This window comes from Mycobacterium heidelbergense (assembly GCF_050205645.1).
GTDB lineage: Bacteria > Actinomycetota > Actinomycetes > Mycobacteriales > Mycobacteriaceae > Mycobacterium > Mycobacterium heidelbergense_A.
In genome coordinates, this window is the sequence record NZ_JBNMQT010000005.1 from 56,692 (window position 1) to 167,843 (window position 111,152).

The 111,152-nt window shown below is 67.1% G+C and carries 112 protein-coding genes, 1 pseudogene and 1 riboswitch (2 of these 114 only partly in view); of the genes and pseudogenes, 49 read left to right on the forward strand and 64 right to left on the reverse strand.

Annotation, left to right across the window (positions count from 1 at the left end):
- The 5 genes from ACQI5H_RS06940 to ACQI5H_RS06960 all read right to left on the reverse strand — a co-directional run.
- Positions 1-631, reverse strand: the 5' portion of a protein-coding gene (locus ACQI5H_RS06940; protein WP_427078662.1) for a zinc-binding dehydrogenase. 347 nt of this gene lie to the left of the window's left edge; the window shows 631 of its 978 coding nt (coding positions 1-631); its start codon is at positions 629-631; its stop codon lies beyond the left edge, outside the window.
- A 1-nt stretch (position 632) separates the two neighbouring features.
- Positions 633-1,844 (reverse strand): cytochrome P450, encoded by a 1,212-nt coding sequence (locus ACQI5H_RS06945; RefSeq protein WP_427078858.1) that lies wholly within the window; start codon positions 1,842-1,844, stop codon positions 633-635.
- 11 nt (positions 1,845-1,855) lie between these two features.
- The gene (locus ACQI5H_RS06950; protein WP_427078663.1) at positions 1,856-2,560 is read right to left on the reverse strand and encodes an NIPSNAP family protein; all 705 of its coding nucleotides are present in this window, start codon (positions 2,558-2,560) and stop codon (positions 1,856-1,858) included.
- Between the two features lie 24 nt (positions 2,561-2,584).
- Positions 2,585-3,157 carry a hypothetical protein gene (locus ACQI5H_RS06955; RefSeq protein WP_427078664.1) on the reverse strand — a complete coding sequence of 191 codons (573 nt, stop codon included), beginning with the start codon at positions 3,155-3,157 and terminating at the stop codon, positions 2,585-2,587.
- 134 nt (positions 3,158-3,291) lie between these two features.
- Positions 3,292-4,461, reverse strand: coding sequence for a CaiB/BaiF CoA transferase family protein (locus tag ACQI5H_RS06960; protein WP_427078665.1), 1,170 nt, complete (start codon positions 4,459-4,461; stop codon positions 3,292-3,294).
- Positions 4,462-4,527: 66 nt separating this feature from the next.
- Between ACQI5H_RS06960 and ACQI5H_RS06965 the strand changes: the two genes are divergently transcribed.
- A complete protein-coding gene (locus tag ACQI5H_RS06965; RefSeq protein ID WP_427078666.1) occupies positions 4,528-5,214 on the forward strand; it encodes a DUF427 domain-containing protein in 687 nt (228 codons plus the stop codon).
- On the opposite strand, the gene ACQI5H_RS06970 is transcribed toward ACQI5H_RS06965, so the two are convergent.
- The 3 genes from ACQI5H_RS06970 to ACQI5H_RS06980 are packed head-to-tail and all read right to left on the reverse strand — an operon-like array spanning position 5,198 to position 8,185.
- On the reverse strand, positions 5,198-6,349 hold the full coding sequence (locus ACQI5H_RS06970) for an acyl-CoA dehydrogenase family protein (protein WP_427078667.1): 1,152 nt from the start codon (positions 6,347-6,349) through the stop codon (positions 5,198-5,200). The two genes, ACQI5H_RS06965 and ACQI5H_RS06970, sit on opposite strands and share 17 nt — an antisense overlap.
- Entirely contained in the window at positions 6,350-7,270 is a 921-nt protein-coding gene (locus ACQI5H_RS06975; protein ID WP_427078668.1) for an LLM class F420-dependent oxidoreductase, read from the reverse strand.
- Between the two features lie 15 nt (positions 7,271-7,285).
- The gene (locus ACQI5H_RS06980) at positions 7,286-8,185 is read right to left on the reverse strand and encodes an acyl-CoA thioesterase (protein WP_427078669.1); all 900 of its coding nucleotides are present in this window, start codon (positions 8,183-8,185) and stop codon (positions 7,286-7,288) included.
- A 202-nt stretch (positions 8,186-8,387) separates the two neighbouring features.
- Between ACQI5H_RS06980 and ACQI5H_RS06985 the strand changes: the two genes are divergently transcribed.
- The 4 genes from ACQI5H_RS06985 to ACQI5H_RS07000 are packed head-to-tail and all read left to right on the forward strand — an operon-like array spanning position 8,388 to position 11,182.
- Positions 8,388-8,876: an SRPBCC family protein gene (locus ACQI5H_RS06985; protein WP_427078670.1), complete on the forward strand. Its 489-nt coding sequence runs from the start codon at positions 8,388-8,390 to the stop codon at positions 8,874-8,876.
- Between the two features lie 55 nt (positions 8,877-8,931).
- Entirely contained in the window at positions 8,932-9,759 is an 828-nt protein-coding gene (locus ACQI5H_RS06990; RefSeq protein ID WP_427078671.1) for an SMP-30/gluconolactonase/LRE family protein, read from the forward strand.
- 24 nt (positions 9,760-9,783) lie between these two features.
- The gene (locus tag ACQI5H_RS06995) at positions 9,784-10,614 is read left to right on the forward strand and encodes a thioesterase family protein (protein ID WP_427078672.1); all 831 of its coding nucleotides are present in this window, start codon (positions 9,784-9,786) and stop codon (positions 10,612-10,614) included.
- Between the two features lie 31 nt (positions 10,615-10,645).
- Entirely contained in the window at positions 10,646-11,182 is a 537-nt protein-coding gene (locus ACQI5H_RS07000; RefSeq protein WP_427078673.1) for a TetR/AcrR family transcriptional regulator, read from the forward strand.
- A 106-nt stretch (positions 11,183-11,288) separates the two neighbouring features.
- Here ACQI5H_RS07000 and ACQI5H_RS07005 read toward each other — a convergent pair whose 3' ends face one another.
- Together ACQI5H_RS07005 and ACQI5H_RS07010 are read right to left on the reverse strand one after the other, a co-directional pair.
- Entirely contained in the window at positions 11,289-12,626 is a 1,338-nt protein-coding gene (locus ACQI5H_RS07005) for an FAD-binding oxidoreductase (RefSeq protein ID WP_427078674.1), read from the reverse strand.
- 150 nt (positions 12,627-12,776) lie between these two features.
- Positions 12,777-13,700, reverse strand: coding sequence for a TauD/TfdA dioxygenase family protein (locus ACQI5H_RS07010; RefSeq protein WP_427078859.1), 924 nt, complete (start codon positions 13,698-13,700; stop codon positions 12,777-12,779).
- A 638-nt stretch (positions 13,701-14,338) separates the two neighbouring features.
- Between ACQI5H_RS07010 and ACQI5H_RS07015 the strand changes: the two genes are divergently transcribed.
- Both ACQI5H_RS07015 and ACQI5H_RS07020 read left to right on the forward strand, forming a co-directional pair.
- Positions 14,339-14,995, forward strand: a complete 657-nt coding sequence (locus ACQI5H_RS07015) for a hypothetical protein (RefSeq protein ID WP_427078675.1) — start codon at positions 14,339-14,341, stop codon at positions 14,993-14,995.
- Between the two features lie 18 nt (positions 14,996-15,013).
- Complete coding sequence (locus ACQI5H_RS07020; RefSeq protein WP_427078676.1) at positions 15,014-16,054, forward strand: hypothetical protein; 1,041 nt, start codon at positions 15,014-15,016, stop codon at positions 16,052-16,054.
- Between the two features lie 41 nt (positions 16,055-16,095).
- Here the strand turns inward: ACQI5H_RS07020 and ACQI5H_RS07025 are convergent, their stop codons facing one another.
- The 4 genes from ACQI5H_RS07025 to ACQI5H_RS07040 form a co-directional block, all read right to left on the reverse strand.
- The gene (locus ACQI5H_RS07025) at positions 16,096-18,054 is read right to left on the reverse strand and encodes an ABC transporter ATP-binding protein (protein ID WP_427078677.1); all 1,959 of its coding nucleotides are present in this window, start codon (positions 18,052-18,054) and stop codon (positions 16,096-16,098) included.
- 5 nt (positions 18,055-18,059) lie between these two features.
- Positions 18,060-19,814: an ABC transporter ATP-binding protein gene (locus ACQI5H_RS07030; RefSeq protein ID WP_427078678.1), complete on the reverse strand. Its 1,755-nt coding sequence runs from the start codon at positions 19,812-19,814 to the stop codon at positions 18,060-18,062.
- Positions 19,815-19,901: 87 nt separating this feature from the next.
- The gene (locus ACQI5H_RS07035; protein ID WP_427078679.1) at positions 19,902-21,275 is read right to left on the reverse strand and encodes a metallopeptidase TldD-related protein; all 1,374 of its coding nucleotides are present in this window, start codon (positions 21,273-21,275) and stop codon (positions 19,902-19,904) included.
- A complete protein-coding gene (locus tag ACQI5H_RS07040) occupies positions 21,272-22,792 on the reverse strand; it encodes a TldD/PmbA family protein (RefSeq protein ID WP_427078680.1) in 1,521 nt (506 codons plus the stop codon). Before ACQI5H_RS07040 ends, ACQI5H_RS07035 begins: the two co-directional genes overlap by 4 nt.
- A 194-nt stretch (positions 22,793-22,986) precedes the next feature.
- Between ACQI5H_RS07040 and ACQI5H_RS07045 the strand changes: the two genes are divergently transcribed.
- Together ACQI5H_RS07045 and ACQI5H_RS07050 are read left to right on the forward strand one after the other, a co-directional pair.
- Entirely contained in the window at positions 22,987-23,760 is a 774-nt protein-coding gene (locus tag ACQI5H_RS07045; RefSeq protein ID WP_427078681.1) for a sensor domain-containing protein, read from the forward strand.
- Between the two features lie 38 nt (positions 23,761-23,798).
- Positions 23,799-24,509, forward strand: coding sequence for a sensor domain-containing protein (locus ACQI5H_RS07050; RefSeq protein ID WP_427078682.1), 711 nt, complete (start codon positions 23,799-23,801; stop codon positions 24,507-24,509).
- Between the two features lie 115 nt (positions 24,510-24,624).
- Here the strand turns inward: ACQI5H_RS07050 and ACQI5H_RS07055 are convergent, their stop codons facing one another.
- Complete coding sequence (locus ACQI5H_RS07055; RefSeq protein WP_427078683.1) at positions 24,625-25,365, reverse strand: glucose 1-dehydrogenase; 741 nt, start codon at positions 25,363-25,365, stop codon at positions 24,625-24,627.
- A 16-nt stretch (positions 25,366-25,381) separates the two neighbouring features.
- Positions 25,382-26,482, reverse strand: coding sequence for a diacylglycerol kinase (locus ACQI5H_RS07060; RefSeq protein WP_427078684.1), 1,101 nt, complete (start codon positions 26,480-26,482; stop codon positions 25,382-25,384).
- Between the two features lie 178 nt (positions 26,483-26,660).
- Here ACQI5H_RS07060 and ACQI5H_RS07065 point away from each other — a divergent pair, with 178 nt between their 5' ends.
- Genes ACQI5H_RS07065 through ACQI5H_RS07085 form a run of 5 tightly spaced genes read left to right on the forward strand, consistent with a single transcriptional unit; the run spans position 26,661 to position 29,887 of the window.
- A complete protein-coding gene (locus ACQI5H_RS07065; protein WP_427078685.1) occupies positions 26,661-28,181 on the forward strand; it encodes a PE family protein in 1,521 nt (506 codons plus the stop codon).
- Positions 28,182-28,228: 47 nt separating this feature from the next.
- Entirely contained in the window at positions 28,229-28,792 is a 564-nt protein-coding gene (locus ACQI5H_RS07070) for a TIGR03086 family metal-binding protein (protein ID WP_427078686.1), read from the forward strand.
- Positions 28,789-29,103 carry an ArsR/SmtB family transcription factor gene (locus ACQI5H_RS07075; RefSeq protein ID WP_427078687.1) on the forward strand — a complete coding sequence of 105 codons (315 nt, stop codon included), beginning with the start codon at positions 28,789-28,791 and terminating at the stop codon, positions 29,101-29,103. Before ACQI5H_RS07070 ends, ACQI5H_RS07075 begins: the two co-directional genes overlap by 4 nt.
- On the forward strand, positions 29,100-29,567 hold the full coding sequence (locus ACQI5H_RS07080) for an SRPBCC family protein (protein ID WP_427078688.1): 468 nt from the start codon (positions 29,100-29,102) through the stop codon (positions 29,565-29,567). The genes ACQI5H_RS07075 and ACQI5H_RS07080 overlap by 4 nt, the downstream gene beginning before the upstream one ends.
- Complete coding sequence (locus tag ACQI5H_RS07085) at positions 29,564-29,887, forward strand: hypothetical protein (protein ID WP_427078689.1); 324 nt, start codon at positions 29,564-29,566, stop codon at positions 29,885-29,887. Before ACQI5H_RS07080 ends, ACQI5H_RS07085 begins: the two co-directional genes overlap by 4 nt.
- A 17-nt stretch (positions 29,888-29,904) precedes the next feature.
- On the opposite strand, the gene ACQI5H_RS07090 is transcribed toward ACQI5H_RS07085, so the two are convergent.
- On the reverse strand, positions 29,905-30,516 hold the full coding sequence (locus ACQI5H_RS07090; protein WP_427078690.1) for a TetR/AcrR family transcriptional regulator: 612 nt from the start codon (positions 30,514-30,516) through the stop codon (positions 29,905-29,907).
- Positions 30,517-30,592: 76 nt separating this feature from the next.
- Between ACQI5H_RS07090 and ACQI5H_RS07095 the strand changes: the two genes are divergently transcribed.
- The gene (locus ACQI5H_RS07095; RefSeq protein WP_427078860.1) at positions 30,593-31,117 is read left to right on the forward strand and encodes a peroxiredoxin-like family protein; all 525 of its coding nucleotides are present in this window, start codon (positions 30,593-30,595) and stop codon (positions 31,115-31,117) included.
- On the opposite strand, the gene ACQI5H_RS07100 is transcribed toward ACQI5H_RS07095, so the two are convergent.
- Positions 31,114-31,749, reverse strand: coding sequence for a TetR/AcrR family transcriptional regulator (locus ACQI5H_RS07100; protein ID WP_427078691.1), 636 nt, complete (start codon positions 31,747-31,749; stop codon positions 31,114-31,116). The genes ACQI5H_RS07095 and ACQI5H_RS07100 overlap by 4 nt on opposite strands.
- A gap of 182 nt (positions 31,750-31,931) precedes the next feature.
- Between ACQI5H_RS07100 and ACQI5H_RS07105 the strand changes: the two genes are divergently transcribed.
- Entirely contained in the window at positions 31,932-32,057 is a 126-nt protein-coding gene (locus ACQI5H_RS07105) for a hypothetical protein (RefSeq protein ID WP_139329499.1), read from the forward strand.
- A gap of 7 nt (positions 32,058-32,064) precedes the next feature.
- On the opposite strand, the gene ACQI5H_RS07110 is transcribed toward ACQI5H_RS07105, so the two are convergent.
- Genes ACQI5H_RS07110 through ACQI5H_RS07125 form a run of 4 tightly spaced genes read right to left on the reverse strand, consistent with a single transcriptional unit; the run spans position 32,065 to position 35,431 of the window.
- A complete protein-coding gene (locus ACQI5H_RS07110) occupies positions 32,065-33,489 on the reverse strand; it encodes an NAD(P)(+) transhydrogenase (Re/Si-specific) subunit beta (RefSeq protein ID WP_427078692.1) in 1,425 nt (474 codons plus the stop codon).
- Positions 33,486-33,815 carry an NAD(P) transhydrogenase subunit alpha gene (locus tag ACQI5H_RS07115; protein WP_427078693.1) on the reverse strand — a complete coding sequence of 110 codons (330 nt, stop codon included), beginning with the start codon at positions 33,813-33,815 and terminating at the stop codon, positions 33,486-33,488. Before ACQI5H_RS07115 ends, ACQI5H_RS07110 begins: the two co-directional genes overlap by 4 nt.
- Positions 33,816-34,907, reverse strand: a complete 1,092-nt coding sequence (locus tag ACQI5H_RS07120) for a Re/Si-specific NAD(P)(+) transhydrogenase subunit alpha (protein WP_427078694.1) — start codon at positions 34,905-34,907, stop codon at positions 33,816-33,818. It lies immediately after the preceding gene.
- A gap of 56 nt (positions 34,908-34,963) precedes the next feature.
- Positions 34,964-35,431 (reverse strand): DUF1348 family protein, encoded by a 468-nt coding sequence (locus ACQI5H_RS07125; RefSeq protein ID WP_427078695.1) that lies wholly within the window; start codon positions 35,429-35,431, stop codon positions 34,964-34,966.
- 138 nt (positions 35,432-35,569) lie between these two features.
- Here ACQI5H_RS07125 and ACQI5H_RS07130 point away from each other — a divergent pair, with 138 nt between their 5' ends.
- Both ACQI5H_RS07130 and ACQI5H_RS07135 read left to right on the forward strand, forming a co-directional pair.
- Positions 35,570-36,790, forward strand: coding sequence for an acyl-CoA dehydrogenase family protein (locus ACQI5H_RS07130; RefSeq protein WP_427078861.1), 1,221 nt, complete (start codon positions 35,570-35,572; stop codon positions 36,788-36,790).
- A complete protein-coding gene (locus ACQI5H_RS07135; protein ID WP_427078696.1) occupies positions 36,783-37,613 on the forward strand; it encodes a tyrosine-protein phosphatase in 831 nt (276 codons plus the stop codon). Before ACQI5H_RS07130 ends, ACQI5H_RS07135 begins: the two co-directional genes overlap by 8 nt.
- A 1-nt stretch (position 37,614) precedes the next feature.
- Here ACQI5H_RS07135 and ACQI5H_RS07140 read toward each other — a convergent pair whose 3' ends face one another.
- From ACQI5H_RS07140 to ACQI5H_RS07165, 6 genes are all read right to left on the reverse strand, one after another.
- The gene (locus ACQI5H_RS07140; RefSeq protein WP_427078697.1) at positions 37,615-38,475 is read right to left on the reverse strand and encodes an SDR family oxidoreductase; all 861 of its coding nucleotides are present in this window, start codon (positions 38,473-38,475) and stop codon (positions 37,615-37,617) included.
- A 56-nt stretch (positions 38,476-38,531) separates the two neighbouring features.
- A complete protein-coding gene (locus ACQI5H_RS07145; protein WP_427078862.1) occupies positions 38,532-39,962 on the reverse strand; it encodes an aldehyde dehydrogenase family protein in 1,431 nt (476 codons plus the stop codon).
- Positions 39,963-40,075: 113 nt separating this feature from the next.
- Positions 40,076-41,008 (reverse strand): class I SAM-dependent methyltransferase, encoded by a 933-nt coding sequence (locus ACQI5H_RS07150; protein ID WP_427078863.1) that lies wholly within the window; start codon positions 41,006-41,008, stop codon positions 40,076-40,078.
- Between the two features lie 40 nt (positions 41,009-41,048).
- Complete coding sequence (locus ACQI5H_RS07155; RefSeq protein ID WP_427078698.1) at positions 41,049-42,005, reverse strand: class I SAM-dependent methyltransferase; 957 nt, start codon at positions 42,003-42,005, stop codon at positions 41,049-41,051.
- An 82-nt stretch (positions 42,006-42,087) separates the two neighbouring features.
- Entirely contained in the window at positions 42,088-42,723 is a 636-nt protein-coding gene (locus ACQI5H_RS07160) for a TetR/AcrR family transcriptional regulator (RefSeq protein WP_427078699.1), read from the reverse strand.
- A complete protein-coding gene (locus tag ACQI5H_RS07165; RefSeq protein ID WP_427078700.1) occupies positions 42,671-43,708 on the reverse strand; it encodes a pirin family protein in 1,038 nt (345 codons plus the stop codon). Before ACQI5H_RS07165 ends, ACQI5H_RS07160 begins: the two co-directional genes overlap by 53 nt.
- A 96-nt stretch (positions 43,709-43,804) precedes the next feature.
- On the opposite strand from ACQI5H_RS07165, the gene ACQI5H_RS07170 reads away from it, so the two are divergent.
- Positions 43,805-45,253: a chloride channel protein gene (locus ACQI5H_RS07170; protein WP_427078701.1), complete on the forward strand. Its 1,449-nt coding sequence runs from the start codon at positions 43,805-43,807 to the stop codon at positions 45,251-45,253.
- 8 nt (positions 45,254-45,261) lie between these two features.
- Here ACQI5H_RS07170 and dps read toward each other — a convergent pair whose 3' ends face one another.
- Positions 45,262-45,810, reverse strand: coding sequence for a DNA starvation/stationary phase protection protein Dps (dps, locus tag ACQI5H_RS07175; protein ID WP_427078702.1), 549 nt, complete (start codon positions 45,808-45,810; stop codon positions 45,262-45,264).
- 68 nt (positions 45,811-45,878) lie between these two features.
- Entirely contained in the window at positions 45,879-46,790 is a 912-nt protein-coding gene (locus ACQI5H_RS07180) for a DNA-3-methyladenine glycosylase family protein (RefSeq protein ID WP_427078703.1), read from the reverse strand.
- Positions 46,791-46,873: 83 nt separating this feature from the next.
- Here ACQI5H_RS07180 and ACQI5H_RS07185 point away from each other — a divergent pair, with 83 nt between their 5' ends.
- Complete coding sequence (locus tag ACQI5H_RS07185) at positions 46,874-47,257, forward strand: nuclear transport factor 2 family protein (RefSeq protein ID WP_427078704.1); 384 nt, start codon at positions 46,874-46,876, stop codon at positions 47,255-47,257.
- 3 nt (positions 47,258-47,260) lie between these two features.
- On the opposite strand, the gene ACQI5H_RS07190 is transcribed toward ACQI5H_RS07185, so the two are convergent.
- The 4 genes from ACQI5H_RS07190 to ACQI5H_RS07205 form a co-directional block, all read right to left on the reverse strand.
- Positions 47,261-47,641 (reverse strand): DUF427 domain-containing protein, encoded by a 381-nt coding sequence (locus ACQI5H_RS07190; RefSeq protein ID WP_427078705.1) that lies wholly within the window; start codon positions 47,639-47,641, stop codon positions 47,261-47,263.
- A 64-nt stretch (positions 47,642-47,705) separates the two neighbouring features.
- The gene (locus ACQI5H_RS07195) at positions 47,706-48,488 is read right to left on the reverse strand and encodes a class I SAM-dependent methyltransferase (RefSeq protein ID WP_427078864.1); all 783 of its coding nucleotides are present in this window, start codon (positions 48,486-48,488) and stop codon (positions 47,706-47,708) included.
- 112 nt (positions 48,489-48,600) lie between these two features.
- Positions 48,601-49,614 carry an NAD-dependent epimerase/dehydratase family protein gene (locus ACQI5H_RS07200; RefSeq protein WP_427078706.1) on the reverse strand — a complete coding sequence of 338 codons (1,014 nt, stop codon included), beginning with the start codon at positions 49,612-49,614 and terminating at the stop codon, positions 48,601-48,603.
- Positions 49,611-50,117 (reverse strand): nuclear transport factor 2 family protein, encoded by a 507-nt coding sequence (locus ACQI5H_RS07205; RefSeq protein ID WP_427078707.1) that lies wholly within the window; start codon positions 50,115-50,117, stop codon positions 49,611-49,613. Before ACQI5H_RS07205 ends, ACQI5H_RS07200 begins: the two co-directional genes overlap by 4 nt.
- Before the next feature lie 90 nt (positions 50,118-50,207).
- Here ACQI5H_RS07205 and msrA point away from each other — a divergent pair, with 90 nt between their 5' ends.
- Positions 50,208-50,735 (forward strand): peptide-methionine (S)-S-oxide reductase MsrA, encoded by a 528-nt coding sequence (msrA, locus tag ACQI5H_RS07210; protein WP_427078708.1) that lies wholly within the window; start codon positions 50,208-50,210, stop codon positions 50,733-50,735.
- A 4-nt stretch (positions 50,736-50,739) separates the two neighbouring features.
- Here the strand turns inward: msrA and ACQI5H_RS07215 are convergent, their stop codons facing one another.
- Positions 50,740-52,065 (reverse strand): cytochrome P450, encoded by a 1,326-nt coding sequence (locus ACQI5H_RS07215; RefSeq protein WP_427078709.1) that lies wholly within the window; start codon positions 52,063-52,065, stop codon positions 50,740-50,742.
- 123 nt (positions 52,066-52,188) lie between these two features.
- Between ACQI5H_RS07215 and ACQI5H_RS07220 the strand changes: the two genes are divergently transcribed.
- Positions 52,189-52,806, forward strand: coding sequence for a TetR/AcrR family transcriptional regulator (locus ACQI5H_RS07220; RefSeq protein ID WP_427078710.1), 618 nt, complete (start codon positions 52,189-52,191; stop codon positions 52,804-52,806).
- Between the two features lie 9 nt (positions 52,807-52,815).
- A complete protein-coding gene (locus tag ACQI5H_RS07225) occupies positions 52,816-53,028 on the forward strand; it encodes a TOBE domain-containing protein (RefSeq protein ID WP_427078711.1) in 213 nt (70 codons plus the stop codon).
- Between the two features lie 28 nt (positions 53,029-53,056).
- Here ACQI5H_RS07225 and ACQI5H_RS07230 read toward each other — a convergent pair whose 3' ends face one another.
- Together ACQI5H_RS07230 and ACQI5H_RS07235 are read right to left on the reverse strand one after the other, a co-directional pair.
- Positions 53,057-53,959, reverse strand: coding sequence for an alpha/beta fold hydrolase (locus tag ACQI5H_RS07230; RefSeq protein WP_427078712.1), 903 nt, complete (start codon positions 53,957-53,959; stop codon positions 53,057-53,059).
- Between the two features lie 21 nt (positions 53,960-53,980).
- The gene (locus ACQI5H_RS07235; protein ID WP_427078865.1) at positions 53,981-55,219 is read right to left on the reverse strand and encodes a sulfotransferase family protein; all 1,239 of its coding nucleotides are present in this window, start codon (positions 55,217-55,219) and stop codon (positions 53,981-53,983) included.
- A gap of 43 nt (positions 55,220-55,262) precedes the next feature.
- Between ACQI5H_RS07235 and ACQI5H_RS07240 the strand changes: the two genes are divergently transcribed.
- Entirely contained in the window at positions 55,263-55,838 is a 576-nt protein-coding gene (locus tag ACQI5H_RS07240) for a TetR/AcrR family transcriptional regulator (RefSeq protein WP_427078713.1), read from the forward strand.
- Positions 55,835-56,941 (forward strand): DUF1214 domain-containing protein, encoded by a 1,107-nt coding sequence (locus ACQI5H_RS07245; protein ID WP_427078714.1) that lies wholly within the window; start codon positions 55,835-55,837, stop codon positions 56,939-56,941. The genes ACQI5H_RS07240 and ACQI5H_RS07245 overlap by 4 nt, the downstream gene beginning before the upstream one ends.
- Positions 56,942-56,948: 7 nt before the next feature.
- On the opposite strand, the gene ACQI5H_RS07250 is transcribed toward ACQI5H_RS07245, so the two are convergent.
- Both ACQI5H_RS07250 and ACQI5H_RS07255 read right to left on the reverse strand, forming a co-directional pair.
- On the reverse strand, positions 56,949-58,064 hold the full coding sequence (locus ACQI5H_RS07250; RefSeq protein WP_427078715.1) for a fatty acid desaturase family protein: 1,116 nt from the start codon (positions 58,062-58,064) through the stop codon (positions 56,949-56,951).
- Between the two features lie 10 nt (positions 58,065-58,074).
- Entirely contained in the window at positions 58,075-59,190 is a 1,116-nt protein-coding gene (locus tag ACQI5H_RS07255; protein WP_427078716.1) for a flavin reductase family protein, read from the reverse strand.
- A gap of 70 nt (positions 59,191-59,260) precedes the next feature.
- Here ACQI5H_RS07255 and ACQI5H_RS07260 point away from each other — a divergent pair, with 70 nt between their 5' ends.
- A complete protein-coding gene (locus ACQI5H_RS07260) occupies positions 59,261-59,935 on the forward strand; it encodes a TetR family transcriptional regulator (protein WP_427078717.1) in 675 nt (224 codons plus the stop codon).
- Positions 59,936-59,945: 10 nt separating this feature from the next.
- On the opposite strand, the gene ACQI5H_RS07265 is transcribed toward ACQI5H_RS07260, so the two are convergent.
- The gene (locus ACQI5H_RS07265; RefSeq protein WP_427078718.1) at positions 59,946-60,551 is read right to left on the reverse strand and encodes a GNAT family N-acetyltransferase; all 606 of its coding nucleotides are present in this window, start codon (positions 60,549-60,551) and stop codon (positions 59,946-59,948) included.
- Positions 60,552-60,602: 51 nt separating this feature from the next.
- On the opposite strand from ACQI5H_RS07265, the gene ACQI5H_RS07270 reads away from it, so the two are divergent.
- Positions 60,603-61,703 carry a F420-dependent hydroxymycolic acid dehydrogenase gene (locus ACQI5H_RS07270; protein ID WP_427078719.1) on the forward strand — a complete coding sequence of 367 codons (1,101 nt, stop codon included), beginning with the start codon at positions 60,603-60,605 and terminating at the stop codon, positions 61,701-61,703.
- 99 nt (positions 61,704-61,802) lie between these two features.
- Entirely contained in the window at positions 61,803-63,095 is a 1,293-nt protein-coding gene (locus tag ACQI5H_RS07275) for an acyl-CoA dehydrogenase family protein (protein ID WP_427078720.1), read from the forward strand.
- A gap of 113 nt (positions 63,096-63,208) precedes the next feature.
- Here the strand turns inward: ACQI5H_RS07275 and ACQI5H_RS07280 are convergent, their stop codons facing one another.
- Positions 63,209-63,664 carry a MaoC family dehydratase gene (locus tag ACQI5H_RS07280; protein WP_427078721.1) on the reverse strand — a complete coding sequence of 152 codons (456 nt, stop codon included), beginning with the start codon at positions 63,662-63,664 and terminating at the stop codon, positions 63,209-63,211.
- Positions 63,665-63,702: 38 nt separating this feature from the next.
- Between ACQI5H_RS07280 and ACQI5H_RS07285 the strand changes: the two genes are divergently transcribed.
- The 5 genes from ACQI5H_RS07285 (at position 63,703) to ag85C (ending at position 67,563) form a co-directional block, all read left to right on the forward strand.
- Positions 63,703-64,200 (forward strand): metallophosphoesterase family protein, encoded by a 498-nt coding sequence (locus ACQI5H_RS07285; protein ID WP_427078722.1) that lies wholly within the window; start codon positions 63,703-63,705, stop codon positions 64,198-64,200.
- 57 nt (positions 64,201-64,257) lie between these two features.
- Entirely contained in the window at positions 64,258-64,719 is a 462-nt protein-coding gene (locus tag ACQI5H_RS07290; RefSeq protein WP_427078723.1) for a MarR family winged helix-turn-helix transcriptional regulator, read from the forward strand.
- The gene (locus tag ACQI5H_RS07295) at positions 64,716-65,534 is read left to right on the forward strand and encodes an ATP-binding cassette domain-containing protein (RefSeq protein ID WP_427078724.1); all 819 of its coding nucleotides are present in this window, start codon (positions 64,716-64,718) and stop codon (positions 65,532-65,534) included. Before ACQI5H_RS07290 ends, ACQI5H_RS07295 begins: the two co-directional genes overlap by 4 nt.
- A complete protein-coding gene (locus ACQI5H_RS07300; RefSeq protein WP_427078725.1) occupies positions 65,524-66,348 on the forward strand; it encodes an ABC transporter permease in 825 nt (274 codons plus the stop codon). The genes ACQI5H_RS07295 and ACQI5H_RS07300 overlap by 11 nt, the downstream gene beginning before the upstream one ends.
- 222 nt (positions 66,349-66,570) lie before the next feature.
- Positions 66,571-67,563 (forward strand): diacylglycerol acyltransferase/mycolyltransferase Ag85C, encoded by a 993-nt coding sequence (ag85C, locus tag ACQI5H_RS07305; RefSeq protein ID WP_427078726.1) that lies wholly within the window; start codon positions 66,571-66,573, stop codon positions 67,561-67,563.
- Between the two features lie 67 nt (positions 67,564-67,630).
- On the opposite strand, the gene ACQI5H_RS07310 is transcribed toward ag85C, so the two are convergent.
- From ACQI5H_RS07310 to ACQI5H_RS07335, 6 genes and pseudogenes are all read right to left on the reverse strand, one after another.
- Complete coding sequence (locus ACQI5H_RS07310) at positions 67,631-68,323, reverse strand: YoaK family protein (protein WP_427078727.1); 693 nt, start codon at positions 68,321-68,323, stop codon at positions 67,631-67,633.
- A gap of 38 nt (positions 68,324-68,361) precedes the next feature.
- The gene (locus ACQI5H_RS07315; protein ID WP_427078728.1) at positions 68,362-69,711 is read right to left on the reverse strand and encodes a maltokinase N-terminal cap-like domain-containing protein; all 1,350 of its coding nucleotides are present in this window, start codon (positions 69,709-69,711) and stop codon (positions 68,362-68,364) included.
- A pseudogene (locus ACQI5H_RS07320) lies at positions 69,708-69,791 on the reverse strand (hypothetical protein); the annotation flags it as partial. The gene ACQI5H_RS07315 and the pseudogene ACQI5H_RS07320, both read right to left, overlap by 4 nt.
- A gap of 2 nt (positions 69,792-69,793) precedes the next feature.
- A complete protein-coding gene (gene treS / locus ACQI5H_RS07325; protein ID WP_427078729.1) occupies positions 69,794-71,566 on the reverse strand; it encodes a maltose alpha-D-glucosyltransferase in 1,773 nt (590 codons plus the stop codon).
- A 109-nt stretch (positions 71,567-71,675) separates the two neighbouring features.
- Positions 71,676-72,749: a S1C family serine protease gene (locus ACQI5H_RS07330; RefSeq protein WP_427078730.1), complete on the reverse strand. Its 1,074-nt coding sequence runs from the start codon at positions 72,747-72,749 to the stop codon at positions 71,676-71,678.
- A 144-nt stretch (positions 72,750-72,893) separates the two neighbouring features.
- The gene (locus ACQI5H_RS07335) at positions 72,894-73,346 is read right to left on the reverse strand and encodes a nuclear transport factor 2 family protein (protein ID WP_427078731.1); all 453 of its coding nucleotides are present in this window, start codon (positions 73,344-73,346) and stop codon (positions 72,894-72,896) included.
- A gap of 46 nt (positions 73,347-73,392) precedes the next feature.
- Between ACQI5H_RS07335 and ACQI5H_RS07340 the strand changes: the two genes are divergently transcribed.
- The 3 genes from ACQI5H_RS07340 to ACQI5H_RS07350 all read left to right on the forward strand — a co-directional run bounded on the left by ACQI5H_RS07340 (position 73,393) and on the right by ACQI5H_RS07350 (position 76,671).
- Positions 73,393-73,806, forward strand: a complete 414-nt coding sequence (locus ACQI5H_RS07340; protein ID WP_427078732.1) for a TIGR03668 family PPOX class F420-dependent oxidoreductase — start codon at positions 73,393-73,395, stop codon at positions 73,804-73,806.
- A 166-nt stretch (positions 73,807-73,972) separates the two neighbouring features.
- Positions 73,973-76,132, forward strand: a complete 2,160-nt coding sequence (locus tag ACQI5H_RS07345; RefSeq protein WP_427078733.1) for an elongation factor G-like protein EF-G2 — start codon at positions 73,973-73,975, stop codon at positions 76,130-76,132.
- A 5-nt stretch (positions 76,133-76,137) separates the two neighbouring features.
- Entirely contained in the window at positions 76,138-76,671 is a 534-nt protein-coding gene (locus ACQI5H_RS07350; RefSeq protein ID WP_427078734.1) for a DUF2231 domain-containing protein, read from the forward strand.
- Here the strand turns inward: ACQI5H_RS07350 and ACQI5H_RS07355 are convergent.
- On the reverse strand, positions 76,599-78,155 hold the full coding sequence (locus ACQI5H_RS07355; RefSeq protein WP_427078735.1) for a FadD7 family fatty acid--CoA ligase: 1,557 nt from the start codon (positions 78,153-78,155) through the stop codon (positions 76,599-76,601). The two genes, ACQI5H_RS07350 and ACQI5H_RS07355, sit on opposite strands and share 73 nt — an antisense overlap.
- Positions 78,156-78,351: 196 nt before the next feature.
- On the opposite strand from ACQI5H_RS07355, the gene oxc reads away from it, so the two are divergent.
- Positions 78,352-80,082 carry an oxalyl-CoA decarboxylase gene (oxc, locus tag ACQI5H_RS07360; RefSeq protein ID WP_427078736.1) on the forward strand — a complete coding sequence of 577 codons (1,731 nt, stop codon included), beginning with the start codon at positions 78,352-78,354 and terminating at the stop codon, positions 80,080-80,082.
- On the opposite strand, the gene ACQI5H_RS07365 is transcribed toward oxc, so the two are convergent.
- Positions 80,066-80,998, reverse strand: coding sequence for a LysR family transcriptional regulator (locus ACQI5H_RS07365; protein ID WP_427078866.1), 933 nt, complete (start codon positions 80,996-80,998; stop codon positions 80,066-80,068). The genes oxc and ACQI5H_RS07365 overlap by 17 nt on opposite strands.
- A 408-nt stretch (positions 80,999-81,406) precedes the next feature.
- On the opposite strand from ACQI5H_RS07365, the gene ACQI5H_RS07370 reads away from it, so the two are divergent.
- Positions 81,407-82,162, forward strand: coding sequence for a L,D-transpeptidase (locus ACQI5H_RS07370; protein ID WP_427078737.1), 756 nt, complete (start codon positions 81,407-81,409; stop codon positions 82,160-82,162).
- Between the two features lie 61 nt (positions 82,163-82,223).
- On the opposite strand, the gene ACQI5H_RS07375 is transcribed toward ACQI5H_RS07370, so the two are convergent.
- Positions 82,224-82,829: a hypothetical protein gene (locus tag ACQI5H_RS07375; RefSeq protein ID WP_427078738.1), complete on the reverse strand. Its 606-nt coding sequence runs from the start codon at positions 82,827-82,829 to the stop codon at positions 82,224-82,226.
- 135 nt (positions 82,830-82,964) lie between these two features.
- On the opposite strand from ACQI5H_RS07375, the gene ACQI5H_RS07380 reads away from it, so the two are divergent.
- Complete coding sequence (locus ACQI5H_RS07380) at positions 82,965-83,909, forward strand: NADP-dependent oxidoreductase (protein WP_427078739.1); 945 nt, start codon at positions 82,965-82,967, stop codon at positions 83,907-83,909.
- A gap of 31 nt (positions 83,910-83,940) precedes the next feature.
- Here ACQI5H_RS07380 and ACQI5H_RS07385 read toward each other — a convergent pair whose 3' ends face one another.
- Positions 83,941-84,150 (reverse strand): hypothetical protein, encoded by a 210-nt coding sequence (locus tag ACQI5H_RS07385; RefSeq protein WP_427078874.1) that lies wholly within the window; start codon positions 84,148-84,150, stop codon positions 83,941-83,943.
- 216 nt (positions 84,151-84,366) lie between these two features.
- Positions 84,367-84,539: riboswitch (M-box (ykoK) riboswitch) on the reverse strand.
- A gap of 66 nt (positions 84,540-84,605) precedes the next feature.
- Entirely contained in the window at positions 84,606-84,962 is a 357-nt protein-coding gene (locus tag ACQI5H_RS07390) for a hypothetical protein (RefSeq protein WP_427078740.1), read from the reverse strand.
- Between the two features lie 99 nt (positions 84,963-85,061).
- Here ACQI5H_RS07390 and ACQI5H_RS07395 point away from each other — a divergent pair, with 99 nt between their 5' ends.
- Positions 85,062-85,721: a class I SAM-dependent methyltransferase gene (locus ACQI5H_RS07395; RefSeq protein ID WP_427078741.1), complete on the forward strand. Its 660-nt coding sequence runs from the start codon at positions 85,062-85,064 to the stop codon at positions 85,719-85,721.
- 3 nt (positions 85,722-85,724) lie between these two features.
- Here the strand turns inward: ACQI5H_RS07395 and ACQI5H_RS07400 are convergent, their stop codons facing one another.
- From ACQI5H_RS07400 to ACQI5H_RS07430, 7 genes are all read right to left on the reverse strand, one after another.
- On the reverse strand, positions 85,725-87,818 hold the full coding sequence (locus tag ACQI5H_RS07400; protein ID WP_427078742.1) for an acyltransferase family protein: 2,094 nt from the start codon (positions 87,816-87,818) through the stop codon (positions 85,725-85,727).
- Positions 87,819-87,940: 122 nt separating this feature from the next.
- Positions 87,941-89,119 carry a CaiB/BaiF CoA transferase family protein gene (locus ACQI5H_RS07405; RefSeq protein ID WP_427078743.1) on the reverse strand — a complete coding sequence of 393 codons (1,179 nt, stop codon included), beginning with the start codon at positions 89,117-89,119 and terminating at the stop codon, positions 87,941-87,943.
- Positions 89,112-90,047: an SDR family NAD(P)-dependent oxidoreductase gene (locus ACQI5H_RS07410; protein ID WP_427078744.1), complete on the reverse strand. Its 936-nt coding sequence runs from the start codon at positions 90,045-90,047 to the stop codon at positions 89,112-89,114. The genes ACQI5H_RS07405 and ACQI5H_RS07410 overlap by 8 nt, the downstream gene beginning before the upstream one ends.
- The gene (locus ACQI5H_RS07415) at positions 90,047-91,900 is read right to left on the reverse strand and encodes a flavin-containing monooxygenase (protein ID WP_427078745.1); all 1,854 of its coding nucleotides are present in this window, start codon (positions 91,898-91,900) and stop codon (positions 90,047-90,049) included. The genes ACQI5H_RS07410 and ACQI5H_RS07415 overlap by 1 nt, the downstream gene beginning before the upstream one ends.
- Complete coding sequence (locus ACQI5H_RS07420) at positions 91,897-93,069, reverse strand: LLM class flavin-dependent oxidoreductase (RefSeq protein ID WP_427078746.1); 1,173 nt, start codon at positions 93,067-93,069, stop codon at positions 91,897-91,899. The genes ACQI5H_RS07415 and ACQI5H_RS07420 overlap by 4 nt, the downstream gene beginning before the upstream one ends.
- Positions 93,066-94,463 (reverse strand): aromatic ring-hydroxylating oxygenase subunit alpha, encoded by a 1,398-nt coding sequence (locus tag ACQI5H_RS07425; protein WP_427078747.1) that lies wholly within the window; start codon positions 94,461-94,463, stop codon positions 93,066-93,068. Before ACQI5H_RS07425 ends, ACQI5H_RS07420 begins: the two co-directional genes overlap by 4 nt.
- 19 nt (positions 94,464-94,482) lie before the next feature.
- Positions 94,483-95,346, reverse strand: coding sequence for an SDR family NAD(P)-dependent oxidoreductase (locus ACQI5H_RS07430; RefSeq protein ID WP_427078748.1), 864 nt, complete (start codon positions 95,344-95,346; stop codon positions 94,483-94,485).
- A 164-nt stretch (positions 95,347-95,510) separates the two neighbouring features.
- On the opposite strand from ACQI5H_RS07430, the gene ACQI5H_RS07435 reads away from it, so the two are divergent.
- Genes ACQI5H_RS07435 through ACQI5H_RS07450 form a run of 4 tightly spaced genes read left to right on the forward strand, consistent with a single transcriptional unit; the run spans position 95,511 to position 100,377 of the window.
- Positions 95,511-97,220, forward strand: coding sequence for an SMP-30/gluconolactonase/LRE family protein (locus ACQI5H_RS07435; RefSeq protein WP_427078867.1), 1,710 nt, complete (start codon positions 95,511-95,513; stop codon positions 97,218-97,220).
- Position 97,221: 1 nt separating this feature from the next.
- A complete protein-coding gene (locus tag ACQI5H_RS07440) occupies positions 97,222-97,971 on the forward strand; it encodes a GntR family transcriptional regulator (RefSeq protein ID WP_427078749.1) in 750 nt (249 codons plus the stop codon).
- A gap of 35 nt (positions 97,972-98,006) precedes the next feature.
- On the forward strand, positions 98,007-99,590 hold the full coding sequence (locus tag ACQI5H_RS07445) for an AMP-binding protein (protein WP_427078868.1): 1,584 nt from the start codon (positions 98,007-98,009) through the stop codon (positions 99,588-99,590).
- A 1-nt stretch (position 99,591) separates the two neighbouring features.
- Positions 99,592-100,377, forward strand: coding sequence for an SDR family NAD(P)-dependent oxidoreductase (locus ACQI5H_RS07450; protein WP_427078750.1), 786 nt, complete (start codon positions 99,592-99,594; stop codon positions 100,375-100,377).
- On the opposite strand, the gene ACQI5H_RS07455 is transcribed toward ACQI5H_RS07450, so the two are convergent.
- Positions 100,378-100,839 carry an SRPBCC family protein gene (locus ACQI5H_RS07455; protein ID WP_427078751.1) on the reverse strand — a complete coding sequence of 154 codons (462 nt, stop codon included), beginning with the start codon at positions 100,837-100,839 and terminating at the stop codon, positions 100,378-100,380.
- Between the two features lie 47 nt (positions 100,840-100,886).
- Here ACQI5H_RS07455 and ACQI5H_RS07460 point away from each other — a divergent pair, with 47 nt between their 5' ends.
- Positions 100,887-101,270, forward strand: coding sequence for a nuclear transport factor 2 family protein (locus tag ACQI5H_RS07460; protein ID WP_427078752.1), 384 nt, complete (start codon positions 100,887-100,889; stop codon positions 101,268-101,270).
- 54 nt (positions 101,271-101,324) lie between these two features.
- Positions 101,325-101,549, forward strand: a complete 225-nt coding sequence (locus ACQI5H_RS07465; protein WP_076061380.1) for a hypothetical protein — start codon at positions 101,325-101,327, stop codon at positions 101,547-101,549.
- A 93-nt stretch (positions 101,550-101,642) separates the two neighbouring features.
- Here the strand turns inward: ACQI5H_RS07465 and ACQI5H_RS07470 are convergent, their stop codons facing one another.
- Genes ACQI5H_RS07470 through ACQI5H_RS07480 form a run of 3 tightly spaced genes read right to left on the reverse strand, consistent with a single transcriptional unit; the run spans position 101,643 to position 103,954 of the window.
- Complete coding sequence (locus ACQI5H_RS07470; protein WP_427078753.1) at positions 101,643-102,377, reverse strand: DUF899 domain-containing protein; 735 nt, start codon at positions 102,375-102,377, stop codon at positions 101,643-101,645.
- A gap of 35 nt (positions 102,378-102,412) precedes the next feature.
- Positions 102,413-103,171, reverse strand: coding sequence for an SDR family oxidoreductase (locus tag ACQI5H_RS07475; protein WP_427078754.1), 759 nt, complete (start codon positions 103,169-103,171; stop codon positions 102,413-102,415).
- Positions 103,172-103,231: 60 nt separating this feature from the next.
- Positions 103,232-103,954 (reverse strand): SDR family NAD(P)-dependent oxidoreductase, encoded by a 723-nt coding sequence (locus ACQI5H_RS07480; protein WP_427078755.1) that lies wholly within the window; start codon positions 103,952-103,954, stop codon positions 103,232-103,234.
- A gap of 190 nt (positions 103,955-104,144) precedes the next feature.
- Here ACQI5H_RS07480 and ACQI5H_RS07485 point away from each other — a divergent pair, with 190 nt between their 5' ends.
- The 3 genes from ACQI5H_RS07485 to ACQI5H_RS07495 all read left to right on the forward strand — a co-directional run bounded on the left by ACQI5H_RS07485 (position 104,145) and on the right by ACQI5H_RS07495 (position 110,840).
- Positions 104,145-105,113: a sigma-70 family RNA polymerase sigma factor gene (locus ACQI5H_RS07485; RefSeq protein ID WP_427078756.1), complete on the forward strand. Its 969-nt coding sequence runs from the start codon at positions 104,145-104,147 to the stop codon at positions 105,111-105,113.
- Between the two features lie 100 nt (positions 105,114-105,213).
- On the forward strand, positions 105,214-110,061 hold the full coding sequence (locus tag ACQI5H_RS07490; protein WP_427078757.1) for an HAD-IC family P-type ATPase: 4,848 nt from the start codon (positions 105,214-105,216) through the stop codon (positions 110,059-110,061).
- Positions 110,058-110,840 (forward strand): esterase/lipase family protein, encoded by a 783-nt coding sequence (locus ACQI5H_RS07495; RefSeq protein WP_427078758.1) that lies wholly within the window; start codon positions 110,058-110,060, stop codon positions 110,838-110,840. Before ACQI5H_RS07490 ends, ACQI5H_RS07495 begins: the two co-directional genes overlap by 4 nt.
- A gap of 13 nt (positions 110,841-110,853) precedes the next feature.
- Here the strand turns inward: ACQI5H_RS07495 and ACQI5H_RS07500 are convergent, their stop codons facing one another.
- Positions 110,854-111,152 carry the final stretch of a DUF4383 domain-containing protein gene (locus tag ACQI5H_RS07500; protein WP_427078759.1) on the reverse strand. Its footprint extends 457 nt past the window's final position, so only the last 299 of its 756 coding nucleotides appear in the window; its start codon lies beyond the right edge, outside the window; it ends in the stop codon at positions 110,854-110,856.

Consider the following 111,152-nt stretch of genomic DNA (forward strand, 5'->3'; position numbering starts at 1 on the left):
CGGCCCGGTCCGCCGGCGCCAGCTGGCTCACCCAGCGGTCGCTGGTGGCGCGCACCCGGTCGTCGACGCCGAATGCCGTTGCGACGCCTTCGCGGTCGATCGGGTCGACCCCGGTGACGCGCCGGGCGCCGGTCGCCTTGGCGACATAGGAAAACAGCAGCCCGATCGAGCCCTGGCCGATGATCGCGACGTGCCGGCCGGACAGGTCGGGCAGTTGCTCGCAGGCATAGAGAACGCACGCCAGTGGTTGCAGACCGACCGCTTCCGCGGGGGTCAGCGCCGGGTCGTAGGGCGCCAGCCCGTTGCCGTCGGTGACGACGCGTTCCATCAGCCCGTCGAATCCGGATGCCCAGCCCACCACCAGATCGCCGGGGCGATGATCGGGATGCCTGCTGGCGATCACCTCGCCGGCGACCTCATGGATCGGGAATCCGTCCTTCTCCGCCGCGCTGGGCCCGTCGTCTCCGGGAAGCCGGCCCTGGGCGCCGCGGAAGGCCGGCAGGTCGCTGCCGCAGACGCCGGCGGCTAGGAACCGCAGCAGCACCTGGCCCTCGGCCAGCTGTTCGGGTGCCTTGTCGGGGATCGGCGCCCGCTCGAACACGTAGGGCGCGACGATCCGATAGGACCACACGTCAGACCTCCACGGGGATCTTGTTCCATCCCCATTGGAAGCTGGATGGCAGCCGGGTGGCGGCCTCGCTCTGGATTGCGTAGTCCGGCACCCGCCGCAGCCATTCGGTCAGCAGCACATCGATTTCCAGCCGGGCCAGGTGATAGCCGATGCAGAAGTGCTGACCGCGACCGAAGGCCAGCGAACGGCGGATGGGTCGGTTCCAGACGAACTCGTCGGGGTCTTCGTATTCGCGCTCGTCGCGGTTGGCCGACGCCAGCAGGGTGATGACGCGCTGGCCGGGCCGGATCGTCTGGTCGTGAATGCTGAAGGGCTTCCGCGCCGTTCGGGCGAACCACTGCGCCGGCGCGCAGAACCGGATCATCTCCTCGCGGGCGACCGGCACGTTGGCGTTCGCGTCGGCGCGCACCGCGGCCAATTGGTCGGGCCGCCGGCTGAGTTCCCACAGGCCGTGGGCGACGATCTTCGGCACGGTTTCGGTCCCACCGATGAAGATGCACAACATCTGCGTCGCGGCTTCGACGTCGGACAGGGCGCTGCCGTCGGGCAATCGGTAGCCGAGCAGGCCGTCAACGACGGGTAACGCGTCCCCGGACGGGTCGGCCCGGCGCCGCTGCACCGACGGTACGAGGTATTCCAGATAGTTCGGCCTGGCGTCGGCGACCTCGACCCCGACGCCGGGCTCGGCAAGGCTGCCGGCATTGACCGCGGCCAGCACCTGCGGCGCGAGATCGGTTGGTATACCCAGCAATTCGCACACGACCGAGGCCACCACGACGCCGCAGTAGTCCTGGGTCAGGTCGAACGAGCCCTGCGGCAGCAGCAGGTCGAGCCTTTCGTTGGCCAGCGCGCGGATCCGGTCGCCAAGCCCGGCGACCGCCCGGGGCCGCAGCGGCTGGGTATGGGCGCGGCGTATCTCGCCGTACAAGTCGGCGTCGAACACCGCGTGAAAGGGCAGCGGATGCAACGGCGGGTCACCGACCGGCCCTGCGTTGTGCTTGGCCAACACGGCGGCCGCGGGCAGCGTCCCTTCGGAGGCGACGAATGTCCCATCGTTGACTTCGAGGACCCGCCAGATGTCCTCGAAGCGGGACAGGGCGAAGGTATCCCACTGTGGCATGTAGTACACGGGATAGCGCTCGCGCAGGATTCGGTAGTACGGCAACGGGTTTGCCATCACCCACGCGTCGAATGGGTCGTAGGTGAAGTCCACTTGTGCGCCCGTCACTGCAGCGGCGAGGGCGGTAGGGCCTGCAGAATCGAATCTTCCCAGCCGTCGCGCAGCGCGGGCGCAACGCTCATCCAGGTGACGATCTCGGCCGGTGGGCTGTCCTTCCAGGACGGGTAGTGATTGGCGAAGCATTCCCAGCCGCCGTCGAGTGCCCAGTAGTGGATGACCTCGTTGTAGCGGAACGTCGTGGTGAACGAACCCAGCCAACGCTTTCCCGTGCGCTCCGACCATGGCACGTAGAGCCGCTCCAGCTCGCGGATGTAGTCGTCCTGGCGGCCCGGCTTGGTCTGCATGATCTCCTGAATCACCAGTGGCGCGGCGAAATTGGACTCTCTCAGCTGCGCCAGCGTTTTGTTGCTCGGTCCGGGATACATGATTCGCCCCTCCCCCGAGGCGCCGATGTCGGATAAAAACGCCGACCATTTTCCGGCCGCCGCCTCGTGGCTGCCGCCGCGTGCCTGCGCCGCCCCGATCCTGGCGTAGTCGGCGAAGGCGTCGATCTCCCACATGATCGTCACTTGCGGCCAGTGGCCGTTGTAAGGGGTGGATTCCCAGATCGCGAACAGCCGGGCGCCGAGTTCGGCCATCATCGGCTGGTAGGTGTCGGAGAAGACTTCGGTGAAGCGATCGCTGCGACCGGAGCCCAGCGAGATCGTCTCGTGTAGATAGAGCAGGGTGTGGCCGTAGTACTTCTTCATGGGCGAGTCATGGGTTAGTCGGCGCTAGTCGATCCGGATCAACTCTGAGTCGGCCCGCGAACACGTAGCGGTGTCACACAGCAGTGGCTCGGTGCGATCGACCGTGGCGCACGAAATCCCCGCGGCCGCAAGCGCGTAGCCCTTGAACGTCCGCGCCGCCGCGCTCAGTACGTGCTGCGCCCTCGTCGTCACGCGATTCACGCCCAGCGGCCAGCCGTCGCCCCACAGCGCGACTTCGGTCAAACCGTTGTCCAGCGACTTGAGCACGGTGTCGCGAACCCGCGCGTCGGCCGTGAATGCCTCGGCGCTGACGGCCAGGCCGTGGCTGGGCGAGCCCGTTCCCGCTAAGTGCGCGCCCAGTTCCGATGTCCGCACGCCGAGGATCCGCAGCGACCGGGAGTCGCAGCCCTCCGGCAGCAGCACGGTCACCTGCCATCCGGCCATCACCCGGTCGTAGAGCCAGCCCCCGGCCGATTGCACGACGTCGGCCGCGCTGGCCGCGACGACGTCCAGCCGATATCGCAGGCACTCACCGTCCGCCCGGGTTGTCCGCGCGGCACCGAGCCGGCTGCTCTCGCTGATGTAGGGAGTGACCATCAATCCGTTCCTCACCGCCGCACCGAAACTGTGCATCGGCGTTACCGCAACGCTCGTCCTGGGCTGTCGGCCGCCACGCGGCTCACCGGACAGCGTGACACTTCGGCGCAACTTTGTAAAGGTGCGACCGGCGGTCACACGCCGCGGCGGGCCTTGAGTTCGGCCAGAATTTCGTCGGTGTGCTGGCCGAGTTCCGGTGCCGCAGAACGCGGTGACCATGGCGTGCCATGGAAATCGGCCGGTGTCGCCACCATCGGCACGCTGGATTCTTTGTCCGGTACGTCGACGATGCCGCCGGCGGCATGGAACTGCTCGTCGGCGACGACGTCCTCGATGCTGTTGACCGGCGACCAGAAGAAATCGGGTTCTCCCGCGAAGATGTCCGCCCATTCGTCAAGCGGTTTGGTCGCGAAGATCTCGTCCAACTCGGCAATGAGCGCCGCCCCGTTGACGGCGCGGGCGCGGGCGTCGGCGAATCGGGGATCGTCGAGCCAGTCGGGGCGGCCGACGGCGCGACACAGCGGCGGCCAGTGCCGGTCGCCCTCGAGGCCGACGATCCAGAACCGGCGGCCATCGCCGGCGGTGTAGTTGTTCATGCACGGGTTGCCCATGGTTTCGCGTTGCCCGATGGCGATCGGCTGGCCGGTCAGCAGATAGGTGTTGATATCGAAGCTGACGGTGTAGGCGCCCTGGCGGTACAGCGAGGTGCTCACCAGCTGGCCGGTCCCGGTGCGTTCGCGGGACAGCAGCGCCGCGCAAATGGCCGCGGCCAGCGTCATGCCGGCCGAGTGGTCACCCATGCCGCCGCGCTGAAACGGCGGGGTGTCACCGGGCCGGGTGAGCAGGTGCGCCACGCCGGCGCGCGACCAAAACGCGGCGACGTCGTAGGCGGCGCGGTCGGCGTCGGGCCCGTCTTCGCCGTATCCGGTGATCAGGCCGTAAACAAGGCGGGGGTGTTGGGCTGACACCGACTCGAAGTCGAGGCCCAGCTTTCGCAACGCACCGGGGCGCACGTTGGTGACGAAAACGTCTGCGTCCGCGAGCAATTCGAATGCGATGCCGTGGCCCTCTTCGGTGGTGAGGTCTAGGACGATGCTGCGCTTGGAGCGGTTGTCCATTTCAAACGGCGGGTTGACCCCGAGGTCGCAGCCCAGCATCCGGCCGAACATGCGCCCGGGGTCGCCACGCGGGGGCTCGATCTTGATCACGTCGGCGCCCCAGTCGGCCAGGATGCCGCCGGCGGCCGGCCCGGCCACCCAGACCCCGAGTTCGACGACTTTGATGCCCGCTACCGGTCCTGCCATGGCTGCACACTAACGTTTGGGCGTCTCGGGGATCTTGACCCGAGCGCAGTAGGCGACAATGAATCCATGAGTCTGGTAGCCGGACGTGGTCCGCTCAGCGGCGATCCGGCCGGGCGGTTCTCGCCCGCGCTGCCCTCGGAGGTCGTCTTCGTCGAGCCGCACCCGCGGCGTGTCCAGGCCTTCAAAGACGGGCGCGCGGTGATCGACACCGAGCGGGCGCTGCTGGTGCACCGGCAGGGTAGTCCGCTCAGCTATGCGTTTCCGGCCGACGAGGTCGGCGACCTGCCCACCGAACCCGAGCCGGAGGCGGCGGGCTTCGTCCACGTGCCCTGGGACGCCGTCGACACCTGGCTGGAAGAGGGCCGCGAACTCGTCCACTACCCGCCGAATCCCTACCATCGGGTCGACTGCCGCCCGACGCGGCGCCGCCTGCGCGTCTCGGTCGCCGACACCGTGTTGGTGGACACCGACGACACGGTGATCCTGTTCGAGACGGCGCTCGAACCGCGCCTCTACGTCGATCCCTCGCACGTGCGCACCGATCTGCTGCGGCGCTCGGAGACGTCGAGCTATTGCAACTACAAGGGATTCGCGACGTATTGGTCCGCCGTCTCGGGCGACCAGGTCGTCGAGGACGTCGCCTGGAGCTACGCGGACCCGCCCCCGGAAAGCCTTCCCATCAAAGGGTTCCTGAGTTTCGACGCCGCCCGCGCCGACGTCGTCGCCGTGCTGCCACTCACCCCGGGTAGCTAGGCCGTCCCAGCTTGAGCTCGTGCTGGGCGATCATGTTGCGGAAGACCTCGAGGGTGCCACCGTAGATCCCGAGCGGCAGCGCGAGCCGGTAAAGGTGTTCCGCCGCGCCCTCGCCGATGCAACCGTGGGCATCGGCGGGCAACGCCGACGCCGTCCCCTCGATGTCCATCACATCGGCGGAGATGTCGCGCATCGTCTGGGCGACCGCGACGCGCCCGAACATGCCGGGCGTCGACAGCGCCGCCTCCACCCGCGCGACGCTGCGCCCAAGCCGGTACTTCACCGACTCGTCGGCCGCGGGCCCGACGATGCCCGCGACGGTGTCGACCACTTCGGCCATCACGTCGCCGTGAGCTCCCATCGCCGCAAGGTATTGCAGGCCATGCTCGTCGCGATCGACGAGGCCGTGCTCGGAATCCAGCGCGGCGCGCATCACCGTCCAGCCGCCGTTGACCTCACCGATCCGGTAGAGATCGTCGACGCGTACGTCGCTGTAGTAGACGATGTTGGTGCGATCGCCGTCCAGGGTGCGGATGCCCTGAATCTCGATGCCCGGTGAATCGAGCGGCACCAGAAACATGGTCAGATTTTTGTGTTTCGGCCCTTGCGGGTCGGTATTCGTGAGCAGAAAGACGTATCTGGCGTTCTGCGCGTTCGACGTAAACATCTTGGAACCGTTGATGATCCAGGTATCGTCGTCGCGCACCGCGCGGGTTTTGCAGGTGGCGACATCGGAGCCGCCCTCGGGCTCCGTGTAGCCCAGACAGAGGCGAATCTCGCCCGACAGCACACCGGGTACGACTTTGCCCGCGAGTTCGGGCGCGCCGAATTGCTGCACGAGCCGCGCGACGACGGAGGTGGTGCCCCAGTGATACCAGGGCGTGTGCGCCCGGGCGATCTCCAGGTGAAAGATGCGCCGGCGAACCGCGCTGAATCCGCCCTCGGACTCGAGCTTCCAATCCGAGGCCAGATAGCCGGCTTCGCCCAGCACCAAATGCACTTGCTCGTCGAAGTTTTCGCCGAACTCCCGCTGGCGGCGGAGCACGTCGTCGGTGACGTGCTTGGTGATGAAGGCCCGGGTCTCCTCGAGAAAGGCTTGATCCTCGGCGCTGAGTTCGACGTGTGAGAAGTCCATTTACATCGCGTCGATCACCCGAGCGCGGAACCGGTCGAGGGTTTCCAGCGCGTGCGCCATGCTGTCGCCGGGCAGCCCGACGCTCACCCACGTAACTCCCAGGGCGGCAAGCTTTTCCAGGCCGTCGAGGTAAGCGTCGGCGTTGAATTCGTCGGCGGCGGGGCTGCCGCCCTCGAAGTTGGTGAAGGTGACGTCGATCGTCGACCAATCCCTGCTCGCCTCGTCGCAGCGGCGCCGCAGATCCTCGATCGCGGTGCTGAGGCGCTGCACCGAATCGATGACGGCGGTGCCGGCCGTCTGCGCCAACTGTGGCGGGGCCGGGAACGGACACCAGCCATCGCCGTAGCGCGCCACGCGCTGGCGGGACGCCGCCGTGTTCCCGCCGATCCAGATCGGCGGATGCGGGCTGGTGACCGGCCGGGGGTGCGCGGTGATGCCGCGCGCGCTGAAATGCTTTCCCTCGAACGACATGTCGTCGCTGGTCCAAATCGCCCGGATCACCTGCAGTGCTTCCTCGAACAGCTCCGCGCGTTCGTCGTAGCTCACACCCAACGCCGCGAACTCCCGTTTGAGGTAGCCGACGCCGACCGCGAGCGTGAACCGGCCGCCGGAGAGCAGATCCAGCGTGGCGCCGGACTTGGCCACCACAAAGGGGTTTCGATACGGCAGCACCACGATGTTGGGGATCAGCCGCAGCGTGGTCGTCGTCGCCGCCGCGAAACCCAGTGCGACGAAAGGATCCAGGGCGTCGTGTCCGCCGGCTTCCAGCCACCGCTGCGACGGCGCCGGGTGGTCGGTGAACCCGAAGCCGTGAATGCCCGCCGCCTCGGTGGCCGCCGCCACCTTCCCGATTCCGTCGCCGCTCAAGAACTCCGGGTTGTACGGATGGCTGTGCATCGGGTGCGTGATGGTGAACTGCATCGCAAAGCCCAGCCGTCAGAATCGCGCGCGAGAGTCGATGGCCGTGTCGCTGGTGCGCAGCGGCCGGATCAGCGCCTCCTGAGCGAAGGAGCACAACAGGTCTCCGGCCTCCGAGTGCACGGTGCCCCGCACGTACGACATTCCCGCGCCCACCTGTGTGCTCTCGTGCGTGTAGAGCAGCCACCCGTCCCAACCGAGCGGCTCGTGGAACGCGACGGAGATGCTCATCGGTGCGGTGGACACGGTCAGGTGCGCCTGACTGGTACCGATCCCCGGATGCGCGCGCATGGTGGTCGAGATGCCCAGATGGCCGGTGAAGTACGCGACGAGCGCCTTGGCCAGATCGTCGCGGGCCGGGATCGGATCGTAGTGCAGCCACGCATGCAGCTCCGGCGGCCCCACCTCGTCGGGGCTGTTGACGTCGACGACGTCGACGAGGCGCAGTTCGCGCCCGATCATCGGCATCTCGGCGTGGTTTGCGTCGGCCGGCCCGGCCACGTCGGGTCGCGGCAGGTGGTGGCGGATGACGTCGGCGGTGGGGACGTCGGCCAACACGGTGATGCTCAGGCAGCGTCGCCCGTTCTGGTGCACGGCGACGACCGCGGTCGCGGTGGACCGGCCCTCGGCCACGACGTCGAGGATGAATTCGATCGGGGGGCCGACGGCGACGGCGCGGGAGAACACCGCGTGCGCCGAGCGCACCGACTTGTCCGGGAATCGTTTGGCCACCGCGACGATGGCCTGCGCGAGCACCTGGGTGCCTTCCACCACCTGCCGTTCGTCGCCGCCGGCTCCGATGTCGCCCGCGGTGTCGCCGGTGAACCGGTCCTGCCCGTCAGGGCGCACGTCGAACAGATCCAGCAGGCCCTGCACCGTCCACTCGGTCTGCTCGGATTCCTCGGAAGCCTTAGTCAATCCGCTCCACCTCTCGCGCTAGCAGCTCACGGCTCAGCGTGACACTTTGAGTAAGATTTGTAAAGCTTGGCTAACAAAGCACAGGCTTCTGCCGCCAGTGCCCGGCGGGCGGGGCGCTGGGCGGCGGACGCCCGGCCAGCCGGGCACCCGACCCACCCTAGTCACTCGGCCCGCCAACGGAAAGCACAGGGAGGCAACGCAATTGGGCATCGTCACCAGCACCTCAGAAACCGCATTCACCCAGTCCGCCGAGACCGTGTACGACTTCGTCACCAACCCGGCGAACTGGACCAAGACCTACCCCGGCAGCGCGCACATCGGCGAGCTGCCGGAGCTTCCGCTCAAGGTGGGCGACACCTGGGTGGAGGCGGGTCCCGACGGCGACCGGATCTTCAGCTGGCAGCTGGCCATCGCCAGGCGGCCGACGCTCTTCGTGTTCAACTCCATCGGTCGCCTGGGCCACGATCGCGACGACCCCACCGGTCTAAAAAGCGGGATGGAGGGCCGCATCACCGTGTCGTACCAATTCAGCAGGCCCGGCCACGACATCACGCTGTTCGCCCGGACCATGACGATCGAGGCCTTCAAACACGCGCCGCTGCCCGACCAACTGTTCCAGCAAGCCAATCCGGCCAAGATCGACGCCTATCACGAGGCCGTCGCACGGGAGCTCGCCCGAGCGGAAAATTGACACCGACACCCGCGGTGCGTGACACTTTTGCGGTGTTTTGTAAAGGCATGAGCGGATGATTCCCGAGCCGCTGGCCAACGGCTTCTGCTTCGGCGAAGGCCCGCGCTGGTTCGAGGGCCTCTTGTGGTTCTCCGACATGCTGGGAGAGGCCGTCCACACGTCGACCATGGGCGGCTCGCTGACCACGCTGCCGCTGCCCGGGCGCTCCCCGTCCGGGCTGGGATTTCGGCCCGACGGGTCGCTGCTGATCGCCTCGGCCGAGGATCGCCAGGTGCTGCGCTACGACGGCGAGACGGTCACCACCATCGCCGATCTCACCGAGCTCGCCCCGGCCAACCTCGGTGACATGGTCATCGACGACGCCGGACGCGCCTACATCGGGTCACAGGCGTTCTCCGGTGGGGTCATCATCCGGCTCGATCCCGACGACCGCGCCACCGTCGTCGCGGAGGATCTCGACTTTCCCAATGGGATGGTCATCACGCCGGACGGACAGACGTTGATCGTCGCCGAATCGATCGGCCGGCGCCTGTCCGCGTTCACCATCGGCGACGACGGCAACCCGGGTGCGCTGCGCGACCGCCGGATTTTCGCCGACGGCCTGGACGGCCCGCCGGACGGCATCGCGCTCGACGCCGAAGGCGCGGTGTGGACGTCGATGACGCTGGCGCACCAGTTCGAGCGGGTCGGCGAGGGCGGTGTTGTGACGGACCGCATCGACATGGGTGAGCGCGTCGCCATCGCCTGCGCGCTGGGCGGTCCCGAGCGCCGCACACTGTTTCTGCTGTCGAGCACCGACGCGTATCCGCAGCGCCTCGTCGGCACCCGGCTCTCGCGGCTGGACGCCGTGACGGTGGCAACGCCCGGCGCCGGCCTGCCCTGACCCGCACGACCACGAGGGGGACGAGTGACCGACTCGTACTACGAGCTCATCGCTACGGACGCGGTGGGCGAGAAGTTTCGGGCCACCGACCTGGCGCGCGGCACCTGGTCGGCGGCGATACAGCACGGTGGCCCGGTGTCGGCGCTGCTTGTGCGGGCGCTGGAGCGATGCGAGCCGCGCGACGACACCCGCCTGTCCCGGGTCGTCATCGACCTGTTGGGTGGGGTCCCGGCCGAGGGCGACCTCTGGGTCAGCTCGCGGATGCAACGCGGCGGCAAGCAGATCGAACTGGTCGGTGCCGAGATGCTGGCCCCCGGCCCCGACGGCGAGCTCCGGCCCGTGGCCCGCGCCAGCGGATGGCGGTTGCAGCACCAGGACACCCGGCCGGTGGCGCACGCCGCGGCCCCGATGCCCCGACCGCGATCCGAGGCCCGCGACCGCAACCTCAAGGCGCGGGACTGGGACCGCAACTACGTGCACAGCCTGGATTGGCTGTGGCTGACCGAACCGCTGAGCGCGGGCCCGGGCGAATCCTGGATCAACCCAACCGTGGACCTCGTCAAGGGCGAGACCATGACGCCGCTGGAACGGCTGTTCGCGGTGGCCGACTGCGCCAACGGCATCGGCAGCAAATTGGACATCACCAAGTGGACGTTCCTGAACACCGACCTGGCCGTGCACGTGTTCCGCGTTCCCGACGGTGACTGGATCGGCATTCGCGCGGAGACCAGCTACGGGCCGGACGGAATCGGGACCACGGTCGGCACATTGTTCGACGAGCAGGGGGCGGTCGGTGCGATCCAGCAGTCGGTGCTGGTGCGCAGCCGGCCCCGGCGGGAAGCGAAGAACCCGTGACACGTTTGCGCTACTTCGTAGGGTTTGTCTTATGAGCCATCCGGTCCAAACGGCGGAGATCGACACCTCGACGCGACAGCGCATCCTGTTGGCGACCGCCGAGGTGCTCGGCCGCAACGGCAAGACCAAGCTCAGCCTGTCCGAAGTGGCCACCCAGGCCGGGGTTTCGCGGCCGACGCTGTACCGCTGGTTCGCGTCCAAAGAGGAGCTACTGTCGGCGTTTTCGCAATACGAGCGGCAGCTCTTCGAAAGCGGTTTGGTCAAGGCCACCGCCGGCCTCAAGGGCGTCGACAAGCTCGACGCCGTGCTGCGGTTCATCGTCGAGTACCAGCATTCGTACTCCGGGGTGCGCATGGTCGACGTCGAACCCGAGCACACCATCGCCCAGTTTTCCCACGTCATCCCGCAGATGCGCGACGGGCTGCAACGGCACCTGCCCGGCCCCAACGCCGCGGTCAAGGCGGCGACGGTGATCCGGATCGCCATCTCGCACTACATCGTGCCCAGCGACGACGCCGAACAATTCCTCGCGCAGCTGCGGCACGCCGTCGGAATCAAATCGGCATAACTTTGCCGCCGCGCGCTGGGGGCACCTCCCGCTTGCGAGCGTGCGTGTCTGTACAGCGACACGCCGCCGCGGCCGGCGTTCCGCGCACGCTCGCGGTGGGTGGCGTCTAGAACAACACCGCCGCATTGAGGTAGCCGGTGGGGTCGAGGGCGGCCTTGACCGCCCGCATCGCGGCGATGTCGGCCGGTTCGCGGGACATCCCGAGATAGGGCCGCTTCAGGCTGCCGACGCCGTGTTCCGAGCTGACGTTGCCTCCGCACCGCGCGATAAGACCCATCATCGGCGCGTAGATCGCCGACTCGTGCTCGGCCGGGCAACGCAGGACGTTGAGGTGCAGGTTGCCCTCGCCGACGTGGCCGAACAACACCGGCAGCGCGTCGGGGACGCGCGCACGGATCAACGCAACCGCCTCACGGGCGAACCCGCCGATGGCCGACAGGGGCAGCGACACGTCGAACTTCAACGGCGGCCCGTACACACCGAGCACCTCCGCCAGCGATTCGCGAACACGCCATAACCGTTGCTGCGCAACCGCATCCACGCCCACGGCGGGCTCGCCGCACATCTGCACACCGTCGAGCAGATCGGCGAGCCGATCGGTCTGATCGTGGTCGGCGGCCAGCTCCACCAACAGCAACCAGTCGCCGGACACCGGCGCACCGACCCCGAGATGCTCGCCGGTCAGCGCGGCGGCGCGGCCGTCGATCAATTCCAGCGCGGCGATTCCGTCGACGTCCCGAAACGTCCGGTCTGCCTCGACGAGCGCCTCCAGGTCGGCGAACCCGCAGACCGCCGTCACGCGGTGCGACGGGGCGGGGTGTAGTCGCAGATCCAGCGCGGTGATGACACCAAGGGTCCCTTCGGCGCCGACGAACAGCGCCGGCAGGTCATAGCCGGTGTTGTCGCGGCGCACCAGGCTGTGGCGGCGCAGCAGCGAACCGTCGGGCAGCGCCACCTCCAAACCGACGACCTGCTCGCCCATGTTGCCGTAGCGGACAGTGCGAAGCCCGCCGGCATTCGTCGAGGCCATGCCGCCGATGGTCGCCGTGTCGCGGGCGGCCAGGTCGACGCCGAACACCAAACCCGTTGCGGCGACGGCATTTTGCACGGCGGCCAGCGGGGCGCCGGCACCCACCTCCACACGGCGCTCGAGCGTGTCGACGTCACCGACAGTGTGCAGCCGCTCGGTGGACAGCAACACGTCATCGTGCCCGGGAACGGTGCCGGCCACCAGCGAGGTCCGGCCGCCCTGCACGGTGACGTGCGCCCCGGCGTCGCGGCACACCCGCAGCACCTCGGCGACCTGCTCGGCCGAACCCGGCCGCACCAGCGCGCTGGCCCGGCCCCGGTAGCGCCCGGTGTGGTCCACGCTGCGGCCGGCCAGCACGTCGGGGTCGGTGACGACGTGGCTCGATCCGACCACGTCCGCCAGGTTGCGCAGCATGCTCGCGGTTATAGCACCGCGAAATCGTGTCGATGACACCGGCTAAGAAGGCGGTCTGGCTTTACGAGAGCGTCGGCCGGTCGCGGGGCAGCGTGCGAAGTCGGTCCGCGTGGTTAGGCCGTCGTTGATATCGGCAGCCCGTCGGCCCGATCAGCCCGCAACCGATTCGAGCTTCCCGCCACTGACCGACCGACTCTGTCGCCCGTGAATATCTACGGGCACCTCGCCGCTCAGGGTGACGCGATGCATCAGACGGTGCTGGTTGTCGTAGTCGTCAACCGCGCGATGTTGGGTTGCGTAGTTGTCCCAAATCGCCACGTCGCCGGGTGTCCATTGCCACTGAATCGTGTTCTCGGGCAACGTGATACGTCTTTGCAGCAGTTCGAAAAGAACCTGCGACTCGTAGTTCTCGAGGTCCGGGAATCCCCGCACCCACTGCCCGAGAAGCAGCGCCCGCTCGCCGGTTTCGGGATGCACGCGCACAACGGGATGCTCGGTGCGGAAGTCCGGCGCCGGGGGCGCCTGCCGCAGCGGCTGTTGCTCACCCGGAACGTCCATGTTGCCTGCGGCGTGATGGCGAGCAGGTGAGCCGCCGGGGATGAGAACGTGGCCTAGGCCTTGAAAGTGGCCGACCTGGTCGTAGCGGCTACTGTGCAACGCCCACAGGTTTTCGGTCAGGAGCTTGAGCGGCTCGGGCAGCGCGGCGTAGGCGGCCACAGTCGAGGCCCAAAGGGTCGATCCCCCGTAGCTCGGCAGGGTGATCGCGCGCAGTATTGCCGCCTTGGGATAATTCAGCGCGAATGTCTGATCGGTGTGCCAGTTGGTCGCCTTGCGGTAGTCGGAGTCGAAAGCCAGCTGATCAAGCGGGGCGCCGAGCAACCGGGAAAAGGCGTACTGCTGCTCGTCGTCGAGGTGGTGCTGACCCCTGAAAAAGATCACCTTGTGGCACAGCAGCGCCTGATGGATCTGATCCACCACGCCCGCGTCGAGGTCGCCGCCGAGCGCCACTCCATCGATGCGGGCGCCGATATGCCTGCCCAATTTCGTGACGGCAAGCGGGGTTGTCGCTGGCATAGCCATCGCAATGGTCCTTCGTGAGGCCCGTAACGTGGAGTCAGATCCTACGACACCCACACCAGCAGCGGAAGCGCCCAGCGGTGCCGCCGAATTGCGGCCTAGCGGCGCGAAAGCTATTTCCACAAAATTCGCGATCATGCCCCCGAAAATTTCCCCCGGGGCTGTGGCGCTTTCGCGCTTCTCGCGCACTGTCAAAGCAAAGCGGCGAGAAACTAACGAAATAGCAGTCAATGGTGGCGGCACCGGGCGGATGCGACGAGCCCGATGCCGTAGTCCCATGCGCCGTGACCTGCAGCGGACTGGCTTATAGCGTCTATCCGAAGGGGCACCGGAAATCGGGACATCCTGCCACCGTGTGTGCTACATTTCCGGCTCATGAGCACGATTTCGAGCATCGACAATAGTCAGATCAAAGAAAGCCGAGCTGGCCGTCTCCGGATCTTGCTGCATCCCGGCCCCGGCTCCGGTGCACTTTGCACTGGCACATGCAGTTGTCGCTGCGAAGACGAACGAGTTGTGGAGCAACCTGCCGGGTCGGGTTGGGCCATAGCGCAACCTAGCTAAACCCGCCTCGGGTAGTGCCTACCCACGTTAGCGGCGGCCCCGGTGGTCATCGACAGACCGGGGCCGGCTTGATGCCGGATGTCCGGCCGGGAGCATTTGAGGCGCTGGACTATCAGGCGCCATTCCTTATCGAGAAGCTAGTCAAAGATAGCGTTGTCGAAACGTCTGAGGAGGCGTGCGCACTTTTTACCGAGCTGAAGCGATACCTGGTGCTAACCCATGTCGATCAGACAAAAACCTGGAAGATGCACTCGGCGTACGTGGACGAGGTATGGCACCAGTTCGTGCTCTTCACCGTGGAATACAGCAGGTTTTGCACCAAGTATTTCGGTACTTATCGCCACCACTTCCCAAGCAATGCGCCAGGCGCCTCCGTCGGCGCCCCTCCCGAAGCCACGTTGGCCGAGTTCGGTGACCGGTACCGTGACATCTTCGGCATGGACCTGCCGCAGGTTTGGGACGACTCGCGCTGCGTAACGCCGCACCGACGTATCGTGAACCGCTATTACGGACAATTGGCGTTGGGCTCGGTGGACGGGATGGCCGAGCTGACCGACCGCAACGGTCGAGTTTTCTTGAGTGTCAACGACATTGCACGGGATGCGCTGCGATTCATTGCCGGCACGGGCGCCTTCTATGTCCGTGAACTGCCGGGCGACCTCACCGAAGAGGAGAAGATCGCGCTGGTCGCCGGACTGGTCGAAACCAAGGTCCTCCGTGTCGGTTGAAAGTCCAGGAGGCGCTCCGTGAAGCTCGACGAACTGTGTGAGCTGTTTGACCGGCATGCATTCCCCGACGCGAATGTGCGCGAGCATCCGGACAAAGACGCGGTCCTTGCCGCGCGGGCGGCGGTAACCACGGCCGTCCGTGACGATCACTTCCTCGTCGATTGCTTGGCACACGAGCTGACCCGACTCGAACAACGGCGGGGCCTGCGTCCGGGGTTGGTTCCGTTCTTCACCGTGCCCGGATTTGGAATCCGCTTTGCGTTTGGATACTGGCCGCCGGGCCGCAACGCCGGGGCGCACGAGCACACAGCCTGGACGATTACAGGTGTCTGCCATAACGAGCTGATAGTCGAGACCTACGACCGCGAGGAGTCGTACCGCCGACAGACACTAGTGCCGAAGAACCGCTTCGACGCTCCCGCCGGGCAAGTCGGCTTCATCTACGAGCCGTGCATCCACGATCCGCGCAACCCGACTGACCGCTGGTCGCTGTCGCTTCACGTCAGCAGTCCGCGTGACGGTGAGCAGTTGGCAGACCAAGAACAATGTCTGCCGATTCTGGATAACTTCCCCGCGCGCCGGCGGACTGGTCCGGACGATCCCTACGACGAGGTGATTGCGGCCCGACGCCGGCAGCTCAAAATCCGTGCCATCGCCGAATACCTCGCCCAGGTCGAGGCCGTTCCGGTCGCGGACTTGCTTGAGCGTTGCGTTCGGCAAAGTTCCTTGTCCACCCGACGGTTTATCCACGGCTTGGGCAGAACCGACGTGACGAACGCCGGCCGGCCGACGGCGCGGACCCTTACGCGTTGCCACGAGAAGCTGGCGCTCGACTATCGGGAAACCGGCGACTTCGTTGCTCTCGGGGTCGAGACACCTCGCGGTTGGGTAGAAGAATTGGCCGTTTCGCCGTTAGCGCGCGAGGCCATCGACTTCTGCGTCAGGACACCACGATTCGAGGTGGCCGACCTACCGGGACGCCTGACCGATGAGGAGCGGTGGGCGATCGCCGAGGTACTGGAAGAAAGCGCGCTGTTCACGGCTGACGCCAGCGAATGACGTTGTGCGAATGACGTTGTGACAGAGCAGGGTACGTCGCGCTAAACGCGGGTCATCGCGTAATACGCGCCCCGGCGGGCCATCAGCTCGGCATGGGTTCCCCGCTCGACGATCCGGCCGGCCTCGAGCACCAAGATCAAGTCGGCATCCCGGATGGTCGAAAGCCGGTGGGCGATAATGAAACTCGTTCGGTCCCGGCGCAGCTCGCGAGTCGCATGCGCAAGGAGCAGCTCGGTGCGGGTGTCGACGGAGCTGGTCGCTTCGTCCAGGATGAGCAACTGGGGGCGGGCCAGAAACGCCCGGGCGATGGTGATCAGTTGCTTCTCACCGGTACTGATATTTGCGGCGTCGTCGCTGATCCAGGTTTCGTAGCCGTCCGGCAGCGTCCGCACGATCCGGTCCACGTAGGCCGCCTTGGCCGCCTCGATGATCTCGTGTCGCCCGGCGTCGGGCCGTCCGTAGCCAATATTCTCGGCGATCGTTCCGCCGAACAGCCAGGTGTCTTGCAACACCATCCCGATCCGGGAGCGCAGCGAGCGCCGGCTGAGCGTCGTGATGTCGGTCCCGTCGATCAGGATGCGGCCCGAGTCGACGTCGTAGAAGCGCATCAGCAGGTTCACCAGCGTGGTCTTGCCCGCGCCGGTCGGTCCGACGATCGCCACCGTGCTGCCGGGTTCGGCCACCAGCGACACATCCCGGATGACGGGGACGCCGGGGAGGTAACCAAAAGTGACGTGCTCGAACTCCACCCGGCCGCTTCCGAGCTCGCCCGCCGGGCCCGGGCGCGGCCCCCGGACCGCCATCGGCGCCGGCAGCAGCGAAGAGCCGCTGGCGTGGACGACTTCAGCGCTGTCGGGCGTCTCCTCGGCGGCATCGAGCAACTCGAACACCCGCTCGGCACTGGCCACCCCGGACTGCAAGGTTTGGTACATGCTGGCCACCTGAGTCAAGGGCCCATTCAACTGGCGCACGTACTGGATGAACGCCTGGACGGCGCCGAGTGTGATCTGACCGGTCGCCACCTGTAGACCGCCGACCACCGCGACCGCGACGTAGGTGAGGTCGCCGAGGAACATCGTGGCCGGCGACAGCAGGCCCGACAGAAACTGCGCACGGAAGCTAGGGCGGTAGACGTCTTCGTTGAATTCGTCGAATCGCTCCAGCGTGTGGGCCCGGTGTCCGAACGTCTTAACCAACGTGAAACCGCTATAGGTCTCCTCGACGTGGGCGTTGAGCCACCCGGTATTGGCCCACTGCGCCACGAACATTCGCTGCGAACGTTTGGTGATCAGCCGCGTCGCCAGTAGCGACAACGGCATGGTCAGCAACGCCATCCCGGCCAGCAGCGGCGAAATGGTCAACATCATCGCCGACACCGCCATCACCGTCAGCACCGCTATCAGCAACTGGCTGATCGTCAATGACAGTGACGTCTGCAGGTTGTCGATGTCGTTGGTGAGCCGGCTGAGCAGTTCCCCGCGCGGGCGTTCGTCGAAGAAGGACAGCGGCAGCCGGTGCACCTTGTCCTCGACCTCGGCACGCAGCGCCCGCACGGCGCGCTGCACGATCACGTTGAGGATACGCACCTGCAGCCAAACCATCAGCGGTGCAAGAAGATACAGTACCAACGCCAACCCGAGGGTGCGGCCGACGGCTCCGAAATCCACGCCCACGCCGGGCGTGATGTCCATCCCCGACAGCAGGTCGGCGAAGGTGTTCTCGCCCCGTGCGCGGGCGGCCGCGATGGCCTGCTCCTTGGTGATGCCAGCGGGTAGCCGCCGGCCGATGAACCCGTTGAACAGCAAGTCGGTGGCGTGCCCCAGTATTCGCGGTCCGACCACCCCGATCGCGATACCGCCGGTCGCTAACGTGACGACCAGCGCAGCGAGCCCGCGCTGCGGAGTGAGCAGTTTTACCAGCCGGATCGCCGAGCCGCGGAAATCGCGGGATCGTTCGGTGGGCGGTCCCTCCACCACACCGCGGACGGGAGTGCGGACCACGGCCCTCACGGTGCCAACCCCCCCGTCCCGGCGGTCATCGCCTGCGAGTCAGCGAATTCGGCGTAGGCGGCACAGTCCGCGAGCAACGACTCGTGGGTGCCGTCACCGACGACCTTCCCGCCGTCGACGACGATCACCCTATCGGCTTCGATGATGGTCGAAATCCGCTGCGCGACAATGATAACCGTGGCTTCACGGGCCACATCACGAAGACGCGCACGGACACGGGCGTCGGTGTGGACGTCCAGTGCGGAAAAGGCATCGTCGAACAGGTACACCGCCGGCCGGCGGATCACCGCGCGGGCGATCGCCAGACGCTGACGCTGGCCACCGGAGAAATTGTTCCCGCCCTGGGCCACTGGCATCTGCAGCCCGTCCAGGTGTGCACGGACGAAATCCTCCGCGCAGGCCACCCTCAGCGCGTGCCACATCTCTTGCTCGCTCACGGCCTGCCCTGGAGCCGCGCCGAGCCGCAGGTTGTCGGCCACGGTTCCGGAGAACAGGTAGCCACGCTGGGGCACGAGCCCCAAGGTCGACCAGAGCGCCTCGGTGTCATAGTCGCGGACATCGACCTCGTCCAGGCGAACCGAGCCCGACGTGACGTCGTAGAGCCGGCAGATCAGCGAGATCAGCGTCGACTTGCCCGAACCGGTGGAACCGACGATTGCCGTGGTGGTGCCCGGCAGCGCGGTCAGCGAGAAATCGTGTACCACCGGGCGATCGGCACCCGGGTAGCAGAACGAGACACCGTCCAGCCGGACAACGCCGCGCACAGCCTGCGGACGTTTCGGGTTCGCGGGGCTCGTGATCGCGGGCCGCGTGGAGAGCACCTCGCCGATCCGATTCGCGCATACCCACGACCGGGGCACCTCCATCAGAATCCAGGTCGCCACCATCACCGACATCAGGATCTGCATGAAATAGACCAGGAAGGCGATCAGCGAGCCGACCTGCATTTGGCCACCGTTGATACGCAGACCGCCGAACCAGATGACCGCGACGCTGGACAGATTTATGGTCAGGTTAGTCAGCGGCAGCATCAATCCCTGCCACTTGCCGGCCCGCAGCGCCCTTTCCGCCAGCGCGAAGTTCGCCCGCCCGAATCGCTCCCGTTCAAAAGGTTCCCGGGCGAACGCCCGGATCACCCGGATGCCGGAGAGCTGTTCGCGCATAACCCGGTTGATGTTGTCGACCAGGTCCTGCATGCTGCGGAATAGCGGCAACATATGCGACACGATCCAGTAGTCGCATACCGCCAGCACCGAAATGCTGATCACCAACAGCCAGGACAGCTCGGCGTCTTGCTGCACGGCTACGACGACGCCGCCGACGCACATGATCGGTGCGGTGATCAGTCCGGTGCAGCTCAGTTGCACCAGCATCTGGAGCTGCTGGACGTCGTTGGTGGTCCGCGTCAGCAGCGACGGTGCGCCGAACCGGGCGGTCTCGTGCGCAGAGAAGCCCGTGACGTGGTGAAAGATCGCTCGACGCAGGTCGCGGCCGAACCCCATGCCGGTCCGGCACCCGAAGTACACGGCCCCGGCGCTGCACAGCACCTGCACACCGGTGACCGCGAGCATCAACGCGCCCAGCTTGACGATGGTCTCGGTGTCGCCCTTAGCCACCCCGTCGTCGATGATGGCCGCGTTGACGGTGGGCAGGTAGAGCAAGGCCAGCGCGCTTATCAACTGGAACAGCGCGACCGCTGCGACCAGCCGACGGTAGGGCCGGACGTACCGTCGTACCAGTGCAAGGAGCATTTCCGTACTGTCGCACATTGCCAGGCGCGTCGCGACGAACCGGCGCAGCCGGCCGAACTCGGAAAGTGCGCACCTCGACGGAATCGCTTACTGCGCCGGACTTATCGACGACATGTGAAAGTCGGGGATCCGTAGCGATGGCATCGCCGCCCGGGGAGCCCAGTCGCCCCATTGCCGCGGGAGGGTCAGCTCGCTGACGCCGGCCTGAGTCGCTCGCCGCAGCAGCTCCACCGGGCTCTCACTGAACCGAAAGTTGTTGACCGCGCCCGTGACTTCGCCGTCCTCGATCCGATAGACACCGTCCCGGGTCACACCGGTCAGCAGGAGCGTCGTCGGGTCGACCTCACGGATATACCACAGCGTGGTCAGCAACAGGCCCCGCTCGGTGCTGGCGAGCATCTCGGCGAGGTCCGCGCTGCCGCCGGTCATGAGCAGGTTATCGGCGGCCACCGCGACCGGCGCGTCAAACTCGGCAGCCGCGGCACGCGGATAGGCCAGCGCGTTGATCACCCCGTCGCGGATCCACTCGACTCGCCCGAAATCCAACCCGTTGTCGAAGACTGACACCATCTCCGACGAGCGTGACGCGGCGGCGAACGGCGAACACGCCAAGCCGGGGGCCGACGGGTCGGAGTACAGGGACAGTGGAAGGTCGGTGAGACGATCCCCCAGCCTGGTCCCGCCGCCGACCGACGCGAACGCGGTCCGGCCCTCCTGCGCGCCGCGGCCGGACATCCTGCGCTGCAAGCAGATCATCATGTCGGCCACCGTCGACGGCGGCATGATCGTCTCGTATCGACCCGGCCGCAGCTCGACGGTGCGCTGCGCCCAACCGAGGCGAGTCGACAGCCGTTCGAGCAGCAGATCTGTTGGCACAGCGGCGAAATCCGGCGTTCCGACACCGGCCCAGGCACTAGCGGCACCACGCTTGGCGGTGATCTGCACCGAGCCGGTGGGTTGGGTGTAGCGCCGCCGCAGTCCGGTTGACGAAGCCAAAAACGTCGTCTCCAGCACATGGTGCGCGTAGCCGTACAACTGGTCACCGCCACGGAACGCCCGGCTCAACGGGCCGGCGACATCCGCGAACACCTCAACGCCGGTGCCGGGAGCGGGCGCGTCCCAATCGTCCGGCAGGCCGGAGCCGGTCAGCAGTGGCGCGGCATCGCGCGCCGCCGGAGCCGAGCGCGCCGCCTGCTGGGAAGCCTCCACCAGCCCGGGAATCACCGACGGGTCCATCTCGGCGAAGCGCAGCGAGCAGACGTGCGCGCTACCCTCAAGGCGCACAACGGAAATCACTGTGGTGCTGCGACTGACCGACATGCCGTTGGTGGTCATCGAGTTGTTCGCCCAGCGCAGCGACGCCTCGTCGCGGTCGGTGACCAGGACCAGGGTTTCATCGGCCCCACCCGACCGGGCCGCCTCATCCAGGACGAGCTCGACGACCTGCTGTGCGGGGATCATCGGCGCCGCCCCTCAGCGCGGGTGTTGAGCACGTTGACGCCGCGGAACAACGCGGACGGGCACCCGTGGCTGACGGCGGCCAGCTGCCCGGGCTGGGCCTTGCCGCACGTGAAGGCGCCGCCCAGCCGCCACGTCGACTCGCCCCCCACGGCCTCCATCGAATTCCAGAAGTCGGTGGTGGTCGCCTGATAGGCGACGTCACGCAGCTGACCGTCCAGGCGGCCGTCGCGGATGCGGAAGAACCGCTGCCCGGTGGACTGAAAGTTGTGGCGCTGCATATCGATCGAACACGATCTGTCGCCGACGATGTAGATGCCATCGTCGACTCGGGCGATCAGGTCCGCGGTGCTGGTTTCGCCGGGCCCGGGCTGCAGCGAGACGTTGGCCATCCGCTGGATCGGGACGTGATGGGGCGAGTCGGCGTATGAACAACCGTTGGAGCGTGGCCGCCCGAGCCGTGACGCGGACATCCGGTCGAGCTGATAGCCGACGAATACCCCGTTGCGCACCAGATCCCAGCTTTGGGCGGTCACCCCCTCGTCGTCGTAACCAACGCTGGCGAGACCGAATTCGACGGTGCGGTCGGCGGTCACGTTCATCACCGGCGAGCCGTAGCGCAGGGTTCCCAGCTTGTCCGGAGTGGCGAACGACGTTCCGGCGTAGGCGGCCTCGTAGCCCAGGGCGCGGTCGTATTCCGTTGCGTGGCCTATTGTTTCGTGAATGGTCAGCCATAGGTTAGACGGGTCGATCACGAGATCGGTTGGGGCGGCCCGCACGCCGGGCGCGTTGACCTTTTCGGCCAGCAGCAACGGCATCTGCGCGAGTTCGTCGGTCCAGTTCCAGATGTCGTCGCCGGCCAGCACCTCCCAGCCGCGGCCCATCGGGGGCGCCAGCGTGCGCATCGTGTCGAACCCGCCTGCCCCCGCGTGGACGGTCACCGCCTCGATGGCCGGCGTCAGGCGCACCCGCTGCTGGGTGATCGACGATCCGAACGTGTCGGCATAGAAAGTTTGCTCTTTGACGACAGTCACGTTGGCCGACACATGGTCCACCCCGGCGCCGGCCAGCAACCTGCCCGAATACTCCTGCAGGACGGCGATCTTGTCGGCGGTGGGAACGGTGAACGGGTCGATCTGGTAGCCCGATACCCAGGTGGCGTCGGCATACACGGGTTCGGGCGCCAGATCGACGCGGTCGGTGTTCAGCGCCGCCAGGGTGCTGGCCGCCCGCACGGCCCGCCGCGCGGTGTCCGCCGCAACGTCTGGAGCCAGCTCGGCGTGCGAGGCGAATCCCCACGTGCCATCGACGATCACCCGGACCGCCAGGCCGAGCTCGCGGTTCAAGATCGCCGTCTCCATTTTCCCGTCGCGCAGCTGGATCGTCTCGGTAGCGATGCGATGCACCCGCAAATCGGCATGCGTGGCCCCGGCGGCGCCGGCCGCCGACAGCGCGGCGTCGGCTAGCTGGTGGCGCGGAAGGCTCAGGAAGTCGGCATCGATCTGCCGATTCGATGTCACCACTTCGCCGTAACGACGGCTCTGATGACGTTTACCGAGTTGTGCTGGCTACCTTCCATGAAGGTCCCCTCTCTCGGAGTTCTCGGCCGAACGCCCGACATCTATCACACGGCAGGAACCCAGCGTGCGGTCTCGCTCGGAATGAGTGCCGCGTTGGTAGCATCTGCGCATGCCGTTAACCGGGAGCGTGGCCGGTGGATGAGCCGCCCGGTGCGGACGAGGGCGGCACGGTATGCCTTTCCCGATCCCGCAAACCCTGGCGCATCGGCTCCCGGGCGACCGCCGCGCTGGTGATCATGGCGGTCACGGTGGCTGGCTGCGGGCGTGCCACGTCCACCCCGCAACCAGCGTCACCGCAGAGCGTGTCGACCCCACCGGCGCCGACGCTGGCGTCCGAGGGACTGGACTCCATCCTGCTCACGGTGGCGGACGTCAACGCCGCGATGGGCGCCTCGGACATGCAGCCCACGTCGCCGATCGAGCACGCGACATGGACGGTCGACAGAACGCTGTCCAATCTGGACTGCCGCGCCGCATTCTTCGTAGCCGAAGCGGCCGTGTATCAGGGCAGCGGATACAAGGCGGTCAGCGCCCAGGGGCTGCACGAAGTGGGAGACGACCCGCACCACCGTGTCGGGCAGGCGGCGGTTAGCTTCCCCTCGGCCGACCTGGCGGTGGCCTTCGTGCGGTCCTCGGCGGACAAATGGCGTGCCTGCGCCGGGCAGACCATCACCGCACACCACATGGGGCGGGACTACCTGTGGACCGTCGGAGACCTAGGCGGGAACGCCCCGGCGATTACGCAGCCACACACGCTCGAGGGCGGCAACGGATACACCTGCCGCCACGTGCTGCGCGCCGTCTTGAACGTGGTCCTCGACGTCAATGCCTGCGCATATCAGCTCGGCGACCAGGCGGGCCAGATCGTTGACAAGATGGCCGACACCGTCACCCGGCAAGCCCATTAACGGGGTGGCTGCCGGGACAAGAAAGTCAGCGGAGTGCAATGGACAAGTCGATGTGGGCCACCGCCCTGGCCATCTGCACCGTGGCCGCCGCGTGCGCTGGCCATCCGGCCCCGCAGGCGACGTCAGCGCCCCCTTCGCCCGCGGCGCCGATCGCGGCTTCGGCACTGCCGGGGTTATTGCTCAACACAGAGCAGGTCAACACCACGATGGGCGCAACCGGCATGACCGTCGAGGACGGCAAGAACTACACGCAGATGTCAACCGCCGAGGGCATACCGGCCGAATGCGCGGGGGTGGCCATACCGGCCGCGGCCCCCGCCTATGCGGGCAGCGGGTGGACGGGCTATCAAGGTCAGGTCCTGTTCGAGCCGGGAGACCAACTCGCCCATTACGTTGACCAGGACGTTGTGGCGTTTCCCACCGCCGGCCACGCCACGGCGTTCTATAAGCAAGCGGGGGCGCTTTGGCGGGGCTGCTCCAATCGCAGCTATACAGCCCGCCCGCCGGACCCGGGGAAGAACGGAACGTGGGACGTCGGGCCGGTCAAGGACTCCGACGGAATGTTGACGGCGATCCGACAGAGCGAGAGACATGTTGGTTGGCGCTGCCAGCGCGCCCTCACGGTCGCCAACAACGTAGTGATCGATGTCATGGCGTGTGCCTACGGCAACGCCAACACCCTGGGGGTGACCTTGGCCAAGCAGCTCGCCGCCAAGGCCGCGCCCGGGTCGGGTAACCCCGGCAAGTAACCGCCATCGCGCAATCTCTGGGAGCCGCCCCTTAGGGGCTGTCCAGGCACCAAAGATGCTGCGCCGCAACGCGGATGAGCTCCGTCGCTGATCGTCGGCGACTAGCCAGGTTCGGTCAGAACTCCTTGTGATTCACGTCGGTGACCAGCCCGCCGTCCATCACGTACTCACTGCCGGTGGAGTACGACGACTCGTCGCTGGCCAAGAAAAGCACGAAGGTCGCGACTTCCCGGACCTCGCCCGGACGCCCGAGTGGGATCGTCACCATGTCCTCGGGCAGATGCGCGGTCATCGGCGTGCGGATGAATCCCGGGTGCACCGAGTTCACCCGAATGTTGTGCGGCGCCAGCTCCAGTGCCGCCGACTTCGCCAGCCCGCGCACGCCCCACTTGGACGCGACGTAGGGGTGCACCATGGGCGCGCCGCGCAGCCCCTCGATGGACGACACGTTGATGATCGAGCCGCCCCCGGCCGCGATCATCGGCTCTACCGCGACTCGCATGCCCAGGAACGTCCCGGTCAGGTTGACGTCAATCACCTTCTGCCACTTGGCCAGATCGAAGCTCTTCAGTGGGCCGAGCGCGACGGTTCCGGCGTTGTTGACCAACACGTTGAGCTTGCCGAATTCGCCGATCGCAGTGGCGACCGCGGCGTCCCACTGGTCGGGCTGGGTGACGTCGAGGTGGACGTAGCGCGCGGAGTCGCCGATCTCGTCGGCCAGCGCCTTGCCCTGGTCGTCCAGGATGTCGCCGATCACGACCTTGGCGCCTTCCTCGACCAGCAGGCGCGCATCTTCGGCTCCCATACCGCCAGCGCCACCACTGATGAGTGCAACTTTGCCGTCTACCCGACCCACGCGGGTCTCCTTTCGTTTAGGTGGTCACCAAAGTGCTTGGTGCGTAAAGGCCTTTGCCGGTTACCAGCGGCAGGTCGAGGGTGGTGCGGATGCCAGGCGGCGCGGCGACCACCGCCGGGATGGCGTTGACGATGCGGCCCGCGGCGCCGACGATCGCGGCGTGGTTGTGGTCGCCCTTGCGGCTGCTCGGGACGATGTCCACGGCATACGACGGTTCGCCGGTGATCTCGACGCGATACGAGCCGCCGCCGGAAGCGGGTTGCGGCCAGTCGGGCCGCAGGTCGGGTCGCAAGCGGGTGATGTGTTCGACGACGATGGCCGGGTGCCCCTTGGACATGCCGCGGATCTCGAACTGCAGCGCGGCCTGCGTGCCCTTGGCAATGTGCCCCACCGCGATGTCGAAGTCTTCCGGCGCCGGCTCGCGCTGGATTGACTGGGTAATCTCGTCGATCTCGACCCCGAGGCCGGCCGCCAGCTGACGGATTGCCGTTCCCCAGGCGAAGGTGAGCACGCCCGGTTGCAGCAGCATCGGCACGTCGTCCAGCGGCCCGCCGAATCCCATGTAGCGCATCACTTCTGCGCCGTCGTAGCTCGCATAGTCGGCGATCTCCATGCAGCGGACCTGCTCGATGCGCTGACAGGTCCCGCAGAGCGCGAAGGGAATGAGGTCGTTGATGAATCCCGGGTCAACGCCGTTGATGAAGATACTCGAATTTCCTTGCCGCGCAGCAGCTTCGACGCGGGCGATGTACTTGTCGGGCATGACGCCCCATGGGTACTGCAGCAGCCCGGGCGACGATCCGACGACGTTGATTCCGTCGGCCAGGATGCGCATGACGTCCTTCATCGCGTCGGGCAGCCGGGTGTCGCCCATGGCGCAGTAGACGACGCATTCGGGCTTGGTGGCCAGAATTTCGTCGAGGCTCCCGACGGCCTTGATGCCCGTGCTGACGCCCGCGTCCAGGCCGACGCCGCACAGTTCTCCGGCGTCCTTGCCCACCTTCTTCGGTGTCGACACGCACACGCCCGTCAGTTCGAACTGCGGGTTGGTGATGAGTTCGGCTAGGGCCAGGCCTCCGACATTTCCGGTGCCGACGTGCGCGACGCGGATCGCCATCAGAGTCTCCGTTTCGTAGAACACTGGAAAACTTTTCTAGACACTAGTCCATAATTTTTGGGTCGCCCACCGGGGCTCAGCCGACCCGCAAAGCCCTTGGCCAAACCGCGCGACTTCCCGCAGGCACCGTCTTATGCTCGTTTGTGCTGGCAGTCGGGAAGGGGATGAGGGCGGGGAGATGTCGTACGTAGTCACCACCCCCGAGATGTTGGCGGCAGCGGCCAGCGATGTGGGAAACATCGGTTCGGCGATCAGCACCGCCAGCTCGAACGCGGCGGGACCGACCACAGGTTTGATCCCGGCGGCCGAGGACGAGGTGTCGAAGGCCATCGCAAAGCTCTTTGGCGCGTACGGCCAGGAGTACCAGGCGCTCGTCTCGCAAGCTTCGGCGTTTCACGATGAGTTCACCGAGGCGCTGGCCGCCTCGGGAAACGCCTATGCGGAAGCCGAGGCCGCCAATTCGGCCCTGATGCTCGGGCCGTCGAATGCGCTGAACACGATCGCCTCACCGATCCAGATGCTGTTCGGACAACCGGCGCTCACCGGCGGATCCAGTGGGGCCAGCGCGATGACGTCGATGGCGTCGATGTCCAGGGCGGCCTCCGCGGATCCGCTGCTCGCGTTGATCATGGGCGGCACCGGCAACCCGGCACCCAACCTCGGCTATGTCACGAGCATCTTCAACTCGTACATCCAGCCCAACCCGCTGTTCGCCGGGGCCACCCCGCAGGGCCTCTTCACGCCCGAACAGTTCTGGCCCATCACCCCTAATCTCGGGAACCTGACCTTCGGCCAATCCGTCGCGCAGGGTACCGGCCTCCTGAACAACGCGCTCGTCGGTCCCACCGGAGTGCTCACGCAGGGCAACAGCGCCGTGGTCGTCGGCTACTCGCAGAGCGCGACGGTCGCCACCAACGAGATCAACTCCCTGATGGCGGCGGGCTCGCCCTATCAAGACCAGCTGTCCTTCATGCTGCTCGCCGATCCCAACACCCCCGACGGCGGCATCCTGGAGCGCTTCCCCGGCTTCCACCTACCGTTCCTGGATGTGCCGTTCAACGGTGCGACTCCGCCACTTTCGCCCTACCCGACCAGCATCTACACGATCCAGTACGACGGCATCGCCAACGCCCCGCAATACCCGCTCAACCTCGTGTCGGACGCCAACGCCGTCGCGGGCTACTTCACCCTGCACGACACGTATCCCACGCTGACCGCCGCGCAGCTCGCCAACGCCGTGGCCCTGCCGACGTCTCCCGGCTACACGGGCAGCACCCAGTACTACGAGTTGCTGACGCAGAACCTGCCGCTGCTGCAGCCGATCCGCGATATCCCGTTCATCGGCAACCCGCTCGCCGACGTCTTCCAGCCCGACCTGCGGGTGCTCGTCGACCTCGGCTACGGCTCCTACGGGCCGGGCCTCAACTACGCGAACATTCCCACCCCGGCCGGCCTGTTCGAAGTCGTCAACCCATTCACCACCGGGCCCGACCTCGCCCTCGGGGCCGTGCAGGGACCCCAGGGCGCGCTCGTCGACCTCGGACTGTTGCCACAGTCCGCGACCCCGACCATTTACCCCTACGTTCCGTCCATCGATCCGAACCTGAACTTCTTCCTGGGCCAACCGAGCGTGACCGGGCTGTCGCTGCTCAGCGGCGCCACCGGGGATGTGCTGCGTCTGATTCCGCCCATCCACTGACCCTTTGGGCCTTGACACCATTGTTTAGTGATGCCTAAATTTAGCGGGTGCTAAATGATGCCGATCCGTCCGATCCCATCGTCCTGTACCGCGCCGCGACCGATCGGGCCGTTGCGGTGGTGGAGGCGGTCGCGCCGGACCAGCTGACCTGGCCGACGCCGTGCTCGGAGTGGACCGTGCAGGACCTCATCAATCACCTGGCCGGCGGGGCGGAGTACCTGTTGTCGGCGGCGACGGGTGCGGAGCCGGTCTCACCCGAGGGCTCCGCAGGCGCCGAGTATCGACAGCGAGTGGGCCGCGTGCTGACAGCCCTCGAATTACCCGGCGCGCTGGAGCGCGTCTGCGTCTCCCCGCTCGGCTTCGACTGGCCCGTGGCCGACGCTGTGGCCGGCACGTTCATGGATGTGCTCATCCACACGTGGGACCTGGCCCGCGCGACGGGCCAGGACGAGCGGCTTGATGCCCGCCTAGTCGAAGCGTGTTCTGCAATGTTCCTCCCCGAAATGCCCAGGCGCGGACGGGAAGCGGGGATCGTCGGCCCGGAGGTGGTGCTAGGCGAGGGCGCGTCTGCGCAGGATCGGCTGCTGGCGGCGATGGGCCGCACACCGTGACCGAGCCGGCCGTCGAGGACGCCATCAGGGCGCTGGCCCATCCGGGCCGGCGGACGATGCTGCGATTGGTGTGGGATCAGGAGCGACCCGCGTCCGCTCTCGCCGAGGCCGCGGGCCTGTCGAAATCGGCCGCGAGCCAGCACCTCAAGATATTGCGCGACGCCGGATTGGTCGACGTTCGGGCCGACGCGACCCGACGGCTGTATCGCGCAGACCTGGCCCGGGTCGCCGAGGTGGCAGCACTGCTCGACGACTTCTGGGCCGCGCCGCTAGAGCGCCTGCGGGCGGCCGCGGAAACCGGGCCGCCATGAAGCTAGTCATCCAGCAGCTCGTGGTGCGCGCGAGCGCCGAGCGCGTCTTCGAATTGTTCACCGATCCAGTGCAATTCGGGCAATGGATGGCTGAGGATGCGGTCCTTGACGCCACCGCCGGCGGTGTCGTGCGTTGGACACACCCCAACGGCGACACCGTGTCCGGCCGCTACGTCGAGGTCGAGCGTCCCCGCCGGATCGTGTTCACCTATGGCTGGGAGCGCGCCGACGTCGGAATCCCGCCGGGCTCAACGACCGTCGAGATCGATCTCTTTTCCCAGCCCGACGGCAGCACCCTGCTCAAGCTGGTGCATCGTGGACTCGAAGATGGCGCGGCGGACGCTCACGACGGCGGTTGGGTTCACTACCTCGATCGGCTGCGCCGCACGGCCGAGGGCGAAGACGTCGGCAAGGATCCATGGGCCGACCGTCGGGTGCCGAGCCGCGAGGAGCTACACCGGTGAGCGAGAGGATCACCGAAGCCGACTTCTGGCCAGTCGCCGAACCGTTGTTGACGGCCGCCACGGTCACGCGGTCGACGATGATGGGCCTGCCCTGCCTGCGGGCCAACGGCCGATTCTTCGCCTCTTTCGACCGACGCGGCACTGCGCTGGTCGTCAAGCTTCCCGAGGCCAGAGTGAACGAATTGATCGAATCCGGTGAGGCCGAACCGTTCGCGCCGTCCGGTCGCCGCTTTCGCGAATGGGCGTCCATCGACGCCTGTCGATCCGAAACCTGGTCCTCGCGGCTTGACGAAGCCCTGGCATTTGTTGCCGCCCAGTGAGGTTCGGGACGAGCTTTTTAACGGTCTGGTAGCAGCGCACGCACCCCGCGGAGCAGCGCAAGGGCATGTTCGGCGTCGCCGCTGCGGGCCCTGGCCAGTGCGCCGAGGACGCCGGCCTGAAGGGCATCGGCCAATCTCGCCGGCGTAGCGGGCGTCGCCTGCGCAAGCTCGCCCGCGGCCACCGCACGGCGCAGTGCCCCACGCAGGCCGCGGCGCATGCGTCGCAGGTGCCCGTCGGTCAGGCTCTTGATGCGGGGATCCCGATTGATCGGATCGCGCATGGTCTCCACCGCCAGGCAGCCGGCGGTGCCCATCGGCCCGCGGATGAGTTCCTCGACTTGGTCAAGAAATGCGTGCACGTCGGCGGCACCGGCGCGGCCGCGTTCGAGGGGGATGAGCATCGCGCACGCCGAGTCGACATAGGTCTGCAGCACCGTGTGCATGATGTCTGCCTTGGTACCGAAGGAACGGTACAACGTCGAGGAAGACAGTCCCGTCGCGGCCAGCATCTCCTCTTGCGTTGCCGCGTCATACCCCTTGCGCCAGAACAGCATCAGCAGCGCGTCGAGCGCACACTGACGATCGAACTGCGGGGGCCGTCCGGGACGGCGCTTACCGACGGTTGACATTTGGAGTGAGTATACTCAATAATTGCTTCCTGGTATTCGGAGTCGTATGACTCAATAATCGAGGGAGGTCGCGGTGCTGAACGTGGGCGACAAGATCGACGCACGAGTCCTGCGAACGATCGCCGACACCGACGTCACGCTGCCAGCTCCCGACGGAAAGGTGCACCTGCAGTTCCGGCGCTTCGCCGGGTGCCCGATATGCACCTTGCACATGCACGAACTGAGCCGGCGCCATGAGGAGATCGAATCCGCCGGCGTCACCGAGGTGGTGGTGTTTCATTCCGCCGCCGACACGCTTCGCCGCTACCAGGCCGACCTACCGTTTGCGGTCGTGGCCGATCCGGATCGCAAGCTGTACAAGGAGTTTGGGATCGAATTCTCCATCGGTGCCACGTTGCATCCACGCGCGATGCTCGCCGCCGCCCGCGGCATGCGGTGGTCCAAGGCGAGCGGCGCGATCGGACGGGGGGAGAACCACTTCGGCAAACCTGCCGATTTCCTGATCGCCTCCGACGGCACCGTGTTGGCATGCAAATACGGCAACCACGCCGACGATCAGTGGTCGGTCGATGAGCTGCTCACGCTTGCGGACGGCCGCTAAAGCCCGAGCGGGGAATTCTTGCGGATCGACTCGTCGCGGATCAGCCCGCGCAGCAGGGCGGTGCTGAACTCGGCGGCGATTTCCTTCGCCGTACGCCGCCCGCTCGGGCGCAGCCAGCGATAGCTGCCCAGCGTCATCCCGATGTAGCCCAGCGCCACCACGTGCGAGTCGCACTCGTAGAACTCGCCGCTGGCGATCCCGCGGTCGATGAGGCCGTGCACGTGCTCGTAGACCTGGGCCTCCTTCTCGCGGACCTCGGCGACCTGTTCGGTGGTGAACCACTCGGTGATGTAGGGCTGTTCCTGGAAGTACACCGCGGCCCGCTCGGGGTTGCTCGCGATGCCGGTCAGCAGCCGGACGGTGTACTGGTAGAGCGCTTCGCGGGCCGTCCAGGACGGATCGTCGTGCACCGCGGCCAGCGTGCCCTCGGCGGCCTGACGGTAGATGTCGAACAGGATCAGGGACTTGCTGGCGTAGTAGTGGTAGACGGTCGCCTTGTTCAGGCCGATCACATCGGCAACGTCGTCCATCCGGGTGCCGTGATAGCCGCGGGCGGCGAACAGCTTGGTGGCAACAGCCAGCAACTCCTCGCGGCGTGTCAACCCGTTGGGGGTGATGCTGTCGGATGTCATCTGTACTCACTATCGTCACTGCCGGCGGGGCCGGATCTGGGTTCCGGCGGGTCCGGATGAGGCAAATTATCAATCAACTGGTTGGACAGTTTAAGGCCTCGGGGACCCTCGGCCGCCTGTCGCACCGGCGACGAGGGGACTAGACTTCGATCGGAATTGTCGCAAGTCGAGAGGTGGGGACGATGGATCCGAATCCGGATTACGACGCAAGCGACGAGCTCGAGTTCTTCATGCGGTACTTCACCTGGGGATTGCGGGGCGTTCAGGACGGCAACGGCTACCCGCCGCCCGCTTATCCGCCGGTCTAGAGGCCCGCTATAGCGCTTTGAGTTCCTCGGCGACCTCCGTCACCGATTTCTTCGCGTCGCCGAACAACATCGTGGTCCCCTCGGCATAGAACAGCGGGTTGTCGATCCCCGCGAACCCGGAATTCATCGATCGCTTCAGCACGATCACCGACCTGGCCCTGTCCACATTGAGAATGGGCATGCCGTAGATCGGACTCGAGGCCTCATTGCGCGCAGCCGGGTTGGTGACGTCGTTGGCGCCGATGACGATCGCGACATCGGTCCGGGCGAACTCGTCGTTGATGTCGTCCATGTCTTTCATGGCGTCGTAGTCCACCTCGGCCTCGGCCAGCAGCACGTTCATGTGCCCGGGCATGCGGCCCGCCACCGGGTGGATCGCGTACTTCACCGGCACGCCCTTGTCCTCCAGCAGCGAAGCCATGTCCTTGACCGCGTGCTGTGCCTGCGCGACGGCCAGGCCGTAACCCGGGACCACGATCACCTGGTTGGCGTAGGCCATCTGGATCGCCGCGTCGGAGGCCGACGTGGACTTGACGTGCTTGTCGCCGCCGCCGTCGCCGCTGGGCGCCACACCACCGCCACCGAAACCGCCGGCGACGATCGCGGGGATGGACCGGTTCATCGCCTTGGCCATCAGATTGGTCAGGATCGAACCCGAGGCGCCGACGATCATGCCGGCCACGATCATCGCGGTGTTGTTCAACGCCAATCCCGCAGCGGCGGCCGATAACCCGGTCATCGCGTTGAGCAGCGAAATGACCACCGGCATGTCGGCACCGCCGATGGGTAGCACCACCATCAGGCCCAACACCCCGGCCGCGGCCAGCAGGCCGATCATCCACCACAGCGACACCCCGCCGCTGCCGGGATGTGCGTGCAGGCCGATGACCACGGCGGCCGCGACGGCCGCGGCCAGCAGCAGCACATTGATCGGTTGCTGGGCCCTGCCGAAACCGATCGGAGATCCGGAGATGATCTCCTGCAGCTTGCCGAACGCGATGATCGAGCCCCAGAACGAGATCGACCCGATGATCGCGGCGAACAACGACGCCACCACGATGTGCACGGTCGGCGACTCGTGGTGCTGGAAGGCCGAAAAGCCTGATGTCTCAATGAATTCCGACAGCGCGATGAGCGCGACCGTGCCGCCGCCGACGCCGTTGAAGAACGCCACCAGCTGGGGCATGGCGGTCATCTTGGTCAACCGCGCCGGCGGAACACCGAGCACGACGCCCACCACGAGGCCGGCGATGATCAATACCCATTGGTCGGTGTGCCGGATCTTGACCAGCGTCGCCGCCACCGCGATGGCCATGCCCACCGCGGCGATCAAGTTGCCGCGCACCGCGGTCTTGGGGCCCGTCAGGCCCATCAGGCCGTAGATGAACAGCGCGAAGGAAATGATGTACAGGCCGATTACCAAGTAGTTCATTTGGCAGCCGGCTCCTCGGTCTTCGCTTGGGGCGCAGGCTTTTTGCCCTTGAACATGCCCAGCATCCGGTCGGTGACGATGAAACCGCCGATGACGTTCAGCGTCCCGAACACGACCGCCACGAACAGGATGATCTGCACGGCCAGCGACGGGTGCTCGACCTCGCCGAACACCACCAGCGCGCCGAGCACCACGATCCCGTGGATGGCGTTGGTCCCCGACATCAGCGGGGTGTGCAGCGTGTTGGGCACCTTCGAGATCACCGCGAACCCGACGAAACCGGAGAGCACCAGGATCGCCAGATTGGCCAATAGCTCGTCGTACATCTAGGAGTCCTCCCCGCGGGTCACGCACGACTCCGAGATGACCTCGTCGTCGAAGTCCGGCGCCAGCTTCCCGTCCTTGATCAGCAGATCCAGCAGCGCGGTGATGTTCTTGCTGTAGAGCTCGCTGGCGTGCTCCGGCATCGTCGCGGGCAGGTTCAGCGGCGACGCGATGGTGACGTCGTGCTTGACCACCGTCTGGCCCGGCTCGGTCAATTCGCAGTTGCCGCCGGCCTCACCGGCGAGGTCGACGATGACGCTTCCGGGTTTCATCGCCTCCACCGCGGCCGCGGTCACCAGCCGCGGCGCCGGGCGGCCCGGCACCAACGCCGTGGTAATCACCACGTCGAACCCGCTGATCGCGTCTTCCAACGCCTTCTGCTGCTGGGCGCGTTCGTCTTCGGTGAGTTCGCGGGCGTAGCCGCCCTCGCCGGCGGCGTCGATGCCCACGTCCAGCCACTGCGCCCCCACCGAACGCACCTGGTCGGCCACCTCGGGGCGCACGTCGTAACCGGAGGTGCGCGCCCCCAGCCGTTTGGCCGTCGCCAGCGCCTGCAGCCCGGCCACGCCGACACCGAGCACCAGCACGGTCGCCGGCTTCACCGTTCCCGCGGCGGTGGTAAGCATCGGGAAGAACCGCGTCGACTCCGAGGCCGCCAGCAGCACCGCCTTGTACCCCGCCACGTTGGCCTGCGACGACAGCGCATCCATGGCCTGGGCCCGCGAAATCCGCGGGATGGCCTCCAGCGCGAACGCCTGCACCCCGGCCTGCTTCAGCGCGCCGATCGAGTTGTCGGTATTGCGCGGCGCCAGGAAGCCGATCAGCGTCTGGCCGCCGCGCAACCTGCCGACCTCGTCTGCCGTCGGCGGGGCTACCTTGACGACCACGTCGGCGGCCCAGGCGTCCCCGATGCCGGCCCCGGCCTCGGTGTAGAGCTCGTCGGGAAGGAGCGCCCGTTCGCCGGCGCCGGACTCGACCACCACCGCCACACCGCTGTTCACCAGCGACGCGACCGCCTTGGGCACCAGCGCGACGCGCCGCTCGTCGGTCCCGGACTCAGCCACCACCCCGACCGTCGTCTGCGGATCTGTCATGGCGCGTACATCTACTTTCGTTTGCTTCGGGCTTGCCGCAGACACCCTATCGACCGCTACCAGAGCGGGATGTCTTGGCCATGTTCTGACGCCGGGCGTGGGCCGAAGTACCGTCGCTCGGATTCGTCGATGGGAACGTCGTTGATGCTGGCTTCGCGGCGGGCCATCAACCCCGACGGGGCGAACTCCCACAGTTCGTTGCCGTAGCTCCGGTACCACTGATCGGCCTCGTCGTGGCACTCGTACTGAAACCGCACCGCGATGCGGTTGTCGTGGAAATCCCACAGGCTCTTGCGCAGCGAGTAGTCGAGTTCGCGCTGCCATTTGCGGGTCAGAAACGCCACGATCTGATCCCGGCCGACGATCCGTTCGCTCCGATTGCGCCACTCCGAGTCCGGCGTATAGGCCAGGCTGACGCGCTCGGGGTCGCGGGTGTTCCATGCGTCCTCGGCGGCCTGGACCTTCTGCAGCGCGGTCTCGAGGGTGAACGGCGGGAAGGGGGGACGGCTCTCGGCGTCGGTCATGATGCCATGTCTACCGCGACACATAAACGTCTGCGACGACACGCCGCGGCCGCTCGCAACCGTTTATATTTCGCGCGACGGCGACCTGAAACCAGGCCTTTGTGCACGTGTCCTATCGTGACGGACATGGACTTCGCGATGTCGGCCAAAGCGAGCGACTACCACAAGCGGCTGTCCGACTTCATGACCGAGTATGTCTTTCCGGCCGAGGCCGATTACGACAAATACCGCCACGAGGCCGGCCCGAACGACCACACCGTTCCGCCCGTCATCGAGGAACTGAAGACCAAGGCCAAAGCGGCCGGGCTGTGGAACCTGTTCCTGCCGGCCGAGTCGGGCCTGACCAACCTGGAATACGCCCCGCTGGCCGAGCTGACCGGCTGGAGCCTCGAGATCGCACCCGAGGCACTCAACTGCGCGGCACCCGATACCGGAAACATGGAAACCCTGCACCTGTTCGCCACCGACGAGCAGCGCAAGCGGTGGCTGGAGCCGCTGCTGGCCGGCGAGATCCGCAGCGCCTTCTCGATGACCGAGCCCGCGGTCGCCAGCAGCGACGCGCGCAACATCGAGACCTCCATCGTGCGCGACGGCGGCGACTACGTGATCAACGGCCGCAAGTGGTGGACCTCGGGGGCGGCGGACCCGCGCTGCAAGATCCTCATCGTGATGGGCCGCACCAACCCCGAAGCGGCCAGCCACCAGCAGCAGTCGATGGTCTTGGTGCCGATCGATACGCCGGGCGTGACGGTCGTCCGCTCAACGACGGTCTTCGGTTACCAGGACCAGCCCGGGCACTGCGAGATCATCTACGACAACGTCCGGGTGCCGGTCACCAACCTGCTCGGCGAAGAGGGCGGCGGATTCGCGATCGCCCAGGCGCGGCTGGGGCCGGGGCGCATCCACCACTGCATGCGCGCGCTCGGCGGCGCCGAACGGGCACTGGCCCTGATGGTGCACCGCGCGAACAACCGCATCGCATTCGGCCGCCCGCTGGCCGACCAGGGCCTGGTCCAGCAGGCAATTGCCAAGTCGCGCAACGAGATCGACCAGGCCAGGCTGCTGTGCGAGAAGGCCGCCTGGACCATCGACCAGCACGGCAATAGGGCCGCCCACCTGCTGGTGTCGCAGATCAAGGCGGTCGCGCCGCAGGTGGCCTGCGACGTCATCGACCGTGCCATCCAGGTGCACGGGGCCGCCGGCGTCAGCGAGGACACGGCGCTGGCCCGGCTGTATGCCTGGCACCGGGCGATGCGGATCTTCGACGGACCGGACGAGGTGCACATGCGCACCGTCGCGCGCACCGAACTCGGCCGGGAGCAATCCGCGCTCGCGGCGGCGGTCACGTCACATGGCTGAGGCCGCTGTCCGGGAACTGCCGGGCGCCTGGAACTTTCGGGACGTCGCGGACTTCGCGTCCGCCTTGCGGCCCGGGCGGCTGTTCCGATCCAGCGAGCTGAGCCGTCTCGACGACGAGGGCCGGGCGACGCTGCGCCGACTCGGCATCACCGACGTCGCCGACCTGCGCGCGACCCGGGAAGTCGCCCGTCGCGGTCCGGGACTGGTTCCCGACAGCGTCGAGATCCACCTGCTGCCCTTCCCGGACCTCGGCGAGGACGACGCCGGCACCGACGACCAAGCACCGCACGAACACGCGTTCCAGCGCCTGCTCACCGGCGAGGGCGCCGACTCCGACATGTCGGTCAACGAGGCCGCCGCCCGCTACATGGTCGACGAATACCGCCAATTCCCAACGCGTAACGGGGCGCAACGCGCGCTGCAGCGCGTCATCACGCTGCTCGCCGCCGGGCGCCCGGTACTCACGCACTGCTTCGCGGGAAAGGATCGCACCGGCTTCGTGGTCGCCACCGTGCTGGAGGCGATCGGTGTCGATCGCGACACCATCGTCGCCGACTTCCTGCGCAGCAATGACTCGGCACCGCAACTGCGGGCCCGGATCTCCGAGATGATCGCACAGCGCCAACAAACCGAACTGACCCCGGAGGTGGTCACCTTCACCGAGGCCCGGCTGTCCGACGGGGTCCTCGGCGTCCGCGAGGAATACCTGGCCGCCGCCCGCCAAGCGATCGACGAGGAATTCGGATCGCTCGACGGCTACCTGCGCGACGCGGGCATCTCCGCGGCGGACGTGGACAAGCTGCGCGACGCGCTGCTCGCCTGAGTCAGAGCTTGAATCCGGCCTTCTGCGCAGCGGAGAGGTCCGTGATGTCGCTCCACTGGGCGGCGATGTCCTGAACCGACGGCGGCTTGTCGAAGTTGATGCCGTCGTTCTGGAACAGCGCCACGCGCTGCACCTTGCCGCCGCCGACGACGAAAACCGATGCGCTGTCGGCACATTCCTCGGTGCACAGGTAGGCCACCACGGGTGCGACGAACTCCGGCGTGAGCTTCTCCAGCACCTCGGGCGGCATGATGTCCTGGGTCATCCTGGTGGCCGCGATCGGGGCGACCGCGTTGGCGTTGATGTTGTACTTGGCGCCCTCGAGCGCCAGCGTGTTGATCAGGCCGACTAGGCCGAGCTTGGCCGCGCCGTAGTTGGTCTGACCGAAGTTGCCGAACAGGCCGCTCGTGGAGGTGGCGACGACCACCCGCCCGTAGCTCTGCTCACGGAAGTGCGGCCACGCGGCGCGGATGACGTTGTAGCCGCCGTAGAGGTGCACCTTGAGCACGGCGTCCCAGTTCTCGAACGACATCTTGTGGAAGGTGCCGTCGCGCAGGATCCCGGCGTTGCTCACCACGCCGTGCACCGCGCCGAACTCGTCGAGCGCGGTCTTGATGATGTTCTCGGCGCCCTCGGGCTCGGCGACGCTGTCATAGTTGGCGGCCGCACGCCCACCCGCGTCGCGGATCTCCTTGACCACCTCGTCGGCCATATTGTGGCCGGCGCCGGTGCCGTCGCGGGCCCCGCCGAGGTCGTTCACGATGACGCTGGCGCCTTCGGCGGCGAGGGTCAGGGCGTATTCACGACCCAATCCTCCACCGGCTCCGGTGACGACGATGACGCGATCCTGCACTCCGGGCATCAGGTTCCTCTCTGCGGTGAGAATTTGTGTTTAGCAAGCGATTTGACGCAGGGATGTCAGAACATCCTGCGGGCCATCTTGAACGCCCGCTCGGTGTAGGGCGGGTAGATGAAGCTCGACAGGTCGGGCCGCGTCGGCTTGGTCAGCACCGACTTGCGGTGGCTGAACTCTTCGAAGCCATAGCGGCCGTGATACGCGCCCATGCCCGACGCGCCGACCCCGCCGAACGGCAGCTTGGCCGTCGACACCTGGAAAGCGAGGTGGTTCACCAGCATGCCGCCCGCGGGCACCTCTTTGATCACCCGTTCGCGGGTTTCGCGGGTCTTGGTGAATAGGTAGGCGGAAAGCGGTTTGGGCCGCGAATTGACGAAACGTATTGCATCGTCCAGGGATTGGACGGTGACCACCGGAAGCACCGGCCCGAAGATCTCGTTGCGCATCAGCGGCCCGTCCGGATCCGGGTCGACGACGACGGTGGGCTGGATGCGCAGGCTCGACGCGTCGCAGGCCCCGCCGACGGCGACCTTGCCGTCCTTGCCGGACAGGTAGCCGCTGATCCGGTCGAACTGACGCTGGTTGACGATCCGCATGCCGTTCGGCTTGTCCGACGTGAACTTGGCGATGGCGGCGCCGATCTTGTCCACCAGTTCGTCGCGAATCTTCGCGTCCGCCAGCACATAGTCGGGGGCGACGCAGGTCTGGCCGGCGTTCAGCAGTTTCATCCAGGCGATCCGCTTGGCGGCGACTTCCACGTCGGCGTCGGCCGCCACGATCACCGGGCTCTTGCCGCCGAGCTCCAGCGTGCACGGCGTCAGGTGCGGCGCCGCGCCCTCGTATACCTTGCGGCCGATCTCGGTGCCGCCGGTGAATAGCACGCGGTCCAGGCCCTGCGCTATCAGCGCCTGGCTCACGGAGCCGTCGCCCTCGACCACGGCGATCGCGTCGTTGTCGAGGTATCGGGGCACCAGCTCGGCCATCAAATGCGCCGACGCCGCGGCGATCTCCGACGGCTTGAGAATGACGGCGTTCCCCGCGGCGATCGCGCCGACGGCCGGACCCAGCGTCAGGTAGAACGGGTAATTCCAGGCGCCGATGATCAGCACGGTGCCGTAGGGCTCGTATTCGATCCAGCCGCGGCCGGGAAGCTGCGGCACCTCGAGCAATTGGTATTTGCGCTTCGTCCACCGGCGAACCTTCTTGGCCGCGTACTTCGCCTCACCGGCGGTCGTTGCGACGTCGGCGATGTACGCCTCGAACGGGTTGCGGTCCAGATCGTCGGCCAGAGCGGCGGCGATGGCAGCCTCGTTCTCTTCCATCAACTTTTGCAGCTGCAGCAACTGCCGCTTGCGCCATTCGACGTCCCGGGTGCGACCGGTGGCGAAGGTCTTGCGAAGCCGGTCCACGGTCGCGGCGACGTTGTCTGGTTGAGCTGCCGGGGCCCCGTTGGACGCAGATGTCTTCGGCGTAACCGATTCGGTGGTCATCAGTGACTTCCTTCCCGGAGGGTGCCCACTGCTCGTCGCGCGAGCGCTCATGGGTGATACCGCGATCCTAACCATCCGGTTGGGAGAGCAGTAAGGAAGATCCTGGGCGGCTGCCGCTACAACCGCTCGGCGATCACGAAGTCGGAGAACGCGTCCTTGTCGTCGGCCAGCGGAACGCTCTCGATCCAGCGCCCCAGCCGTCGCATCTCGTCCGTCGACGGCTGCGCGCGGGCGCGCCAGCCGTGGTTGTTGAGCCAGTCTGCGACGTTCGCCCGGTGGTCGTCGCGGTACATCAGCTCCCCGACGTCGATGGTCTCCTCCAGACCGAGCTCGTCGGCCACCCTCCTGAACCGCTCGCGCATCTGCTGCCGCCGCTCGTCGGCGTGCGCGGGGGCGGTTTCGGCCGAGACCCGACTACCGGCGGGGCTCAGCTCACCGATCTGGGTGAACAACAGGTCCTGGGCTTCCGCCGGCAGGTACATCAGCAGCCCCTCGGCGAGCCAGGCCGTGCGCGCCGCCGGGTCGAAGCCCGCGGCACGCAGCGCGGCGGGCCAGTCCTGACGCAGGTCGATCGCGACCTCGCGGCGATCCGCCGAAGGCGTCACACCGTTTTCGGCCAGCGTCGTGGACTTGTAGGCCAACACCTGGGGCTGGTCGATCTCGTACACCGTGGTGCCCGCCGGCCAGTCCAGGCGGTAGGCGCGGGAATCTAGGCCCGACGCCAGGATCACCACCTGCCGGATCCCGTCGGCGACAGCGTCTTTGAAGAAGGTGTCGAAGAAATTCGTGCGCACGGCCTGGTAGCCGCGCATGTGGTGGAGGTGCGCCGCGGATTCGGAGTCGAGGGCTTCCACCCTGGCCGCGACCTCCGGCTCGAGCATGGCCTCCCAGAGGACGCCGGCGCCCGCGTTGGTGACAAGCAGCTTGGCGTACGGGTCGCGGATGAGCGCGTCGGGCTGCTCGGTCTCGACGGCGCGGGCGGCGGCCACCATCACGGCGGTGGTGCCGACGCTGGACTTGATGTCCCAGCTGTCGTCGTGGGTGCGCAGTGAACTCATCGCGTGCTCCTCGGTCAGGGGTGGGCGCGGGTCAGTGGGTCGGGGCGCCGAGGCGTGCGCGTAGCAGCGTGCTGCGCACGGCCTCGTCGGCGAGGTCGTCGGGTACCGGCCGGCCCAGCCGGGCCATCTCGTCGCGGTTGTTCACGCTGTTTACCTGCCAGCCGTGGTCGGCCAGCCATTCCACGGGATCCGTGCGGTCCGGCTCGTGATAGGTCAGCGCCTGGACGTTGACATCGAGGCCGAGCCGCTCTCGCATCCGCAGCCAGCGCTGCGAGTTGCTCCGCGAATTCATGCCGAACGCCTCGATGGCGACCTGGCTGCCCGGCGCGCTCAGCGCGGTGAACATTTCGAAGAGCCGGTCCTGGGCATCGCCGGGCAGATAGGGCAGCAAGCCCTCGGCAAGCCAGGCGGTCGGTTGGGTGCGGTCGAAACCGGCGGCGGTCAACGCTGCCGGCCAGTCATCCCGCAGGTCCACCGGGACCGGGCGCCGGCTGGCCGCCGGTACCGCGCCGTGCCGCTGCAGGATTCCGGTCTTGTACTCCAGCACCTGGGGCTGATCGATCTCGTAGACGGCGGTATTCGCCGGCCAATCCAACCGGTAGGCACGCGAGTCCAGCCCCGCGGCCAGAATCACCACCTGCCGGATTCCGGCGCTGACGGCGTCGGCAAAGTACTCGTCGAAGAAATGCGTGCGCACGGCCTGGTAGTCGATGCCCAGCCGATGTGCACGCCGCGCGTGCGGGTCGTCGTCGAGCCAGGCCAGTTCAGCGTCGGCCAAGCGTTCCCACGCGGGACCGGCCGAGGACACCAGCACGCGGGCGAAGTCGTCGCGGATCAGTGGATTGGGTCCGGCCGTTTCCACGGCGCGCGAAGCAGCGACGCCCAACGCGGTGGCGCCGACGAGTTCGGTGATGGACCACGAGTCACCCGCGGTGCGTAGCGAGGGCGGTGGGGAAGGCTCTACGGAGGTGTCGTCAAGCTCAGTCATATCGGCACCATGCTACCGAATAAGTTAGTTAGCCTATACGCTTTGTGCGCGATTTCACTGGCGCCGGGCGCGCCGCGTCGGGTCAGCCTTCGGGGCGCCAGAGCGCACCTTCGAGCAGCCGCCGCAACACGTCGGTGACAGCCAACAATTCCTCGTAACTGCGGACGTAGCCGGCGTAGAACCCGACCCCGCAGAGCAGCACGACCAGCGTCTCGACCAACGCCGCCGCGTCGATATCAGTGGCGACTTCGCGACGTTCGATCGCCTCGCCGACCGCCCACGTCAGGAATTCGCGGCCAATTCTCACCGAATCGTTTTCGGTCAGGCTCAATTCCGGATGCCGCTGCGATTCCAGCACAGCGGTGATCAGAAACGCTGACACGGCGGGATTGTCCGAATTAGCGCGCACCGCGACGGAGATGAACGCCGTCAGCCGCTTGGTCAGCGTGGTCTCGCGCTCGGCCTCTCGAATGGCAGCCCGCAGGACGATCTCGTTGGTCTGCTCCAGGACTTCGCGATACAGCGCCCGCTTGCTGGAGAAGTAGTGGTTGATGGCGGGCCGGGTGAGGTCGGCGCGGACGGCGATCGCCTGAAAGGTCGCGCCGTCGTAGCCGCGTTCGCTGAACACCAGCCGGGCGGCGTCCAGGATTCGCTTGCGCGTCTCGTCAGCCTTTGCTGCGGGCGGCCGGCCGGGCCGGCGACTCGCCGTTATCGCCATTATTGAAGTGTGCCACCCCGCGATGTGGCATTAACGCGTTAGGCGGAATATTGCCGAACTTCCCGGCTTGGTAGTCCTGCAGCGCCTCGATCAATTCCGCGCGCGAGTTCATTACGAAAGGCCCGTAGTGGAATACCGGCTCGCGAATCGGCCGCCCACCCAAAAGCAGCACATCGATTGCTGTAGTCCGGGACGACTCCTGGGTTGATTGGGCGCCGACGGTGATCCGGTCGCCGGGTCCGAGCACGGCCAGTTGCCCCTGCGTGATCGGGTGCGCGACGGGACCGACATACCCGCTTCCCGACAGGACGTAGACCAGCGCGTTGAAATCGCGCCGCCACGGGATGTTGAGCCGGGCCCCACTTTGAATCGTCGCGTGCGCCAACGTGATCGGCGTGTGGGTGACACCGGGTCCACGGTGACCGTCGATCTCACCGGCGATGATGCGGACCAGCGCCCCGCCGTCACCGGACGCGAGCAGCCCGGCGTCGTTGCCTTCGATGGCCTGATACCGAGGGGGCGCGAACTTGTCTTTCTTCGGCAGATTCACCCACAGCTGGACACCGTGGAAAAGGCCGCCGCTTTCGACCAATTCGGCGGGCGGAGTCTCGATGTGCAGGACGCCCGAACCCGCCGTCATCCATTGGGTGGCGCCGTCGGTGATCAGGCCGCCACCGCCGTGGGAATCCTGGTGCGCGAATTTTCCGTCGAGCATGTAGGTGACGGTCTCGAAGCCGCGGTGCGGGTGCCAATCGGTTCCCCTGGGCTCTCCGGGCTGGTATTCCACCGCGCCCATCTGGTCCATGTGCACGAAGGGATCCAGGGCCGCGGCGCTCACGCCGGCAAACGCGCGGACGACGGGGAAGCCTTCCCCCTCGTAGCCTCGCGGGCCGGTGGTGATCGATCGGACGGGCCGCTCGGTGTCGGATGGATCGGGCGGGCCGATCCGCGGCAGGGTGAGGGTGTCTGCGGTAACAGCAGGCATTTTTACCTCCTCAAATTAGGGTTGCCTATATAACCGGACCGCGGTCCAGTTATTCCACTGGTCTTACGATGGCTGGGTGCGTGGGTGGCGGGGCCGGTGAGCGAGCCGGCGGAGGCCGAACCGCACCCCCCGACCGCCCCGGCCGCGGCGGCGGGCGGACGATTCGGGGGGTCGATCAGGCAGTCGGGCTATGTGCGCAAATGGCTGCTGCTGGGCGCTGCCATCGGTGTCGTCGCCGGCCTCGGAGCCGTTGTCTTCTATCTCGCGCTGAAATACACCGGCGACTTTCTGCTGGGCTACCTGGCCGGTTACCAGATCCCGACGCCCGTCGGAGACGGCGGCGGCCATGGGTCCGGCAGCTTCGTACGTCCGTGGGCGATCCCGCTGGTGACGACGGCAGGGGCGCTGCTGTCGGCATTCGTCGTGGCCAGGCTCGCGCCGGAAGCCACCGGTCACGGTACCGACGAAGCCATTGAGGCGATACACGGTGATCCCCGCGCGATCCGTTTCCGCGCGGTGTTGGTGAAGATGGTCGCCAGCGCGCTGACCATAGGCTCGGGCGGTTCGGGCGGTCGTGAGGGTCCGACGGCGCAAATCTCGGCCGGCTTCTGCTCGTTGCTGACCCGACGCCTGGACCTCTCCGACGAGGACGGCCGGACCGCCGTGGCTCTGGGTATCGGCGCGGGCATTGGCGCGATCTTCGGAGCACCGCTGGGTGGGGCGGTGCTGGCCGCATCGATCCCCTATCGCGACGATTTTGACTACCGCTGCCTGCTGCCCGGTTTCATCACGTCGGGAACCGCATATGCGGTGCTGGGCGCTTTTCTGGGCTTTGACCCGCTGTTCGGCTACATCGACGCGGAGTACCGCTTCGAAAGAGCGTGGCCGCTGCTGTGGTTCGTGGTGATCGGCCTGCTGGCCGCGGCGGTCGGCTACCTCTATGCCCGGATCTTCCATGCCGCGGTGGCGCTAACCCACCGGCTGCCCGGTGGACCGGTCGTCAAGCCCGCTCTTGGCGGGCTGTTGGTCGGCCTGTTGGGACTGCTGATCCCCGAGATCCTGAGCAGCGGCTACGGCTGGGCGCAGTTGGCGGCCGACCGCGGATCCCTGCTGCACATCCCGCTGTGGGTCGTCGTCGTCCTCCCGATCGCGAAGATCGTCGCCACGTCGTTGTCGATCGGCACCGGCGGATCCGGCGGGCTGTTCGGTCCCGGGATCGTGATCGGCGCCTTCGTGGGGGCCGCCGTCTGGCGGCTGGGCGAATTGTCTGGTCTGCCCGGGGTCCCCGGCGGACCGGGAATTTTCGTCGTGGTGGGGATGATGGCATGCTTCGGCAGCGTCGCCCGCGCGCCGTTGGCGATCATGATCATGGTCGCGGAGATGACGGGTTCGTTCTCGGTGGTGCCCGGCGCGATCCTCGCCGTCGGGATAGCCGCGTTGGTGATGTCGCGGACCAACGTCACGATCTACGAGGCGCAGCGGCTCGATCGTGAAACCGCCGAAGCCGACCGTCAGCGTCGGCCCGCCGGGGGCCGGCCCGAATAATCGTTTTGCTACGAATTGCGTCGCGCGCTGCGGGCGGCGTCCTTCTCGGTGGCCGAGCCCTCATGGCTCAACTTGCCGCCGGCGCTCTCCAGGTGCGCCCGAACGAACCACTGGAACTTCTCCAAGTTGCCGGCCTGCTCGATCAACAGGTCCTGGGTGACCTGGTCGATTTCGTCCGTTTCGTCGATCGCGTGGCGAATGTCTTCGATCACGCCGGTGTAGACCAAGTCCAGTGCGGCCAAATGCGCCTGGACGGTGTCGCGGTCGACCGAATAGTCATCCCACGAGCGATCCCTGATGATCGCACCCGGCGTCCCCTGCGGCGAAGCACCAAGGGCCGCAATGCGTTCTGCGACGTCGTCGGCGAAACCACGCACCGCCTCGACCTGGGGATCGATCATCTCGTGCACACCAATGAAGTTGGGCCCCACCACATTCCAGTGGATGTGCTTCAACGTCAAATGAAGATCGTTGTACGTGCTCAGCTGCTTCTGCAGCAATTCGGTCAGCCGCGCGGCCTGTTTGTCGGTCAAGCCCGGAATGGTGAACTGAGTCATAGCTTCCTTCCCTCGCAGGTAGTTGCCTTGACGGATACCCGATGACCAGGCTCGAAAACACCGCCAGGTCAGAGGGAATGAATTTGCTGCACCGGCAGCCGCGCGCCGCGCCGCGGCTCGTATGCCAGCCCGCTGGCCTCCAGCAGGCGAACCACGCGGTGGCGGTGTGGCCGCATCGGCTCCAACACTTCGAGCATGACCGCATCGTCGATCGGGTAGCCCAGCAGCGTCCAGCCGACCATCTTCGGGATGTGATAGTCGCCCACCGAAAGGGCATCGGCATCTCCGAACGCCCGCTGCGCCGTCTCGGCAGCGGTCCACTCGCCGACCCCGGGCAGCGACGTCAGCGCTTGACGTGCCTGCGCCGACGGCCAAGTGAGCAACCGTTCCAGCGAATCCGCACGTCGCGCGCAGCCCACCACCGTGCGGGCCCGGCCCGGGTCGACATTGGCCCGGTGGAATTCCCACGACGGGATGTTGCGCCACACGTCGGCAGAGGGTGGTACCCGCATGCCGGCCGGCGCCGGCCCCGGCGCCGGCGTCCCGTACTTGGACACCAGTACCCGCCACGACCGAAACGCGTCGGCGCCGGGTACCCGCTGCTCGATGACCGCCGGGATCAGGGCTTCCAGCACCCGTCCGGTGCGGCCCAGCCGCAGGTGTGGGACCCGCCGGTGCGCGGCGGCGACCGTCGGGTCCCGCGGAGCGAAGCCCGAGACGTCGTCCTCGGCGCCCAGCAGCGCGGGCAGCGTCTCGGCGAACTCCTCGGCACCGGATCCCCACGCCTCGCCATGGGCGGCATTGGGCGCCGCCCGGCTGATCCGCGCAGCGACGGGTCCGCTGGGCAGTAGCGAGGTTCGCCAGATCGCGCCGTCAGCGGACATCTGAAAGCACGGATCCCGAGGGCCACGGCGCAGTGGCGCGAGCGTGTGCCCGAAGCTGACGGTCCCAGCGAACGTCACCGTGCGCGCACTCTTCACGAAAGCTCCAGCTCACTCCGATTGCAGCCGACGACTCGCGGCGATTGACCGTTCACCGTCTTCCAAGACAATATTGCGATGTGATGACGCCGTTCGATGGCCCGCAAGCGGAACTGGCCTGGATGTTCCTGCAGAGCGTCTGCGAGGGCGGCGATGTGGAGGAGGGTTTCGCCCTGCTCAGCGACGACTTCACCTACTGGAGCATCATCACCCGCGTCTCGTTCGACAAGGAGACGTTCCGGAAGGCGAACGAGCGACGCAGAGAAATCTGCGAGATCAACATCGATCTGCGCCGCTGCATCACGGAAGGTGAAACGGTCGTCGTCGAGGCGCAAGTCTCGGGGACATCGAGGGACGGCATCGAATACGACACCCCGTTCATTTGCATCTTCGAGACCCGCGACGGGCAGATCGTGTCGATGCGCGAATACAGCGACACCAAGTCGGCCGCCGTGTTCACCGATTGAGCGCTACTGATCCACGACGCTGATGTCGGCCTTGTTGGGGTAGAAGGCGACGTGCCCGGCGATCGCCGCGACCGCCGGATAGGGCTGCTCGTACGTCCAGATCACATCCTCGACGGTGTCGCCGGCCGAGGTGGTCACGCTGTAGTAGCTGGCATCGCCTTTGAACGGGCAGTAGGTGCTGGTGTCGGTGCGGGTAAGCCGGTCGGAGACCACGTCGCTCAGCGGAATGTATTGCACCGCAGGCAAAGTCGCCTCGCGCAATTCCAGTGCCGCGGTGGTGTCCGCGACCAGCTCGCCATTGACACGAACCTGCACCCGCCGGTTGGTCGGCTCGATCGTGATCGGATGCCCGGCGTTCGGTTCCAGGACTTGCTTGTGGGCCATGGTTGATACCTCCTACGGACACGGATAAGGGATGCAACACCAGCCGGTGCTCAAGACTTCCCGATCAGACGGGCCCGAATGCGTAGCGGTGGTATTGGGCCATGTTGGCCACCGCCGGAACCAGCGACATGAACTTGCCCAGGGCGCGGTAGGCGCCCGGCAGCTGGTTGAAGGTGTCCGACTCGAACCATCGCTCCCACGCCAGCAGCCGCACCCCGGGCACCGCTTCAAGGATGTCGTCGGGCCCGTCGATTCCCCAGTGCAGTGTCGACCCGGAGCGCCGCACCACCGCGTTGCTCCACTGTGACTTGATGCCCAGTCGGTTAAACGCGTCGAACTGCAATTCCCCGGAGGGGAAGCGGTCGACCACTCGTCGGAGTAATGCGATTCCGTCCTCTTCGGTGAGGTACATGGTGAGGCCCTCGCCGAGGATCAAGGTCGGCCGGTCGTCGGGAATGCGGGACAGCCAGGCCGGATCGGTGACCGCGGCGGCGACGACGTGGTGATGGTCGCCGGCGGGATAAAGCTGTGCCCATAGCCGGGCCACGTCCGGGTAGTCGACCTCGTACCACTCCACGCCCGGGCCCGGCTGCAGCCGGAAGAACCTGCTGTCCAGCCCGCAGCCCAGGTGCAGCACGACGGCCTCGGGGTGCGCACCCAGAAATTGCCGCGCCCAGGCGTCGAAGTGCGCCGTGCGGGTGGTTACCGACGCCGACCGGCGCGCGGTAATGGAGGTCTTCGTCCAGTCGTAGTCGATGCGCTCGACGACCTTCTTGGCGTATCGATCGCCCAGAATCGGACGGGGTAGGTCGGCGTCGAGCGCTTTGGCGTACAACGTCGCCAACATGGTCTGCGGCGCGCCGGTGAGGGCGACGCGGGTCTTTTCAGGAGTCACGTCGCCCGACGTTAGTCAGGCAACCAGCGAACGCGCGCGTGCTGAACGCTCGTCGGCGTGGTGTTCACCCGGTAGTCGTGCTCTTGTCTTTGGCGTCGCGCAACTCCGACCAGAACCGGGCCGCCTCGCGAATGGATTCCTCGACCGGACGCGGCTGCCAGCCGAGCTCGCGCTTCGCCTTGCCGCTGTCGACGTCGGCTTCGGCGCGCATCATGCGCACCGACCTGAGGCTGAGTTCGGAGTCCTTGCCGGTCAGCCGGGCCCTGAGGGTGCCCATTGCGGCCAGGGCATAGAGGACCGGCACCGAGATCGCGCGCTGCGGCGGCACCCCGGCCTCATCGGCCGCGATCCGCACGACATCGTTCAGCGCGAACATCCGCTCGGACACCAGGTATCGCTCGCCGACGCGGCCGCGCTCGGCGGCCAGGATCATTGCCCTGGCGGCGTCATCGACGCCGACGACCTCCAGCTGGATGCCGTTCATCAGAAAGGGCAGCTTGCCGAACACCGCGCCGGCGATGAAGGCGCCGTGCGGGGTGCCTCCCCAGTCCCCGCTGCCGTAAGTGGTCGAGACACACATGGCGACGGCAGGCAGGCCGGCCTCGGCCACGTAGCGCATCACCAGATCTTCGGCCTGAACCCGGGATTGCACATAGGGAGTCAGCCCGCGGGGGTCGATCACGTCTTCTTCGGTCGCCACGTGCCCGTGGCGACGGCCCACCGTCGCGTAGGTGCTGGTGAAGATGAACCGGCGCAGGGCGGGTTCCTTGACGGCGACATCGAGCACGTTGCGCAGGCCCTCGACGTTGGTGCGGAACAGCGGCGCGGGGTCACGCAACCACGCGCGGGTATCGACCACGCAGTAGTACACGTCGTCGACCCCGTCCATCGCCTCGCGCAGGGTGGCGGTGTCGAACACGTCGCCCTGAAAGCGGGTCAGTGCAAGGTCATCGATGGCACGGGTATTGGCGGTCGGGCGCACCATCGCTCGAACCTCGGCGCCGCCGGCGACGAGCTGACGGGCTACGTGTGAACCCAGAAAGCCGTTGGCGCCGATGACCAACTTGGGTGCGTTCATTCCGCTCCTCCGTACTGATGCATCCAACGTTCGGCGTCTTCGTCGAGAGTGCCCAGGGCCTGCGCCTTGCGGCACCACTTCATCCCCGCCCGCAGGAAGCGCAGCGGGTTGTAGATGTCTTCTTCACGGCACCAAAGGCCGTCGCCGGCGTAGGTGATGATCGTGATGTTCGTCGCGCTGATGACGCTGCCATCGCCCGGATCGCGCATCGGGTTGTCCAGTTCGAGGATGACCCGGCCGGTGGGCTCGTCGATGACCGACCACAACGTCGGGAACGCCACCATGTGGCTTCCGGGAAAGGTCGTCATCGTTTGCTTGATCCACTCACGCACCGCGTCGCGGCCGTGCATGGTGCCCGCCGCGTGCTCGATGTATTCGACGTCGGGTGTGTACTGCTGCACCCAGGCGTCCCAGTCCCGAGTTTCGGCGGCCCGGGCCACCGTCTCCTCGAACTTCTGGAAGGCGTCGGACAGTTCGCTGCGGGAGAACGCGGGCGTGCTCACGCGGGCCTCTTCGCGCCGTTGCGGGTCATCGGCGGAGTGTAGCCTGGGCTGGGATCAGACCGGAGTTGTGGCCGATCAGGAAGGCATGCAATGAGCGATTCCCAAAAAGAGCCCCGAAAAGCGGTTCTGGCCGGCGGCTGCTTTTGGGGAATGCAAGACCTGATCCGCAAACAGCCCGGCGTGATCTCGACGCGGGTCGGCTACAGCGGCGGCGACACCCCCAACGCGACCTACCGCAACCACGGCACGCACGCCGAGGCCGTGGAGATCGTCTACGACCCGGCGGTCACCGACTACCGCGCGCTGCTGGAGTTCTTCTTCCAAATCCACGATCCGACAACGAAAGACCGGCAGGGCAACGACAGGGGCCCCAGCTACCGGTCGGCGATCTTCTACACCGACGACGAGCAGAAGCGCGTCGCGCTGGACACCATCGCCGACGTCGAGGCGTCCGGCCTATGGCCCGGCAAGGTCGTGACGGAGGTCAGCCCGGCCGGGGATTTCTGGGAAGCCGAGCCCGAGCACCAGGACTACCTACAGCGCTACCCCGGCGGATACACCTGTCACTACATTCGCCCGGGCTGGAAGCTGCCGCGCCGCGCCGACGCGAACCGCTGAACGCTCAGCGCCTGCGCACCACGATGCGTCCGCCGTCCTTCGGGGTGTAGGCGACACCGCGGCAGTGCCACCGCTCTCCCGGCGCCGGGTTGGTCTCGATAGTGAAGTGACGCAACACCGTTCGAAGCACCACGTCCATCTCCATGTTGGCGAACGCGGCACCCACACACCGCCTGGCCCCACCGCCGAAGGGAATCCACGCGAACGAGGACGGCTTGGTCCCGATGTAGCGCTGCGGATCGAAGCGCTCGGGGTCGGGGAAGACGCTCGGGTTCTCGTGTATCTGTGCAATGCTGACGATCATCGAATACCCGCGGGGAATGGTCCATTCGCCGAGTTGGTAAGTCGGTGGGTAGACCCGGCGAGCGGCGAAGTCGATCACTGTCCTGGCCCGTTGGACTTCCAGAATCGTCGCCTGGCGTAGCTCGCTGCCGCCGTTGTCGGCCTCCTCGACCAGGGCCGCCAGCAGGTCCGGGTGCCGGGTGATCCGCTCGAACGCCCAGCCGAGCGTGGCGGCGGTGGTCTCGTGCCCGGCGGCCAGCAGGGTGAGCAGCTCGTCGCCAATGTCCTTGCGCGACATGACCGAACCATCGTCGTAGGTGCTGCGCAGCATCAGCGCGAGGACGTCCGTGCGCTCTTCGAAGTTCGGATCCGACTTTTCGGCCGCGATCAGCTTGTCGATGACGATGTCGTACTGGCGCCGCCATTCGGCTAGCCGGCCCCACGGGCTGAATCGGCCATAGGTCCGCTTGGGCTTCGGCAGTGCGGCTAAGCGCGATCCCAGGGTGACCCACGGCGGGATGATCCGGCGCAGCTCGTCCAGTTCGGCCCCGTCGGCCCCGAAGACCGCGCGCAGGATGGCGTTGAGCGTGATGCGCATCGTCGACGGCATCGTGGCGAAGGGCTCGCCCTGCGGCCAACCCGCACTCTCGCGCAGCGTCTCCTCTTCGATGATCGCCTCGTAGTTCTTCATGCTCTTGCCGTGAAAAGGCGGCGCCAGCAGCCGCCGCCGGCGGCGGTGATCGTCGCGGTCGAGCGCGAACACCGAGCCGCTCCCGAACATCCGGCTCAGGTTGGGCTGGATATTGCCGAGCTCGTCGGGGCTGGTGGTGAAGATCTGCTTGGCCAGGTCCGGCTCACCGACCACCACGACGCGGCCGAACATCGGAAGGTTGATCGCGAAGACGTTGCCGTAGCGGCGCGCCAGGAGTTTGATCATCCCCCGCCGCGACGTCGCGAAGAAGAGACCGCAGAGCGGCTTCGGGATCCGGGCGGCCGGGGGCAACTTCACTGCCTGGGAAACCGGTGGGACGGTGACTAATTCGCTCAATGCGTGCTCCCAACATCTGCCCCGGGGCGGGGTGGTACCGCGGTGTACCGCAGATCTTTCCCTGTACGGTACTCTGGAGTACCAAACCTGACAAGGTGCCGTACTCGCCGAAAGGGGTCGGCCGTGACATCAGCGGCTCTCGATGCCGTACGCGGCGATGCACCCGCCGAGCCGGACCCGTTTCGGTCACGCTTGCTCGACGGCCTCGCCACCTCGATCGGCGAACGCGGCTACCGCACCACCACGGTCGCCGACATCGTTCGCCACGCGCGCACGTCCAAGCGCACGTTCTACGACCACTTCGCCGGCAAGGAACAATGCTTCCTGGAGTTGTTGAGCGCGGACATCGAGGAACTCGGCGAAAGTATCGCCGCGGCAGTCGATCCCGAAGCGGATTGGCATCGGCAAATTCGCCAGGCCGTCGAGGCCTACGTCGAACGCATCGAGTCGCGGCCGGCGATCACGTTGAGCTGGATTCGCGAACTCCCGTCGTTGGGCGCCGTCGCCCGCCCCGTCCAGCGCCGTGGCCTGCAGTTGCTGTCCGGCCTGCTGATCGACCTCAGCGCCAGCCCCGGCTTCCGGCGGGCCGACCTGCCGCCGTTGACCGCGCCGCTGGCCGTGATCCTGCTGGGCGGTCTGCGCGAACTGACGGCGCTGGCCGTCGAGGACGGCAGGGCGGTCCGTGAGATCGTCGAACCCGCCGTCGATGCCTCCATAGCCCTGCTCGGGCCGCGGCACTAGGCTCGGGCGATGCGCCTATCTACCCGAAATCAACTCAAAGGGACCATCACGGAGGTCGAACTCGGCAGCGTGATGGCGATCGTGAAGGTCAAGCTAGACGGAGGCGATCAGGTCGTCACGTCCTCGGTCACCAAGGACGCCGCGACCGACCTCGGCCTCGCGGTGGGGCAGCCGGCGACCGTGTTCATCAAGTCCACCGAAGTCACGATCGGCGTCGAGTAACCCCGAAAAGCCCTGCCGCAGTTTGCAATTAGAGGCGAAGGAACGCGCGTATCCGGTCGAGCACCAGCTCGGGTCGCTGTTCGACGATCCAGTGCCCGGCGTCGTCGACCAGCTCCACCTCGAAATCGGTTATGCGCTCGGCGTATCCGTCGGTCAGATCGGCGGTGATCACCGGGTCTTTGGTGCCCGTCAGCCATCGAACGGGAACGTTGACCCGGGCCCCATCCTTGAGGTCGTACTCGCCACGCATCCAGCGCAGCATCTCCTTGGTCTGGAATGAGCGGTACCAGCGCGAGCCCGCCTCGGCGTGCCCGGGCTGTCGCATGCACTCGATGTACATCCGGATGTTTTCGTCGGGCAACGCGAAACCACCGCCAACCCAGGAACCCAGCAGCCGCACAAAGCGGGAGTCGGGGTTGCTGATGATCCGCGGACCGATGACCGGCAGCGAAATCGGGATCTGATACCAGAGCCGCCAGATGTTGCGGACCGTCGACGGACCGCGCTTCACCCAGGGCGCCAAGGTGTTCACTCCGAAAAAGCCGGTCACCTTTTCCGGATGGCGCAGCATCATGATGAACGCGACCGGCCCGCCCCAATCATGGGCGACGAGCTTCACCGTGGCGACGCCCAACCGATCCAGGACGCCGGCGAGGTCGTCGGCCATCTCGCTCTTGAGGTAACTGGTGCGCGGCGCCGAACTCCAGCCCGAGCCACGCAGGTCGGGACACAGCACCCGGTAGCCGTCGGCGGCCAGCGGCCCGATCATCTCGTGCCACTCCCACCAGTTCTCCGGGAAGCCGTGGACGAGCATGACCGCCGGCCCATCCGCCGGACCGGCATCGGCGACGTGGATGGTGACTCCGTCGCCCAGGTCCACGTACCTGTGTTCCAAAGTGACAGAGCCGTCCAGTGCGGGCATGGTGACCATGCTCCGAAGGTAGCGGACGCCCTATATCAGAAAACGCTCGACGTACGGCGCGAAGCGCGCCCGCAGATCGTCCTGGCTCAGGCCGAACATCTCGCACGACGTCTCGACGTTGCCCAGCCGGCCGCGCTGGTGGCCCGACAGGTAGGCCCCGATCGCCGCGCGCGCTTCCTCGGTGAACGGTTCGCCGGCCAGCGCGTAGACCCGTTCGGCGACGCCGAGTTCGTCGGCCATGAAGTCGTCGAAACGGATGTCGATCGAGCGGTCCGCACCGATGGTGTCGCGGTCGCGGATGAGCGCGCCGAGCATGTCCTCCAGACGGTCGATCCAGGAGCTCGCGATCCGCTGCACCGGCACCGGGGAGCGGTGCATGCGGGCGGAGTAGGTGATCATCGCGATCATCGACAACGCCACCGGCACCGGGTCGCGATGTGTGAACACGACGATGCTGTCGGGGAAGACACGGTTCAGCACCGGCACCTGCTCGAGATGCTGGGGCGACTTCAGCAGCCAACGCCGGCCGCCGCGCAGGAACTGCATCGCTTTGAGTTGCCGCGCGAGGTACTCGTAGTGCGGCGTCTGGTCGTGGGCCTGGTAGTAGTCGCGCCACCGGGGCACGTCGCCGAGCGTCTCGAAGAGCATCGTCGAGAAGTCGTTGGCCAGGAGCTGGATCTCCTCGTGGACATGGTCGGTGGTCATCTCGTGCATGAGCGCGAAATGCGGCATCACGGTGTTGATCACGCTGACCGCGACGTCCATCCGCGCCCGCCGCGGATCCGGATCTTCTGGGTTCCGGCCGGCTTCCGCGGGCAGCGGGAACGGCTCGACGCTCTCCCAATACGGCATCGTGCGGAAGGTCGGCGGCGCAGCCAGCAGATTGTGCAAGTGGGTGGTGCCGGTGCGCGGCAGGCCGGCGATCACCACCGGCGCTCGCAGCTCGATGTCGTCGATCTCCGGATGACGGCCCACCAGGTCGGTCAGCAGCAGCCGGTTCTTGAGCAATTGCAGTAGCTGCCCATAGAAGTTGACGACCCCTCCCCCGTGCAGCCCGTCGATGTCCCGTAGCGCGCCGAGGTAAACGTCGAGCCGTTCGCGGTAATCGGCGGCGCCGAAATCGTCCAGGCCGGTGTCGGAGCTGGCCCGCGCATGCAGCGCGTCGGCGTCAAGCGGGCATTGCGGGGCCATCGCGGCCATCATGTCGAGGATCTGCTGCGCCTCGGTGCTGAACCGGGGCTGGGCCAGGTCGTCGAGGCGGACGTTCATCGCGGCTTTGGTCACGGCGACTTATGTTACTCTGAGTTTCGTAATGGTAGTAGACCTCGGTCGCCCCCGTGACCCACGTATCGACGGCGCGGTGCTGCGCGCCACGATCGAACTCCTCGCCGAGAACGGCTATCCCGGCCTGTTGGTGTCCGCCATCGCCGAGCGGGCCGGCACCAGCAAGCCCGCGATCTACCGGCGCTGGCCGAGCAAGGCGCATCTGGTGCACGAGGCGGTGTTCCCGATAAGCGCCGCAACAGAGATTCCCGACACCGGTTCGCTGCCCGAGGACCTGCGAGAAATGGTGCGCCGGTCGATGGCCGTCCTGACCACACCGGCCGCCAGGGCGGCCCTGCCCGGGCTGGTCGGCGAAATGGCGGCGGATCCGACGTTGCATTCGGTGCTGTTGGAGCGGTTCGCCGGCATCATCGGCGGAGGTCTCGCCGAGCGGCTCGAGGCCGCCGCGGCCGCCGGCGAGGTCCGAGCCGACGTCACGGCGGCCGAACTGGCGGAGGCCATCGCCGGCATCACGCTACTGGGCTTGCTCACCCGCGGCGCCGAACTCGATGACGCGTGGGTCGAACGCACAACCACGTTGCTGCTGAAAGGAATCCGTGCATGACCGAACACGAATCGACCGCCGCATGGCGCGAGCTGGTGACGACCATCGGCGAGCTCGACCGCACCTTCCTCGAGGGCGATCGCGCGGTCACCGACGACCGGCACGTCGCCGACGGCTACCGCATGCTCGCGACCACCTTGGGCGTGGCGTTCGATACGTACCTGTTCCCCGAGCCCGGCCACCCGCAGTTCGTCGCGGTCAACACCCCGTTCCGCCGCGATCGTCGGTGGGGCGGCGACAACACCGACGCCTACTACTTCCTGTGCCCGGTCGATCCGAACCGGCGCTACCGGATCAGCGGCAACAAGGGTGACAGCGTGTACTTCTCGGTGACGGCGTACAACGAACCGTCGCCCGGGGCATGGTCGGACCGGGTCGTGGCGATCGTCCGCGACACCGACCTCGACGTCGACGCGCAGGGCAACTTCAGCTTCGAATTCCCCGCGACGCCGGATGCGGCCGTGCTGATGACCCGTGACTACCAAGCCGACCCGCTGACCGGGCGCCCGGTGGCCTGGCAGATCGAGGCCCTCGACGAGCCGGAGCCGATACGGCACGGTGACGCCGAAACCGCCGCCCGGCTGCGGGCGACGGCGGCCTGGTTGCGCATGATGTTCGCCATCGTGCCACTGGCCGTCGGCACACGGGTCGACGACGAGCACGGACTCGGGCACGAGACCGCGCACGCCGCAAACGAATTCGCCGCTCCGTATCAGGTGCCCGACGCCAACTTCGGCTGGTCGGCGCGCGACGCGTGCTATTCCTACGGCAGCTTCGTGCTCGACGACGACGAAGCCCTGGTCATCACGCACCGACCTCCGTCGTGCAGGTTCTGGAATCTGGTGGTGTGGAATCAGTTCATGGCCACGTTCGGTGCATCGGATGCCCGCTGCTCCATCAACGGCCACAGCGCCGCGCTCAACAGCGACGGCTCGGTGACCATCGTCTTGTCCCGCGGGATCACGGCCCACCCGAATTCACTGACCGCACTGGGCTATCCGCGCGGCAACCTCGCCTTCCGGTGGTTCCTTGCCGACGGCGTGCCGGCACGGCCCGAGGTGAAACTCGTAAAGGCGGCGGACGCACCCACGGAAGTCAGCTAGCGCCGCTCTACGCGGCGGTGGGCACCTCTTCGGCCGGCTCGCGTTGCCCCGCGCGCAGCGCCGGGAATTTCACCGAGTCCGGGAAGGCCAGCTTGACGATTTTGCGGACGACGGTGCCGAACTGGCGCAGTAGCGGGCCCTTGTTGTACGGAATGCCGTAGCGCGCGCAGATCTCCTGCACCTCGGGTGCGATCTCGGCGTACCGGCGGGCCGGCATGTCCGGGAACAAGTGGTGCTCGATCTGGTGCGACAGGTTGCCGGACAGCAGATGGAAGAGCCTGCCCCCGGTCAGGTTCGCCGAGCCGAGCACCTGGCGGAAGTACCACATGCCGCGGGACTCGTCCTTGGTCTCCTCGACGGTGAATTCCTGTGTGCCGTCCGGGAAGTGGCCGCAGAAGATGATCATGTAGGACCACACGTTGCGCATCAGGTTGGCCGTCAGGTTGCCGGCGAACACGAACGGCGCGAACGGACCGGCCAGCAGCGGGAAGGCGACGTAGTCCTTGAGCGACTGTCGGCGCGTCTTCTTCCAGATGGCCCGAAGGACGTCGCGCTTGTCGTCCAGGCTGATCTCGCCGGAGCGGATGCGCTCGGTTTCCAGCTCGTGCAGCGCGACGCCGTACTGGAACAACACCATCAGCAGGAACGCGTAGACCGGGTTGCCTAAGAAGTACGGCGTCCAGCGCTGGTCTTCGCTCATCCGCAGGATGCCGTATCCGATGTCGCGGTCCATCCCCACGATGTTGGTGTGGGTGTGGTGCATGTAGTTGTGCGAGTGCCGCCACTGGTCGGCCGGGCAGGCGGTGTCCCATTCGAAGGAGCGCCCGGAGATCGTCGGGTCACGCATCCAGTCGTACTGGCCGTGCATGATGTTGTGCCCGATCTCCATGTTGTCCAGGATTTTCGCGACGCCCAGCATCGCGGTGCCCACCAGCCAGGCCGGGGGCAGGAACAACAGGGCGCGTCCGCCGACCTCCAGCGCGCGCTGGGCTTTGATGACGCGGCGGATGTAGTCGGCGTCCTTCTCGCCGAGGTCTGCCATCACGCGTTCCTTGATGGCGTCGAGTTCGCGGCCGAAGGCGTCGGCCCGTTCGGCGGTCAGGGTGATCTTGTTGGGTGTCATGACTTTCCTCCTAGAGGGATAGGTCGACGTCGCCGACGGGGACGGACACGCAGATCTGGACGTCCTCGTCGGGGCAGGTCGAGACGGCGCCGGTGACCAGGTTGCGCACCGTGCCGGCCGTCTTGCGCCGGGTGCAGGTGTGGCAGATTCCCATGCGGCAGCCGTTCTCGGGGGTCAGGCCGGCTGATTCGGCCTGCTCCAGCAGCGAGCGGCCGTCGTCGACGACGTCAATGCCGCTGTCCGCGAACGTGACTCGGCCGCCGGATGGGTTCGCCGACGGCTCGAAGGCCGGCGGCACGAAGCTTTCGGTGTACACGTTGTCGCAGTGCTCGCGGACCGCCTCGACCAATGCCGCTGGCCCGCAGACGAATACCGCATCCGGCGACGGCATCGCGGCGTCCAGGTGCTCACGCCCGAAGCGGCCGGCCAAATCGCCGCCGTCGGCGCGGGTGTACCCGTGCAGCACCCGCACGCCGGGCAGGCCGTTATGGGCGACAAGTTCCTCGCGGTAGCAGGCCTCGGCGGCGCTGCGCGCGTAGTGGATGAACGCGATCTCGGCGCCGGGATTGTGCGAATGACGCTCGGCGATCAGCGTCCGCAGCATCGCCATGACGGGCGTGATGCCGCTGCCGCCGGAGACGAACAGGATGCGCCGCGGTCGCTGCGCCGGCAACACGAAGTCTCCGCCGACGCCTGCCAGGCCGACCACCATGCCGCGACGGGCGCGCTCATACAGGTAGGTCGAGACCAGCCCGCCGTCGTGGTGACCGATCGTCAGCTCCAGGTACGAGCTGCCTTCGGCGTTGGCGGGCGAATAGCAGCGGGTGTGCCGCCGGCCGTCGATGTCCACTGTGACGTTGACGTACTGACCCGCCGTGACGGTGTGGGCGGACGCGAAGGCTTCGTTCGGTGCGAGGGTGAGGGTGACGCTGCGCGGAGTGGTCCGGCGGACGTCGACGACTTTGGCGCGGCCGTCTCCCGACGTCCAGGTCGGCTCCACCAGCTCGGTGTAGCGGTCGACTCCGTGGGGACCCGTGAGCAGGTCGACCAGGTCGGAACCCAGGACTCGCTTCTGGAAAGCTTTGACAAAGCGCCGACCGGAGGTCTGAGCGGTTTGAGTGAACATATGTACACCGTGCGCCCGCCTGCCCCAGCTAGTCAAGGGTTTCTACCCGTATGTGGTAGGGTTCACAATAGTGAACAGTCGTACTCCTGGCTCACGGTCGCGTAAGTCCGGCCGCGAGAGCTCACGCGAAAGCCCCTCGCGCGGCGAGCGCAAGGAGGCGACCCGGCGTGCCATCATCGCCGCGGCCCTCAAGCTGCTGCAGGACCGCAGCTTTTCCAGCCTGAGCCTGCGTGAGGTGACGCGGGAGGTCGGGATCGTGCCCGCCGCGTTCTATCGGCATTTCGAGTCGATGGAGGCGCTTGGGCTGGTGCTGATCGACGAGTCGTTTCGCACGCTTCGGGACACGCTGCGCGGGGCGCGGGCGGGCAAGCTCGACCCCACCCGCGTGATCGAGTCGTCGGTCGAGATCGTCGTCGCCAGCATCACCGAACGCCGCGAGCACTGGCGGTTCATCTATCGCGAGCGCTCGGGCGGAGTCACCGTGCTGCGCTATGCGATCCGCACCGAGTTGCGCCTGATCACCTCCGAGCTGGCAACCGACCTGGCACGATTCCCCGGCCTGCACGAGTGGAGCACCGAGGATCTCAACGTGCTGGCGACGCTGTTCGTCAACGCGATGATCGTCATCGCCGAGGCGATCGAGGACGCCCAGAGCACCGAGGCCCTGGAAGACGTGCGCCGCCTTGCGGTCAAACAACTGCGGCTGATCACGATCGGCATCGCCGGCTGGCGCAGCAGCCCCTGATCCCCTGCCGCTACCGCGGCGCCCGCCACATCGCCCACATCGTCGGGCCGCCGTCGGGCAGCACGATTTCGCGGGTGACCGTGAAGCCGAAACGCTCGTAATACGGCACGTTTTCGCGTTTCGTCGACTCGAGGTACGCAGGGCAGTACTCGGCGTCGCAGCGGTCGAGCCGCGACCGCATCAGGACCTGACCGAAGCCCTGGCCCCGCACCGACGGATCGCTACCGATCACGGCCAGATACCAATGCGGCTCCTCGGGGTGGACGCGCTTCATCAGTTCCTGCACCGCGCGTCCCCGCATCGAACGCGGACCGAACACGCGGATGAACGTCGGCGTCATCGCCAGCTGCCCCCAGCGCGTTTCCTGCCAGTGATTCGGCGGATCCCACAGCGCCGCCGCACCGACCCCCGGCCCGTCGCAGGCCAGCTCCACGCCGCCGAGGCCCAGATGGTGGTGCCGGGTCATCGTCGTGAACAACCGGCGCAACTGCGCGATCCGGGCTTTCTCGTCGGGAAGGAGCCAGACCATCACCGGATCGTCGTAGAACGCGCGGGCCAACGTGCGCGCCAGCGCGCCGAGATCGTCTTTCCGCGCCGGGCGCGCCTGTGGACTCACACAGGTCAGGCTAGCGAGTGTCGTCCGCAGCGCGACGGGTATTCCGGCCCGATGACTGGGATCTCACGGCGGACACTCGGCCGGATGGCCGCGGGTGCCGGCGTGCTCGCAACGGCCGGATTGTCGGGCGCTTGCGGCAAACCCGGGAACGACCGCTCGACGCCCACCGCGCCGGCGCCGGCGCCGGCGGGCAAGGGTGTGGGATTCGTTCTCTCGCACGAGCAATTCCGCACCGATCGGCTGGTGGCACAAGCCCGAGCGGCCGAAGAGGCGGGTTTCGGTTACGTGTGGGCCAGCGACCACATCCAGCCCTGGCAGGACAACGAGGGCCATTCGATGTTCCCGTGGCTGACGCTGGCGTTGGTCGGTAGCAACACCAGCCGCGTTTCCTTCGGCACCGGCGTGACCTGCCCCACCTATCGCTATCACCCGGCGTCGGTGGCGCAGGCGTTCGCCTCGCTGGCGATCCTCAATCCGGGACGGGTGTTCTTGGGCGTGGGCACCGGTGAGCGGCTCAACGAACAGGCCACCACCAACGCGTTCGGCAAATACACCGAGCGCCACGACCGGTTGGTCGAGGCCATCGGATTGATCCGCCAGCTATGGAGCGGTTCACGAATTTCCTTCGCCGGCCGCTATTTTCAGACGAACTCGTTGAAGCTCTATGACGTTCCCGAAACGCCGCCACCGATCTTCGTGGCGGCCGGCGGGCCCAAAAGCGCGACACTGGCCGGCCAGTACGGCGACGGATGGATCACCCAGGCCCACGACGTGACCAACCCGAAGCTGCTCGCCGCATTCGCCGCCGGCGCGAAAGCCGCGGGCCGCGATCCCGCCGGCCTGGGTAAGCGTGCCGAAATGTTCGCCGTCGTCGGCGACGGCACCGAAGCCGCGCGCGCCGCCGGCCTGTGGCGGTTCACCGCCGGGGCCGTCGACCAGCCCAATCCCGTCGAGATCCAGCGCGCCGCCGAATCGAACCCGATCGACAAGGTGCTCGCCAACTGGACGGTCGGCACCGACCCCGCCACCCACGTCAACGCGGTGCAAGCGGTGCTCGACGCCGGTGCCGTCCCGTTTTTGCACTTCCCTCAGGACGACCCCGTCGCAGCGATTCACTTCTACCGCACCAACGTGCTACCCAAGCTGCACTAGTGGTTAGCAGCGCCGCGTCGAGGTAGCTGCGCGGGCGCATCTACGATGGCTTGATCGACGAGGCCGGCGCGAAGCTGCGCTGGAGAACGGTTGGCCACGGTGTGGGACTTCGAAACGGACCCCGAGTACCAGGCGAAGCTGGACTGGGTCGAAAAATTCATGGTCGACGAGCTGGAACCGCTCGATCTGGTCGCGCTTGATCCTTACGACAAACAGAACGCCGAGACGATGGCCATCCTGCGACCGTTACAGAAGCAGGTGAAGGACCAGGGACTGTGGGCCGCGCATCTGGGACCCGAGCTCGGCGGTCAGGGCTTCGGCCAGGTCAAGCTCGCGCTGCTCAACGAAATCCTCGGGCGCTCCCGTTGGGCACCGTCCGTATTCGGCTGCCAAGCGCCGGATTCCGGCAACGCCGAGATCCTCGCGCTGTTCGGCACCGACGAGCAGAAGGCGCGCTATCTGCAGCCACTGCTCGATGGCGAGATCTCTTCCTGCTACTCGATGACCGAGCCGCAGGGCGGCTCCGATCCCGGGATGTTCGTGACGAGTGCAACCCGCGACGGTGACGACTGGGTTATCAACGGCGAGAAGTGGTTCTCCTCCAACGCCAAGCATGCGTCGTTCTTCATCGTCATGGCCGTCACCAAGCCCGACGCCCGCACCTACGACAAGATGTCGCTGTTCATCGTTCCGGGCGAGACGCCCGGCATCGAGATCATCCGCAACGTCGGGGTGGGAGGCGAGTCGAAGCACGGTTCGCATGGCTACGTCCGTTACAACGACGTCCGGGTACCGGCCGATCATGTGTTGGGCGGCGAGGGATCGGCGTTCATGATCGCGCAAACCCGCCTCGGCGGCGGCCGAATCCACCATGCTATGCGCACAATCGCGTTGGCACGCAAGGCTTTTGATATGATGTGCGAGCGTGCGGTGTCACGCAAGACCAGGAATGGCCATCTGTCCGACTTCCAGATGACGCAGGAGAAGATCGCCGACAGCTGGATTCAGATCGAGCAGTTCCGGCTGCTGGTGCTACGCACCGCGTGGTTGATCGACAAGCATCACGACTATCAGAAGGTGCGCCGCGACATCGCCGCGGTGAAGGTCGCCATGCCCCAGGTGCTCCACGACGTCGCGCAGCGCGCGCTGCACCTGCACGGCGCGCTCGGCGTCTCCGACGAGATGCCGTTCGTCAAGATGATGGTGGCCGCCGAATCGCTGGGCATCGCCGACGGCGCCACCGAATTGCACAAGATGACGGTAGCCCGCCGGACGTTGCGCGAATATCAGCCCGTGACAACGCCTTTCCCGTCGCAGCACATCCCCACCCGGCGCGCGGAGGCCCAGGCCCGGCTGGCCGAGCGCCTGGAACACTCAATCGCCGAGTTCTGACGGCGCGCCCTACCCCATCCGCGACACATAAACCTTTGCGACGACACGCCAAGAAACTTCGCAGCAGTTTATGTTTCGCGGCTGACGGCGCGTCGGCTGCCTGCGCCGCGGCGTCAGGAGATGTAGCGGACGATGCTTTCGGCCACGCACGCCGGCTTCGGCGCTCCGTCGATCTCGACGGTGGTCGACACGATCGCCTGCACGGCGCCGTTGCCGAGGTCGTCGACACTGACCAGTGAGCTCTGGGCGCGCACGCGCGACCCGACCGGTACCGGCGCGGGGAAGCGAACCTTGTTGAGGCCGTAGTTGATCGCGAGCTTGATGCCGTTGACCGTGTACATCTGGTGCTGCAGGCGCGGCAACAGCGACAGGGTCATGAAGCCGTGGGCGATGGTGCCGCCGAACGGGCCCGCGGCCGCTTTCTCCGGGTCGACGTGGATCCATTGGTGATCGCCGGTCGCGTCGGCAAACAGATTGACGTCGTTCTGGGTGATGGTCACCCAGTCGCTCTGCCCGATCGTCTCGCCCGCCGCGGCGGCGAGGTCGGCGACTGACTCGAAGGTGCGCATTCGGTGTTCTCCTCTGCTCGCGGGTAAGCATAGAACTCGTGAGGCTGCTGCTGATCGCCGATACCCACGTCCCGCGACGGGCTCGCGACCTGCCCGCGCGGGTGTGGGACGAGGTCGCCGCCGCGGATGTCGTCGTGCACGCGGGCGATTGGGTGGTGCCCGAGCTGCTCGACGAGCTGGAAGGCAGGGCCGCCCGGCTGGTGGCGTGCTGGGGCAACAACGACGGGCCCGCGTTGCGCGCGCGGTTGCCCGAACGGGCCGACTCGATGCTGGACGGCCTGCACCTCACCGTGGTTCACGAAACGGGTGCCGCGGCGGGACGGGAGGCGCGCATGTCGGGGCTCTATCCGGACAGCGATGTGCTGGTGTTCGGGCACAGTCACATCCCGTGGGATACGACGACACAAACGGGGTTACGGCTGCTCAATCCCGGTTCCCCCACCGATCGGCGACGGCAACCATTCTGCACTTACATGACCGCGAGCGTCGAGAATGGGGTGCTCACCCGCGTCGATCTCCATCGCCTCGAAAAGTAGCCGACGTCTAACTCCCGCACAGCTCGCACACATATTTAGCTCGCAAACAGAGCTATTATGGATGCTATGCAGACGCGCACCGACTTGGTCACCGAGGTGTTCGGCGTGGTCGGACGACTCCGCCGGCAGCTCCGCCGATCGGCCGGCCGCGGCCTGGATTCCGGGCGGCTCACCGAGTCGCAGTCGGAGCTGTTGTGGCTCGTCGGGCGGCGACCGGGGATCTCGGTGCGCCGCGCCGCCGCGGAGCTCGGGTTGGTACCCAACACCGCGTCAACCCTGGTCTCCAAGCTGGTGGCGAACGGGTGGCTGATCCGGACCGTGGACGAGACAGACCGGCGCGCCTGCCAGCTACGGCTCGCCGAGCCCACCCAGCAGGTCGTCGACGCATCGCGCGCCGCGCGGCGCGCGCTGATGTCCGAGGTGCTCGGCGAACTGGACGACGACCAAATCGAATCTCTGACAAAGGGATTGGAGGTCCTGGACACGATGACCCGACTATTGCAGGAGCGAAGCTCATGAGCCTGCCGATGGCGATCGACTGCCGGCACCTGACCTACCGCTACGGCCAGTTCACCGCGGTCGACGACCTGACATTGCAAGTGCGCCCGGGCGAGACGATGGGCCTGCTGGGTCCCAACGGCGCGGGAAAGACCACCCTGGTCCGAATGCTCACCACGCTGACCCCCATCCAGCAGGGTGAATTGCGCGTTTTCGGACTGGACTCCCGCCGCCAGACCACCGATATCCGAAGCAATATCGGCTATGTGCCACAACAGCTTTCGATCGAGCCGGCCTTGACGGGTCGCCAGAACGTGGAGTGGTTCGCCCGGTTGTACGGCGTTTCCCGCGCCGATCGCGCCGAGCGCGTCGAACAGGCGCTGGCCGCCATGGAACTGCTCGACGTGGCCGACCGGCTGGCGGGAACCTACTCCGGCGGCATGGTGCGCCGGCTGGAGGTGGCCCAGGCGCTGGTCAACCGCCCGTCGCTGCTGGTACTCGACGAGCCGACGGTCGGACTGGACCCGATCGCACGTGACGGCGTGTGGACGCAGGTGCAGAACATGCAGGCCCGGTTCGGCATGACCGTATTGCTCACCACCCATTACATGGAAGAGGCCGATGCGTTGTGCGATCGCGTCGCGCTAATGCATCGCGGCGTGTTGCGCGCGGTGGGTACGCCCGCCGACTTGAAGGCCCGGGTATCCAAGGTGTCGCCCGGTGCGACGCTCGAGGATGTGTTCCGGCACTACGCGGCCTCTGACCTGGATTCGCCGGCCCCGTCCGATTTCCGCGAAATCCGGTCCAGCAGAAGGGTTGCCAGCCGTGCCAGTTGACCAAGCCTTCAAAGACCCGGCGGTCGTAATTCGCGCGCCGCGCGGATGGCAACGCGTCCGTGCGACAGCGGGGCGCATCGGGGCCTTCGCCATCGTGGAAATGCAAAAGCTGCAGCACGACCGGACGGAACTCGTCACCCGCATGATCCAACCGGCGCTGTGGCTGCTGATCTTCGGTACCACGTTCAGCAAGTTGCACGTCATCAACACCGGGTCGGTCTCGTATCTGGCCTTCCTGGCGCCCGGCATCATCGCCCAGTCGGCGCTGTTCATCTCGATCTTCTACGGCATCCAGATCATCTGGGACCGCGACGCCGGCGTGCTCGCCAAACTCATGGTGACGCCGTCGCCCGCGTCCGCGCTCATCACCGGAAAGGCGTTCGCGGCCGGGGTGCGATCGGTCGCACAGGTCGTCGGCGTGCTGGCGCTGGCGTATGTGATGGGCATCGGGCTGACCATGAATCCGCTGCGCGTGCTCGCGGCGATGGCCATCGTCATGCTCGGTGCCGCGTTCTTCGCCTGCCTGTCGATGACGCTGGCGGGACTGGTTCGCAGTCGCGATCGGCTGATGGGCATCGGTCAGGCCATCACGATGCCCTTGTTCTTCGCCTCCAATGCGCTGTACCCGGTCGACGTGATGCCCGGGTGGTTGCACGCGCTGAGCGTGGTCAACCCATTGAGCTACGAGGTCGACGCCCTGCGGGCCTTCTTGATCGGCACGCCACTGAATCCGTTGGACATCGTCGTGTTGGCGGTGGCTGCTGTCATCGGAATTGCGACGGCCTCGACACTGTCACGCCGCCTCGTTGCCTAGCGGAAAGCGATAGCGCAGTTGCCATCTCATGTGAAGGCAGCGGGGCGCTTCCGATAGCCAATTGTGATCCGGCCGTGACGATTTCAGGCCGACGCCCAATCGTTGCCTAACCGCGACTTCAAACTCCGGCCGTGACAGCCGATTTGCGCGCTATCCCTGTGTTTCACTCCCCGAGAACGGATTCGACCGCTGCTCGCGGCAGATGAAGGATGGGTAGGAGCTATGAAGTTCGTTGAGAAGTTGCGTGGCGCAGCGGCAACCATGCCGCGCCGGCTGGCTGTCGCGGCCATCGGGGCCGCCCTGTTGAGCGGTCTGGTCGGTGCTGTCGGCGGCTCGGCGACCGCGGGGGCATTCTCCAAGCCGGGTCTTCCAGTGGAATATCTGCAGGTGCCGTCGCCGTCGATGGGCCGCAATATCAAGGTTCAGTTCCAGGGCGGCGGACCGCACGCGGTCTACCTGCTCGACGGGCTGCGGGCCCAGGACGACTACAACGGCTGGGACATCAACACGCCGGCTTTCGAGGAGTTCTACCAGTCCGGCCTGTCGGTGATCATGCCCGTCGGCGGCCAGTCCAGCTTCTACAGCAACTGGTATCAGCCGTCGCAGGGCAACGGTCAGAACTACACCTACAAGTGGGAAACGTTCCTGACCCAGGAGATGCCCAGCTGGCTGCAGGCGAACAAGCAGGTTTCGCCGTTCGGCAACGCGGTGGTGGGTCTGTCGATGTCGGGTGGCTCTTCGCTGATCCTGGCCGCGTACTACCCGCAGCAGTTCCCGTACGCCGCGTCGCTGTCGGGCTTCGTCAACCCGTCCGAGGGTTGGTGGCCGACGCTGATCGGCTTGGCGATGACCGACTCGGGCGGCTACAACGCCAACAGCATGTGGGGTCCGTCCTCCGATCCGGCGTGGAAGCGCAACGACCCGATGCTTCAGATTCCGCGGCTGGTCGCCAACAACACCCGGATCTGGATGTACTGCGGCAACGGCACACCCAGCGATCTCGGTGGCGACAACATGCCGGCGAAGTTCCTGGAGGGCCTGACGCTGCGCACCAACGAAACCTTCCAGAACAACTACGTGGCCGCGGGTGGACGCAACGGCGTGTTCAACTTCCCGGCCAACGGGACACACTCGTGGCCCTACTGGAACGCCCAGTTGGTCGCGATGAAGCCCGACATCATTCAGGTGCTCAACAGCGGCAACAACGCCGCTTAAGAGACGCCTGACGCCCCCTAATCAGCATCGGCAGCAGCGCCCCGGTCAGCGCTGCTGCCGATGCTTTTCACTGCCCCGACTCGTCCAGCAGAGCCCGGCGATCCTGGTGAAAATAGGTGTATCCGGTGGTCAACGCGCACACGACCGAGGCGACCACCAGCATCAAGGTGCCGTTGACGATCAGGCTGACAGCCCCGCCCGCGGTCGCGCCCGCGACGAAGCTCGCGAAAAGCAGGAAGTAGCCGAGCCAGTCCGATGCGCTCCCCCCGGCGATGTGGCGTTCGATGCCCTGGCCCATCTTGACCAGCGTGCCGGTCACATAACTCAACGGAACCGACACCTCGCCATCCTTGACGAACGACGTGTTCAAGGCGCCAATACCGAAGACCACCAGCATGATTGGCGCGAAATCAAGAGGATTGTCTTTCCATCCCTCGTCGATGATGTCCACCACCGTGGCGGCCAGCAGACTGATGGTCGTCAGCACCGTCGGACCGTGCGGATGCGCCACCCAGAAATGCCGCCTAAACACCGACGCCACCACCACGCCCGCCACGAAGCACAGCATCAGCAGCGCGGCGGTAATGGACAACACCACGTCGTCGCGGAAGTACCCCAACACGGCACGTTGGGCGTTCCCGGTCATGAACGTCACGAAATAGCCGGCGGAATGGGTGAACGCCGTCGCCCCCAACACACCGGCCAGCCCGGCCAGCACCCACGACAACCGCGCCTCACTGTCGAAAATCTCATTCGCCACACGGACATGCTTGCAGACCGCGGGCGGCCGAGCGGGCGCTAGGCAGCGGTGAGCCGCGCGATGGACCGCAGCGGGATCGGCAGCCAGCCGGGTCGATGCCGCGCCTCGTAGCCGGCCTCGTAGACCGCCTTGTCGAGTTCGTAGGCGGCCAGCAGCAAGGCCGAATCCCGTGGATCGATGCCCGACGCGGCAGCGTAGCCATCGCAGAACGCGGTGCGGTTGCGCTCGACCCATTCGCGGGCGCGGGCGGCCAGCTGCTTGTCGTCGCCCTGGTCCACCAGTGGCCCGTAAGCCGCGTACTCGAACGAGCGCAAGACCCCGGCCACGTCGCGCAAGGGGGAATCGGGCGCCCGCCGCTCGTCCAGCGGCTGACCGGGCTCACCCTCGAAGTCGATCAGCAGCCAGCTCTCCGGGGTGCGCAGCACCTGTCCCAGATGCAGGTCGCCGTGTATCCGCTGCACGGTGATCGCCTCGTCGGCGAGCTTGCCGAATCGCTCTTCGATCGTCGGGGCGTACTCCCGCAGTTCGGGAACGAGTGCCACGGTCGACGACAGCCGCGCCAAGACGTTGTCCAGCGGGAAAGTCACCTGCGCCGTCCCGAGACACTCGGCCAGGGCGGCGTGCACGGACGCGACGGCTTCGCCGAGCCGGTTGGACTCGCCCGCGAAATCGCCGCCGACTTCGTAGGCATACAAATCGGCCTCCGCGAACAGGTCACGCACGCTGGCGGTGGCCATCGCCCAACCTTCGGCCGCATTGGACGCGAACTCGGTGACCATGCCCAGTGGGCACGTCTCGTCGCCGAACACGTCCGGCGCGTCGATCTCGTAGGTGCCCAGCAACCTGGCCACGTGCGGGTTGCCGGCCCGGCCCAGTACCCGGTTCAGTTCGATGTCGGGGTTGATGCCGCTGCTGACCCGACGGAAAACCTTGAAGATCGCGTCCCGGTCGAAGATCACGCTGGTGTTGCTCTGCTCGGCATCCGAGACGTGGGGCATGGCCTCCAGCGGGAGTTCGACGTCGGGTTCCTTGACGAACCTCAGCTCGGCCCCCGACGAGGCGCGCGCGGCCGACGAGTCGATCAACGACAGCAGAAATTGCGGCGCGTCGGCGTCGTAGAGGGCGTCAAATCCGGTGCGGTCGTCGGCGGCGCCGATCGTGGCGACCGTGCTGTACTCGGAGAGCGGCGCAAAGTCCCACCCCACGATCACCTGGTAACGCTCCGTGGAACCGTCGGCGTAGTCCGCGTCGACCAGCACCAGATCGAGATCCTCCCGCAGCGGGACGACCAAGCCCGCCTCCGCGGCGAGAAGTTCCCGGTTGCGGCCGGCATACCAACGCTGCTGTGGCAGCCACTCAGACCAAGGCAGCTTGGCTGGCAGACTCATTTGCGCCGTTCCTCCTCATCGCTTCGTCCCCCTCGCCGCTGCGCGGCTGGGGGTACCCCCACCGCAACGTCACCGGCGCGTCTCATGCGTTCTCCTCGGAAGGGGACAGCTGGAACCAGTAGAAACCATGTCCCGGCAGTGTCAGCAGATAGGGCAAGTGGCCGATGCGCGGAAACTCCACCTGCCCGGTCAGCTCGATGGGCGTGTGGCCGCTCCAGTGCTGCAGGCTCAGTTCGATGGGCTGCGGAAACCGCGACAGGTTGTTGACGCACAGCACGGTGTTGCCGTCGTCCCCCGCTTGGCGCACGAATGCCAGGACCGACGGGTTCGACCCGCCCAATTCCTCGAACGTGCCGATCGCGAAGGCGTCGTGGCGGCGGCGGACCGCCAGCATCGTGCGGGTGAAGTTGAGCAGCGACGTCGACGTGTCGCGTTGGGCCTCCACGTTGACGGCCTGGTAGCCATAGACCGAGTCCTGGCTCGGCGGCAGGTAGAGCCGACCGGGATTCGCCGTGGAGAAACCGGCGTTGCGGTCCGGTGTCCACTGCATCGGGGTGCGCACCCCGTCGCGATCCCCCAGCCAGATCACGTCGCCCATGCCGATCTCGTCGCCGTAGTAGAGGACGGGCGAGCCGGGCAGCGACAGCAGCAGCGCGGTGAACAGCTCGATCTGGTTGCGGTCGTTGTCCAGTAGGGGCGCGAGGCGGCGACGAATTCCGACATTCGCCTTCATCCGCGGATCCTTGGCGTACTCGGAATACATGTAGTCACGTTCTTCGTCGGTCACCATTTCCAGCGTCAACTCGTCGTGGTTACGCAGGAAGATCCCCCACTGGGCCATGTCCGGGATCTCGGGCGTCTGCGCCAGGATCTCCGAGATCGGAAACCGGGATTCCCGGCGGACGGCCATGAAAATGCGCGGCATCAGCGGGAAGTGAAATGCCATGTGGCACTCGTCGCCGCCGGTGCTGGGGTCGCCGAAATACTCCACGACATCGGCCGGCCATTGGTTGGCCTCGGCAAGCAATACCCGGCCGGGAAACTCGTCGTCGACGACCTTGCGGACGCGCTTGAGGAACGCGTGCGTCTCGGGCAGGTTCTCGCAATTGGTGCCCTCGCGCTCGAAGAGGTAGGGCACCGCGTCCAGCCGAAACCCGTCGATACCGAGGTCGAGCCAGAAGCGAATGACGTCGATCATCGCTTCCTGCACGGCGGGGTTCTCGTAGTTCAGGTCCGGCTGGTGGGAGAAGAACCGGTGCCAGTAGAACTGGCGACGCACCGGGTCGAACGTCCAGTTCGACTCTTCGGTGTCGACGAAGATGATCCGGGCGTCCGTGTACTTCTCGCTGGTGTCGCTCCAGACGTAATAGTCGCCGTACGGCCCGTCGGGATCGCGGCGCGACTCCTGAAACCACGGATGCGACTCGGAGGTGTGGTTCATCACCAGGTCGGTGATGACGCGGATGCCGCGCTGGTGAGCGGCGTCGAGCAGCGCGACGAAATCGTCGACGGTGCCGAATTCGGGGAGCACCTTGTAGAAGTCCCGGATGTCATAGCCGCCGTCGCGCAGTGGGGAGTCGTAGAACGGCGGCAGCCAGATGCAGTCGATCCCGAGCCAGTGCAGATAGTCCAGCCGGTCGATCAGCCCACGCAGATCGCCGCAGCCGTCGGCGCTGGCGTCGAAGAACGCCCGGACCAACACCTCGTAGAAGACGGCATGCTTGAACCAGGTCGGATCGGCGGGCAGTACAGCGGCGTCGCCGAAATCGTCGGCGCTCGGATGCTCGACGACACCCCCTTCGACGTGACTGCCCCCGGCGGGATGGTGTTCGACAGCGTCTCTTGCGTCGTTCATCAATTCCACGATGCCACGTGTACCCGAGGCGGGAGTTTCGGAATCACACGGGGAAACTTCCCTGGCGGCAAGCGAATTAGCGAGCCGCGTGGCGGTATCCGCGCGGGGGTCAGGCCGGAGGTCCCTCCGCCAATGTCACGTTCGCGGTGCGGTCACCGCCGTTTCCGCGCAGGTGCACGACGATGGTGTCGCCCGGGTGATGGGGAACGAGCACTTCCGTCATCGCGGTGGCCCCGTTGATCGCGGTGTTGTCGACGCCGGTGATGACGTCGCCCGGTGCGATCCCGGCCGCCGCCGCGGGCCCGGTGTTGACCACGCGTTCGACCCGCGCACCATTGCCACCGTTGTCCATCACGCCCAAGCCAAGGAAGGCCGTCGGCCCGATGTGGACCGTGTTCGACCCGGCGCCCGACCGGATCTGCCCGGCGACCGCCATCGCGGTACCGATCGGAATGGCGAAGCCCTGCCCCTTGGACATCTTGTAGCTGTCGGTGGCCGCGGTGTTCATGCCGATCACTTGACCGCTGTTGTTGACCATCGGGCCGCCGGAGTCGCCGGGCCGGATCGGGGCGTCGGCCTGGATCAGGCCTCCCAGCGTCTCGTCGGCTCCGGTCAACGTGTCGGTCGCCGAGACCGTCTGGTTGAGCGCGATGACCTTGCCGCTCACCGCGCTGGGCGTCCCGCCCTGGCCGCCGGCGTTGCCGAGCGCCACGACCGGCTCTCCGACCCCGACGCCGCCGCCGATCGCGGCGCTGGGCAGGCCACCCCCGCCGCGCAGTTGCAGGACCGCGACGTCGGCACTTCGGCTGTAGCCCACCACATCGACGCCGTAGGTCTGGCCGTTGCCCACGGCGAACGCGCTGATATCGGTGGCACCCGAGATCACGTGATTGTTGGTCAGCACGACACCGCCCGGATCGATGACTATGCCGGTTCCGGCGCCGACGGCGTTGTTGTAGCCGAACTTGGTGCTGATGTCGACCACCTGCGGCCCGACCTGGCCGACCATCGCCGAGGGGTCAAGCGGTATCAGGGGCCGGTCGGCGAATCGGTCGAGCGCGATGGACGGCCCGGATGGGGCGGCGGTCGCCGGCACCGTCGTCAGGCCCAGGCTCAGGCCGGCCACAGCCAGCACGCTGACTAGCCATGTCCACCAGACTGGGCGGCGGTGCCCTTTGCTCATCCCCGTACCTCCTGCGTCGCGGTAAGAACCCGAATCAGCCCAGGCTCCGGGTCTGGGCGGCATTAATTGCTCCGTACAACCGTAGTGCAGGTAGCTATGCGGGGCATGGGCAAGTCCGGGATCTTTGCCGACCTCCGATCGCGATCAGTCGCGTTGAGCCGGGGAAATGGGATGGGCGAGATGGCGGCTGACATCGCCGATCATGTCGATCATGGTCAGGTCGCGGAACGAGAACCTCCAGCGGCCGTCGACGCGTTCGAAGCGGTCGTGGTAGCGGCCGGCGACGATCGTCTGCAGCGGGGTCTCGTCGGTCTGCTGCAGCACCGTGTAGTAGCTGCGGCAACTCGCGGTACCGGCCTCCTCGTCGACCTCGATGATCGGATTGGTGGTCAGGTGCTTGGTTCGGGGCGTCCCGTCGGCGTGCAGGACGATCAGTGACTTCCATATCTTCAGCAGCTGCGAAGCGTCGACCGTCTCCTCGGCGGCGACCCGGATGCGGGCGTGCCCGAACAGCTCGGCCGCCCCGGCCAGGTCGCCACTGTCGATGCATTCGGCGTAGCGATACAGGAGGTTGGTGATCTGCGTCTCCGCCAGCATGCGGCTAACCTAGCCCAGCTCCTAAGCTGACTTCTAAGCTGGCGTCGTGGGCGAATTCGACCCGACGGTCAGATTCACACAGTCCCCGGTAGCCCGGCTGGCCACGGTCTCACCCGACGGCAGACCTCACCTGGTGCCGGTGGTGTTCGCCCTCGACGACGACCGTGACGTCGTCTACACCGCGGTGGATGCGAAACCGAAAACGACGCAGCGGCTGCGCCGTTTGGCCAACATCGAAAGCAATCCACAGGTCAGCCTGCTCGTCGACCACTACGCCGATGATTGGACGCGGCTGTGGTGGGTCCGCGCCGACGGTGTGGCCGCGATTCATTCCGACGGGCCGGCGATGCGCACGGGGTATCGGCTGCTGCGCGCGAAATACCCTCAGTACCAATCCGTTTCGCTGAACGGTCCGGTCATTACGGTCACCGTGCGCCGCTGGGCGAGCTGGCACGCCTGAGCGGGCGGCACCGGCACGGCCGGCCGCTCCCGCGCGGTTAGCGCCGCCGACCCGATTGTGACCGGCCGGCGGCCTTGTGTTGGGCGGCAGTTGGGGGAAAAGTTGCTTACGCGACAGCGACCCCGATGGGCCGAGCCAAGCGAGCCAGCGGAACCGGAGGAAAGTCATGGCGGAAAAGGCGAGCGCTTCCCAGGGGGCGGGAGCCGCTCCCACCGCGAACAGTCCACGCGATGTGCGCAACGTGGTGCTGGTGGGGCCGTCGGGCGGCGGCAAGACCACCTTGGTCGAGGCCCTGCTGGTGGCCTCCGGGGTGTTGACCCGGGCGGGCTCGGTGGTGGATGGCACGACGGTCTGCGACTACGACGACGCGGAGATCCGCCAGCAGCGCTCGGTCGGCGTCGCGGTGGCGTCGCTGTCGCACGACGGCATCAAGGTCAATCTGGTGGACACACCCGGATATGCCGATTTCGTGGGTGAACTGCGGGCCGGGCTGCGGGCCGCGGATTGCGCGCTGTTCGTGATCGCGGCGAACGAGGGCGTCGACGAGCCGACCAAGTCGCTGTGGCAGGAGTGCGACCAGGTCGGCATGCCCCGCGCGGTGGTGATCACCAAGCTCGACCACGCCCGGGCGAACTACCAGGAGGCGCTGGCCGCGGCGCAAAACGCGTTCGGGGACAAGGTATTACCGCTCTACCTGCCGACCGAGCTGCCCAGCTGCAGCGGTCTGATCGGGTTGCTGTCGCAGACGTATTACAAGTACGACGACGGCAAACGGACCACGCAATCGCCGGACGAGTCGGACGCCGACCGGATCGAGGAGGCGCGCGGCACCCTGATCGAGGGAATCATCGAGGAGTCCGAGGACGAGTCGCTGATGGACCGCTATCTCGGCGGCGAGACGATCGACGAGTCGGTCCTGATCGAGGACCTGGAGCGGGCCGTCGCCCGGGGTTCGTTCTTCCCGGTCATCCCGGTCTGCAGCGGCACCGGCGTCGGCACCCTGGAATTGCTGGAGATCGCCACCCGCGGATTCCCGTCTCCGATGGAACACCCACTACCGGAGGTCTTTACGCCACAGGGCGCCCCGCACGCCCAGCTGGCCTGTGACGCCGACGCGCCCCTGCTGGCAGAGGTGGTGAAGACGACGTCGGACCCCTACGTCGGCCGGGTCAGCCTGGTCCGGGTGTTCTCCGGGACCATCAGGCCCGACGCGACGGTTCACGTGTCGGGCCATTTTGCGTCGTTCTTCGGCGGCGCCAACGGGAACGGGCATTCGCACCCCGACCATGACGAGGACGAACGCATCGGGGTTCTGTCGTTCCCGCTCGGCAAGCAGCAGCGCAGCGCGCCCGCCGTCGTGGCGGGCGACATCTGCGCGATCGGCAAGCTGAGCCGCGCCGAAACCGGCGACACGCTCTCGGACAAGTCCGAACCCCTGGTGCTGAGGCCCTGGACGATGCCCGAGCCGCTGCTGCCGGTTGCGATTCAGGCGCACGCCAAAACCGATGAGGACAAACTGTCGGTGGGGCTGGGACGGTTGGCCGCCGAAGACCCGGCGCTGCGCATCGAGCAGAACCAGGAAACACACCAGATCGTGCTCTGGTGCATGGGTGAAGCCCACGCCGGCGTCGTCCTCGACGCGCTGTCCAACCGTTACGGCGTGACGGTTGATACGGTGGAGCTCCGGGTGCCGTTGCGAGAAACCTTCAGCGGCAAGGCAAAAGGCCACGGCCGTCACATCAAGCAATCCGGCGGACACGGCCAGTACGCGGTGTGCGACATCGAGGTGGAGCCGCTGCCGGAGGGCTCCGGGTTCGAGTTCGTCGACAAGGTGGTGGGCGGGGCGGTGCCCCGCAACTTCATCCCGAGCGTGGAGAAGGGCGTCCGCGCGCAGATGGAAAAGGGCGTGCACGCCGGTTATCCGGTGGTGGACATCCGCGTCACGCTGTTCGACGGCAAGGCCCACAGCGTGGATTCCTCGGACTTCGCGTTCCAGGCGGCGGGTGCGCTGGCGCTGCGGGAGGCGGCCGCGGCGACGAAGGTGACCCTGCTCGAGCCCATCGACGAGATCTCGGTGCTGGTGCCCGACGACTTCGTCGGTGCGGTGCTGGGGGACCTCTCGAGTCGTCGCGGCCGTGTGCTGGGTACCGAGACCGCCGGTCACGAACGCACCGTGGTGCGGGCCGAGGTGCCTCAGGTCGAGCTGACGCGGTATGCGATCGACCTGCGCTCACTGGCCCACGGGGCCGCGTCGTTCACTCGGTCGTTTGCCCGCTACGAGCCCATGCCGGAGTCCGCGGCCGCCAGGGTGAAGACGTCGGCCTGATCTTCATGTCGACGGTCAACGGACTCCCCGCACACATCCTGTTCAACCATTTCGTTGTCGTGCTGGCTCCGCTGGCGGCGATCCTGGCGATCCTCTGCGCGCTGTGGCCCGCCGCGCGGCGGCGGCTGATCTGGCTGGTTCTGTTGCTGGCCCTGGTGACCCTCGTCCTGACGCCCGTCACCACCAACTCGGGTGCGTGGCTACGCGACAAGCTCGGTCCGTCTCCCGCGATCAAGAACCACCAGGATCTCGGCGAAACGCTCGTCTACCTCGTGGGGGCGCTGGTGGCCACCGTCATCGTGCTGGCCGCGGTGCACATCCGCCAAGCACGGGGGCGCAGCGTGAACCTCGGTGTGCACACCGTCGTGGGACTCCTGGTAATCGCCGCCGCCGTGGCGACGCTGGTGCAGAGCTACCGGGTCGGCGAATCGGGTGCGCGGGCCGCGTGGGGAACCGTCGCGGCGGCTCACACCTTGGGGCCGAACTGCTCGGCGACGGCGCGGCGGTCGAGCGAGCCCTTCGCGGTGTGCGGCAGTTGACTCGCCTCCTGAAACTCCGCGGGAATCTCGAAGGGCGCCAACCGATCCCGGCAGAAGTCGGCTAATCCCTCCGGTGTCGGCGAAGCCGACTCCCGGGGGACGATCACCGCGGCCACCTTCTCCCCATACAGCTTGTCCGGAACGCCGAACACGGCCACCTCCATGACGTCGGGATGGCTCGCCAGCACGCCCTCGACACGCTCCGGGGAGATCTTCTCCCCGCCCCGGTTGATGAGTTCCTTGATCCGGCCACGAATGATCAAATCGCCCGCCGCCGAAACCGATCCGAGATCACCGGTACGCAGCCATCCGTCGGTGAAGTTGGCGGCGGTGATGGCCGGATCGCCGAGGTAGCCGCGCACCACCGTGGGGCCGCGCAGCCACACCTCCCCCACGGCTTCGGCGGGCTCGGGCCGGCCGTCGGACCCACTGATCCGGATCTCCGGTCCGGTCGACCTACCGACGAGACCCGTTGTCGCCGCCGGGTTTTCGATGTCGTCGATGCCCGTGGTGGCCACCTGGTGGGTGGCCTCGGTCATACCGAAAGCGCACACCACGGGCGCCGAGAACTCCGCCTGCAGCGCTCGCGCCGTTTCCGGGGTGAGCGGGGCACTGCAGCTGCGGATGAAGCGCAACGCGACTCGCTTGTTTCCCGACCGCTCGGTCGCGGCGCGCTCCAACAGGATCTGGTGAATCGTCGGGACCGCCGTGTACCAGGTGGCCCGGACGGCGTCGATGTCGTCCCAGAACGTGTGTGCCGAGAACCGCCCGCGGGCGGGCAGCACCACCGTGCCCCCCGATGCCAGGGTCGACAGCAGGGCTGCCAGCAGCCCGTGGCCGTGGTAAAGCGGCATCACCGCGACCGTCGCGTCCTGCGGGCCCAGCCGGTAGCCGGCGACGATGGCGCGCACCGACGCGGCGATGTTGCCGCGGGTCCAGGGGACCATCTTCGGCGCGCCGGTAGTGCCGCCGGTGAACATGATCATCGCGTCGTCGTCTCGGAGCCCCTCGGGCTTGGACACGCCGCGGTTCGGCGGCGCGGCGGCGTCCAGGGTCACCGCGACGGTGCCTGCGTGTGTGGACACGGCGATCGGCCACCACCGCAACTCAGGGTCGTCCCTTTCGCCCTGACCGCCGGGGTCATCGACGAGGACGACCGCGGCGCCGGCGGCGGCGCATCGGACGCGCTGCTCACCGGCGGGCAACGCCGGGTCCAACGGGACGGCGACCAGTTCCGCCCGCGAGGCGGCCAACAAGCCGACGACGAACTCGGTGTTGCTGGCGGCGCGCAGCGCTATCCGGTCGCCCCGCGTCACGCCGGCGTGCCGCAACCGCTCGGCCAGGTCATCGACCAGTCGTGTCAGGTCGCGGTAGCTGATCGGTATCCGCTCGGCGGTGACAACCAGCGCGGGAGCGTCCGGCCGCCGGGACGCGGCGACCTCGACCAGATCGGCGATGCGCGGGCTCGCGGATTCATCGGACATATTGGCACCATGCCCAGCCGCACCCCGTTCGTCCAATACCGATCAGCTGACAATCGATAATCGGGAGCTATCGAATCGGCGCCGGCAGGGTCGATAAGCGGCGTGAATCGCTGCATAGCGGCTTGGTCTTGGACACCGGACGGGCTCCCGGACCACAGTGGTGACAACGCATTCGCGAGGCAGAGGAGCCGCCAGCATGAGTACCGTTTCGGGATCTCCCGGCGAAGGGCCGCAATCGACGAGCTTGACCGACGGCTTCCACCTCGTGGTGGACGCGCTCAAGGCCAACGACGTCGACACCGTCTACGGAATCGTCGGCATCCCAATCACCGACCTCGCCCGCACCGCGCAGGCGTCGGGCATCCGCTACATCGGCTTTCGGCAGGAGGCCTCGGCGGGCAACGCGGCCGCCGCCGCCGGGTTTCTCACCCGGCGACCCGGTGTCTGCCTCACGACGTCCGGGCCCGGCTTCCTCAACGGCCTGCCCGCGCTGGCCAACGCCACGACGAATTGCTTTCCGATGATCCAGATCTCGGGGTCGAGCAATCGCGCGGCGGTGGATTTGCGGCGCGGTGACTATCAGGACCTCGATCAACTCAATGCCGCAAGGCCTTTCGCGAAGGCGGCGTATCGAATCGGCCGTATCGAGGACATCGGCCGCGGCGTCGCGCGCGCGATCCGAACCGCGATCTCCGGCCGCCCGGGCGGGGTCTACCTCGACATTCCCGGCGAGATCCTGGGCCAGGCCATGGACGCCTCCGCCGCGGCGAAAACGATCTGGCGGGTCGTCGACCCCGCTCCGCGCCAGCTGCCGGCGCCGGAGGCGGTCGATCGTGCCCTCGACGTACTCGCACGGGCGCAGCGGCCGCTAATCGTGCTCGGTAAGGGCGCGGCGTATGCGCAGGCGGACACCGTCATTCGGGAATTTGTCGAGACCACCGGAATCCCGTTCCTGCCGATGTCGATGGCCAAGGGACTGCTGCCGGACTCCCACCCGCAGTCCGCCGCGGCCGCGCGCTCGCTGGCGATCGCCCGCGCGGACGCGGTGTTGCTGGTCGGCGCGCGGCTCAATTGGCTTCTCGGCCACGGAGACTCGCCGCAATGGTCCGCCGATGCCGCATTCATCCAAGTCGACATCGCGGCATCGGAGTTCGACAGCAACCAGCCGATCGTGGCACCGCTGGCCGGCGACATCGGGTCGGTGATGTCGGCGCTGCGCGACGGCCTCGGCGCCCATCGAATCGCAGCACCCGCGGAGTGGACCGACGAGTTAGCCGATCGCAAAACGCGCAACGACCAGAAGATGCGCCAGCGCCTGGCAGAAGACTCGCACCCGATGCGGTTCTACAACGCGCTCGGCGCCATTCGCTCTGTGCTGCAGGAAAACCCGGACGTCTATGTGGTCAACGAGGGCGCTAACGCGCTCGACCTGGCCCGCAACGTCATCGACATGCAGCTGCCGCGACACCGGCTCGACACCGGAACCTGGGGCGTGATGGGTATCGGCATGGGCTACGCCATCGCCGCCGCGGTCGAAACCGGCAAGCCCGTTGTCGCGATCGAGGGCGACAGCGCCTTCGGCTTCTCCGGGATGGAAGTCGAGACCCTCTGCCGGTATCGGCTGCCGGTGACGGTCGTCATCCTCAACAACGGCGGCGTGTACCGCGGCGACGAAGCGCCGAGGGGGAACGACCCGGCGCCGACGGTGCTGAATGCCGGCGCGCGGCACGGGTTGATCGCAGAGGCGTTCGGCGGCAAGGGATATCACGTCACCACGCCATCGGAGTTATGGTCGGCGCTGACCGAGGCGCTCGCCTCGAACAGCCCCTCGATCATCGACTGCGCACTCGACCCGGCGGCGGGGGTGGAAAGCGGTCATCTCGCGAGCCTCAACCCGACCAGCGCGGCGGTCAGCGCCGACGCGTGATTCCGAGCAGCTGCGTGTCGAAAAACTCGTCCAGCGCAAGTTGTTGCGCGGACGCGATGAGCGCGCGGGCGACCGGTGATCCCGGTCCTGCGGAGTTGGTGGCCAACGCGATCTCTGCTTTCAGCACCGGATCGACCATTTCGACCGCACGAATCCCCGCCGCCAGCGGCGACGTCCACAACCACGTGTGCGGGACGATGCACGCCCAATTGCCACTGGCGACTTGCGCGAATAACGATGCGACGGAATCGGTCTCGACTTGCGGCGTCACCGTGATGCCGTGGCCCGCGAAGGCTTCGTCGATGATCTGGCGATCCCGCATGTCGGGGGTGAGCAAGGCGAGCGGCAACTGGGCGGCGTCGGGCCACGCCAGCGTCGCCGCGCCCGAGGGCAACATGTCCGCCGACGACAGCAACACGTAGCGCTCCTGGTAGAGCGGCACCAGGTCCACGTCGTGAGCGTCTTCAGGCGCGGAGTGCACGATGGCGGCGTCCAGCTCGAACTCGCGCAGCCGCCGGTACAGCTCCGCGGCGGCCAGGCGGGAACTGATCTGCACCTTCGCCAACGGATGCGCGGAGCAGAACGCCGAGAGCACCAGCGACGCCGTAGTCGAGGCGGTGGGAACCGTACCCAGCCGAAGCGTGCCGGTGATCCCGGACCGCACGGCGTCCACCTCGGCCTTGAAAGCATCGTGCTCGGCGAGAATCCGCTTGGCCCACACGACCAATCGCTCACCTTCGGGCGTGAGGCCCTCGAAGCTGTGCCCGCGGTTGATCAGGGTCACGTTCAGCTCGCGTTCCAGCTTGGCGATCGCGGCGGACAGCGCGGGTTGCGACACATAGCATTTCTCGGCGGCCCGGGCGAAGTGGCGTTCCTGAGCGACCGCGACAAAGTACTCCAGCTGACGGAAGAGCACCGGCACCTCCTCGGCCTTCACCGCACCGCTATCGCCGAGGCTAACGCCTCGCCAGCACGCAGCCAATCACGTGTCTCGGCAGTAATTCGACGTTTCGACGCCGGGTCTGGGGGCTGCTGCCGGCGGAAACCGGTGTGCTGAACTCACTTTCGCGCGGACGTCCCCGCCGCGGGCGCGCCGCCGACCGGCATCGGCGCCTCGGGTCGGCCTCCGAGCCTGCCAACGGAGGCGTGTAGCGATCGTTTGCCGGCAGGCCCGCTCCGTCGTGACGGAATCGAACTCAACGGGTAATCGGGTCGTTATCGCCACGTGCCCGGCGGCGATGTGTATGTTTGCTAAAACCCGTAAAGGGTAGATAGTCAGTAGAATACCGTTGTGTTGATCGCACCATCTCGAAGGGTGGACGCCATGCGTCGTATGGTTCGTTATCTGTTCGTTATGGTAGCGATCGCCGGCATGGGCGTGCTGGGGAGCGCCGCCCGCGGCGTGGCCGCCGTCCCGCTACCCCAACCGATTCCCGCGGTCGCGGCCGTTTTGCCGGCCGATGGTGCGGTGGTGGGCGTGGCGCACCCGGTAGTGGTGACGTTCACTGCGCCCGTCACCGATCGCGTTGGCGCCGAACGGACCATCCACGTCAGCTCGCCGAGCAACGTGCCGGGACACTTCGAGTGGGTCGACAACAACGTCGTGCAGTGGGTTCCGAACCACTATTGGCCCGCCCACAGCCACGTCTCGGTGGGTGTGCAGGCCCTGACGACCGGTTTTGACACCGGTGACGCGCTACTCGGTGTTGCCAGCGTGTCCGAGCACACGTTCACCGTCAGCCGAAACGGCGAGGTGCTTCGCACGATGCCGGCATCCATGGGGAAGCCCACCCGCCCGACACCGATCGGCAATTTCACCGCGCTGTCCAAGGAGCGCACCGTGCGGATGGACTCGCGGACCATCGGTATCCCGCTGAGTTCGCCCGAGGGATACAACATCATCGCGTCGTACGCGGTCCGCATCACCAACAGCGGCGTCTACGTGCACTCGGCCCCCTGGTCGGTTGACTCGCAGGGCCATGCGAACGTCAGTCACGGATGCATCAACCTGAGCCCTGACAACGCCGCGTGGTACTTCAACCAGGTGAACGTCGGCGATCCGGTCGAGGTCATCGCCTAGCTGCCCCAACATCGCTGCGGGCAAAGACATTCCGCGCGATTGCGGCTTCTAGCCACCAACCTCAGCTGGGCGGCAGCCCGCTCTTGATCGCGGCATCTTGCTTGCGGCCGATGTCGGTCGCCATGCCCGGATCGATGGGATCGTTGGGCGCACTGTCGAATTCCAGGTTGACCAGCGCCTTACCCTCGCTGAACAACAGCACCGTCACCGCCTGGGAGTTGTCCGGCGATGTCCCGGAGATCATTGCCCCGTTGGATCCCACGTCGACCGGCTGCCACGTGCCGCTGACCTTGCCCGCGTAGTTCGCTTTGGTGTTCTCGATGCCGGACGCCGCCGTCTGAGGATCGGCGACGATCAAGATGGTGTCCCCAATTCGGCGGCTGTTGTCGGCATTGGCGAACAGCTGCGCAACCCCGGGCGCATTGTTGGGATTCAGCACGGGGGGTTGGGGCGTGGTGAGGTCTGGGCCGATGTCGCTCGGCTTGATCAGCAGCCCGCTGTAATCGGTGGTCTGTCCGGGCGATGGGCCAGTCACCGCGGTCGACGGCGCCGCGGTGCTCGACGACGACGGCGCCGAAGTCTTGTTGTTGGCGCAGCCGGTAAGCGCGGTGCCCACCGCAAGGGCGGCGACGCTCAAGCCGGCGACAGTAGTCCGAGCAAGCTCCATGGACTTTCCTTCCCTGCCAATCCGCTGACGGCACAACACCAGCGCATACGAACATACGCGCAAATTTCTCCGACGGGGCCGGAGAGTCCGCGGCCTATGCTGGCGTGGGCAAGCGTTTGGGCGAAGGAGACCGAGATGACGGCTGCGACGGCGCGCGCCGTACGGTTCGACCGTTACGGGGGCCGCGATGTGTTGTATGTGGCGGACATCGACATGCCGACGCCGGAACCGGGCGAGGTCGTGGTGGAAGTTCGCGCGGCCGGCATCAACCCCGGCGAGGCCGGCATCCGGGTCGGGGCGATGCATGAGATGTTCCCCGCCACGTTTCCGTCCGGCGAGGGCAGCGACCTTGCCGGTGTCGTGACCGCCGTCGCGCCGGGAGTCACCGAGTTCGAAGTCGGCGACGAGGTGCTGGGTTTCAGCTTCCGGCGATCCAGCCATGCCACCCACACCGCGGTTCCTGTCAATCAACTGATCCGCAAACCTCCCGAATTGAGTTGGGAGGTCGCGGGTTCGCTGTACGTGGTCGGTGTGACGGCGTATGCCGCCGTCCGGGCCGTCGCCCCCCAACCGGGCGAGACGGTGGCCGTTTCGGCGGCGGCGGGCGGGGTCGGCAGCCTTGTCGTGCAACTGCTGGTTCTGCGCGGGGCGCGGGTGCTCGGCATCGCGGGACCCGACAACGCCGACTGGCTGCGCGCACACGGCGTCGTCCCCGTCACCTACGGGGAAGGCCTGGCCGACCGGCTGCGAGAGGCGGCCCCGAACGGAATCGACGCGTTCATCGACTTGTTCGGCCCGGACTACGTCCAGCTCGCAGTCGATCTCGGGGTGGCGCCCGAGCGGATCGATACCATCATCTCGTTTCAGAAGGCGGGCGAAGTCGGCGCCAAGACCGAGGGCAGCCAGGAGGCGTCGACCCCGGAAGTGCTCGCCGAAATCGCCCACCTGGTCGCTACCGGCGCCCTTGAATTCGACATCGCCGCGACCTATCCGCTGGACCGGGTCGCCGATGCCTTCGAAGAGCTCGAGCAGCGGCATACGCACGGCAAAATCGTTCTGCTGCCCAACGATTCGCGGTAGTTGCGGGACGCCGGTCGCACGATGGAACGAATCACCGCCGGTTGTCGATCGGGGGGTGGCCGCCCAACGAGGCGGTGACCACCGCGATCGGCATCCGTGACACGTACAGGTTGGCCCGCTCCTGTGGGGTCAGCGCGCTGCGGGCGCGCAACTTGTCAGCCAGCAGCCGAGCCGACCGCAGGAACGCCCGTCCGTGCCCGCGGCTCCGGCCGGTAACACGGTGCGTAACAACGAAAGCCATGATCGTTCTCCTTCTGGAGGCCCGATCGGCTCATGGCATCCGGGCATGAACGCGCTCAGGCGGACAAAGGAATGCCGGAACCGGGTCGGGGCAAGAGGTATTTCGGATAGGGACTCTCGCCGGGACTCATCTCGCCCTCACCTCCTCACGGCCGGGACACACGCGGGTGTCATCACATCGGTAGCGAAAGAGGAAATGACCGGCGCAACAATGCCGGTCGCACCCCTCTCGTCGGAGCTTTGGCACTGCACGGCGTATCCGGATCGAACCGGAAGCCACTTGGGCTCAACCCTTGGGTCCGGGAAGAGCTGTCCTGACCCGGGGCGTCTCTCGACGTTCGGGGTCAGTGGCCTGTATCCGTGCAGACGCCTCACCTACCGAGGTGCTTGCCCGTACATGCTGGCACCGCGACCCGCCGCGCGTCAAACTCGTTATCGCATTGGTAGGGGATCGGTTTACAGACCGCCGCACTGGGCCGGGCCGCTGAAGATCGTGGCCCAGGGCGGGCAACTGGGGTCATGTGGCATAGGTCCCTGCTCGATCATGCCGTTCGGCCCGGGCGGGAAGTCATGCCAGGCAAAGTGCCATTCGTGGCAGGCGTTCATGTCCCAGTCGCCGATGATCCCGGCCTGCCCATGCGGGCCGGGTATCGGCTGCCCCGGGCACCATTGGGCCAGCGGCGTGGCGCCGGGCTGGGCGTGCGCGGTGCCTGCGGAAAGCCCCGCCACACACACGGCACCAGATACCAACAGAGTCGCCGCCAAGCCGACGACTGCCCGCGTCATAACGCTGGATCGCGCGGTCGTGTTCATGTTCGTCCTTCGCTGCGGTCGGCCCCAGGCGGGCCGCTCAACTGGTAGGAGTCTCGACGCGCACCGAACCGGACACTTTTACGGCCTACCCTCGTGGGCATGGCCACAACTTTGCAGGACCCTCGGGTCGCGACCGTGCTCGACCGGATGTACGCCGAATCGAAAAACCAGATGTCGCTACTGCGTGAGCGGCGTGATCAGTTCGATCGCCCGATGACCACCGCGGAACGCGCCGAGGCGATGAGCGAGTTCTACATCCCGGTGACTCCCGAAGCCGGCCGCTTGCTATACGCGTTGGTGCGTGCGACGCGTCCGACCACGGTGGTCGAATTCGGGATGTCGTTCGGCATCTCGGCCGTCCATCTGGCCGCCGCGGTGCGCGACAACGGCACCGGCCGAGTGGTCACCACAGAGCTCAGCGACACCAAGATCGCCGCCGCGAAGAAGACGTTCGCCGAGACCGGTCTGGACGAGGTCATCACCATTCTCGAAGGCGATGCGCTCACCACGTTGCAGGGCCTGGACGGGCCGGTCGGGTTCGTCCTGCTCGACGGCTGGAAAGATCTGTACCTGCCGGTAATCGAGCTGCTCGAACCGCACCTGCCCACCGGTGCTTTGATCGTCGCCGACAACACAAGCGCGGCGGACACCGGGCCCTACCTCGAGCTCGTGCGCAATCCTGCCAAGGGCTACACCAGCTTCAATTTCCAGGTCCGCGAAAGTGACAGCATGGAAATCAGTTGCCGCACAAACGATTAACGCCTATCTCAAGGATTCCTCGAGCCACGGCGTCAGCCACTTCACGCCTTCCGGGGTGAGGTGCACGCCGTCGCTCCGCACCTTGATTCCGTCGACCTTACCGGTGTAAACCCCGTCCGGACACAGCTTCTTGTTCAGGTCGAGGATCTGGACTCCGCGGTGGCGGCTAACCGTGTTGCGCAGCATCGTGTTCCACTGATTGACGCGGTCCGGCTGGTCCTCCGGGTAGAGGCGGCCATCCGGCTTTTCGCCGCCGCGGCTGTAGGGCACGGTCGCCACGACGACTCGAACACCGGGGGCGCTCACGATGTTCAGCGCCCGCTCGAGTTCGCCGTTGAGGTACGCGTCGAAGGTCGGATCGCCGATGTGGGTCCACTGTCCCTCGTTGACCCTGTCGACGGTCTCCCAACGGCCGATGATGAGCAGGGCGACGTCGGGCTGGTCCTGACCGACCTGTGTCGACCATCGGGTCGGCCACGTGTCGCATTCCGCTCGTTGCTCCAGCGTCTGGCCGATATACCGGTACGGCGTGCCGCGCACCAGGCTGCAGCCGATGACGGTGTGGTCGAGGAAAGCGAATCCGGGCGTCGGCGGCAGATAATGCATCCACGTCCAGCCGATCGAATCGCCGAACACCGAAACGGTGAACGGGCGGTTGGGATCTCGAGGCCGCGGGCGAACCACGCCCGGCGGCGACGGCGACACCGCCGCGACCGAGGACACCCCCGGCGGCAACCCGGTTTCCCGTAGCGCGGGCCCGGTACCCACCGGAACCAGCAACAAGGTGATAGCGGCGGCGCTGGCCACGGTGGCAGCCGCCAGCGGCAACAACGGCACCCGCTCCGGTCGCCAGCGCCGGATCGGTTGCTCGATTAGCCACCACGACGCGGCGGCCACAGCGACTGTGGCGGCACACCGGGCGGCGAACAGCGGCACCCCGGCCCAGCCGGTGCGTTCCCCGTTGAGCGCCAAGAAGATTGGCCAATGCCACAGATAGACGCCGTAGGAAATGGTGCCCAGCCACACCAATGGGGGCATGGCCAGGATGCGGGCGATGAGGCCGCGCTGTTCCATCGCCACCGGCGCGACCACCAACACGGCCGCGATCGCGACCGCGATCAGCAGACCGTGGCGGAATTCACCGACATTGCCCGTCGCGTAATGCGTGGCGGCCGCCAGACCCGCCACACCGACAAACGGCAGTGCCCGCGCGACGCGTCTCCCCCACCGAGTCCGGATCATGCACCAGCCCCGGTTCAACGAGGGCCAGTCCCGAACCAGCAGAGCCGCCGCCGCGGAGCCGACCAGCAAAGCCTGCGCGCGGGTGTCGGTGCCGAAATAGATTCGGTCACGGGTGCCCTCGGAGACGAAGACGATGGCCGCCGCGGCCGAAGCCAGCGCCCCCAGCGTGGCGATCACGAAGATGGCGAAGCGGACCCCGCCCACGGTCGCCCGCATGAAGTAACGCCTGGCCCGCGCCGCCAACAGCAGGGTCACAGCGATCAACAGCACCGGCCACACGAAGTAGTACTGCTCCTCCACCCCGAGCGACCAGGTGTGCTGCAGCGGTGAGGGCGGGGCGCCCTGCGTGAAATAGTCGGTCTTCTGGGCCACGAACCGCCAATTCGCGATCCACAGGAACGCCGCGACCGCGTCGTCCCGCAACCCGGACAGGGCCTGGTAGGGAAGGAGTTCGCGGGCCGCGCCCACGGTGATCACCATCAACACCAGCGCGGGCAGCAGCCGGCGCGCACGCCGAATCCAGAAGCCGGTCAGCTCAATACGGCCGCTGCGCCTCAGCTCATCGAGCAGCAACGAGGTGATCAGGAAGCCGCTGAGCACGAAGAAGATGTCGACGCCGATGAACCCGCCGCTCACCCCGGGGATACCGCCATGCCCGACTAGCACCACCGCGACCGCTATCGCGCGAAGCCCGTCCAGTGCGGGAATGCCGCTGCGCCGTTCCGGTTGATCCCAGATCGCCAGCCGACCGACACGTCGCACCGGAGCAACCCACCGGGTCCGCCGAGCAGAAGGCGCCGGTGCGGGATGCCTCCCGCCCGGCTCAGTGTCCGCTGTTAACGCGCCCTGGCCCATGCCGATGCGTCGCTGCCCCTCCTCTTGATCGCAGCCAGCCTAGTGGCGTCGCGACCGGATTCAGGAGATAGACACGCGAAGACACGCAACGGTTTCCGGTTGCGGCGGCCCCCATTTCCGGGCTAGGCCTGCGCGCCCGGATTCGCGTCCGCGGGTGCCAGTCCGAGTTCTTCGAGCACCTCCGCGGTGTCCGCGCCCAACTCCGGAGCGGGCCCCGCGACGCGGCCCGGCGTCCGGGAAAACCAGGTCGGCACGCCGGGGAATCGCACCGGGCCGTGGACCGTGTCCAGCGTCTCGAAAAAGCCGACGGCGTTGAGGTGGTCGTCGTCGAACAAGGTCGCGGGGCTGGACAGCGCCGCGGCGGGTATCTGAAGTTCGCGAAAGAGGTCGAGCCATTCCTGGGTGGTTCGCTGCACCATCGTTTCGGCCAGCAGCGCGTACACGGTGTCGATCTGGCGCGCGCGCCGCTCGAGCGTGCCATACAGATCGCTGGCCCACGGGGGCCGCACGGCTTCCATGAACGCGGCCCAGTGCTTGTCGTTGTAGATCAGCGCGGCGATGTAGCCGTCGCTGGTGCGGTACGGCCGCCGGTTGGGCGCGACCGTGCGGGGATAGACCGCCGGGCCCAGCGGCGGATCGAACATGGCGCCGTTGGCGTGTTCGACGAGCATGAACGAGGCCATCGTCTCGAACATCCCGACCTCGACCTCTTGCCCTTCGCCGCTGCGCTCGCGGTGGAACAACGCCATCATGGTGGCGTAGAGCGCGGTGAGCCCGGCGACTTTGTCGGCCAATATGGTTCCCACGTAATTGGGTTCGCCGGTCAGCTGTTCCTGCACGTAGGGCAGCCCGCACGCGGCCTGGATGGTGTCGTCGTAGGCGGGCAGGTCCCCCTTCGGCCCGCGGCGGCCATACCCGTAGCAGTTGGTGTAGACGATGGTGGGATTGATCGCCGCCACTTCGTCGTAGCTGAATCCGAGCCGGGTGACCGCCTTGGACCGCATCGAGTGGATGAACACGTCGGCCTGTTCGATGAGTGCTCGCAGGGCGGTCTTGCCGGATTCGGACTGCAGGTCGAGGGTGACGCCGCGCTTGCCGCGGTTGACGTTGACGAAGACGCCACCCATGCCCCGGACCGGGCCGACGGAGATGTAGCGGGTGTCGTCTCCTTGCGGCGGTTCGACCTTGATCACGTCGGCGCCCATATCGGCCATGATCTGGGTGCAGTAGGGACCCATCACCATCGCCGTGAGGTCGACGACGCGCACACCGGCCAGCGGTCCGGCCCCGTTGTTAGCCATGGCTGGCGCCTTCCCGGGTCGCCCGCGCGGCGGTGTCGAAGCTGTAGCGGATGTGGTCGGTATGACCATCGGGTACGACGGGAAAGACCAGCGGCGCAGCGAGATAACGGATGGCGTCGATCTGCTCGGCCACGTCCTCGATCGACCACGATGGACGGTGCACGCCGGGGGTCTCCGCGACGACCGCTTTGGCCACCCGGCCCGCGATGGCGATCAGCATCTCACCGGTGACCGGGCAGGTTTCGTGCGCCAGCAGGCCAACCACCGGCGCCACCAGCTGCGCGCCCATCGGGGGATATGCCGAAATGTCCAGGCCCTCAGCCATTCTGGTGACCGCCGACGGGACGATGACATTGCAGAGCACGCCGTCGGCGGCGCCTTCGAGCGCGACGACATTGGACAGCCCGATCAGGCCCGCCTTGGCGGCGGCATAGTTCGCGACCGCGTGGTTGCCGTACAGCCCTCCGATCGACGAGGTCAAGACGACACGGCCGTAGTGTGCGGCGCACATCACGGGGAACGCGGGCCGCACCAGGTGGAAGGCGCCGCGCAGGTGGACGTCGATGACGGCATCGAAGTCCTGGTAGCTCATCTCCTTCAGCGATGCGCGCCGCACGTTGCCGGCGTTGTGGACGAGGATGTCGATCCGTCCGTAGTTCTCAAGTGCGGCTTGGATGATGGCCTGGCCGCCCTCGGGGGTCGCCACCGAGTCGACGGATGCCACCGCGTCGCCGCCCGCCGCCGTGATCTCGGCGACCACCTGCCGGGCCGGCCCCTCGTCGGTGCCGGATCCGGTCAGGGCGCCGCCCGTGTCGTTGACGACGACCCTGGCTCCCCTGGAAGCCAGCAGCAGCGCGTACTCGCGCCCAAGACCCCTGCCGGCGCCCGTCACGACGGCCACCCGATTGTCGAACCTGAGTTCAGCCATCACGATCCCAGCACGAGGCCATCCAGGTCACCGTTGGCGCGCCACTCGGCCAACAGGTCGCCGAAGGCGTAAAAGCCTGGCCCGTAAGGCTCGCCCAGATGAGACCGGATCCCTTCTCCCTTCGCGGTTCCCATGCCACCGCCTTCGTTGTTGTAGTAGCCCGGTGTGCACTCCAGGTCGAACTGGCTGTGGTCGATCGCGGTGTCCCGGATGGTCTTGCACCAGTCATCCTGCGCCTGCTGAGTCGGTTCGACCGTAGCCGCGCCGCGGGCCAGCGCTTCGGAGATGATGTAGGCAATGTGCTCGCCCTGCAGTTCGTAGTTGGCGGCGATGTTCGCCGAGATACCGACCTGGGTGAACCCGGTGAAGAACTGGTTGGGAAACTCGCGGCTGGTCATCCCGTGAAATGTCTTGTAGCCGTTGCGCCAGTGGTCGAAAAGCGATAACCCATCTCGGCCGGCGATGGTGTCGATGGAGTAGCGGCGGCTGATCTCCGTCGTGATCTCGAACCCGCTGGCGTAGATGATGCAGTCGACTTCGTACTCGACGCCGTTGGCGATCAAACCCTTTTCGGTCGCCCGCTCCACACCTTTCGTCGACGACACGTCGACCAGCGTCACGTTGGGACGGTTGAAGGTCGGAAGGTAGTCGTCGTTGGTGCATGGCCGCTTGCACAGGAACCGGTAGTAGGGCTTGAGCGCCTCGGCGGTGCCGGGGTCGTCGACGATGCTCTCGACCCTGCGCCGCAGTCGCTCCATGACTTTGTAGTCTTCTTCTTCGCGGATGACCATGAACTGCTCGGGGGTCATCGACGCCGGGTCTTCGAGGGTGAGAACACGTGCGGCGGTGTTGCGGCCGAGCTCGGTCCAGAAGTCGCAGACGTAGTCGGGTTGACCCAGCGCCATTCCCTCGAACGTCCAGGCGTGGAAGTTGCGCTGCCGCTCCTTCTGCCAGCCCGGCCGCAGCGATTTCACCCACTCGGGGTCGGTCGGGGTGTTGTTGCGCGCGCCCACCGACGACGGCGTGCGCTGAAACACGTAGAGATGCTTCGCATCCCGGCCCAGGAACGGGACGATTTGGACGGCGGTCGCCCCGGTACCCACCACCGCGACGCGTTTGTCCGCCAGCTTGTGCAGCCCACCGTTGCTATCCCCGCCGGTGTATTCGTAGTCCCAGCGTGACGAGTGAAAGCTGTGCCCCTTGAAGTCGTTGATGCCCGGGATGCCGGGCAGCTTGGGCCGGTGAAACGGGCCCGACGCCATGACGACGAACCGTGCCCGGATGTCGTCGTCGCGATTGGTGCTGACCCGCCAGCGCTTGATCTCCTCGTCCCAGTGCAGGGCCCGGACCTGGGTGGAGATGATCGCGGAATCGTATAGGCCGAAATGCTTTCCGATGCGCCGACAGTGCTCGTAGATCTCGGTGCCGTCGGCGAACTTCTTGCTCGGTATGTAGTTGAGCTCTTCCAGTAGCGGTATGTAGCAGTACGATTCGTTGTCGCACTGCAGTCCGGGAAACCGGTTCCAGTACCAGACGCCACCGAAGTCGCCAGCCAACTCGATGATCCGAACGTCATCGACACCGGCCTTCTTCAGATACGCGGCACACAACAGCCCCCCGAACCCGCCGCCGAGCACGGCGACGTCGATGTCCTCCGAGATCGCGTCGCGGACCAGCGGCGGCGAGTGCGGGTCGGTTTCGTAAAACCCCGCGAAGTCGTCGACGAGTTCGATGTACTGCTTGGAACCCTCCGGGCGCAGCCGCTTTTCGCGCTCCCGGCGGTACTTTTCGCGCAACGCGGGGACGTCGATGTCGTCCGGCGTCGGCGTCGGTGGGCAATCGGGATTCGTCATGCCAGCGCGTTCTCCGGGAGCGCGGCGGGATGCAGCGGGGCCTCCATCTTCTGGACGGCCGGCAGCACCTCTTTGGCGAACAGCTCCGTGCTCGCCATCGCCTCGGCGTAGGGCATGGTCCCGAACTGCGGAACGATCGTCAGCTCGCAGAACGAGCAGGCCCGCTGAGCGGCCTGGATCCGGTTGAAGATCTCTTCTGGCGTGCCGATCAGCAGATTGGAGGCGTGGTAGCCCGGCGTCTTGGATGGGCCTTTGGCGTCACCCGTAACCGACGAGGCGAGGACCGCGGTGGCGCTGGCTTCCCGGGCCGCATAGGCTTCATAACCCTTGACGCCCTTGAAGTTCGACGCGTCGGCGAACCCGTAGTGCACGGTGACGTCGCGGTTGGCCGTCCAGATCCATTCTTCGGATTTGCCGGGGTCGTCGGTCGTGCAGTACATGAACATCACATTTTTCGGCTGACACGGTCCCAAACCCTCTTCCTTGCGGAACGTGTTGACCTTTTGCACTTCTCGTCCGGCGTCCTCGATCGGCTTGTTGCCCACGAACAGTGGCACCATTCCGCGTCGCGCCAGGATCTCCAGCGACTCCGCGGTGGACGACGAGCTGTAGATGCGCGAAAAGAGGTCGCCGCTTTGGGGTTCGGGCCGAAGCGACATTTCCGGCACGGTGAAGATCTCCCCGTCGTAGGAGAACCGCTCCCCGGACAGGGCGAGCTGCAGGATGTCGAGCGTCTCGTTGAACCGTTGCCGGCTTTCCTCCCGGGGCACGCCGACGGCGTCGAACTCTCCCTTGGAGACCCCGCGACCGATCCCGATCGTCGTGTACCGGCCGTTGGAGAGGATGTCGAGGTACGCGATTTGGTGCGCCAGCCGCACCGGGTGCCACCACGGCGCAACGACGACGAAGGTGCCGAGGCTGACGCGTTCGGTGCGCCCGGCGAAATAGCTCAGGGCCTGAATCGGGTTGGGCGTCATGCCATACGGGGTCCCGCAGTGCTCCGGCATCCAGATGCCGTCGAAGCCGAGCGGTTCGGCGAGGTCGGCAATCGCGAGCGTGGCCTGCACGCACTCCCAGTCGGGGGTCGCGGGAGGGTCACCGAAATTCCCCGCCAGCACGCGGTCCCAGTCGTGGGAGTTGTGCGATCCGAACCCAAGGTTGACTTTCACCGATCCATCTCTCTTTCTGTTTGGGGGGCGAGTTCGCGCGGCGCACCGCTGCCCATGTACTCGGCGAGGTTGCGATGCAGGTTCGCGGTGCTGCGCTCCATGTAGGGGTTGGGCTTGGGGCCCCGGAAGCCGAGCGATTTCATGCCTTGCTGAACGGCGGCCATGTTGGAGAAGTCCTGCGGCAGGACGCTGCGCCAGTTCGGGTCATCGGGTGGCGCGTATACCCATTCCGTCTGCGGCTCTTCGCCTTTCGGATAAAGCTCGTAACACGAGGCTTCGAAGATGCAGTGGTCCGGGTCATAGCCGTGTGGGCGGGCGCTGTAACACAGCGCGGTGGTCAGGCCCTGCCCGATTTGGAAGTTCGGAAAGATCTGCCACGCGGTGCCGCTGCGGGCCAGGTGCTCGGGGTCGATGGTCGGCCAGACCACGCCGCGCGCGGCATCGTCGCGTCGTGCCGAGGACAGCCAGTGCTCGAGCACCGCGCCGGCCGGCGCGTCCTCCGGAAGCTCGTCGACCAGCCGGCGGGCCGCCTCAACCAATGTTCTGGTGGTCGTCGCGTTGGTTTCCTCCAATGTGTAGATCTGCATCTCGGCGGTCGAGACGCGCGGATCGGCACCGGTGCCGAGCCGGATCTTCGATTTGGTCTCTTCCAACTCCGCGGGCGCGTCGTAGCCGATGTTGCTGTGCTTTCCCTGCGCCATGGCCCAGCCGCGAAAGTTGCCGAATTTGTTGAACTGTGGATGCGTGGTCGCGACGTGGTAGGTCTCGTTGAAGGCCTCCATCGCGACCTTCCAGTTGCACTCGAAATGCAGCCACTTGCGCCATTTGCAGCGCATGTCCTGCAATCCGAACGGGTCCAGCATGGTGGCGGCCGGCTCGAGATAACCGCGCAGCGGCTCGCACCCGGGATCCATGTTGATCCAGATCCAGCCACCCCAGGTATCGACGTTGACCTTCGCCAGGTGCGTGTTCTCGGGCGTCAGCGCCCCCTGCCAGTCCTGCTGTTCGGGGATGTGGATGCAGGTGCCGTCCCGGTCGTAGGTCCAGCCGTGAAATCCGCACACGAACGACTTCTTTTGGCCGCAAGCGCTTTTCGCCCCCGGCGGGACGTCCACAAGGCGGCGGCCACGGTGCATGCACACGTTGTGGTGCGCCGCCAGGGTGTCGGGGCCGGTACGCACGACGACGATGGAGTCGTCGAGGATGTCGTAGGTCAGGTAGCTTCCCACCTTGGGCAGATCCTCGACCCGCCCGACTTGCTGCCACACTTTTCGCCACAACTTGTCGCGCTCGGCACGCACGTATTCCTCGGAGACATACGCTTCCACCGGGATCGTGACCGGTCCGGTCAGCTCGTCGGCCGCTGCCGCGCCATTGGTGCCGCTGTCGGTCATCGCGTTTCTTCCTTTCTCCCTAGTCCCAGCGTGTGATCGCCGCGCGGAAGTTTTCGTCCTTGAGGAACACCGAGGTGTTGTCGGCGGCCAGGTGACCCCATTTGAGATTCAGGCCGCCGTCGACCAGCAGCGTCTGCCCGGTGATGTAGCTGGACAGGTCCGACAGCAGGAAAAGGACCGCGCCGGCCACCTCTTCCGGGCGGCCGCGGCGTCCCATCGCAATGGCGCGACGGTCGCGTTCGGGGTCGGCGTCCACATACGTGGTCGACGCCGGCGTCTCGGTGACCCCGGGCGCAACAGCGTTGACCCGGATCGCGGCGCCGTTCTCGCCGGCCGCCAGTTCCAGCGCCATGGTTCGGGTGACCGCGACGATCGCGGCTTTGGCTGTGCCGTAGGCGATATGGAAGGGCGCCGTGTTCATCCCGCTGATCGACGAGATCGACACGATCGAGCCCGGGCTCTTGCGCCGCTTCAGTTCCACCGCCACGGCCTGGCTCATGAAGAACATCGTCTCGAGGTTGCGGGCGAACAACTCACGCCAGTCGGCGCGCGTCACCCGGGTCGACGGCATCCACGTCGACGGATCGGCGCCACCCGCGACGTTGACCAGCCCGTGGAATTCGCCGTCAGTGCGCCGCACGGCCGCCAGCGTGGCACTCACGCCGTCGTCGGTGGAGGCGTCGGCGGCGACCGGCACCACGGGGAGCCCCTCGGCTTGTAGGGGGCCGACGTGCCGGTCGAGGTTGTCCTGATCGCGGCTCACCGCGACGACGGTCGCCCCCGCCTGAGCGACCATGCGCGTGACGGTGGTACCGATGCCGCCGCCCGCTGCGCCGGCGACCACGACGATGCGCCCCTCCAGGCCTAACAGATCATGTCCCATGCAGATCAAGTAATTGTCTGGACAAGATAATGACGTGCACTCATTAGAGAGCATGATTCTCCTACGACGGCCAGCACGTCAAGGCTGGAATATGAGTTCGTGTCGACTATTGTCTGGACTATTGGCCGATTGTTAGGGTGCGAGCGGTGATAGCGGGAACCGGATTGTCGCAGGACGCGAGCCGCTACTCGGCCGCGCGTCAGCCCAGCCTCGCCGAAGGCTGGAGCCTGGAGCGACTCACGCCGCCCAGCCGGCTGTTCGGCGCCAACGGCCTGCGCACCGGGCCGGACGGCCGTGTCTACATCGCACAGGTGACCGGCAGCCAGATCAGTGCGCTCGACCCGGCGACCGGTCGGCTGGACACGGTCAGCGCCAAGGGTGGCGAGATCGTCGCGCCCGACGACGTGGCCTTCGACCCGAACGGCAACCTCTACGCCACCGAAGTGATGGACGGCCGGGTGAGCGTGCGCGACGCCGCCGGGCGCACCCGGGTGCTGCGCGACGACGTCCCGTCGGCCAACGGCATCACGTTTCACCGCGGCCGGCTGTTCATCGGTGAGTGCCGCGAGGGCGGGCGGCTGCTCGAACTCGACCTCACCGGCGGCCCGCCGCGGGTGCTCCTGGAGAACGCGCCGATGCCCAACGCGATGGAGGTCGGGCCCGACGGCTTGTTGTATTTCCCGTTGATGGGGGCCAACGAGATCTGGCGCATCGACCCCGAAGGCGGTGTCCCCGAACGCGTTGCGGGTGACCTCGGCGTCCCCGACGCGGTGAAGTTCGATTCCCGCGGACGCATCGTGTCGACCCAGGTCCAGACCGGAGAGGTGCTGCGCATCGATCCCCGCAGCGGCGAGCGCACGGTGCTCGCGGCGCTGAACCCCGGGCTGGACAACCTCACCTTCGTGGGCGAGCGGTTGTTCGTGTCCAACTTCACCGGGGAGATCACCGAAATCCTCAGCGACGGAGAGTCCCGCGCGGTGCTGCCGGGAGGTTTGAACTGGCCGCTGGATCTGGCGGTCGGCGCGGAAGGCAATCTCTACGTCGCCGACGGAACGTATTTCTACGTCATGGGTGCCGACGGTGACGATCGCGAGGGCGGCGAAGCCGGGCGAAGCGGGTCGTCGCCCATCAGGCCCGGTGACGATCGCGAGGGCGGCGAAGCCGGGCGAAGCGGGTCGTCGCCCATCAGGTCCCGCTCGCTGCGGACGGCCGGCATGCTGTTCAGCCCCGGATACCCCGGCTTCGTGCGCGGCGTCGCCGCGGCGGGAGCCGGCGAGTTCGTCGTCACCACCTCCAACGGCCAGGTGTCGCGGTATCGACCGGCCAGCAACGAAAGTGATGTGCTGGCAGAGGGTTTCGACCAGCTCTACGGTGTGGCGGTCGCTCCCGACGGCGCCGTCGTGGCCGCCGAGCTCGGTGCCGGGCGCGTGTTGTCCATCCGGGCCGGCCGCGTCGAGGTGCTCGCCTCCGGGCTGAGCGATCCGGTGGGCGTGGCCATCGCCCCCGACGGGACATGCCTGGTCACTGAAGCGGGAGCCGGGCGGGTCGTCAAGCTGGACGGCACCGGGACCCTGGTGGACGGCTTGCGTCGGCCGCAGGGCATCCTCGTGCGCGACGGGCAGGTCTACGTCGTCGACGCCGGCGCCAAGGAGCTGATCGAGTTCGATCCGGCAGCCGGGACGCGGCGCACCGTCGCGTCGGGGTTGCCGGTAGGGGCGCCGCCGGGTGTGATCCCCAAGCCGTTGCTTGGGTTGCCGCCCTTCTCCGGGCCGCAGGGTCCCTTCGCCGGCATCGCCGCGGGGCCCGACGGAACGTTGTATGTTTCGGCGGACGCCGAGGGCAGCGTGCTGGCGCTGCGACACGCGGGAGGCTGAGGTGCCGGACGCCAAAGTCGTCGATCACCGCTACCTTCAGGTCGCGCGAACCCTGCGCAAGGAAATCGTGGACGGTGTGTATCCGGTCGGGTCGCAATTGCCCACCGAGCATGAGCTGTGCGAGCGGTTTGCGGTCAGCCGCTACACCATTCGCGAGGCGCTGCGGCGACTGCGCGAGGACAACCTGGTGTCGTCGCGGCCGCGAACCGGAACCCTCGTGGTGCCGCGACCGTCGTCGGATTCCTACGTTCAACACGTCATGTCGATCAACGACCTGCTGGCCTTCGCGACCGGTACGCATTTCGCGATCGAATCGGTCGCCATGGTCACGATCGACGACGAGCTGGCGCCGCGAACCGGCCTGACCGTCGGGGAGCAGTGGCTGACCGTTCGCGGTTACCGGCTCACCGATGGCGCCGAACTGTCAGAGCCTGCGCTGTGCCGCGCCGAGTACTACATCAACCGCGCCTTCGCCGCGGTCGGCAGGCTGTTACAGCGCCACGACGGCCCCATCTTCCCGCTGATCGAGGACCTCTTCGGCCTGAGTATCGTCGAGGTTCATCAGGAAATCGCGGCAGTACTCATCCCTTCTTCACTGGCCGGTGGCCTCGACGTCGAGCCCGGGACCCCGGCGCTGCAGGTGCGTCGCACCTACACGACCTCCGACGGGCAGGTCGCCCAGGTCACCATCAACACCCACCCCGCGTCCCGGTTCCGTCACTCGATGACGATGCGGCGCATGAAAGGCTAGCCGGCATCACCGCCACGCATCACGACCGAAAACTCATCGGCGACCGCTGGGTTCGATGGGACGACGCGCGTGCCGCCGACGCCTACGCGCGCGGCTGGTGGGTTCGCGCCACGCTGGCCGACGCGCTGCGCGATGCCGCGGAGCGGACGCCGCAGCGGGTGGCACTGGTCGACGGCGACCGGCGGGTGGACTGCCGCAGCCTCCGTGAGCAGGCGACGACGCTGGCGCAGGCGTTGCACGCACGCATCCCCCCGGGCAGCGTCGTGTCGTTCATGCTGCCCAATTGGCATGAGGCGGCGGTGGTTTACCTGGCCGCGACGCTGGCGGGAATGATCGCGAATCCGATCCTGCCGTCGATGCGGGACCGCGAGCTGCGTTTCATCCTCGAGGACGCCGACAGCCGCATGCTTTTCGCGCCGTCGAATTTCGGGCGCCACGACTACCCAGCGATGCTGCACAGGGTGACGTCTCAGATGGAATCGCCGCCGGACGTCGTGGTGGTGCGCGGGGATCCCGGTGCCGACCAAATCCCGTTCGGATCCTTGCTCACCCCGCAGGCCGTCGCGAAGGGTCTGCCCGCGCCGAACCCCGACGCGGTGCGCATGATCCTGTACACCTCCGGGACCACCGGTCGCCCGAAAGGTGTTCTGCACACCCATAATTCGATTCATGCGCTGATCCGCCAGATCGGCGACCACTGGCTCGTCGAGCCGGGCGACGGCTTCCTGGTGGCATCTCCCATCGCCCATATCGGCGGTTCCATCTACGCGTTCGAATGCCCGCTGCTGCTGGGCACCGCCGCCGTGCTGATGGATCGCTGGAACGGCGACGAGGCGGTCCGGCTCATGCAAACCGAGCGGTGCACCCACATGGCCGGTGCGACACCGTTCCTGGAGCAGCTGCTCGCCGCCGCGCAGCGGGCGGGCACTCGCCTGCCCGACTTGAAGCTGTTCGTCTGCGGGGGCGCTTCCGCATCGCCCTCGCTGATCCGAAGGGCCGCAGCGTATTTCGAGTCGGCGGCGGTCACCCGGGTGTACGGCTCGACGGAAGTGCCGGTCACGACGGTCGGAGCTCCGCGGCACCGCGGGCACGCCGCTGACACCGACGGGCGCGTCGGATTCGCCGACGTCAAACTCCCCGCCGGTGAGATCTGCGTGCGCGGACCGCAGATGCTGGTGGGCTACCAGCACCCCGAAGACGAAGCCGAATCGTTCGACCCGGAGGGGTACTTCCGCACCGGGGACCTTGCCCGCTGGGTCGACGACGACTACCTCGTCGTCACCGGCCGGGCCAAAGACATCATCATCCGCAACGGCGAGAACATCTCGCCCAAGGAGGTCGAGGACGTCTTGACCAACCATCCCGGCATCGCCGAGGTCGCCGTCGTCGGCCTTCCCGACGACCGCACCGGCGAGCGGGCGTGCGCGGTCGTGGTGCCGGCCTCCACACCGGGCCCGGCACTGGACGTAGCCGGCTTGGGTGCCTTTCTCGAACGGGAGGGCGTGGCGCGATTCAAAGCGCCTGAGCAAGTGGTTATTTGGGATGTCCTGCCGAAAAACGACGCGGGAAAAATATTGAAGCACCAGATCAAGGCGGCACTGATGAAAGCGGACCAGTGACATGCAGGTAGCTATCGTGACCGGCGCGAGCGGTGGGCTCGGCGTCGGTTGCGCAACGAAACTCGCCGGGATGGGCATGGCCGTGCTGGCGACAGGCCGGAGCGAGGACAAGCTCGCCGAGTTGGCGCGCGGCTTGGCCAGGATCACCGACGACCCCGACCGGGTGGCCACCCACGCCGCCGACCTCACCGAGGATGACGCGCCCCGCCGCCTCGCGGACCTCGCGGTTGCGCGCTGGGGGCACATCGACTTCCTGATCAATATCGCCGGAATCGGCAGTCCCAAGCCGGTGCACGAGACCGACGACGAAACATTGGACCGTTTCCTCGATTTGATGCTGCGCGCGCCGTTCCGCCTCATTCGCGAAGTCCTGCCGCACATGCGGCCCGGTTCGGCGATCATCAACATCACCTCGACCTTCGCCGTCGTGGGGGGCCTTCGTGGCGGCGCGTACTCGGCGGCCAAGGGCGGGCTCACCGCACTGACCACGCACATCGCCTGCCAGTACGGAGCACAGGGAATCCGGTGCAACGCAGTGGCTCCCGGGGTCATTCAGACGCCGATGACCGAGCATCGCCTGCAGGACGAGCGGTTCCGGCGGATCAACACCGAGCTGACTCCGCATCAGCGGTTGGGGACCGTCGAGGACGTCGCTAGCACCGTGGCGTTCCTGTGTTCTCCCGGCGGTACCTTCATCAACGGCCAGACGATCGTCGTCGACGGCGGTTGGAGCTCCACCAGATACCTCTCGGAATTCGCCCTCACCTCGGAGTGGAAGGCCCGCTGATCAAGCGGATTCGAAGTGGCGACGGATGCCCGCCAGCATCTCGATATGCGCCTTGACCGCCTCGCGGACGGTCACCGGGGCCAGTACACGGGGCGCCCTGATCCGGATTCGCTCGGTGACACGGGTGCCGCTGGCGGCGGGCTCGAAGCTCACCGTTCCGCGCAGGCGGACGCCGGGGGTCTGGTTGGCCTCGGTCAGCACGTCGCCGGTCGCGGGCACGTGCAGGAGGGCCCGGTAGGTGGTTCGAATGGTGAACGGCCCCAGCGGAATTCGGTCGACCACACGATAGCTCTGGCGGTAGCCGTCCGAGCTTTCGGTGCGGGACAGCGTTTCCACGGACACGATCAGCGGATGCACCAGCTTGATGTTGTCCAGGTCGACGTAGAAATCGCGAACCTGGTCGGGTGGTGCGGGCACGTCTTCCGTCATCGTCCGCTCGGCCTGGGCGGTCCACCAGCTCATGGCAGACAACCTAGCCCGCCGCGGCGGCCGGGCTTACCGTGGACGACATGGGCAACGCGATTGAAATCGGCACCGGCACGGTCGAGCGGTACCTGGAGTGCCTGGCCGCACACGACTGGGACGGACTGGCCGACACCATTGCCGACGAAGGTTTGACCCGGGAGGGGCCCTTCTGCGATCGGGTCGACGGGAAGGCACACTACGTCGCCTACCTACGAAAGGTGTGCACCAGCCTTGCGGGCCATCGGCTGGAGGTCCAGCGCGTCTCGCATGTGGACGCCCGGCTGTCGTTCGCGGAGCTGACCGAGACGTTCGAGATCGACGGCGTTGCCACCACGTGGCCGGAATGCATCCTGTTCGAGCAGGGAGACGACGGTTTGATCGTCCGCGTCAGCGTGTTCTTCAAGCAGCCTGGGGCCGACACGCATTGATGGCCGGCCGGTGAACTATTCCCTCATCCGCGTAATTGACCTAACGTGTCATGGATGGAGGCAGACGGAACACCGGAGTCGGTGGCGGTCGAGAAATTGCACTCGGGCGACCCGATCACCGATTGTGGTCAGCGGTACATAGTTCTCGAATCGAAAGCCGTCGGCGACAGCTGCGTCGTCCTCGAACTCGAATCCAGAGTGGACCATCAGCTACAGGTCATCGAGAAGTCGTTCCCGGCCGGGTACCAGGTTGGCAGGGCCAACCACCGAATTCTGTAGACCCCGCGTCCGACAATGCGCGAGTAGCCGGTCGACGGCTACCGCGCATTTGTGTTTTCCGGCCGGCGATTGCGAATAGATCCCGGTGCCGAGTCACGCGCGCGGCGGACGTTGATCGTTGGGATCGTTGGGGTCCGGCTCGCCGAACCATCGCGACGGCTCGTGCTGTCCGTAGGCGTCGTGCCAGTCCCACCACTCGTAGGGCGCGGTCTGCGGGTAGCCCTCCGGCGAATCCTCCCAGTTTTCCTGGCGCCCAAGGGCTGTCATGTCGAGGAAGCTCCAAGTGTTGCCCAGCGCCTCGTCGCCGCGGTTGTTGATGAAATAGGTGCGGAACACGCGCTCGCCGTCGTGAATGAAGGCGTTGGTGCCGTGCCATTCGTCCACGCCGAAGTCGGCGTCGAAGCTGTCGGTGATGGTGTACCACGGCATCTTCCAGCCCATCCGCTCCTTGAGGCGCTCGATGTCGGGTTGGGGTGCGCGCGAGGCGAACGCGAGCGTCGTGTCGCGTGCGTTGAGGTGCGCAAGGTGCCCGATGTGGTCGGCGATCATCGAGCAGCCCCGGCAGCCGTGGTCGGGCCATCCCTCGATGTCGGGCCCGTAGAAGGCGCGGTAGACGATCAGCTGACGCCGGCCTTCGAACAGGCCGAGCAGGTCGACCTTGCCCCCTGGTCCCTCGAACTCGTACTGCTTGTCGACTGGCGTCCACGGCATCCGCCGGCGCATGGCCGCGAGCGCGTCCCGGGCCCGGGTCACCTCCTTCTCCTTGACCAGCAGTTGCTGATGGGCCGCCGTCCAATCCTGGGCCGACACGATGGGGGGTGTGTTCATGGTCATGAGGTTGTCCGCCTTTCGGTTGAGTGGGTTCAGGCCAGCGATGACAGGCCCGCGGAGGTGAGTAGGTAGGCATCGCCGTCCCGTAGGCCGCCGACGGCGATCTCCAGTACCGACCGGCCGGCTTGATCCGCGGTGAGCGCGGGGCCGGCGGCCTGGACGAACGTGTCGACGTCGACGCCTTGGCGCTCGGCGTAGGCCGCGACGGCCTTGGCACCCAGATCGGTGGCCGGGGTCAAGCGCGGCAGTACGGATACGAAGCTGATCCCCAGCCCGGCCCGTTGCGATTCGGCGGCGGCGTAGCTGGTGATGAACCGGACGGTCGACTTCGCGCCCGCGTAGCCGCCGGACAGCGGTGACCCGTTGAGCGCGGCGCCGCTGGACATCACGATCACCGAGCTGCCCGGAGCCAGGGGGCGCCGCAGCGCGTGCCGGGTCCAATGAAATGCCTGAGCCACGTCCACGTTCCAGTTTTCACTGAAGGTCTCCCAGGTCTGATCCTGCAACGGGCCCATCCGCGGAGCCGCCCCGGCACACAGCACCAGTGTGCGCGGCCCGTATTCGTCGATGAGCCGGCCGGCCGTGGCCGGATCGGCGGCGTCGGCGGCCACCGGGGTGAAGGTGTCGCCCAGCTGGCCGCGGACCTCGTCCAGCAGCGCGCGGTTGCGTGCGACGCCGACGACGTCGGCGCCGGCAGCCGACAAGGCGGTGGCGATGGCGCGGCCGAATCCGCGGCTGGCCCCCGTCACGATCGCCGTCGTGCCGGCGAGGTTGGTGATTGTGTTGGTCATGATTGTGCTCGCTTTCGGTGTTGACGTTCTCAATAATTCAGATACGTTCTGTCACCGCGATTAATCGGTGACGTCCGCGAGCAGCGCCGCATACTGGCGCTCGAGCGCCTTCGCCGCGCCGGCACTCCAGCTGTCGGCCACGGACTTCGACATGGCGTCGGGGAAGATGTCCTCTTCGCCGTTCGCAACGCCGTCGAAGATGGCGCGCGCGACCGATTCTGGGGAGCTTTTCGGTATCTCGAGGCCCCGCGTCATTTCGGTGTCGACGGGTCCGGTGAGGACGGCGTGAACACTGACGCCCCGTCCGGCCAACAGGACGCGCAGCGATTGCGTGAGGTTGAACGCGGCCGCCTTCGAGATCGAGTACGCGGGAATGAGCGGCAAGGGCGCAATGGCGTTCACCGACAGATTGTTGACGATGGCTCCGCCGGAACGAGTCAGCAACGGCAGGAAGGCCTGGATCATCGCGTAGGTGCCAAAGAGGTTGACGTCGAGATGGCGTTCGAGCGCGAGACGTTCGCTCAAGTCGTCGTAGAGCGCCAGGCCGGCATTGTTGACGAGGACATCGAGCGATTCGACTTCGTCGACGGCTCCCTGGATGTGCGCCGCGTTGGTTACGTCCAGGGTGAGGGGCGTGACGCGGTGATCCCGGTGGCTCAGCGGCGCGCGCGTACCGACGTATACGCGCTTGGCGCCTCGGCTCAACGCTTCTTCGACCAGGGCCCGCCCGATGCCGCGATTGCCCCCGGTGACCAGGACTGTGGTGTCGGCGATTCTCACCATGATGACGATCTCCTCGTTGATCTGCGCGACGGTGCCGGTGCATCGCCGGGCGGCGCGACGGCCGCACTAATTCCGATACGGCGCGGTGCACGGATTCATCGCGGCACGATGAATTCCGGCGCCCGGGTGTCTCTGTACTGGAGTAGCGTTTCGGCCCAGCCCGGACCGGAGGCCCAGATAGGAGAAGCCCGTGCCGGCTCAGGAGGAATTCATCGAACGGGCGGCACCGTTTCGTGCCGAGTTGATCGCGCACTGTTACCGCATGCTCGGTTCGGTGCACGACGCCGAAGATCTGGTCCAGGAAACCTATCTGCGGGGCTGGCGGGGTTATCAGGCCTTCGAGGAAAGGGCGGCGTTGCGGACCTGGCTATACCGGATCGCGACGACCGCGTGCCTGCGTGCGCTCGAGAACCGCGCGCGGCGGGTGCTGCCGGCCGGGCTGGGCGACAGCTCGATCGACCCCGACGTCAGCCTGGACGGGTACACCGGCGGCCATCAGTGGCTGGAGCCGCTTCCCGACGCCCTGATGTCCGAGACTCCGGAAGGATCCGTCACGGCACGGCAAAGTGTGCGGCTGGCGGTGATGACGGCGCTGCAGGAGCTTCCGGCGAGGCAGCGTGCCGTCCTGATCTTGCGTGATGTCGTGCAGTTCAGCGCCGCTGAGGTTGCCGAACTTCTGGAAACCACACCGGCGGCGGTCAATAGCTCCCTGCAGCGGGCGCGGGCCCGCCTCGCGGAGATCTCGCCCACCGAAGACGACGCCGTCGAGCCCGACGACGCGCAACTGCGTGAATTGCTCGACCGCTATTGCGCCGCATTCGAAAACGCCGACATGGCCGCGCTCAGCGAGTTGCTGCAAGCCGGCGTCAAGCTCGAAATGCCGCCTCTGCCTATGTGGTTCACCGGCCGCGACACGGTGATGCGGTTCCTGGCCGCCCGTGCCTTCACCAAGGCCGGCGACATCGTGATGGTCCGGACGGCCGCGAACGCACAACCCGCCGTGGCCGAGTACCGCCGCAGTGCCGACGGCGTCCTGCGCGCCCATTCCATCCACGTCCTCACCGCGGGCCACGAAGCCGGCACCGCCGGGATCGCCGCGATCACCGTTTTCCTCGACCCGGCTTTGTTCAGTGCGTTTGGATTACCGCAAAGTAGGTAAGCCCCCTTCATCACGAAGCCCTACCGTCCAGGCCCTATGTGGACAGGTCCTAACGACGCCAGGAGGATAGGCACGGTAGAGGTAATCGAAGGGTGGCCACATGAAGATTCCGGGTGTTGCCAGCGTCGTCGCTGGCGTCACCGGCGGAGCGGCCCAAGTAGTGCGAGCCGGCGTGTCCACCGCGGCCGGCGCCGCGGGCACAGTGCAGATGTTGGTCAGCCCGGTGGTGGAGCTCGCCGGCCCCGTGGCGCATTCGGTGGCCAATTCGACCGGCCGAGCGTTCGGGATGAACGGCTCCCCCAACGGTTCCCGTAACGGCGTCGCGGCGCCGGTGCGCTGGCAGAGCGGGCGCCGGGTGCACCTGGACCTGGATCCGCTGCTGCCGTTCCAGCGCTGGCATGAGTACGCGGCGGTGGTGGAGGAACCGGTTCGCCGGATTCCGGGCGTGGCCAAGGCACATGTCGAGGGCTCCCTGGGCCGTTTGGTGATCGAACTCTCCGAGGACGCCGACTACGACGTCGTCCTGGACGAGGTGCGGGAAACGGTGGCTGCCATAGCCGACGACCTCGCGTCGTCGGGTCCGGGATCGGCGGCCCTCTCCGCCCCATTCGCCGACCCGGGCAACCCGTTGGCGGTTCTGGTGCCGCTGACCGCCGCCGCGATGGATCTCATCGCGGTGAGTGCCGCCGTCACCGGCTGGGTCACCCGCCTGCCCGCCGCACCGAAGACAACCCGGGCCGCGGCCGCCCTCATCAATCATCAGCCACGGATGGTGTCACTGCTGGAGTCGCGACTGGGTCGAGTGGGCACCGACATCGCGCTCGCCGCGACGACGGCGGCAGCTCATGGGCTGACCCAAGCGGTCGGCACGCCGCTGCTCGATTTCACGCAACGCACCCTGCAAATCTCCGAGGCGACGGCTCACCGTCGCGTGTGGCGAGACCGGGAGCCCCAGCTGGCCTCGCCCGACCGGCCGCAGGCCCCGGTGGTGCCGGTCATCTCATCGGCCGGGGCCAGCTCGCACGCGCCGCGGCACAGCTGGCCGGCCGCGGCGGCGGGTGAGGCTTCGCACGTCGTGGTCGGGGGATCCATCGACGCGGCGATCGACACCGCGAAAGGATCGATGGCGGGCCCGGTCGAGAGCTACGTCGACTCGGCCGCGAACGGCTCGCTCATCGCGGCGGCGAGCGCGTTGGTCGCCGGCGGTGGTACCGAGGACGCGGCCGGGGCGATCGAGGCCGGGGTGCCGAGAGCGGCACACATGGGCCGGCAGGCGTTCGCGGCGGTGTTGGGTCGCGGCCTGGCCAACGCCGGACAGTTGGTCCTCGACCCGGGTGCGCTGCGGCGCCTGGATCGGGTCAAGGTCGTCGTGATCGACGGCGCCGCGCTGCGCGGAGATCACCGCGCCGTTCTGCGTTCGCGCGGCGATGCGCCCGGCTGGGACGACGACCGGGTATATGAGGTCGCCGATGCCCTGCTGCACGGCGAGGAGGCGCCCGAGCCCGATCCCGACGAGTTGCCCGCCACCGGCGCGCGGCTGAGATGGCTTCCGGTGCAAGGTCCGTCGGACACGCCGGCCCAGGGCCGCGAAAGCGCCGACCTGGTGGTCGACGGCGAATGTGTGGGCAGTGTCGATGTTGGCTGGGAGGTCGACCCTTACGCGATTCCGTTGTTTCAGACCGCGCACCGCACCGGAGCCCGGGTGGTCTTGCGCCACGTCGCCGGCACCGAAGAGCTGACCGCGAGCGTCGGGGCGACGCATCCGCCGGGCACCCCGCTGTTGAACCTGGTGCGTGAGCTGCGCGTGGATCGCGGCCCGGTATTACTGATCACCGCGCTGCACCGCGATTTCGCGTCCACCGACACGCTGGCAGCCCTGGCGATCGCCGATGTCGGTGTGGCCCTTGATGATCCACGCGCGGCGACGGCGTGGACCGCCGACATCATCACGGGCACCGACCTGGCCGACGCCGTGCGGATCCTCTCGGCGATCCCGGTCGCCCGGTCGGCCAGCGAATCGGCGGTGCACCTGGCCCAGGGCGGCACGACGCTGGCGGGGCTGCTGCTGGTCACCGGCGAGCAGGACCGAACCACCAACCCCGTGAGCTTCCGCCGCTGGCTCAATCCGGTCAATGCGGCCGCGGCCACCGCGTTGGTGGCGGGAACCTTCTCGGCCAGCAGGGTGCTACGGCTACCCGATCCCACCCCGCAGCCGCTGACCGCCTGGCACGCGCTGGACCCGGAGATCGTGTATTCGCGGCTGGCCGGGGGCGCGCGGCCATTGGCAGTCGAGCCCGGCACGCCGTCGTGGCGACGCCGTCTCGACGACCTGTCCTACACACCCGCGCTGGCACCGCTGCGCGGACCGGTGACCAGCTTGGCGCGGCTGGCGTCGACGACCCGCGCCGAGCTGGCCGATCCGCTGACCCCGATCCTGGCCGTCGGGGCGGCCGCATCCGCGATCGTCGGAAGCAATATCGACGCGCTTCTGGTCGCCGGCGTGATGACCGTCAACGCGATAACCGGTGGGGTGCAACGGTTGCGGGCCGAGGCGGCCGCCGCCGAACTGTTCGCCGAGCAGGACCAGCTGGTGCGACGGGTGGTCGTCCCGGCCGTCGCGACCACGCGGCGCCGGCTGGAGGCGGCCCAGCGCGCCACGCGTACGGCCACGGTGTCCGCCAATTCGCTGCGCCCCGGTGACGTCATCGATCTGGCCGCACCGGAAGTGGTGCCGGCGGACGCGCGGCTGTTGGTGGCCGAGGATCTCGAGGTCGACGAGTCGCTGCTCACTGGCGAGTCGCTGCCGGTGGACAAGCAGGTGGACCCCGTCGCCGTCAACGACCCCGACCGGGCCAGCATGCTGTTCGAGGGCAGCACGATCGTCGCCGGACACGCTAGGGCGATCGTCGTGGCCACCGGAGTCGGCACCGCCGCGCACCGCGCGATCTCGGCGGTCGCCGACGTCGAAACGTCGGCCGGTGTCCAGGCCCGCCTGCGGGAACTCACCAGCAAGGTGCTTCCTCTGACGCTCACCGGCGGTGCCGCGGTAAGCGCTTTGGCATTGCTCCGGCGCGCGACACTGCGCCAAGCCGTCGCAGACGGCGTCGCCATCGCGGTGGCCGCGGTCCCCGAAGGTCTGCCGTTGGTGGCCACCCTGTCCCAGCTCGCCGCCGCCCAGCGGCTGACGGCGCGCGGAGCACTGGTTCGGGCCCCACGCACCATCGAGGCACTGGGCCGGGTCGACACCATTTGTTTCGACAAGACCGGCACTCTCACCGAGAATCGGCTGCGCGTCGTGTGCGCGGTACCGGCCGCGGCCGACGCACGGGACCCGTTTCCGGCCACCACCGATCCGCAGTTCGCGACGGTGCTCCGGGCGGCCGCGTGGGCGTCGACGAAACCCCAAGAGGGTCAAGGACATGCGCATGCCACCGACGAAGCCATCCTCACCGCGGCGGATTCGCTTGCCGGTCAAGGTGATTCGGAGTGGACGATGCTCGCCGAGGTGCCGTTCGAGTCCAGCCGCGGTTTCGCCGCCGCGATAGGCACGCTGAACACAAACGGGTCGTCGCCGCTCCTGATGCTCAAGGGCGCCCCCGAGGTGGTGCTGCCGCGTTGCCGGTTCGCCGATCCGGACACCGACCAGGAGCACGCGGAGTCGCTGGTGCGCAGCCTTGCCGAACAGGGCTTGCGGGTGCTGGCGGTGGCGCGACGCGGCTGGGACAACGGCACCACCGACGACGAGGAGACCGATGCCGACGCCGTCGACGCCGCCGCCCAGGACCTGGAGTTGATCGGTTATGTGGGTTTGGCGGACACCGCGCGGGCGTCATCGCGCCCGCTGATCGAAGAACTGGTCACCGCCGACCGCAACGTGGTGCTGATCACCGGCGATCACCCCGTCACGGCACGCGCGATCGCCCGTCAGCTGGGCATGTCCGCGGACGCGCGGGTGGTCACGGGCGCCGAACTCGCCGGCCTCGACGAGGACGCGTGCGCCAAACTCGTCGCCGACGTTCAGGTGTTCGCCCGCGTCAGCCCGGAACAGAAGGTACAGATTGTCGGCGCGCTGCAGCGTTGCGGTCGAGTGACCGCGATGGTCGGCGATGGCGCCAACGACGCGGCCGCGATCCGGATGGCCGACGTGGGCATCGGGGTGAGCGGTCGCGGTTCCTCGGCCGCCCGCGGCGCCGCCGACATCGTCTTGACCGACGACGATCTGGGCGTGCTCCTCGACGCGCTCGTCGAGGGCCGCAGCATGTGGTCCGGCGTTCGTGACGCGGTCACGATCCTGGTCGGCGGCAATGTGGGCGAAGTGCTGTTCACGATCATCGGGACGGCCCTCGGCACCGGTCGGGCTCCGGTGGGGACCCGTCAACTCCTGTTGGTCAATCTGCTCACCGACATGTTCCCCGCGCTCGCGGTCGCCGTCACCTCGCAATACGTCGAACCCGTCGAAGGCGATTACGAAACCGAAGACGAGGCGGAAGAGGCGCGGCGCGAACACCAACGCGCGGTGCTGACCGGGCCGACACCTTCCCTGGACGCTCCGCTGATGCGCCAGATCGTCACCCGGGGCGCCGTCACGGCCGCCGGGGCGACGGCCGCCTGGGCCATCGGCCGCTGGACGCCCGGCAGCGAACGCCGCACGGCGACAATGGGATTGACCGCATTGGTGACGACGCAGCTGGCGCAGACCCTGCTCACGCGACGGCACAGCCCCCTCGTCGTGGCGACCGCGCTGGGCAGTGCGGGGGTGCTGGTCGGCATCGTGCAGACCCCTGTCATCAGCCAGTTCTTCGGATGCACGCCGCTGGGGCCCGTCGCGTGGACTGGTGTGCTGGGTGCAACCGGCGGTGCCACCGCGATCTCGGCGCTCGCGCCCAAGTGGTTGGCCAGAACCGTCGGTCTGGATGACGAGGCCGACGGTGACGAGGGCCAGGCATGAGCGACCCGGCCCGTTTTCCCGGGCACGACGACCCGGCCGGCGTGCCCGACGCCGTCGGAGCGCGCGCACCGGGACATCTACTGCGTGCGCTGGAATGGCGCACCGGGCTCGAATACGTGGCCGCCCGGCGCGGCTTGCGGCACATCGCCGATTGGCCCCGCGGCGACGGGCATCCGGTGCTGGTGATCCCCGGGTTTCTGGCCGGCCCCCTCTCGACGGACCTACTACGAAATGTCTTGCGCCGCTTGGGATACCGGGTTTACGACTGGGGCCTCGGGTACAACGTCGGGTATCGGGCCAGCATGAAGGAGACGCTGCCGGAACGGCTGCGCCACATCCGCGAACGGACGGGCGGGCGCCGGGTCAGCATTATCGGCTGGAGCGCCGGCGGAATCTATGCGCGCGAGCTGGCGCGCGCGTTCCCCGATGAGGTCCGATCGGTGATCACGCTGGGCTCCCCGTTCCGCGGCAACCATCGGGCCAGCACAGCCTGGAGGGTGTGGCGGCTACTCAACCGCGGCACCGACGCCACCGACGCGGTCGCGGAATCGGCCCGGAGCCGCCGCGAGCAACCGCTGACCACGCCCACCACCTGTATCTACAGCAAGACTGACGGGATCGTCGCCTGGCAGTGCTGCACCAGCCTCCCGGCGCCGCGCACGGAAAACGTCGAGGTCCACTGCAGCCATCTGGGATACGGCCACAACCTGGAAACCCTGTCCGTCATCGCGGACCGTCTCGCCCAGCCGGAAGACGGCTGGCGACCGTTCCAGCGTTGATGATCCGGCGGTGTCAGTGGTGGCGTATCCAGACGACGATGACGACGGCGGCCGCTAGGACCGCCAGAGCCACCGGCACGACGGCGGCGCGTGACCGCACCGGCTCGGGCGCCCGCGCGGTCCCCGGTGGCTCTGGAAGGCTGCGACGCTCGCGTTGAACGTCGACCGGCGGGTTCGTGGACCCTGGCGGGTTGGTCGACGGGGGCGGGCTTGGGCTGCCCTGTGCGTCCGACTCCCGCGCTCGGACCGCCGGGGCCGGAGGCTGTCGCGGATCGCGGCGGCGCCCGCGCCGCCGCACCCAGGCCTCGTCCC

What these genes read in the sequence shown, in the direction of transcription:
- ACQI5H_RS07450 (WP_427078750.1), top strand. Translation starts at nt 99,592, where the DNA reads ATGCAGGTAGCTATCGTGACCGGCGCGAGCGGTGGGCTCGGCGTCGGT.
- ACQI5H_RS07160 (WP_427078699.1), bottom strand. Translation starts at nt 42,723, where the DNA reads ATGGCGATAACGGCGAGTCGCCGGCCCGGCCGGCCGCCCGCAGCAAAG.
- ACQI5H_RS07130 (WP_427078861.1), top strand. Translation starts at nt 35,570, where the DNA reads ATGTCGGCCAAAGCGAGCGACTACCACAAGCGGCTGTCCGACTTCATG.
- ACQI5H_RS07110 (WP_427078692.1), bottom strand. Translation starts at nt 33,489, where the DNA reads ATGAACTACTTGGTAATCGGCCTGTACATCATTTCCTTCGCGCTGTTC.
- ACQI5H_RS06950 (WP_427078663.1), bottom strand. Translation starts at nt 2,560, where the DNA reads ATGAAGAAGTACTACGGCCACACCCTGCTCTATCTACACGAGACGATC.
- ACQI5H_RS07395 (WP_427078741.1), top strand. Translation starts at nt 85,062, where the DNA reads ATGGCCACAACTTTGCAGGACCCTCGGGTCGCGACCGTGCTCGACCGG.
- ACQI5H_RS07010 (WP_427078859.1), bottom strand. Translation starts at nt 13,700, where the DNA reads ATGCCAGCGACAACCCCGCTTGCCGTCACGAAATTGGGCAGGCATATC.
- ACQI5H_RS07060 (WP_427078684.1), bottom strand. Translation starts at nt 26,482, where the DNA reads ATGGCGATCCGCGTCGCGCACGTCGGCACCGGAAATGTCGGAGGCCTG.
- ACQI5H_RS07000 (WP_427078673.1), top strand. Translation starts at nt 10,646, where the DNA reads ATGAGCCATCCGGTCCAAACGGCGGAGATCGACACCTCGACGCGACAG.
- ACQI5H_RS07015 (WP_427078675.1), top strand. Translation starts at nt 14,339, where the DNA reads ATGCCGGATGTCCGGCCGGGAGCATTTGAGGCGCTGGACTATCAGGCG.
- ACQI5H_RS07190 (WP_427078705.1), bottom strand. Translation starts at nt 47,641, where the DNA reads ATGGCCCACAAGCAAGTCCTGGAACCGAACGCCGGGCATCCGATCACG.
- ACQI5H_RS06990 (WP_427078671.1), top strand. Translation starts at nt 8,932, where the DNA reads ATGATTCCCGAGCCGCTGGCCAACGGCTTCTGCTTCGGCGAAGGCCCG.
- ACQI5H_RS07270 (WP_427078719.1), top strand. Translation starts at nt 60,603, where the DNA reads ATGACTGGGATCTCACGGCGGACACTCGGCCGGATGGCCGCGGGTGCC.
- ACQI5H_RS07135 (WP_427078696.1), top strand. Translation starts at nt 36,783, where the DNA reads ATGGCTGAGGCCGCTGTCCGGGAACTGCCGGGCGCCTGGAACTTTCGG.
- ACQI5H_RS07330 (WP_427078730.1), bottom strand. Translation starts at nt 72,749, where the DNA reads ATGAGCAAAGGGCACCGCCGCCCAGTCTGGTGGACATGGCTAGTCAGC.
- ACQI5H_RS07425 (WP_427078747.1), bottom strand. Translation starts at nt 94,463, where the DNA reads ATGACCGACAGCGGCACCAATGGCGCGGCAGCGGCCGACGAGCTGACC.
- ACQI5H_RS07470 (WP_427078753.1), bottom strand. Translation starts at nt 102,377, where the DNA reads ATGAACACACCCCCCATCGTGTCGGCCCAGGATTGGACGGCGGCCCAT.
- ACQI5H_RS06965 (WP_427078666.1), top strand. Translation starts at nt 4,528, where the DNA reads ATGAGTCTGGTAGCCGGACGTGGTCCGCTCAGCGGCGATCCGGCCGGG.
- dps (WP_427078702.1), bottom strand. Translation starts at nt 45,810, where the DNA reads ATGACTCAGTTCACCATTCCGGGCTTGACCGACAAACAGGCCGCGCGG.
- ACQI5H_RS07185 (WP_427078704.1), top strand. Translation starts at nt 46,874, where the DNA reads ATGACGCCGTTCGATGGCCCGCAAGCGGAACTGGCCTGGATGTTCCTG.
- ACQI5H_RS07245 (WP_427078714.1), top strand. Translation starts at nt 55,835, where the DNA reads ATGACCGAACACGAATCGACCGCCGCATGGCGCGAGCTGGTGACGACC.
- ACQI5H_RS07125 (WP_427078695.1), bottom strand. Translation starts at nt 35,431, where the DNA reads ATGACCGACGCCGAGAGCCGTCCCCCCTTCCCGCCGTTCACCCTCGAG.
- treS (WP_427078729.1), bottom strand. Translation starts at nt 71,566, where the DNA reads ATGAACGACGCAAGAGACGCTGTCGAACACCATCCCGCCGGGGGCAGT.
- ACQI5H_RS07295 (WP_427078724.1), top strand. Translation starts at nt 64,716, where the DNA reads ATGAGCCTGCCGATGGCGATCGACTGCCGGCACCTGACCTACCGCTAC.
- ACQI5H_RS07415 (WP_427078745.1), bottom strand. Translation starts at nt 91,900, where the DNA reads ATGACGAATCCCGATTGCCCACCGACGCCGACGCCGGACGACATCGAC.
- ACQI5H_RS07120 (WP_427078694.1), bottom strand. Translation starts at nt 34,907, where the DNA reads ATGACAGATCCGCAGACGACGGTCGGGGTGGTGGCTGAGTCCGGGACC.
- ACQI5H_RS07035 (WP_427078679.1), bottom strand. Translation starts at nt 21,275, where the DNA reads ATGATCCCCGCACAGCAGGTCGTCGAGCTCGTCCTGGATGAGGCGGCC.
- ACQI5H_RS07235 (WP_427078865.1), bottom strand. Translation starts at nt 55,219, where the DNA reads ATGAACGTCCGCCTCGACGACCTGGCCCAGCCCCGGTTCAGCACCGAG.
- ACQI5H_RS07370 (WP_427078737.1), top strand. Translation starts at nt 81,407, where the DNA reads ATGCGTCGTATGGTTCGTTATCTGTTCGTTATGGTAGCGATCGCCGGC.
- ACQI5H_RS07480 (WP_427078755.1), bottom strand. Translation starts at nt 103,954, where the DNA reads ATGGTGAGAATCGCCGACACCACAGTCCTGGTCACCGGGGGCAATCGC.
- ACQI5H_RS07390 (WP_427078740.1), bottom strand. Translation starts at nt 84,962, where the DNA reads ATGAACACGACCGCGCGATCCAGCGTTATGACGCGGGCAGTCGTCGGC.
- ACQI5H_RS07280 (WP_427078721.1), bottom strand. Translation starts at nt 63,664, where the DNA reads ATGCGCACCTTCGAGTCAGTCGCCGACCTCGCCGCCGCGGCGGGCGAG.
- ACQI5H_RS07195 (WP_427078864.1), bottom strand. Translation starts at nt 48,488, where the DNA reads ATGTTGGCGACGTTGTACGCCAAAGCGCTCGACGCCGACCTACCCCGT.
- ACQI5H_RS07030 (WP_427078678.1), bottom strand. Translation starts at nt 19,814, where the DNA reads ATGCTCCTTGCACTGGTACGACGGTACGTCCGGCCCTACCGTCGGCTG.
- ACQI5H_RS07385 (WP_427078874.1), bottom strand. Translation starts at nt 84,150, where the DNA reads ATGGCTTTCGTTGTTACGCACCGTGTTACCGGCCGGAGCCGCGGGCAC.
- ACQI5H_RS07315 (WP_427078728.1), bottom strand. Translation starts at nt 69,711, where the DNA reads ATGAGTCTGCCAGCCAAGCTGCCTTGGTCTGAGTGGCTGCCACAGCAG.
- ACQI5H_RS07490 (WP_427078757.1), top strand. Translation starts at nt 105,214, where the DNA reads ATGAAGATTCCGGGTGTTGCCAGCGTCGTCGCTGGCGTCACCGGCGGA.
- ACQI5H_RS07350 (WP_427078734.1), top strand. Translation starts at nt 76,138, where the DNA reads ATGTCGACGGTCAACGGACTCCCCGCACACATCCTGTTCAACCATTTC.
- ag85C (WP_427078726.1), top strand. Translation starts at nt 66,571, where the DNA reads ATGAAGTTCGTTGAGAAGTTGCGTGGCGCAGCGGCAACCATGCCGCGC.
- ACQI5H_RS07475 (WP_427078754.1), bottom strand. Translation starts at nt 103,171, where the DNA reads ATGACCAACACAATCACCAACCTCGCCGGCACGACGGCGATCGTGACG.
- ACQI5H_RS07155 (WP_427078698.1), bottom strand. Translation starts at nt 42,005, where the DNA reads ATGACTGAGCTTGACGACACCTCCGTAGAGCCTTCCCCACCGCCCTCG.
- ACQI5H_RS06970 (WP_427078667.1), bottom strand. Translation starts at nt 6,349, where the DNA reads ATGGACTTCTCACACGTCGAACTCAGCGCCGAGGATCAAGCCTTTCTC.
- ACQI5H_RS07165 (WP_427078700.1), bottom strand. Translation starts at nt 43,708, where the DNA reads ATGCCTGCTGTTACCGCAGACACCCTCACCCTGCCGCGGATCGGCCCG.
- ACQI5H_RS07140 (WP_427078697.1), bottom strand. Translation starts at nt 38,475, where the DNA reads ATGCCCGGAGTGCAGGATCGCGTCATCGTCGTCACCGGAGCCGGTGGA.
- ACQI5H_RS07255 (WP_427078716.1), bottom strand. Translation starts at nt 59,190, where the DNA reads ATGTTCACTCAAACCGCTCAGACCTCCGGTCGGCGCTTTGTCAAAGCT.
- ACQI5H_RS07090 (WP_427078690.1), bottom strand. Translation starts at nt 30,516, where the DNA reads ATGTCAACCGTCGGTAAGCGCCGTCCCGGACGGCCCCCGCAGTTCGAT.
- ACQI5H_RS06975 (WP_427078668.1), bottom strand. Translation starts at nt 7,270, where the DNA reads ATGCAGTTCACCATCACGCACCCGATGCACAGCCATCCGTACAACCCG.
- oxc (WP_427078736.1), top strand. Translation starts at nt 78,352, where the DNA reads ATGAGTACCGTTTCGGGATCTCCCGGCGAAGGGCCGCAATCGACGAGC.
- ACQI5H_RS07100 (WP_427078691.1), bottom strand. Translation starts at nt 31,749, where the DNA reads ATGACATCCGACAGCATCACCCCCAACGGGTTGACACGCCGCGAGGAG.
- ACQI5H_RS07105 (WP_139329499.1), top strand. Translation starts at nt 31,932, where the DNA reads ATGGATCCGAATCCGGATTACGACGCAAGCGACGAGCTCGAGTTCTTC.
- ACQI5H_RS07495 (WP_427078758.1), top strand. Translation starts at nt 110,058, where the DNA reads ATGAGCGACCCGGCCCGTTTTCCCGGGCACGACGACCCGGCCGGCGTG.
- ACQI5H_RS07335 (WP_427078731.1), bottom strand. Translation starts at nt 73,346, where the DNA reads ATGCTGGCGGAGACGCAGATCACCAACCTCCTGTATCGCTACGCCGAA.
- ACQI5H_RS07200 (WP_427078706.1), bottom strand. Translation starts at nt 49,614, where the DNA reads ATGAACGCACCCAAGTTGGTCATCGGCGCCAACGGCTTTCTGGGTTCA.
- ACQI5H_RS07430 (WP_427078748.1), bottom strand. Translation starts at nt 95,346, where the DNA reads ATGGGACATGATCTGTTAGGCCTGGAGGGGCGCATCGTCGTGGTCGCC.
- ACQI5H_RS07225 (WP_427078711.1), top strand. Translation starts at nt 52,816, where the DNA reads ATGCGCCTATCTACCCGAAATCAACTCAAAGGGACCATCACGGAGGTC.
- ACQI5H_RS07115 (WP_427078693.1), bottom strand. Translation starts at nt 33,815, where the DNA reads ATGTACGACGAGCTATTGGCCAATCTGGCGATCCTGGTGCTCTCCGGT.
- ACQI5H_RS07080 (WP_427078688.1), top strand. Translation starts at nt 29,100, where the DNA reads ATGAAGCTAGTCATCCAGCAGCTCGTGGTGCGCGCGAGCGCCGAGCGC.
- ACQI5H_RS07400 (WP_427078742.1), bottom strand. Translation starts at nt 87,818, where the DNA reads ATGGGCCAGGGCGCGTTAACAGCGGACACTGAGCCGGGCGGGAGGCAT.
- ACQI5H_RS07405 (WP_427078743.1), bottom strand. Translation starts at nt 89,119, where the DNA reads ATGGCTAACAACGGGGCCGGACCGCTGGCCGGTGTGCGCGTCGTCGAC.
- ACQI5H_RS07005 (WP_427078674.1), bottom strand. Translation starts at nt 12,626, where the DNA reads ATGCTGCGCAACCTGGCGGACGTGGTCGGATCGAGCCACGTCGTCACC.
- ACQI5H_RS07465 (WP_076061380.1), top strand. Translation starts at nt 101,325, where the DNA reads ATGGAGGCAGACGGAACACCGGAGTCGGTGGCGGTCGAGAAATTGCAC.
- ACQI5H_RS07050 (WP_427078682.1), top strand. Translation starts at nt 23,799, where the DNA reads ATGGACAAGTCGATGTGGGCCACCGCCCTGGCCATCTGCACCGTGGCC.
- ACQI5H_RS07460 (WP_427078752.1), top strand. Translation starts at nt 100,887, where the DNA reads ATGGGCAACGCGATTGAAATCGGCACCGGCACGGTCGAGCGGTACCTG.
- ACQI5H_RS07345 (WP_427078733.1), top strand. Translation starts at nt 73,973, where the DNA reads ATGGCGGAAAAGGCGAGCGCTTCCCAGGGGGCGGGAGCCGCTCCCACC.
- ACQI5H_RS07355 (WP_427078735.1), bottom strand. Translation starts at nt 78,155, where the DNA reads ATGTCCGATGAATCCGCGAGCCCGCGCATCGCCGATCTGGTCGAGGTC.
- ACQI5H_RS06955 (WP_427078664.1), bottom strand. Translation starts at nt 3,157, where the DNA reads ATGGTCACTCCCTACATCAGCGAGAGCAGCCGGCTCGGTGCCGCGCGG.
- ACQI5H_RS07065 (WP_427078685.1), top strand. Translation starts at nt 26,661, where the DNA reads ATGTCGTACGTAGTCACCACCCCCGAGATGTTGGCGGCAGCGGCCAGC.
- ACQI5H_RS07230 (WP_427078712.1), bottom strand. Translation starts at nt 53,959, where the DNA reads ATGGTCACCATGCCCGCACTGGACGGCTCTGTCACTTTGGAACACAGG.
- ACQI5H_RS07250 (WP_427078715.1), bottom strand. Translation starts at nt 58,064, where the DNA reads ATGACACCCAACAAGATCACCCTGACCGCCGAACGGGCCGACGCCTTC.
- ACQI5H_RS07380 (WP_427078739.1), top strand. Translation starts at nt 82,965, where the DNA reads ATGACGGCTGCGACGGCGCGCGCCGTACGGTTCGACCGTTACGGGGGC.
- ACQI5H_RS06960 (WP_427078665.1), bottom strand. Translation starts at nt 4,461, where the DNA reads ATGGCAGGACCGGTAGCGGGCATCAAAGTCGTCGAACTCGGGGTCTGG.
- ACQI5H_RS07290 (WP_427078723.1), top strand. Translation starts at nt 64,258, where the DNA reads ATGGATGCTATGCAGACGCGCACCGACTTGGTCACCGAGGTGTTCGGC.
- msrA (WP_427078708.1), top strand. Translation starts at nt 50,208, where the DNA reads ATGAGCGATTCCCAAAAAGAGCCCCGAAAAGCGGTTCTGGCCGGCGGC.
- ACQI5H_RS07410 (WP_427078744.1), bottom strand. Translation starts at nt 90,047, where the DNA reads ATGGCTGAACTCAGGTTCGACAATCGGGTGGCCGTCGTGACGGGCGCC.
- ACQI5H_RS07375 (WP_427078738.1), bottom strand. Translation starts at nt 82,829, where the DNA reads ATGGAGCTTGCTCGGACTACTGTCGCCGGCTTGAGCGTCGCCGCCCTT.
- ACQI5H_RS07455 (WP_427078751.1), bottom strand. Translation starts at nt 100,839, where the DNA reads ATGAGCTGGTGGACCGCCCAGGCCGAGCGGACGATGACGGAAGACGTG.
- ACQI5H_RS07240 (WP_427078713.1), top strand. Translation starts at nt 55,263, where the DNA reads ATGGTAGTAGACCTCGGTCGCCCCCGTGACCCACGTATCGACGGCGCG.